104 protein-coding genes (2 of these 104 running past the window's edge) are annotated in these 115,343 nt (G+C 42.7%); 59 read left to right on the top strand and 45 right to left on the bottom strand.

Going from position 1 to position 115,343, the window contains the following annotated elements:
• The 4 genes from C8D97_RS18195 to C8D97_RS13515 form a co-directional block, all read left to right on the top strand.
• Nucleotides 1-198: part of a hypothetical protein coding region (locus C8D97_RS18195; RefSeq protein WP_170115255.1), annotated on the top strand (this coding region is incomplete at its 5' end). 434 nt of the annotated region lie to the left of the window's left edge; the window shows 198 of its 632 annotated nt.
• Between the two features lie 179 nt (nt 199-377).
• Nucleotides 378-656: a hypothetical protein gene (locus C8D97_RS13525; RefSeq protein ID WP_109764315.1), complete on the top strand. Its 279-nt coding sequence runs from the start codon at nt 378-380 to the stop codon at nt 654-656.
• A gap of 27 nt (nt 657-683) precedes the next feature.
• Nucleotides 684-1,382 (top strand): hypothetical protein, encoded by a 699-nt coding sequence (locus C8D97_RS13520; RefSeq protein ID WP_146196151.1) that lies wholly within the window; start codon nt 684-686, stop codon nt 1,380-1,382.
• Nucleotides 1,383-1,398: 16 nt separating this feature from the next.
• On the top strand, nt 1,399-2,043 hold the full coding sequence (locus C8D97_RS13515; RefSeq protein ID WP_146196150.1) for a hypothetical protein: 645 nt from the start codon (nt 1,399-1,401) through the stop codon (nt 2,041-2,043).
• Between the two features lie 266 nt (nt 2,044-2,309).
• On the opposite strand, the gene bluB is transcribed toward C8D97_RS13515, so the two are convergent.
• Together bluB and asnC are read right to left on the bottom strand one after the other, a co-directional pair.
• Nucleotides 2,310-2,960, bottom strand: a complete 651-nt coding sequence (gene bluB / locus C8D97_RS13510) for a 5,6-dimethylbenzimidazole synthase (RefSeq protein ID WP_109764312.1) — start codon at nt 2,958-2,960, stop codon at nt 2,310-2,312.
• Nucleotides 2,957-3,415, bottom strand: a complete 459-nt coding sequence (asnC, locus tag C8D97_RS13505; RefSeq protein WP_109764311.1) for a transcriptional regulator AsnC — start codon at nt 3,413-3,415, stop codon at nt 2,957-2,959. The genes bluB and asnC overlap by 4 nt, the downstream gene beginning before the upstream one ends.
• 162 nt (nt 3,416-3,577) lie before the next feature.
• Here asnC and asnB point away from each other — a divergent pair, with 162 nt between their 5' ends.
• Both asnB and C8D97_RS13495 read left to right on the top strand, forming a co-directional pair.
• Nucleotides 3,578-5,314 (top strand): asparagine synthase B, encoded by a 1,737-nt coding sequence (gene asnB / locus C8D97_RS13500; RefSeq protein ID WP_109764310.1) that lies wholly within the window; start codon nt 3,578-3,580, stop codon nt 5,312-5,314.
• A 26-nt stretch (nt 5,315-5,340) separates the two neighbouring features.
• Nucleotides 5,341-6,567, top strand: a complete 1,227-nt coding sequence (locus tag C8D97_RS13495) for a DUF3080 family protein (protein WP_146196149.1) — start codon at nt 5,341-5,343, stop codon at nt 6,565-6,567.
• Nucleotides 6,568-6,593: 26 nt separating this feature from the next.
• On the opposite strand, the gene C8D97_RS13490 is transcribed toward C8D97_RS13495, so the two are convergent.
• The 6 genes from C8D97_RS13490 to C8D97_RS13465 all read right to left on the bottom strand — a co-directional run bounded on the left by C8D97_RS13490 (nt 6,594) and on the right by C8D97_RS13465 (nt 16,996).
• A complete protein-coding gene (locus C8D97_RS13490) occupies nt 6,594-7,292 on the bottom strand; it encodes a 2OG-Fe(II) oxygenase family protein (RefSeq protein WP_109764308.1) in 699 nt (232 codons plus the stop codon).
• Nucleotides 7,293-7,607: 315 nt separating this feature from the next.
• A complete protein-coding gene (locus C8D97_RS13485) occupies nt 7,608-8,669 on the bottom strand; it encodes a hypothetical protein (protein WP_109764307.1) in 1,062 nt (353 codons plus the stop codon).
• A gap of 312 nt (nt 8,670-8,981) precedes the next feature.
• Nucleotides 8,982-10,283, bottom strand: coding sequence for an alpha/beta hydrolase (locus tag C8D97_RS13480; protein ID WP_170115254.1), 1,302 nt, complete (start codon nt 10,281-10,283; stop codon nt 8,982-8,984).
• A 222-nt stretch (nt 10,284-10,505) separates the two neighbouring features.
• Complete coding sequence (locus C8D97_RS13475; RefSeq protein WP_109764305.1) at nt 10,506-12,347, bottom strand: S8 family serine peptidase; 1,842 nt, start codon at nt 12,345-12,347, stop codon at nt 10,506-10,508.
• Nucleotides 12,348-12,578: 231 nt separating this feature from the next.
• The gene (locus C8D97_RS13470; RefSeq protein WP_170115253.1) at nt 12,579-15,596 is read right to left on the bottom strand and encodes a response regulator; all 3,018 of its coding nucleotides are present in this window, start codon (nt 15,594-15,596) and stop codon (nt 12,579-12,581) included.
• Nucleotides 15,597-15,811: 215 nt separating this feature from the next.
• Nucleotides 15,812-16,996 carry a S8 family serine peptidase gene (locus C8D97_RS13465; protein ID WP_109764303.1) on the bottom strand — a complete coding sequence of 395 codons (1,185 nt, stop codon included), beginning with the start codon at nt 16,994-16,996 and terminating at the stop codon, nt 15,812-15,814.
• A gap of 481 nt (nt 16,997-17,477) precedes the next feature.
• On the opposite strand from C8D97_RS13465, the gene C8D97_RS13460 reads away from it, so the two are divergent.
• Together C8D97_RS13460 and C8D97_RS13455 are read left to right on the top strand one after the other, a co-directional pair.
• On the top strand, nt 17,478-19,196 hold the full coding sequence (locus C8D97_RS13460; RefSeq protein WP_109764302.1) for a S8 family peptidase: 1,719 nt from the start codon (nt 17,478-17,480) through the stop codon (nt 19,194-19,196).
• Nucleotides 19,197-19,280: 84 nt separating this feature from the next.
• Nucleotides 19,281-22,517 carry a two-component regulator propeller domain-containing protein gene (locus C8D97_RS13455; protein ID WP_170115252.1) on the top strand — a complete coding sequence of 1,079 codons (3,237 nt, stop codon included), beginning with the start codon at nt 19,281-19,283 and terminating at the stop codon, nt 22,515-22,517.
• A gap of 35 nt (nt 22,518-22,552) precedes the next feature.
• Here the strand turns inward: C8D97_RS13455 and C8D97_RS13450 are convergent, their stop codons facing one another.
• The 6 genes from C8D97_RS13450 to C8D97_RS13425 form a co-directional block, all read right to left on the bottom strand.
• Nucleotides 22,553-23,983, bottom strand: a complete 1,431-nt coding sequence (locus C8D97_RS13450; RefSeq protein WP_109764300.1) for a sensor histidine kinase — start codon at nt 23,981-23,983, stop codon at nt 22,553-22,555.
• On the bottom strand, nt 23,984-25,453 hold the full coding sequence (locus C8D97_RS13445; protein ID WP_109764299.1) for a sigma-54-dependent transcriptional regulator: 1,470 nt from the start codon (nt 25,451-25,453) through the stop codon (nt 23,984-23,986).
• A gap of 98 nt (nt 25,454-25,551) precedes the next feature.
• Nucleotides 25,552-27,969, bottom strand: a complete 2,418-nt coding sequence (locus tag C8D97_RS13440; protein WP_109764298.1) for an ABC transporter permease — start codon at nt 27,967-27,969, stop codon at nt 25,552-25,554.
• A gap of 13 nt (nt 27,970-27,982) precedes the next feature.
• Entirely contained in the window at nt 27,983-28,702 is a 720-nt protein-coding gene (locus C8D97_RS13435; RefSeq protein WP_109764297.1) for an ABC transporter ATP-binding protein, read from the bottom strand.
• A 9-nt stretch (nt 28,703-28,711) separates the two neighbouring features.
• Nucleotides 28,712-29,968 (bottom strand): HlyD family secretion protein, encoded by a 1,257-nt coding sequence (locus tag C8D97_RS13430; RefSeq protein WP_109764296.1) that lies wholly within the window; start codon nt 29,966-29,968, stop codon nt 28,712-28,714.
• Nucleotides 29,969-30,343: 375 nt separating this feature from the next.
• Entirely contained in the window at nt 30,344-31,132 is a 789-nt protein-coding gene (locus C8D97_RS13425) for a S1/P1 nuclease (protein ID WP_210204947.1), read from the bottom strand.
• A gap of 254 nt (nt 31,133-31,386) precedes the next feature.
• On the opposite strand from C8D97_RS13425, the gene C8D97_RS13420 reads away from it, so the two are divergent.
• Nucleotides 31,387-31,608, top strand: a complete 222-nt coding sequence (locus tag C8D97_RS13420) for a hypothetical protein (RefSeq protein ID WP_109764295.1) — start codon at nt 31,387-31,389, stop codon at nt 31,606-31,608.
• Nucleotides 31,609-31,617: 9 nt separating this feature from the next.
• Here C8D97_RS13420 and rsuA read toward each other — a convergent pair whose 3' ends face one another.
• Nucleotides 31,618-32,343 (bottom strand): 16S rRNA pseudouridine(516) synthase RsuA, encoded by a 726-nt coding sequence (gene rsuA, locus C8D97_RS13415; RefSeq protein WP_245411452.1) that lies wholly within the window; start codon nt 32,341-32,343, stop codon nt 31,618-31,620.
• A 140-nt stretch (nt 32,344-32,483) separates the two neighbouring features.
• On the opposite strand from rsuA, the gene tcdA reads away from it, so the two are divergent.
• A complete protein-coding gene (gene tcdA, locus C8D97_RS13410; RefSeq protein ID WP_109764294.1) occupies nt 32,484-33,284 on the top strand; it encodes a tRNA cyclic N6-threonylcarbamoyladenosine(37) synthase TcdA in 801 nt (266 codons plus the stop codon).
• Nucleotides 33,285-33,355: 71 nt separating this feature from the next.
• Here the strand turns inward: tcdA and C8D97_RS13405 are convergent, their stop codons facing one another.
• Nucleotides 33,356-33,559: a DUF6316 family protein gene (locus C8D97_RS13405; protein ID WP_109764293.1), complete on the bottom strand. Its 204-nt coding sequence runs from the start codon at nt 33,557-33,559 to the stop codon at nt 33,356-33,358.
• Nucleotides 33,560-33,806: 247 nt separating this feature from the next.
• Here C8D97_RS13405 and recG point away from each other — a divergent pair, with 247 nt between their 5' ends.
• Complete coding sequence (gene recG / locus C8D97_RS13400; RefSeq protein ID WP_109764292.1) at nt 33,807-35,885, top strand: ATP-dependent DNA helicase RecG; 2,079 nt, start codon at nt 33,807-33,809, stop codon at nt 35,883-35,885.
• Nucleotides 35,886-35,975: 90 nt separating this feature from the next.
• Here recG and C8D97_RS13395 read toward each other — a convergent pair whose 3' ends face one another.
• Nucleotides 35,976-37,424 carry an Ig-like domain-containing domain gene (locus C8D97_RS13395; RefSeq protein ID WP_109764291.1) on the bottom strand — a complete coding sequence of 483 codons (1,449 nt, stop codon included), beginning with the start codon at nt 37,422-37,424 and terminating at the stop codon, nt 35,976-35,978.
• A 274-nt stretch (nt 37,425-37,698) separates the two neighbouring features.
• Here C8D97_RS13395 and C8D97_RS13390 point away from each other — a divergent pair, with 274 nt between their 5' ends.
• Nucleotides 37,699-38,679, top strand: a complete 981-nt coding sequence (locus tag C8D97_RS13390; RefSeq protein WP_109764290.1) for a malate dehydrogenase — start codon at nt 37,699-37,701, stop codon at nt 38,677-38,679.
• Nucleotides 38,680-39,020: 341 nt separating this feature from the next.
• Nucleotides 39,021-39,416, top strand: coding sequence for a YccF domain-containing protein (locus tag C8D97_RS13385; protein WP_109764289.1), 396 nt, complete (start codon nt 39,021-39,023; stop codon nt 39,414-39,416).
• Nucleotides 39,417-39,444: 28 nt separating this feature from the next.
• On the opposite strand, the gene C8D97_RS13380 is transcribed toward C8D97_RS13385, so the two are convergent.
• The 3 genes from C8D97_RS13380 to C8D97_RS13370 form a co-directional block, all read right to left on the bottom strand.
• Nucleotides 39,445-39,759: a type II toxin-antitoxin system RelE/ParE family toxin gene (locus C8D97_RS13380; protein ID WP_109764288.1), complete on the bottom strand. Its 315-nt coding sequence runs from the start codon at nt 39,757-39,759 to the stop codon at nt 39,445-39,447.
• Nucleotides 39,747-40,004 carry a type II toxin-antitoxin system Phd/YefM family antitoxin gene (locus tag C8D97_RS13375; protein ID WP_109764287.1) on the bottom strand — a complete coding sequence of 86 codons (258 nt, stop codon included), beginning with the start codon at nt 40,002-40,004 and terminating at the stop codon, nt 39,747-39,749. The genes C8D97_RS13380 and C8D97_RS13375 overlap by 13 nt, the downstream gene beginning before the upstream one ends.
• Nucleotides 40,005-40,273: 269 nt before the next feature.
• Nucleotides 40,274-41,644: a hypothetical protein gene (locus C8D97_RS13370; protein WP_109764286.1), complete on the bottom strand. Its 1,371-nt coding sequence runs from the start codon at nt 41,642-41,644 to the stop codon at nt 40,274-40,276.
• Nucleotides 41,645-41,848: 204 nt separating this feature from the next.
• Here C8D97_RS13370 and C8D97_RS13365 point away from each other — a divergent pair, with 204 nt between their 5' ends.
• From C8D97_RS13365 to glpE, 5 genes are all read left to right on the top strand, one after another.
• Nucleotides 41,849-43,042, top strand: a complete 1,194-nt coding sequence (locus C8D97_RS13365; RefSeq protein ID WP_109764329.1) for a glycine C-acetyltransferase — start codon at nt 41,849-41,851, stop codon at nt 43,040-43,042.
• 102 nt (nt 43,043-43,144) lie between these two features.
• On the top strand, nt 43,145-44,173 hold the full coding sequence (gene tdh, locus C8D97_RS13360) for an L-threonine 3-dehydrogenase (protein ID WP_109764328.1): 1,029 nt from the start codon (nt 43,145-43,147) through the stop codon (nt 44,171-44,173).
• A gap of 46 nt (nt 44,174-44,219) precedes the next feature.
• A complete protein-coding gene (locus C8D97_RS13355) occupies nt 44,220-44,714 on the top strand; it encodes a GNAT family N-acetyltransferase (protein ID WP_210204946.1) in 495 nt (164 codons plus the stop codon).
• Between the two features lie 4 nt (nt 44,715-44,718).
• On the top strand, nt 44,719-45,579 hold the full coding sequence (gene glpG / locus C8D97_RS13350; RefSeq protein ID WP_109764285.1) for a rhomboid family intramembrane serine protease GlpG: 861 nt from the start codon (nt 44,719-44,721) through the stop codon (nt 45,577-45,579).
• Nucleotides 45,580-45,682: 103 nt separating this feature from the next.
• Complete coding sequence (glpE, locus tag C8D97_RS13345) at nt 45,683-46,003, top strand: thiosulfate sulfurtransferase GlpE (RefSeq protein WP_109764284.1); 321 nt, start codon at nt 45,683-45,685, stop codon at nt 46,001-46,003.
• Between the two features lie 76 nt (nt 46,004-46,079).
• Here glpE and C8D97_RS13340 read toward each other — a convergent pair whose 3' ends face one another.
• Nucleotides 46,080-46,556 (bottom strand): flagellar basal body-associated FliL family protein, encoded by a 477-nt coding sequence (locus C8D97_RS13340; RefSeq protein WP_109764283.1) that lies wholly within the window; start codon nt 46,554-46,556, stop codon nt 46,080-46,082.
• 384 nt (nt 46,557-46,940) lie between these two features.
• Between C8D97_RS13340 and C8D97_RS13335 the strand changes: the two genes are divergently transcribed.
• The 9 genes from C8D97_RS13335 to C8D97_RS13295 all read left to right on the top strand — a co-directional run bounded on the left by C8D97_RS13335 (nt 46,941) and on the right by C8D97_RS13295 (nt 58,873).
• Entirely contained in the window at nt 46,941-47,432 is a 492-nt protein-coding gene (locus C8D97_RS13335; protein WP_109764282.1) for a chorismate--pyruvate lyase family protein, read from the top strand.
• Nucleotides 47,422-48,399: a 4-hydroxybenzoate octaprenyltransferase gene (gene ubiA, locus C8D97_RS13330; RefSeq protein WP_245411451.1), complete on the top strand. Its 978-nt coding sequence runs from the start codon at nt 47,422-47,424 to the stop codon at nt 48,397-48,399. Before C8D97_RS13335 ends, ubiA begins: the two co-directional genes overlap by 11 nt.
• Nucleotides 48,400-48,421: 22 nt before the next feature.
• On the top strand, nt 48,422-50,068 hold the full coding sequence (locus C8D97_RS13325) for a TonB family protein (protein ID WP_109764281.1): 1,647 nt from the start codon (nt 48,422-48,424) through the stop codon (nt 50,066-50,068).
• 482 nt (nt 50,069-50,550) lie between these two features.
• Nucleotides 50,551-51,369: a DUF6689 family protein gene (locus C8D97_RS13320; protein ID WP_109764280.1), complete on the top strand. Its 819-nt coding sequence runs from the start codon at nt 50,551-50,553 to the stop codon at nt 51,367-51,369.
• Nucleotides 51,370-51,482: 113 nt separating this feature from the next.
• A complete protein-coding gene (locus C8D97_RS13315) occupies nt 51,483-52,391 on the top strand; it encodes an FHA domain-containing protein (protein ID WP_109764279.1) in 909 nt (302 codons plus the stop codon).
• A 45-nt stretch (nt 52,392-52,436) separates the two neighbouring features.
• The gene (locus tag C8D97_RS13310; protein ID WP_146196148.1) at nt 52,437-55,787 is read left to right on the top strand and encodes a protein kinase domain-containing protein; all 3,351 of its coding nucleotides are present in this window, start codon (nt 52,437-52,439) and stop codon (nt 55,785-55,787) included.
• 4 nt (nt 55,788-55,791) lie between these two features.
• Nucleotides 55,792-56,577, top strand: a complete 786-nt coding sequence (locus tag C8D97_RS13305; RefSeq protein ID WP_109764277.1) for a sensor histidine kinase — start codon at nt 55,792-55,794, stop codon at nt 56,575-56,577.
• Entirely contained in the window at nt 56,570-57,205 is a 636-nt protein-coding gene (locus C8D97_RS13300) for a response regulator (RefSeq protein WP_109764276.1), read from the top strand. The genes C8D97_RS13305 and C8D97_RS13300 overlap by 8 nt, the downstream gene beginning before the upstream one ends.
• A gap of 189 nt (nt 57,206-57,394) precedes the next feature.
• Entirely contained in the window at nt 57,395-58,873 is a 1,479-nt protein-coding gene (locus C8D97_RS13295) for a S8 family serine peptidase (RefSeq protein ID WP_109764275.1), read from the top strand.
• Here C8D97_RS13295 and plsB read toward each other — a convergent pair.
• Genes plsB through C8D97_RS13280 form a run of 3 tightly spaced genes read right to left on the bottom strand, consistent with a single transcriptional unit; the run spans nt 58,870 to nt 64,243 of the window.
• Nucleotides 58,870-61,341, bottom strand: coding sequence for a glycerol-3-phosphate 1-O-acyltransferase PlsB (gene plsB, locus C8D97_RS13290; RefSeq protein ID WP_109764274.1), 2,472 nt, complete (start codon nt 61,339-61,341; stop codon nt 58,870-58,872). The genes C8D97_RS13295 and plsB overlap by 4 nt on opposite strands.
• An 18-nt stretch (nt 61,342-61,359) precedes the next feature.
• Nucleotides 61,360-62,592, bottom strand: coding sequence for a pyridoxal-dependent decarboxylase, exosortase A system-associated (locus C8D97_RS13285; RefSeq protein WP_210204945.1), 1,233 nt, complete (start codon nt 62,590-62,592; stop codon nt 61,360-61,362).
• A 31-nt stretch (nt 62,593-62,623) separates the two neighbouring features.
• Entirely contained in the window at nt 62,624-64,243 is a 1,620-nt protein-coding gene (locus tag C8D97_RS13280) for an acyl-CoA ligase (AMP-forming), exosortase A system-associated (RefSeq protein ID WP_109764273.1), read from the bottom strand.
• Nucleotides 64,244-64,481: 238 nt separating this feature from the next.
• On the opposite strand from C8D97_RS13280, the gene C8D97_RS13275 reads away from it, so the two are divergent.
• The 15 genes from C8D97_RS13275 to C8D97_RS13195 all read left to right on the top strand — a co-directional run bounded on the left by C8D97_RS13275 (nt 64,482) and on the right by C8D97_RS13195 (nt 77,765).
• On the top strand, nt 64,482-65,645 hold the full coding sequence (locus tag C8D97_RS13275) for a VanZ family protein (protein WP_109764272.1): 1,164 nt from the start codon (nt 64,482-64,484) through the stop codon (nt 65,643-65,645).
• 85 nt (nt 65,646-65,730) lie between these two features.
• Nucleotides 65,731-66,285: a hypothetical protein gene (locus tag C8D97_RS13270; protein WP_109764271.1), complete on the top strand. Its 555-nt coding sequence runs from the start codon at nt 65,731-65,733 to the stop codon at nt 66,283-66,285.
• Between the two features lie 182 nt (nt 66,286-66,467).
• Entirely contained in the window at nt 66,468-67,160 is a 693-nt protein-coding gene (gene nfi, locus C8D97_RS13265) for a deoxyribonuclease V (RefSeq protein WP_109764324.1), read from the top strand.
• A 152-nt stretch (nt 67,161-67,312) separates the two neighbouring features.
• Nucleotides 67,313-68,743: an alkaline phosphatase gene (locus tag C8D97_RS13260; RefSeq protein WP_109764270.1), complete on the top strand. Its 1,431-nt coding sequence runs from the start codon at nt 67,313-67,315 to the stop codon at nt 68,741-68,743.
• 18 nt (nt 68,744-68,761) lie between these two features.
• Entirely contained in the window at nt 68,762-69,166 is a 405-nt protein-coding gene (locus C8D97_RS13255; RefSeq protein WP_109764269.1) for a VOC family protein, read from the top strand.
• A gap of 167 nt (nt 69,167-69,333) precedes the next feature.
• Entirely contained in the window at nt 69,334-69,906 is a 573-nt protein-coding gene (locus C8D97_RS13250) for a YceI family protein (protein WP_210204944.1), read from the top strand.
• A 456-nt stretch (nt 69,907-70,362) separates the two neighbouring features.
• The gene (locus tag C8D97_RS13245; protein WP_109764267.1) at nt 70,363-70,827 is read left to right on the top strand and encodes an ankyrin repeat domain-containing protein; all 465 of its coding nucleotides are present in this window, start codon (nt 70,363-70,365) and stop codon (nt 70,825-70,827) included.
• A 106-nt stretch (nt 70,828-70,933) separates the two neighbouring features.
• Nucleotides 70,934-71,551: a LysE family translocator gene (locus C8D97_RS13240; protein WP_109764266.1), complete on the top strand. Its 618-nt coding sequence runs from the start codon at nt 70,934-70,936 to the stop codon at nt 71,549-71,551.
• Between the two features lie 158 nt (nt 71,552-71,709).
• On the top strand, nt 71,710-72,756 hold the full coding sequence (locus C8D97_RS13230) for an acyltransferase family protein (RefSeq protein WP_109764265.1): 1,047 nt from the start codon (nt 71,710-71,712) through the stop codon (nt 72,754-72,756).
• Nucleotides 72,757-72,805: 49 nt separating this feature from the next.
• A complete protein-coding gene (locus C8D97_RS13225) occupies nt 72,806-73,924 on the top strand; it encodes a serine hydrolase domain-containing protein (protein WP_109764264.1) in 1,119 nt (372 codons plus the stop codon).
• A 98-nt stretch (nt 73,925-74,022) separates the two neighbouring features.
• Nucleotides 74,023-74,472 (top strand): DUF4234 domain-containing protein, encoded by a 450-nt coding sequence (locus C8D97_RS13220; RefSeq protein WP_109764263.1) that lies wholly within the window; start codon nt 74,023-74,025, stop codon nt 74,470-74,472.
• A 705-nt stretch (nt 74,473-75,177) separates the two neighbouring features.
• Nucleotides 75,178-75,651 carry a hypothetical protein gene (locus tag C8D97_RS13210; RefSeq protein WP_109764261.1) on the top strand — a complete coding sequence of 158 codons (474 nt, stop codon included), beginning with the start codon at nt 75,178-75,180 and terminating at the stop codon, nt 75,649-75,651.
• A 169-nt stretch (nt 75,652-75,820) separates the two neighbouring features.
• Nucleotides 75,821-76,660, top strand: coding sequence for a hypothetical protein (locus C8D97_RS13205; RefSeq protein ID WP_146196147.1), 840 nt, complete (start codon nt 75,821-75,823; stop codon nt 76,658-76,660).
• Nucleotides 76,661-76,740: 80 nt separating this feature from the next.
• Nucleotides 76,741-77,325 (top strand): class I SAM-dependent DNA methyltransferase, encoded by a 585-nt coding sequence (locus C8D97_RS13200; protein WP_109764259.1) that lies wholly within the window; start codon nt 76,741-76,743, stop codon nt 77,323-77,325.
• A gap of 80 nt (nt 77,326-77,405) precedes the next feature.
• Nucleotides 77,406-77,765, top strand: coding sequence for a hypothetical protein (locus C8D97_RS13195; RefSeq protein WP_109764258.1), 360 nt, complete (start codon nt 77,406-77,408; stop codon nt 77,763-77,765).
• A gap of 197 nt (nt 77,766-77,962) precedes the next feature.
• Here the strand turns inward: C8D97_RS13195 and C8D97_RS13190 are convergent, their stop codons facing one another.
• From C8D97_RS13190 to hslV, 11 genes are all read right to left on the bottom strand, one after another.
• Nucleotides 77,963-78,430 carry a DUF4442 domain-containing protein gene (locus C8D97_RS13190; protein WP_109764257.1) on the bottom strand — a complete coding sequence of 156 codons (468 nt, stop codon included), beginning with the start codon at nt 78,428-78,430 and terminating at the stop codon, nt 77,963-77,965.
• Nucleotides 78,431-78,478: 48 nt separating this feature from the next.
• Nucleotides 78,479-79,237, bottom strand: a complete 759-nt coding sequence (gene tatC / locus C8D97_RS13185) for a twin-arginine translocase subunit TatC (protein WP_109764256.1) — start codon at nt 79,235-79,237, stop codon at nt 78,479-78,481.
• Complete coding sequence (gene tatB, locus C8D97_RS13180) at nt 79,234-79,905, bottom strand: Sec-independent protein translocase protein TatB (RefSeq protein ID WP_109764255.1); 672 nt, start codon at nt 79,903-79,905, stop codon at nt 79,234-79,236. The genes tatC and tatB overlap by 4 nt, the downstream gene beginning before the upstream one ends.
• Nucleotides 79,906-79,917: 12 nt before the next feature.
• Nucleotides 79,918-80,169, bottom strand: a complete 252-nt coding sequence (gene tatA, locus C8D97_RS13175) for a Sec-independent protein translocase subunit TatA (protein WP_109764254.1) — start codon at nt 80,167-80,169, stop codon at nt 79,918-79,920.
• A gap of 53 nt (nt 80,170-80,222) precedes the next feature.
• Nucleotides 80,223-80,558, bottom strand: a complete 336-nt coding sequence (locus C8D97_RS13170; protein ID WP_109764253.1) for a histidine triad nucleotide-binding protein — start codon at nt 80,556-80,558, stop codon at nt 80,223-80,225.
• Between the two features lie 128 nt (nt 80,559-80,686).
• Entirely contained in the window at nt 80,687-82,321 is a 1,635-nt protein-coding gene (gene ubiB / locus C8D97_RS13165; protein ID WP_245411450.1) for a ubiquinone biosynthesis regulatory protein kinase UbiB, read from the bottom strand.
• 12 nt (nt 82,322-82,333) lie between these two features.
• The gene (locus tag C8D97_RS13160) at nt 82,334-82,954 is read right to left on the bottom strand and encodes a ubiquinone biosynthesis accessory factor UbiJ (protein ID WP_109764252.1); all 621 of its coding nucleotides are present in this window, start codon (nt 82,952-82,954) and stop codon (nt 82,334-82,336) included.
• Nucleotides 82,955-82,957: 3 nt separating this feature from the next.
• Nucleotides 82,958-83,704: a bifunctional demethylmenaquinone methyltransferase/2-methoxy-6-polyprenyl-1,4-benzoquinol methylase UbiE gene (ubiE, locus tag C8D97_RS13155; protein WP_109764251.1), complete on the bottom strand. Its 747-nt coding sequence runs from the start codon at nt 83,702-83,704 to the stop codon at nt 82,958-82,960.
• Nucleotides 83,705-83,765: 61 nt separating this feature from the next.
• Nucleotides 83,766-84,146, bottom strand: a complete 381-nt coding sequence (locus tag C8D97_RS13150; protein ID WP_109764250.1) for a gamma-butyrobetaine hydroxylase family protein — start codon at nt 84,144-84,146, stop codon at nt 83,766-83,768.
• Nucleotides 84,147-84,489: 343 nt separating this feature from the next.
• A complete protein-coding gene (gene hslU / locus C8D97_RS13145) occupies nt 84,490-85,827 on the bottom strand; it encodes an ATP-dependent protease ATPase subunit HslU (RefSeq protein WP_109764249.1) in 1,338 nt (445 codons plus the stop codon).
• Between the two features lie 132 nt (nt 85,828-85,959).
• Nucleotides 85,960-86,502 (bottom strand): ATP-dependent protease subunit HslV, encoded by a 543-nt coding sequence (hslV, locus tag C8D97_RS13140; protein WP_109764248.1) that lies wholly within the window; start codon nt 86,500-86,502, stop codon nt 85,960-85,962.
• A 263-nt stretch (nt 86,503-86,765) separates the two neighbouring features.
• Between hslV and C8D97_RS13135 the strand changes: the two genes are divergently transcribed.
• The 6 genes from C8D97_RS13135 (at nt 86,766) to C8D97_RS13110 (ending at nt 92,147) form a co-directional block, all read left to right on the top strand.
• The gene (locus tag C8D97_RS13135; RefSeq protein WP_109764247.1) at nt 86,766-87,002 is read left to right on the top strand and encodes a TIGR02647 family protein; all 237 of its coding nucleotides are present in this window, start codon (nt 86,766-86,768) and stop codon (nt 87,000-87,002) included.
• Between the two features lie 86 nt (nt 87,003-87,088).
• A complete protein-coding gene (gene rapA / locus C8D97_RS13130) occupies nt 87,089-90,067 on the top strand; it encodes an RNA polymerase-associated protein RapA (protein WP_109764246.1) in 2,979 nt (992 codons plus the stop codon).
• 201 nt (nt 90,068-90,268) lie between these two features.
• Nucleotides 90,269-90,742, top strand: a complete 474-nt coding sequence (locus tag C8D97_RS13125; RefSeq protein ID WP_109764245.1) for a hypothetical protein — start codon at nt 90,269-90,271, stop codon at nt 90,740-90,742.
• The gene (locus C8D97_RS13120; RefSeq protein WP_170115251.1) at nt 90,696-91,223 is read left to right on the top strand and encodes a hypothetical protein; all 528 of its coding nucleotides are present in this window, start codon (nt 90,696-90,698) and stop codon (nt 91,221-91,223) included. Before C8D97_RS13125 ends, C8D97_RS13120 begins: the two co-directional genes overlap by 47 nt.
• A gap of 363 nt (nt 91,224-91,586) precedes the next feature.
• The gene (locus tag C8D97_RS13115) at nt 91,587-91,853 is read left to right on the top strand and encodes a type II toxin-antitoxin system Phd/YefM family antitoxin (RefSeq protein ID WP_109764243.1); all 267 of its coding nucleotides are present in this window, start codon (nt 91,587-91,589) and stop codon (nt 91,851-91,853) included.
• Between the two features lie 3 nt (nt 91,854-91,856).
• Nucleotides 91,857-92,147 (top strand): type II toxin-antitoxin system RelE/ParE family toxin, encoded by a 291-nt coding sequence (locus C8D97_RS13110; RefSeq protein ID WP_109764242.1) that lies wholly within the window; start codon nt 91,857-91,859, stop codon nt 92,145-92,147.
• Nucleotides 92,148-92,203: 56 nt separating this feature from the next.
• Here the strand turns inward: C8D97_RS13110 and C8D97_RS13105 are convergent, their stop codons facing one another.
• A complete protein-coding gene (locus C8D97_RS13105) occupies nt 92,204-92,506 on the bottom strand; it encodes a type II toxin-antitoxin system RelE/ParE family toxin (protein ID WP_109764241.1) in 303 nt (100 codons plus the stop codon).
• Nucleotides 92,503-92,745 (bottom strand): type II toxin-antitoxin system ParD family antitoxin, encoded by a 243-nt coding sequence (locus C8D97_RS13100; RefSeq protein ID WP_109764240.1) that lies wholly within the window; start codon nt 92,743-92,745, stop codon nt 92,503-92,505. The genes C8D97_RS13105 and C8D97_RS13100 overlap by 4 nt, the downstream gene beginning before the upstream one ends.
• Before the next feature lie 144 nt (nt 92,746-92,889).
• Between C8D97_RS13100 and C8D97_RS13095 the strand changes: the two genes are divergently transcribed.
• Both C8D97_RS13095 and C8D97_RS13090 read left to right on the top strand, forming a co-directional pair.
• Nucleotides 92,890-93,456, top strand: a complete 567-nt coding sequence (locus C8D97_RS13095; protein WP_109764239.1) for a flavodoxin family protein — start codon at nt 92,890-92,892, stop codon at nt 93,454-93,456.
• Nucleotides 93,457-93,528: 72 nt separating this feature from the next.
• Nucleotides 93,529-93,885, top strand: coding sequence for a VOC family protein (locus tag C8D97_RS13090; protein ID WP_109764238.1), 357 nt, complete (start codon nt 93,529-93,531; stop codon nt 93,883-93,885).
• A gap of 71 nt (nt 93,886-93,956) precedes the next feature.
• Here the strand turns inward: C8D97_RS13090 and C8D97_RS13085 are convergent, their stop codons facing one another.
• From C8D97_RS13085 to argS, 6 genes are all read right to left on the bottom strand, one after another.
• Nucleotides 93,957-94,361, bottom strand: a complete 405-nt coding sequence (locus tag C8D97_RS13085; RefSeq protein ID WP_109764237.1) for a hypothetical protein — start codon at nt 94,359-94,361, stop codon at nt 93,957-93,959.
• A gap of 19 nt (nt 94,362-94,380) precedes the next feature.
• Nucleotides 94,381-94,908 (bottom strand): RNA polymerase sigma factor, encoded by a 528-nt coding sequence (locus C8D97_RS13080; protein ID WP_170115250.1) that lies wholly within the window; start codon nt 94,906-94,908, stop codon nt 94,381-94,383.
• A 31-nt stretch (nt 94,909-94,939) separates the two neighbouring features.
• Nucleotides 94,940-95,950: a hypothetical protein gene (locus C8D97_RS13075; RefSeq protein ID WP_109764235.1), complete on the bottom strand. Its 1,011-nt coding sequence runs from the start codon at nt 95,948-95,950 to the stop codon at nt 94,940-94,942.
• Between the two features lie 244 nt (nt 95,951-96,194).
• Nucleotides 96,195-98,003: a serine/threonine-protein kinase gene (locus tag C8D97_RS13070; RefSeq protein ID WP_109764234.1), complete on the bottom strand. Its 1,809-nt coding sequence runs from the start codon at nt 98,001-98,003 to the stop codon at nt 96,195-96,197.
• 335 nt (nt 98,004-98,338) lie between these two features.
• The gene (locus C8D97_RS13065; protein WP_109764233.1) at nt 98,339-98,920 is read right to left on the bottom strand and encodes an SPOR domain-containing protein; all 582 of its coding nucleotides are present in this window, start codon (nt 98,918-98,920) and stop codon (nt 98,339-98,341) included.
• Nucleotides 98,921-99,024: 104 nt separating this feature from the next.
• Nucleotides 99,025-100,728 (bottom strand): arginine--tRNA ligase, encoded by a 1,704-nt coding sequence (gene argS / locus C8D97_RS13060; RefSeq protein ID WP_109764232.1) that lies wholly within the window; start codon nt 100,726-100,728, stop codon nt 99,025-99,027.
• A gap of 299 nt (nt 100,729-101,027) precedes the next feature.
• On the opposite strand from argS, the gene C8D97_RS13055 reads away from it, so the two are divergent.
• On the top strand, nt 101,028-103,478 hold the full coding sequence (locus C8D97_RS13055; protein ID WP_109764231.1) for a PQQ-dependent sugar dehydrogenase: 2,451 nt from the start codon (nt 101,028-101,030) through the stop codon (nt 103,476-103,478).
• A 46-nt stretch (nt 103,479-103,524) separates the two neighbouring features.
• Here the strand turns inward: C8D97_RS13055 and C8D97_RS13050 are convergent, their stop codons facing one another.
• Nucleotides 103,525-105,720 (bottom strand): primosomal protein N', encoded by a 2,196-nt coding sequence (locus tag C8D97_RS13050; protein ID WP_245411449.1) that lies wholly within the window; start codon nt 105,718-105,720, stop codon nt 103,525-103,527.
• A 293-nt stretch (nt 105,721-106,013) separates the two neighbouring features.
• Here C8D97_RS13050 and rpmE point away from each other — a divergent pair, with 293 nt between their 5' ends.
• Nucleotides 106,014-106,229: a 50S ribosomal protein L31 gene (gene rpmE, locus C8D97_RS13045; protein WP_109764229.1), complete on the top strand. Its 216-nt coding sequence runs from the start codon at nt 106,014-106,016 to the stop codon at nt 106,227-106,229.
• A gap of 116 nt (nt 106,230-106,345) precedes the next feature.
• Here the strand turns inward: rpmE and C8D97_RS13040 are convergent, their stop codons facing one another.
• Nucleotides 106,346-108,844 (bottom strand): penicillin-binding protein 1A, encoded by a 2,499-nt coding sequence (locus tag C8D97_RS13040; RefSeq protein ID WP_109764228.1) that lies wholly within the window; start codon nt 108,842-108,844, stop codon nt 106,346-106,348.
• Nucleotides 108,845-109,024: 180 nt separating this feature from the next.
• Here C8D97_RS13040 and C8D97_RS13035 point away from each other — a divergent pair, with 180 nt between their 5' ends.
• The 7 genes from C8D97_RS13035 to aroB form a co-directional block, all read left to right on the top strand.
• Entirely contained in the window at nt 109,025-110,092 is a 1,068-nt protein-coding gene (locus C8D97_RS13035) for a pilus assembly protein PilM (RefSeq protein ID WP_109764227.1), read from the top strand.
• Nucleotides 110,092-110,667: a PilN domain-containing protein gene (locus C8D97_RS13030; RefSeq protein ID WP_109764226.1), complete on the top strand. Its 576-nt coding sequence runs from the start codon at nt 110,092-110,094 to the stop codon at nt 110,665-110,667. Before C8D97_RS13035 ends, C8D97_RS13030 begins: the two co-directional genes overlap by 1 nt.
• 5 nt (nt 110,668-110,672) lie before the next feature.
• Nucleotides 110,673-111,281, top strand: a complete 609-nt coding sequence (locus C8D97_RS13025) for a type IV pilus inner membrane component PilO (protein ID WP_280951686.1) — start codon at nt 110,673-110,675, stop codon at nt 111,279-111,281.
• Nucleotides 111,282-111,283: 2 nt separating this feature from the next.
• Nucleotides 111,284-111,832 carry a pilus assembly protein PilP gene (locus C8D97_RS13020; protein ID WP_109764224.1) on the top strand — a complete coding sequence of 183 codons (549 nt, stop codon included), beginning with the start codon at nt 111,284-111,286 and terminating at the stop codon, nt 111,830-111,832.
• 21 nt (nt 111,833-111,853) lie between these two features.
• Nucleotides 111,854-113,962: a type IV pilus secretin PilQ gene (locus C8D97_RS13015; RefSeq protein ID WP_210204942.1), complete on the top strand. Its 2,109-nt coding sequence runs from the start codon at nt 111,854-111,856 to the stop codon at nt 113,960-113,962.
• 101 nt (nt 113,963-114,063) lie between these two features.
• Nucleotides 114,064-114,582 (top strand): shikimate kinase AroK, encoded by a 519-nt coding sequence (gene aroK, locus C8D97_RS13010; protein ID WP_109764223.1) that lies wholly within the window; start codon nt 114,064-114,066, stop codon nt 114,580-114,582.
• 46 nt (nt 114,583-114,628) lie between these two features.
• Nucleotides 114,629-115,343 carry the 5' portion of a 3-dehydroquinate synthase gene (gene aroB / locus C8D97_RS13005; RefSeq protein ID WP_109764222.1) on the top strand. 368 nt of this gene lie beyond the right edge of the window, so 715 of the gene's 1,083 nt are visible here — the first part of the coding sequence; its start codon is at nt 114,629-114,631; the stop codon falls past the right edge of the window.

Genomic DNA, 115,343 nt, shown 5'->3' with positions numbered 1-115,343 from the left:
ATGCACAATATGGTTTATATCAATAAATATATTTATGATTTTAAATCTAATTCTGTTATATCACAAGTATCATTGATTAATCATTCAAAAGGGCAAAATTTAATCAATATTTTGTATCCATACGAGTTCGGTCGGTGTTCGAAAAGTAAGAGCGAGTACAGTATTTTAGAAGAGCTTTTGAGTAATACATTTAAATAAAGGTTTTGGTATGAATATACAAAATAAATTTTCAAATCACTTAAGTGCAAAAAAGCGCAAAAATGGACAGTCATAACTGAGAGCTTCAGAAAACAGTGGGTTCAAAAGGAAGTGAAACGTTTCATGCGACTGTTCAATTCCAGAATAAAGATGTTGGATTCCTAAAGCCCTGATTACCAGTGGCGTTAAAAGTGTATGCGTTTCGGTTTACCAAATACGGCATAATTGACGGGGTTCTTGGGGAGGTAAAGCTGGAATTTAATGGTAATGATTCTCAACCTGCTTTTAAAGGTCAAGTAAATGCCCTGGAAAGCAATATTCGAGCAAATGATGAAGTAGTTAGATTGAAAAGTGGAATGACATTTTCTGTCGAAGTTAAAATGGGTGAAAGGCAAGTGATTGATTACTTGTTGCCTCCTTTAAAAAAGAAAGTGTTATCCAGTTTTAATGAGGTGTGAATTGGCAATAAGGTTAGATGGTTAAATATGATTGGTGTCATCGTAATATTCTTTTATTGTATTATTTTACTTTTTTCATGGGCAGTCGCTTACTTTGTTTTGTCCAGGAAAGATAAGTATTATGTTCTTAAAAGGAATAGCATTATTGTCCTCGTAGGCTTGTTTCCTTTGTATCTCTATATTCCAAAGGCAATTTATCATGAAATAAAATGTTCAGAGACATTTTATTTTATTCCAGTTGATAAAGTTGAAAAACCGAACGCTCTTTTTGTTAAAGGACTTCCTCCATTTAATAGAGAAGTAGAAGTAGGTTATTTGACTTATGAAGTATATGGAGAAGGGTTTGGGGTTGAATATTTAATAACCTCACCTGAGCGCGATATCGATATAAATAATTTGATGGTCAATGTTGATCATATTCGAATTAACGGAATCAACGACTTTAATGAAAATGGTATTAGACCCGATGAAGTTTTAAGTGATTTGCGATATGCCTTGTTAGCGTCGCAAGATGAATTTTTGGGCTTTGTTGATAATCAGGTTTATATCTATGATTTGGTGAATAAGAAAAATATATCGGGTTATTCATCAATATATTCAAAAAATGAAGGGCCAGACAGTATTGGTTCATTACTTTCATTTGGCTTTGAGGGTTGTAGTTCAATTCCGAATAACAGGAAAAAATATTATTACGACTTTGAAATATTTAAAGATACCTTTAATTAAGGGGTTTGGACAGAAAATGAAAATAGTTATAATTATTTTAAGTGTTTTAATATTATCCTCTTGTGACACGAGTGTAGAGTATACAGATAACATAAAGTTTACTGAAGCTCAGTTAAGACGAACAAACACATATGAACTGTCAGGTCGATTATTCGAAATAGAGAAGAGGTATTCGCCTGTAGTACCAACTCGAGATGGAGAGGCAGCATCAATAGGAATTAAAGTGAAGTATCCCTCATTTGAAGGTAAAACAGTTGAAAATCAAGACTTCTTCATAATTAAAGGGCGATATCCTGAAAAACTAATATGGATAGATTTATGGCAAGCATATGATGGTAACGAAATACTTGTTCATAATCGTATAGATAGTGCATTTAGGTATGATAGTAGGCTCAAATATAATGAAAGTATTAAACTCTGGACTGTTTCAGCAAGCAAGTATCAGGATGCCTTCTTTAAAAAAGACAAAAGTATATATCTTGAGTGCTCAAAACAAGATAAATATATAGCGCCATCATGCAAGGGTTATTTGGACTTGTATGATGACTCTATACTTCTTATTGTTATGTTTAAAAGAAAGTATTTGTCTGATTGGAATAATATTATGACTCGATCAAAAAAGCTTGTTGAAAAATTTAATGAAAATGCGAATAAAAAATGAATCTGTTGGTTTTATAAAGCACGATACGTATTAGAAAATGCTGTAATGTTTTAGTATATATTAATAAAGGAGTTTTAAATAAATGAGCATTAAAATTACAAATCAACAGTTAAACCAACTCAGGGAGTATCAGTCGACGGAAAATTTTTAAGATGCATGGGATATGCTTTATAGCCTAGGTGATAAATATGCTGGAAGTGCCTTTCAAATAATAGATGAGTTGAGTACCCTAATCCTAAAGGTTTTTCAATTAGACATGTCGCATCTTAGCTGCCATATTCTTCACTAAATACAAACTGTTCTTTTTGCTTTCTTTTCTCCCAGTTGAGTTTTTCCAGTTCAGGCTTATCGAGAAATTCAGACACATGACCTATGCAAAGATAGGCAATCAGTTTGTGATCGCTCGGTACTTTTAAGGTGGTTTTTACAAACTCCGGATCCAAAATACTGACCCAGCCAACCCCTATGTTCATACTGCGAGCCATTAACCAGATATTTTGTACCGCGCAAACCACACTGTATTCGCCCATTTCTGTCATTGAGGTTTGTCCGAGTACCGGTGTATTCGACGGTTTGTAAAAAACTGCAACATTAACTGGAGCTTCGGTGATCCCTTCCAGTTTTAACTGTTGATACTGTTTAAGTTTTTCATCGGAAAAGTGTTGAAACGCTTTTTCGTTTTCTTCAGCAAAGTTATTGGCGATGGCTTGTCGTGTATTGGAGTTTCGGATCACCACAAATTCCCAGGGCTGGGAAAAACCAACCGAAGGCGCCAGAGAGGCGCTGTAAAATAATTGATCCAGCGTGCTATCGTTAATCGGCTGACTGGTAAAGTAATTGCCGCGCACATCACGCCGTAAACGCATAATGTCTTCGAGACATTGCTGCTGAGTTTGATCAAACAATAAACGGGTCATAATTGAATACTTTTGTGAATAGGTGTTTGCAATGAAATCAGTGTTTCGGTGGCCTGTACTTTATCAATCGCCTGTATTTTGTCGATCAGCAGCCACTGTAAATCTTCAATGGAGTGCGTCATTATTTTGATCAGTACACTGTATTGACCGGTGGTGTAGTAGGCTTCTACCACTTCATTGATTTGTTCAAGCTCGGCAATAACTTCAGGATAGTCGCCAGCACTTTGCAAGTTAATACCAATAAAGCAGCAGACATCGTAACCGAGCTTTTTAGCGTCTACAGCCATATGGGTTCCGGTAATAATTCCGGCCGTTTTAAGTTTTTCTATTCGCACATGAATAGTGGCCGGGCTTACCTTAAATTGCTTGGCCAGCTCTGCGTAGGAAGTGCGCGCATCGGCAATTAGCGCATTAATGATGCGTTTATCCAGATTATCGATTGTTTGATTTTGCATGGAAAATACCACCCGATATTAACGGATCGCCATAAATGATAGGTTTAATTTAAATAATATATACCATAATTGCTTTTGTTGTTAGTTACTATTTAAATTAATGTTGATTTGATTAATTATTCATTACTAAATATGGTAAATCATTAATCAGGGCGTAGCATTATGTGTTCAATATTAGGGCTTCTATCCAGTGATAGCGACCGTACAACTCTTCCCAAACACCTGCGGGCGCAGGCCATTGAGCAATCAAAGCGACAACGTCATCGCGGGCCAGACTGGTCGGGCGTTTATCAAAGTGACTCGGCGATACTGGTGCACGAGCGACTTTCCATCGTAGATGTGACTAATGGAGCGCAGCCGCTTAAAACCACCGATGAGCAACAGATTTTGGCGGTTAATGGAGAAATTTATAACCATCAGACATTAAAGCAAAGTTTGAGTCAGCCGTTTCAGTTTCAAACCGAATCCGATTGCGAAGTGATTCTGGCTCTGTATCGAGAAAAAGGCGTGGCACTGCTCGATGCGTTAAACGGCATGTTTGCCTTTGTGCTCTATGACGAGGCAAAAGACGACTTTTTAATTGCCCGTGATCCCATCGGTATTATTCCCTTGTATATTGGCATCGATAGTAACGGTTTGCTGCAGGTTGCGTCTGAGATGAAAGCGATCAGTGATTATTGTGATGAGGTACAAATATTTCCACCGGGCCATTACCTGACTAAATCGGCGCTGAAAGATAGAAGCGTTAAACAGTCGTCATTACAAGAGATCATTCAGTTGATGACGCCTTATTACAAAAAGCCGTGGCAGAGTTATTCGTCGGTTGCTCAAAATACCGCGTCAGTGTCAGAAGTAAGAGAGTCACTCACTGAGGCAATCAAACGTCATTTGATGACGGATGTGCCATACGGCGTGCTGCTGTCCGGTGGGCTCGACTCGTCCATTGTGGCTGCTGTGACCAAACAGTTTGTCGATAAACGCATTGAAGATAACGGTCAGTCGAGTGCCTGGTGGCCAAGTTTGCATACTTTTGCGATTGGTCTGGAAGGATCGCCCGATCTTACCGCGGCCAGTAAAGTGGCGGAGCACATAGGCTCAATCCATCATAATTTTGTTTACACCATTGAACAGGGCATCGATGCATTAAGCGATGTGATTTATCATCTGGAAACCTACGACGTAACCACCATACGCGCATCCACCCCCATGTATTTAATGGCGCGTAAAATTCGTGCCATGGGCATTAAAATGGTGCTCAGTGGTGAAGGCAGCGATGAATTGTTTGGTGGTTACCTGTACTTCCATAAAGCGCCCAATGCCGAAGCGTTTCACGATGAAACAGTGCGCAAAGTTGATAAGTTACACTGGTTTGATTGCTTGCGAGCGAATAAGTCCATGGCCGCCTGGGGAGTTGAAGCTCGGGTTCCTTTTCTGGATCGGGAGTTTATTGAAACAGCCATGTCGATCAATCCGGAAGCTAAAATGATCCGTGGACAAAAAATTGAAAAGCAAATTTTGCGTGAGGCGTTTGCCGATTTATTACCTGATGAAGTGTGCTGGCGTCAAAAAGAACAGTTTTCCGACGGGGTAGGCTACGGCTGGATCGACAGTTTAAAGCAATTGGCTGAACTTAACGTTACCGATCTGCAAATGGAGCAGGCCGGGCAGCGCTTTCCCGTTAATCCGCCACACACCAAAGAAGGTTACTTTTATCGTCAGATGTTTGAAGCGCATTTTCCAACGGAGTCAGCGGCAAAAACAGTTCCCGGTGGCAAATCGGTGGCCTGTAGTACGCCGGATGCGTTGGCGTGGGATGCGCAGTTTCAGGCCATGGCCGACCCTTCAGGACGAGCAGTGGCTTCGGTGCATGAAGACGGCTATCAACCAGTAAGTTCTTAAAATGAAAAGTTAAGTTAGACAAAGCATTGGTTTTTTATAAACCGCCCATTAATATGGGCGGTATGTCTGCATTGATTAAATTACCTTTCATTATCGCTTTGCTTTCTCTGGTGTCCTGTCAATCCGAAGCACCAGAGTTAATTTCTCTTTTGGATTATCAAGCACGAATGAAACGGTTGCTTGAAGTCGATGATGATTTTAATAGCAGGACAAATATCAAAAAAGAGCAAGGCGAAGCTTTATTGATTGGTGTGGATTATCCAGAGCCGCGCCAACTAAAACGTCCGGTAAAAAATATAAGCATTGGCTGGCTTGATTTTTTTGCCAGCATCGACTGCCCCTCATTACAGGCATTAATTGGTCAGCGCAATACACCTGCCGGAAAACATCCGGATGATGCAACGGCCTTATTGTACGAACTTCAATTAAAACAGTTATGGCATCAATGCTCGATTAAAATGAATCAACTGCCTGATCAGTTAAGGTCGCCATTAGAAAATAAATTAAAACAGTTTGATCGTGAAGTGTGGAATCGAACCTGGGCTGGCTATTATTGGCAAAAATTATTTTCGAACAATCGAAACCGGCAAGCGTTTAATAAAACTTCGGTATCAAAGGTGGTTATGGCGATTCGACAGATACGGCAAGCAGTTCAAGCAAAACCTGAGCAGACAATCAATTACGCTAACATCTATTCGGCGTTTAAAATCATTGAAAAACATCAGGGCGCACTAGGACAGTTAATATTTTTATTGACAGAGCATCAACAGACAATGGAGCGAATAAACCATTGGCTTGAACAGAAAATGACATCCATTTGCCCACAAAATATCACAACCACCCAGGCCAAATATTTGGTCGGTGTGTTACAAAAGTTTTATTTTACCAGTGTACAGCGACAGCAGAGTGAATTAACTGAGTCTTTTCAGCAAGTAAAACAGGAGCTATTGCAATGGAGTATGTTTTTTCCTAAAAAGCCAACATCGAATAAAGCGAATTTTGAACAATGGCATCGCTGGCAACAATGGTCGCTTGGTGAAATAAATGTTAAAAAATTGGACTTTAAAAAAGCAGATATTCTAAAACCAGATACTCTAAAACTAGACCCTATAAAACTGGATCCCAAAAATACAATCCGAAACAACAATAAAGGATTAGCCAGTCGATTGGTGTCTACCGTTAAACAACACGTCACCATTTGGCAGACATTTGGTAAGCAATGTCAGTTAACCATTCGACCAATGAGCCGTTAAGTTGTATTGAACAATAATTAGGATTTTTAGCGGTAAAGATTCTTTGAACTTTTGTACATCACCCACGATGCCATCACGTATTTATCACTCGATTCAGGCACGGCTCCGCGGTGAGTATGGGTAAACCCGCAAGGGGCTAATACCAAACTGCCTTTTGATGCTTTTACTTTGGTTTGTTGAAAGAAAAATTCCGTTTCACCACCTTGCTCAACATCGTTTAAATAAATCAACCAGAGCAGAACCCGATGTAATGACTTTTGAGTTTTATCCGTGGGATGAGGAAAGTGCTCCGAGTGCCAGTGGTGGTAACCGCCTTTCGACTGGGTGTATTTTTGCAGGTTAATATCATCAAGCCGATAAATGGATTGTGTCAGTACGCCTAAATCTTGCTCCGGTAACTTGCCAATATCTTCATAGGTGATGGTTCTTATCTGTCCAGTTTGTGGATCTTTAATCGAGGGGGAAACCGCGCCCGTTAGTATAAATGGATAGGCTTTGGCGTATTGAACAAGTGCCTGATTGATAGTGTTGGAAATCTGATTGCAATCGTCTTTCCAGTCTTTCAGGTTAGAAATATAAAGATCCTGACTGTCTTTTTTGGTCTTATCGACACCGGCACCTGTTTTACCTTCGGTCTTATTGGGATCACGTTCAAATTTTGCGATCAACTGATCACAAAATTCATCCGACAGTGCATTTTTAAATTCAACGATAAAGTTTTGCATATACTTTATAAAACCTTCATTGTTTTTTAGAAGCTATCTCAAAAAATACTGCACTTGATGATACAGCATTAAATATCGAATAAAAATGCTCATTTACTGCGTGTAAACTTTTCTTTTTCATTTTTGTTCGATATTTTTTAGATGACTTCTAGTGATCGATTTAAAAGAATCTACGGCAACCAAAGTGTTGTTTAATAGAGGCCGTTAAATAAGCTTCAAGCATTGTATGAAATGCTTGAAGCTTATGTATTACAGTTGTAATAGATAAAAATATTTAAGATTTATTGATGATGGCTGATAACAATAACTCATCTATCAAAGTACATGGTCAGGATTTTTATTGCCATAATGCTTTGCAAATGCTTTTTTATAATCTGATACTAACTTCGTAATTTCGTCAACATATTGGTTGATTGAGCCTGGCAATGCGTTTCCGTAAATGTTATTTACTTCGCTGCTATTTTTATCAACACTTTTATCTTTAACTTTAATATATTGCTGACTTTTTGAGCTAAAGTTTTTTGATATGATTGCAGGGCTGCCATCTTTATCGACCAAAACCCAATGTATTTTAATTATGGGCTCTTCTTTTGTATTCATAAATCCGCTGGTCTTAATATTTGCAAATTGAATAAATACCGCCATAGAAGCATCAACATTAAGTTCGTTAGCAACTTCAGCCATATTTTCAAATGCAATGTCACGGTTATCTTTAAGGATGTCAGTTAGTGGTGTTTTTATTGGGTAGGACACAAACCCTTCGGATGAAATACCTCGGTTATGATCTTCAATTGCCTTTTTCGCGTCTTTAATTTTTTGTTGTTTAGTTCCCCACGATAAAGCAGAAGTCTTTGCATTGGTTAAATTATTTTCAAGCTCATTCTTTGTGCTTTTTGATAATGCTAGCCATTCCTTTATCTTACTTGAGTTAGCAATTTTTTTCTTAGAAGCAAACGTCCATCCTAATTCTTTTGTTAAGTCAGACGTTATGGTTTTGTATGTTGACTCTAGTATGCTCTTTAAATATTGATTATCAGAAGTACTTTTTTCTTTCGTTCCGTTAATGATTGATAATACTTTTCCCAAGGCAAAACCTTTTTTCGAAGTTTTATCAATAGTTTTAACTTCATCATCAATGAAAATATTTAAAAATGCAATTGAATCGATCTTTACTATATTACTGTTAGCCACTACTAAGCGGGCATTCTTGGAGCTAGGTTGAGCAATAGTTACTTTTTGGGTTTTACCATCTTGCTGTTTGAATTCTAGTGTTTTATTAGAAGAATTTCGCATAGCATCTCCGGCTTTTTCCCCGGTAACTACCTTGCAACCACTAATAGCGAGTAGGCTTACCAAGCCTAGCAATTTAAATTTCATAAAGAACCACCATATTTGTTTGATTAATATTTAGTCGAGTAACTATACGTTGTCATTATATGATTTTGACAGTAATGTTTGTATGTTTTTTGTAACTGATAAAGATATACAATATAATCACCGAGTGAATTAAAGTAATTAATTATCAATAAGTATGCAAATTTTTTATAAGTCTGGATTAATAGTCGGTATAGCTAGACGTCTTTCGACAGACGACTTAAGTCGCTTTGCTAAAGCTACTCCTATAGTAACGACTTAACGTCAAATGCTTTAATTCCAAGTAAACTTGCCATTTTGGCAACTTAAGATACCCTAGTGATCGCCGAGTAATGCTATCAATCCATCTGACAGAGTAAGACGCCAGTTCAGATGAGAGTGGCCACCCTTGTATTCTTTATACACAACGTCATAGCCCTTTAATATCAATATGTCTTTTAATTGTCGATTTGTTCCAACACGGGCCAGTCCAAGATCGTATAAACCAACGTCCAGATAAAAGCGTACCGGTTGTTTGGGTAGTTGTTTGATATCAGACAGCAGTTTGCCTTCATATTCCGGATAGATCGGCCAGTTCTTTTTGTCTTTTTGTGTGTAATAAAAGGAGCCAGACTGTGATAACACACCATTTATATGGTCGGGGTATTTTAAAGCTGATCTAATCGCAGCAAAGGCCGCACGACTGGGACCAGATATGATGGTTTTTCCAGTATTGTCAGAGTTGTTAAGGTTGTATTTATTGTTGATCCATGGGATCAACTCCTGCCCTATAAACTTAGTAAAACGCTCATTGAGCATATCTTGTGATCGACTGCCCTGATTGAATACAAAAATGGCAATGGTGGGCTTTATCTTTTTTGCCGCTATTAAGTTATCCAGAATGGTCGGCATAGGTGTCCATCCTCTCCAGGTTTGCGCATGATCGGCGTTACTTGAGTAATTTTCGCCATCCAGTTGAACAATAAGATTGTGAGCTATTGCAGGATCATAGTTGGCGGGTAAGTAAACAAGTAACTTGCGCTCTTGGTTTAAATACTTGCTCATGATGTTAAATGACTTTAGCTTACCATTTGAGATTGTTGCGTCGGATTCTGTGTAAGCTGTACGTTTTGCATGTGGACCAAACACTGACCCATCATAAACGTGCTTCATAGACGTTTTATAAAGTTCATGTTGGTCGTCAGTTGACGTTCCGCTAAAGGGCTTTCGTATAAATTCATTGATGCCATAATTGAAACGGGCATCAAGCGGAATGCTTTGCGTGCAAAAATAATAATGGCTGTTCGCTATTTGCTTGAATCTTAAACCATAAAAATCAGGTCCACCGGATTGCATAAAGTAATCGGTATCTTCGTTGCCTTTTACGAAATAAGTAACCATTGCTTTGCTGGGATCTTTCTTGCTTACTTCGACTATATGTTGTTCTGAAAGCGAGTCATAAAATTCACTGAGACTGGACTTGTCCTGATTATAGTCGAGCCATAACTGGTAAAGTGTATCGGTTGGGTATTCCTGGCGGGCTGCATTTTTTTGTTCGCTGGTTATTTGCTTTGCCTCTAAGCCATGTGACAGCCAAAACAAAAACAAAACAAGCAGTAGAAAAAAGTGTTTATTCATAAAAAGTCCATTTGAAATTGTAGAAGCGCAATCGAGGATCGCCATTAATTATTATTGAGCCTGTGTACTCTAAATTTTAATTGACGAAAACACAAAGGGTTTGGAGCAATTGCAAAAAAAAGGCGGGTCAAATGACCCGCTTAAGCGCTTGAGTATGGACTTATTATTGTTTTATATTTCTCGTTAAGAAATTCCTTTGCACTCGTTTAGAAAACGTCAGTTTTAGAAAACAACCGATACGTCTGCTGAACAAGTGGTGGTGCCTGCATCACAAACTTTGTAGATGTAGCTGCCACCGCCTTTAACATTTAAGTTGTCGGTGTAAGCACCATCGTTTGCTGTTGTCGCAATGATTGAACCATCACGAAACACATCAATGTTTGTTGCCGTTGTACCCGACCAGCTTAAGTCAACAACTTGAGCACCTTTGTTTTTGTAACCATTGGCGGACAATGAAATATCACCAGCAGGCGGTTCAGTTCCACCGTCACAGCTGTTTGCCGTCAAGTAATCGCTAGCAGCTTTCGCTTTAACGATACCGTAACCAAAGTACTCATCGTGACCGGCTGCACCTGCATCGAATGCGGTTGCTTTAAGAGCCGCACGTATATCACTACCGGAACACGTTGGGTGATTTGACCAAACCAGAGCAGCGACACCAGAAACACCAGGCGTTGCCATTGAAGTACCACTCATGTAGCCGTAGTCACTTGGCCCAATAGAGATAGAAGCGGTTGCTGCGGCCAATAAAGCGGAGCGATCTTCCTGAGCAGCGCCAACTGCTGGAATAGTGGTGCTGTTAGAGGTGCCCAGTGTGCCGTAAAGCATGCCTGGTTCGTTATTAATAATAACCGCACCAATACCGCCTGAGCTCTCGCAGTTAAGCACTTTGTCGTGGAATGAAATCACACCGCGGTCAATCATGCAGACCTTGCCGCTGGCGCCAGCGTCAGTGCTTTCTGCAGTACCCATAAAGTAAGTTGAACCACTGGCGCTGCCGTTGTTTTCCATCGCAGAAGAGGCAAAACCTACCGAGTCAGCAGTAAGCGTAGACATTGATGCGCCACCGGATGGGTAAGTGGAAAGTGTATCAACACCGCCAGCCGTTGCTTCAACGCAAATGGTTTCATCAAAAGTTGCTTTAGGTCCTTTGCCAGATGTACAGCTAGGGAACTGTGAGAAACTGGCGATGTTATTGTCACCGTCGTTAGCACCAATCATCATGACCGATGAGTAACCCGCAGGGTAAGAACGAGTGGTGTTTCCGTCATTACCGGCCGCTGCCAGTACCAGGCCACCGTTATTAGTGAAGGTATTGAACGCGTTTTCTTCAGTGCTGTTGGCACCGCCACCACCTAAGCTCATGCTGATAATATCGGCACCGCCTTCGGTACATTTTTGTGCGGCAAAGGCCAAATCGGAAGAATAACCCCAGCCTGCTTCATTGAATACTTTAATGATGTGCAGAGGATTGCCCGGAGCCATACCAATAACACCAAAGCCATTGTCAGCTGCTGCGATAGTTCCGGCTACGTGAGTACCGTGTGGGCCTCCGTCGCGGAACCAGTCACCGGTACCTGAATCACTGGTACCTGTAATTACTGTCCAATCGAAATCAGCATTGTAACCACCGGTTTCGCCTTGCTCGCGAGCGATACCTGAATCAATAACACAAACGGTTTTCGCGTTGGTCATTTGCAGCGCAACCTGGTTGGCTTCAGATTGATAAATGGCATAAGGCGTTAATTGCTGGGCTGTTGGATCGCCAGCGTCGTCGTTGTAAATTGCCATTGGGAATCGACGAGTGTCTGCTTCGATGAGTTTGATATGAGGGTTGTTCAGTAAACCTTTAACGTCGTTTAAGCTTTTGCCATCAAACGTCGCTGCGATAAATCCGTTGGCGTCAAGATTAAGCTCTCCGCCCATTTTTTTAGCCAGTGCTTTAACCACACCTTTTTTGTCATTATCGACCTGAATGATATACCGACTGTCGTCAGCCTGTAGGCTGCCTGCGGATAAGGTCAGCATAGTTGCTGCTGATATTGCTTTTAATTTAGAAACCATTAGGTTTTCTCCTGCTATGGGTAGCTCTGTCATTATTATGTATTTGCTGTCTATCCCTGGGCGCTGTGTGTTGTTTGCAGCGCAATGGTCCATAAGTGAATAGATTGTTTCTTAAATGAACACTTGTTATTCACCGGTGAATTCATCATTCACCAAAAACAGCATTTTGAGCTAGTTCAATAGCGACAGGATTTGCTACAACAGCGACAAAAGTCGCTGAAATCAGGGTTTTCAGGAGGTTTCTTGAATATCTTTTTGATATTGGCTGGGTGAGACACCAACGTATTCTTTAAAGCAACGACCAAAGTAAGACTGCGACGAAAAGCCACAAGCCTGTGCCGCTAATCCTACTTGTTCGTTGCTTTTAAGCAGCAATTTGGCCTTTTCCAGACGGAACTGTCTTAATGCCTCCAGCGGGCTTACGCCAAGTACTGCTTTCACTTTTCGTTGCAGTTGACGTTCACTCATGGCGAGTTCCGAGGCAATATAGCTCATGGGAATGTCGGCATTGGCGTAATGTTCGGCAAACAGTGCATTTAACTTTTGCACAAACTTGTCGGTTACTTGAGTTTTGTCGTTCTGTTCCGGATTATTCAGACTAAAGTGCCACTGGCGCGTTAGTTTTTGTTGCAGCTTAACGCGCGATTTTATTTGATTGGCGACTCTTAGCAGCAGTTCTCTGGCATCAAAGGGCTTGGTCAGGTAATCATCGGCTTCCGCCTGCAAGCCTTCAAGTTTGCTGTCCGGATCGCTCCTGGCGGTTAACATAATGACCGGAATATGCGCGGTTAATTCATTGCTTCGAATGGATTTCAGCGCGGTAAAGCCATCGATGCCCGGCATCATCACATCGGAAATGATGATGTCCGGAATATAATCCAGCGCCATTCGAATGCCTTCTTCGCCATTACTCGCCAGCAGACACTGATGATGTGGCGACAGTATCTGATTTAAATGCCCTTGCATATCGACATTGTCTTCAATAATTAGCACCAGATATTGAGATTTTACCGCCGACTGTAATTGATGCTCGGTTTGCGCATCGACCAGCTCCGCCTCCAGACTGTGACTGAATTTATCCCGGCTTAATCTATCACCGCACAATTCCGCCAGCTGTTCACTTTCTTCCGCTTGCGGCTCGGCGATTGGGGCGGTGATTTGAAATTCGGCGCCCTGATTAACCGCTGAATGAATGCCAACTTTCCAGCCCATGGCATCGCACAGCTCTTTGACCAGTGCCAGCCCAATGCCGACACCATGGATCGGTTGCCCATGAGTATTGTCTGCGCGATAAAATCGATGAAAAACTTTAATTTGTTCGTCGTCGCTTATGCCCGGTCCGGTATCGGTGACGGAAAACTGAATATGCGTGGTATGAGAGGCGATCTGTAAACTCACCTCACCGCCAGCGGGGGTGTATTTAAAAGCGTTCGATAACAGATTGAATACTATTTTTTCCAGTGCCTGATTATTGCCGGTGATCCAGAGTGGTTGTTGTTCCGGGAACTGAAACTGTATATTTTTTTCTTTCGCGACCGATAAAAACGATAAGCAGACGAACTGAATAATATGGGAAGCATTGATGGGCGATACGGTGATGGAGTCCTGTGAGGAACGTGACAGTTCCAGTAATTGTTCGACCATGCGAACCATACGCAGGCCATTAGTTTTTGCCGTACTAATTTGCTGTTTTTGTTGCGCAGTGGGTGAGGCATTGAGCAGGTTATCCAGTACACCGTTAATAATGGTCAGTGGCGTGCGGAACTCATGTGAAATATTGGCGGTAAACTGATCTTTAAGACGGTGGATGTCTTCTTCGGCCTGTTTTTGTTCTCGTATATCCGCCAAAGAAATAACCAGCGGCGCCTGATCGGCACTGTTTCCTTCTGATACGGTGGCATGAACCGTGAGGGTCTGACCGGACTGGCTTTTCATAACACTTTCAAGCTCAAGCCCGGCACTGTGGCGTTTTAATTTTTGTCGATAGCTTTGGTATTTAAATAACAGTGCCAACTCTTCACCCTCATCAATCAGTTGCTCAAACGACATTGTCAGAAAATCACGGTTGGAATAGCCGAGCATTTTTGTGGCTGCCGGATTTGCCGATAAAATATTACCTTGATTGTCCACCGTAAAAATGGCGTTACTGGTGGTTTCAAGAATCGACTTATAGGAGTCGCTTTGTTGTTGAAGATGTTGCGCCTGATGTTGCAACTGAGAGCGTAAGGAATCGATGGTGAACTGATTTTCTTTTAACTGAAACGTATAGCGCCCGGACTGATGAATAAGTGATATTAATTGCGTCGCGCCAAGAATAAAGCTGAGCACCAACCAGCCGTAAAAGACCGATTGCTGTGTCGTGTTTTGTAGCGACTCAAATAACGGATGATTTTGTACCAGTGTGTGCAATAACAATATAACGGCAATAAAAAATAACGGACTGTTAAACAGGTTCATTCGTGAATACTGGCGATTGATGGACGCACTCTCGGTACTGCTTAGAGGTTGCATAAGCCCGGCAATTAAGAATAGATAGGGTGTAAACCAGAGCCAGTCTATGACGCTGCCAAAGTTTAACGAAATCTGATTAGTGGAGTGCAGCAGTTCAAGCAAATCGGCGATTAACCAGTTCAACATGGCCAATCCCAGCAGGCCATATCCTTGCCAGTTGGCAAGTCGACTTTTATAAGCCAGATACCACCAGCGCACCATCAAGTAGGCGTCCATCAGCATATAAAACAAAAAATTACTCGGCCAATACTGTTGACCGGCGGACTGCAAGGACGATGGTGTTAACACCAGATAAATAAACACACCCAGAGTAAAAGACAGAGTGGATGTCCAGATAAGTAAACTGTTGTGCGATAAAAGCTGACCGGCGTGGCGATAACTTTTTATTTCTATGGCAGCAATCATTAAGGCGTAAAATAAAAAATAACAGACGCCATTGATCAAGCTTTTAACGGAAAAAGGCAGGCTGCTCCATGCAACATTGAACACCAGCGTGAGCAGTAACCAGGATAGTGTCGCAGCACCAATCAACAGCCAGAACAGCGACGCTATTTGCGTTTGCTCCTGCTGTAGACGATAGAGAACCGTGGCAAATACAAGACACAGGAAAATGCCATCACTTAAGTGGCTTGAAAAATAAAAGCGCTGATCAAGGGACAGTATGGGCGTTATGTACATCAATGCGATTGCCGTTACAACGAGTACAACAGCGCCAAGCAGCCAAGTTTTTTTTATCATCTCAGTCCGAACAGATTGCTGGAATTTCGCTTTATTGAGTAATGGCGAATCAATCATTGTTGTTTTCTGTTGCGGAAAAAACAAGTGCTAATCATAAATAATTCAAAACTCACAAGTGTTAATAGAGGATAAAAGTTGCTTTAGCGGTAAGTTTTATCGGGCAGGCATGAAAAAGCCGGATCATGGATCCGGCTTTATGATCAATATCAAACCTACTACATATGAATGATAGGATCCGGGTTGCCATCAGGATCGTTTCCGGCCGTGCCATCGCTCGATGGGTTGCCATTACGCATCATGATCACAGCACAAGCGGCTGGAGCTGCCATGGAAGTTCCAGACATGGTGGTTGTACCACCGCCTTTTCTCAGCGATAAGATACTGACGCCAGGTGCTGCGTAGTCAACTGGTGGATTACCGTAGTTCGACCAGCTAGGCATATTGTCGTTAGAGTCAGTCGCAGAAATGGTGTAAATGCGATTACCGTTGGCTCGTGCTGGCGAGTGATTGTTGGCGTGATCGCCATCGTTACCCGCTGCCAATACAAAGTAGGCGCCTGAGCTTTGCGCTGCTGCTTTTACGGCATCATCCAAAGTGGTGCTAACGCCACCGCCCAAACTCATATTGGCACAGTCACCAGACTGAGCGTTGGCGGCTACGTGATCAACACCGGCAATAACACCTGATGTGGTACCTGAGCCACGGCTGTCCAATACTTTAACCGGAACAACAGTAGCATTAGCTGCAACTCCTACCACATCGGCGCTGTTGTCGATGGCGGCAATAGTTCCGGCAACATGAGTTCCGTGACCTTGTCCGTCATCCATGCCAGCGTCTTTGCCTTTGGTGAAGGCCGAGAAACCGCGTGTGGCATCAACGTTTAAATCGCCATGATCCAGATCAATTCCGGTATCGATTACCCAGGCCGTATAACCTGTTGCATCGACTGGGCCGCCGACACGGGTAACACTCCAGGGCGTGGTCTGGCTGCCGCTGCCACCGTCATCACCGCCGCCACCAGGGCCTTTACCCGGAGGAGGTCCCGGATTCATGGTAACCACACTGTCTGGTGTCATTTTTGAAATATCCACATTGTCACCAAATGCGGCTTGTGCTTTGGCGCACGACATATTTACGGTGAATCCTTTGATGGAATGCTTGTAGGTGTATTTTACAGCCGCATTACTGTGGCCAACTGCCTGCGCGCGAGCCACCATGCCTCTTGCACGGCCGTCAACATCAAACTTTGAAAGGTTGCTGTCCAGCTGCACAATGCATCGATTATGAACATTCATGACGTCATTATTATTATCAAACGAAGGTTGATTACCTTGATTGGCGACGACCGCCCCGCTCAGTGCAACACTGATGGACGCTGCCAGAATAGATAGTTTTTGCATATTGTTACCCCTTATTATTTTTTGGGAGTGATCCTTTGTGCTTAAGTAGCACTATTATTGATAGCACCGGGCAGACAACTGAAATAGCTCGATTCCGACATATGTTGGTCGGATCCCGACAAGTTGCACCGAAAGGGGCGCATTGCCTATAAAAGTATGATAAATAAACAGTACAGTGACTTAACACAACACTATCAATAAAGTTGTGACATAAACGTTAAACATTATTGATAGTCGTTATATGAATCTTAATTTGAGATTTGTTGCGGTGTTGGGCTATTATCTAATCAACAGTTGGCAAATTAACAGTTGGCAATATCTAAAAAAGATAATCAATAAAGATTGAAGCTGACTGATAAATCAGAAATACGAGCAACATTACTTAACCTGTTGAATATTAAGAAGTATAACGATAGTAAGTAGAAATAATCGTCAATAATACAGCAGTCATTAGTAGTGTTAGCTAAACAAGGGGTATTTAATGAGTAATACGCAATTTCGAAGCGTTCTGGGTGGGTTACTGGCCGTCGGGCTTGCGATAACTGGCATTGCCACGTTATCAGAGACTTCTCCGGAACCAGCACCTGCGACGTCTGAAGCAACTAGCTTTCTGATCCAGGGTAATGATGCCGCACAGGCCATTGATGCCATGAAGATTGCAGCGACACACCAATTGCCCATTATTAATGCCGTGGCTGCAGAGCTTACCGAATCACAGGTAGCAACCCTTAAATCGCAGGGACTAACACTGACGCCTAATTACTCCGTTAAGGCCAGTGGCCTTGCCTGGGGTCAGCGAGTTGGTTATTCACTGGCATCCGCCACTCAAATGACCAACGCCGATAAATTACATGATCAATATATTTTTGGTGATGGTGTAACCATTGTGGTGATGGATACCGGTGTAAAAACCATGACCGGTATTCGCCACGATGCCTATGGCCGTCATCGCGTTTATGGCACCTATAACGCCATTCGAAATAAAACATCCATGACTGATGATGAAGAAAGTGGTCACGGTACACACGTCGCCAGTGTTGCTATTAATAGCGAATTTGACGCAAATGGACGTTATTACGGCATTGCGCCCGATGCCCGATTAATCAGTGTTAAAGCATTTGATGCCAATGGTGCCGGTTCTTACGCCGATGTGATCCGAGGTCTTCAGTGGTCGATTGCTTATAAAGACAGTTACAACATTCGGGTTTTAAACTTATCCTTCAGTGCTGATCCGCGATCTTATTATTGGGATGATCCATTGAATCAGGCTGTTATGAAAGCGTGGCAGGCTGGCATTGCCGTCGTTACTTCGGCTGGTAATCGTGGTGCTGGCGCATTTGGTGTTGGTGTTCCGGGTAATGTGCCCTATGTGATAACCGTTGGCGCAGTGACCGATAATTACACACCAAACGATTACACTGACGATCGGCTGGCAAGCTTTTCTTCAAGTGGCCCTACGGTTGAGCGCTTTGTGAAACCGGATGTGGTGGCTCCGGGCGGTCATCTTATGGGGTTAATGGAAGATAAAATGACCTTGGCTAAAAACCACCCGGAATTTCATGACGGTGGTAAGTACTTTATGATGTCGGGTACTTCGCAAGCGGCTGGTGTGGTAACCGGTGTTGTGGCATTAATGCTTGGGCAAAATCCTGAGTTAACGCCGGATGATGTGAAGTGTCGATTAATGGCGGCTGCAAAACCCGCACGAAAATCTGACGGTAGCTGGGCATACTCACCGTTCCAGCAAGGTGCCGGTCAAGTGGATGCCGAGGCAGCGCTTAAAAGTACCGCAACAGGTTGTGCAAATATTGGTTTGGATATTGAAAAAGATCTCAACGGTACCGAACATTACGCTGGGCCAACCATGATCAATGATGCGGGTGAGTTTTACTTAGTTGATTATGACAGTTTATTTTGGAATGGAACGAGCGAAGGCGATCTATCTGGTTACTCCTGGAGTGATGTGAGCCGTTGGGGTAGCTCTACTCCTTGGAATGATGCCAGTGCATGGGGCGATGCCAGTGCATGGGGCGATGCCAGTGCATGGGGCGATGCCAGTGCATGGGGTGATGCCAGTGCATGGGGTGATGCCAGTGCATGGGGCGATGCCAGTGCATGGGGCGATGCCAGTGCATGGGGTGATGCCAGTGCATGGGGTGATGTTAATATCGCGATAAATATTTGGGTTGACCAAGAATAGTTAAATATTTCTGATTTTGTTGGTACATTAAAAGCCGTGCATTGCCACGGCTTTTTTATTGAGAACGATTGAATGATTTGTATATTGCATAGAAGACTGCTTGTTTTAATAGCGACAATTTATAGTTGTTATGGATTAACCAATAACCTTGAGAATACAAGGTTTAGACATATTTCAACTCAACAGGGACTTTCACAAAAAACAGTTCAGTCTATTTATCAAGATTCCCATGGCTTTATGTGGTTAGGTACACAGGAAGGATTAAATCGATACGATGGACGCAATATTAAAGTGTATAGACATCTTCAAAAATCAGGTATTTCCCATGATGTAATACGTGCGATTCAAGAAGATAGTGATGGTAATTTATGGGTGGCAACTCGTGGAGGTTTAAATAGATACGATGCTAAACTGGATAGTTTTGTAAAAGTCAAAGTTTACGATGATGATAAAGAAGTTTTACAGTTTAATAGTTTGTATAAAGGTAAAGATGGAACTTTATGGATTGGTACCGACGGCCATGGACTTTACTCGATTGAAAGTAAAAGTGATGAAGTAAAAAAGTTTAAAGTTATTAAAAAATTAAATACAGCAGAAGTTAGAGTTGTATATGAAGATACTCGAGGAAGACTGTGGATTGGAACCAATAATCAAGGTGTTTTTCTATATGAGAATATTTTGAAAGCTCACTTTGTCAATAGCGATAAAAAAAGTAGTCTATCGCATAATTCCATTCGAAGTATTGCAGAGGATAGTAAAGGAAAAATTTGGATTGGAACAAGAGGGGGCGGTATTAACCGATATAATGAACTCACTCAGAATTTCAATATTGATCGACATAATCCCTCAAATCCAAATAGCTTGTCTCATGATCGTGTCTATAATATTTTGCCAGATAATAATAGAGTATGGGTTGCTACTGATGGTGGTATAAGTGTTTATAACCAAGAACAAGGACATTACACTCAAATTACTCAGAAGAGCTCTCAAACAACAGGACTTAATCATAACCGTGTCTTATCAGCGTTTAAAGATAAAGCGGGTTTAGTTTGGTTTGGAACCATGTCGGGTATAAATATATGGAATCCTGTAACGGCTGTCTTTAATTACTACCGACATATACCTGAAGATGAAAAAACATTAAAAAACAATACTGTTTATTCATTTGAACAGTTAAGTAACTCGAAAGTAGCAATTGGAACATTTGGAAGTGGAATTAATATACTAAACACAAAAACACAAGATATCTCAACTGTTCTAGAATTAAGTCGGGAAGATAATAGAGCAAAACGAATAATGTCACTATTTCTCGACAGATCTGGAGAACTATGGGCCGGTAGTATTTCAAGCGGTGTTGAAGTGTATTCGGAAGATTTATCTTTAATAGATAAATATGTTTATAAGGATCATGGGGAATCTAGTTTATCAGCTAATGGTGTGACGGATATCATACAGGATGCGGATGGCGAGATTTGGATCTCTACTTATCGATCTGGTCTAAATCGCCTCGATAAAAAAAACAATTCATTTAAAAAATATAATAAAAATAATAATACTAGTGGATTGGAAAGTGAAAATATATTTTCACTTCTTGAGGATGAAGAAGGCTTTATTTGGCTGGCAACTGATGGTGGAGGAATATCTAGGTTAGATAAAAGGAATGATGAAATTATTACAATAAAGAATCAAGAAGGGAATTTAGAATCTCTTTCTGGAAATATAGCGTCATCTATTTATGAAGATAGTAAAGGTATAATTTGGATAGGAACCTTTGGAAATGGTCTTAATCGCTGGTCGCCAGCGGATAGGCGGAATTTAAATAATAACTTTAAAAAGTATGATATTAGTAATGGATTGAATAGCAGTACTATTAATGGCGTTGTAGAAGATAGTAGTGGATTTATCTGGATAAGTACCGTGAAAGGCGTCAGTAAACTAAACCCTAATACAGATGAAATTGTAAATTATGATTTAGCTGATGAAATACATGACAATGAGTTGAATCAGGGCGCTATATTAAAGGATAGTGAAGGACGTTTATATTTTGGTGGTTTAAATGGCGTGATAGCTTTTAATCCAAATGAAGTCCAAAGAAATCAACATATACCTCCTGTTAAACTGACAAAGGTTACAATTGGAAATGTACTTCATCAACCAGAAGTTTCCATCTCTAACCTTGAGGATTTAGAATTGAGTCATAAGGATTACCTTGTAACTTTGGAGTTTTCAGCGCTTGATTATGCAAACCCATCAGATAATCAGTATAAGTATAAGCTCGAAGGGTTTGATGAAAGCTGGATAAATGCAAATAACTTAGGGCAGGCAACCTTCACCAACCTGCCATCAGGACAATATATTTTTAAAGTGAAGGGTAGTAATAATGATGGTGTCTGGAGTGATGAGTCCATTAATTTAAAAGTTACGGTACATCCTGCGCCCTGGTTCTCCTGGTGGGCATACAGTTTATACGCCACATTGTTTTGTATTATTTTGTTGATATTTATTCGTCATCAGGCAAAACGTTTTGCTAAGCATGATTTGTTTCAAAACCAGGTGAATGAAAAGGTTGATGAAAAAATTCAGCTGTATATGCAAAATAATGAGACGTTAACTAAAAAAGTTGAGAAGTTGGATGCCTTGTCATTAGTGGATCATGAAACACAGCTTTTAAGTCAATCGGCCTTTATCAGTCAAGTATCGACTGCACTTGATGTTCAAAATGCGTTAGTAACAGAAGATAATCGTAATGAATCTCGGCTCTTAATTGGTTTGCTGGATGTTGATATTGATGTTAAAGAGAATAACAACCCGGCACAATGCTTGATAAAAGTGGTGCAGCAGTTAAAACAAAACAGTAAAACGAATATGGTGGTTGCCCGTTGGGATACTCATCAGTTGGCGTTATTAATGCCACTAGGTCGTGAGCGACACTTGAATAATGACGAGTCGAATAGCTTTGTCAATAATCCTTCGGACTCAATGGCGTCTGTCATGAAATCCAACTTGGATAATTTAATTACGTGTTTAAGTCATTCAGAAAATCTAAAAAGCATGACATTGAATTTAGGAGTAACCTTGCCAAGATACGCGCTGGACAGTGAACATACGGATGCTGAATTACTGTTATTGCTTACCGAACACTTAATGTACTCTGCAAAACAATATTCGGAAAAACAGTTTTCAGAAAGTACCTACCTTGCTGTTTACGAAACACGGCAAAAACTGACAAGCAAACTGATTAAAACAGTGATATCCGAAAAGTCACCATTAAAGTTGACCGATAGCTTTCAATTTTTGAGTAATATCGATAATGAAATATAAATTATAGTTTTGTAATCATATAAAAGTTATTAAGGCTAATTTGACTGACTAACCGGAAAGTTAAGTAATGCAATCGCACCTTGTTTATCGGTTCTATTCATCAGTCGAATACTTCCTGAATGTGCCAGCATAATTTGACGACAGAGGGTTAATCCAATTCCGCTACCTGAAGGTTTTGTAGTGTAAAAAGGTACAAACAAATTATCAGGGTTTGTAAGGCCCATACCAGTGTCGTTAATTTTTAGTGTAAGACACTTCTCATCTAGTGAGGCATCTATTTCAATAGTCGGCTGTTTTTGATGAGCCATGGCTTCCTGGGCATTTTTAAACAGGTTGATAATCAATTGTTCAAACTGTTGTGGGTCAACGGGTATTGTCTGCTGTTCAATAGATTTATCGATATTAAACTGAAAACTGACTTCGGGAAACAATAGCGTCAGTTTATGCAAAAGCTTAAACCAATTCACATCAACAGGGTTTGCAGGTGGTAGATGCGCTAGCTGACTGTAGCTCGCAATAAATGCTCCCAATGATTCCGAACGTGATTTAATAACCGACAAGCCTTCAATAAATCGTTCTCTATTATTGACCGTTTGTTCTCGTTCTATTTTTCTTAGCATGGTACTGGCGTAACTGGTAATGGGAGTTAGTGAGCTGTTGAGTTCATGACTTAACACACGAATTAAATTTTGCCAGTCCTCACGTTCCTTTCGACGAAGCAGTTGTTCGGCTCGGGTTAATAAGAATAATGAGTGTGATTTTCCATCGCTAATAAACCGATCTCGATAAACAATATATTCGCCTTCATATTCCTTATGATTAATATAAATAATATCGTCATTGCTTTCTGTTAAAGCCGATAAAGAAAGATCTGTTAAAGAGAGATCTGATAAAAAGAAATCAGATGAAGACGTATTGGCTGCTGTGATATCCAAGTTAGATAAATCATGTGGATTTGGAATTAATTTTTTAGCAGCGTCATTTAAAATAACAATCTTTCCCTGTTCATCAGTGGCGATTACCAATGCATCCATCTGTTGGATAACCATGTTAAATAACTGCTGACTTTGTTCGGCTTTTAATTTGTGTTGCTGTAATTTATCGGCTAACTGATTGATCAGGGTTAGTAAATGTTGAAAAGCTGGATTGGACTGTTTTCGTCCACGTAATGAATAGTCGCCATCGATCATGGCTTCAATTAGATTGGAAAGGGTATGTATTTGATAATCGGCTTTTTGTCGGCCAGTAATGGCGGCAAAGCCAATAATTAGACCAAGTGTAATGCCAAAAAATGCAATCAGATAATAACTTGCGCCAGAGATAAAAAGTACAATAAGCGTGAGAAAAAAGCCGGGTAGGCCAGCCAGTAACACAAGTTTTGCCTGCTGGTTGGCGTAGTTGGAGCGGCGCTGTCTAGACGATTGCTGCTCTAAAGACTTTTGACTCGATGGATTTAGTTTGCTCAATTATTCAAGCTCATATTTATTAATTCGACGATAATAGCCACTGCGACTCAGTCCAAGTGAACGCGCCGTCTCTGTCACATTACCATGGTGAGCGTTCAGTCTGTCTTTCAAAACTTGCTGCTCAATTTGTTCCAGAGTCAGTTCTTCGGATGTTAAATGTTGATTATAACCATTGAATGAATTTGTCGGATTATTGGCTTCTTGATTATCAAGAGGCTCTTTATTGGTAAGAAGTTCTCTATTAGCTAAAGGCTTTCTATTACCAAAATTCTTCGCTGGCAGATGCAGCTGATCTGGCTCAATAATATCATGTCGTGATAAAAATAAAGCGCGCTCTAACAGATGGCTTAATTCACGAATATTGCCTGGCCAATGATAGTGTAATAGTTGAGCTTCAGCATCGGAGGAAAGTGCTGGCTTTGCACGGTGGTACTTTTTACTAAAACAGTCTAAAAAATAATCCGCCAGTGGCAAAATATCCGCTTGCCGTTCAACGAGAGATGGCACGCGAAGTTCAATGGTATTCAGTCGATAATAGAGATCCTGACGAAATAATTGCTGCTCTATTAATGAGTTGAGATCGGCATTTGTGGCCGATATTATTCGTACATCGCATTGCCGGGTTTTGCTGCTACCAACGGCTTCAAATTGATGTTCTTCAAGAACTCGTAATAACTTAGCCTGTTGACTTAAAGGTATGTTGGCTAACTCATCAAGAAATAACGTGCCTGACTCAGCCATTTCAAAGCGGCCAATCCTTGATTCTTTGGCATCAGTAAAAGCGCCCTTTACATGACCAAACATTTCACTTTCGAATAAATTTTCGCTAATGGCACCCATATTAACCGACACAAAAGGGGCATCATGACGTTGTGATAAATCATGAATATGTTGTGCCAGCATACTTTTACCAGTGCCATTGTCACCGGTGAGTAAGATATTCATATTGGATTTTGCCAGATCAGCCAGAGTGTTGAGTAACTGCTTCATGACTGGCGAGTGAGCAACAATTGACCCAGAGTTTACTGGGTGGTTTTCGCGCATCAGTAACCGATTTTGTTGTTGGTATTTGTTAGCGCGACGTTCAGCACTTGATCGATCCAGTTGTGTTTTAATGGATGTCAGTAGACGTTCGTCGCTCCATGGTTTTTGAATAAAATCGTTTGCACCAATTTTCAAACTGGCGACTGCTAAATCGATGGTTGCCCATCCTGTCATTACGATAATGGGTAATTGAGGTTCCTGTTGATGCAGATGCTCAACTAACTGAAGGCCTTCTGTACCCGAAGTGGTATCGAGCGTAAAGTTCATATCGGAAATAATGAGATCGACCGAATGACGAGCCTGTTCAATAGCTATTTGTTTTTGATTTTGGCACGGAATAACTTGATAGCCTTCTTCCTCAAGTAAAAACTGAAGGCTGGATAATACGTTTGCATCGTCATCGGCAATAAGAATGGTATTTTTCATTAACTCTTTTATGCTTGCGTTTGTTAATTTGCGTTAATGTGGCTCAATCCTTTATGAGCCACAGGGTTTAATAAACGTTTTACTTCATTGTTTATTCTTTATTCATACCTTAGTGCAGCGCTGGGTTCAAGTTTAACAGCTTTTCTGGTAGGCAGGTAAATGGCAAGCATAACTATCACCGAGAGTAGAGTGACCACCACAGTAATTAGGGCAACATAAAGCAGCGGCGGGATCATATTTTCTGTAAAGCTTTGAAAAGCAATGGCAATCACAGAAAACACCATCATCCCTGCACCCATGCCAATCATAAGTTGCTTGCTACCGTGCTTTAAAAATAACTGGATGATATTGCGATCGGTGGCCCCCACTGCTCGTCGTACCCCAATTTCATGAGTCCGTTGTACCACGGAGTTTGCTGTTAGACCGTATATTCCGGTCAATGCCAATAGTAAGGCAAAGCCTGCGGAACCAAAGGTAATCCAGGCAACAATCACCGCGATATTTTTCATCATATCACTACTATAGGATGCAGGCTCTAATCGATTAGGCTCCAGGTTGCGGTTGAACTTAAATAAAGATTGATAAAAATACTCTTCCGCTTCCTGTTCATTATCGTGATATTTATAAATAATACGTGGATAAGATGACGAAAATTGCAGGCCAGATAAATGCATTTCATCTTCCGAAATTTTATCACTATAGAATGAACTGCCATCGGCCAGGTTTGCAACGACGCCAACAATGGTGAATGTTTGTTCTTGCTGATTGAGCATAACGTCAATCGTTTTACCTAACACCATTTCATCGGGCCAGTAGCGCTCGACCATCGACTGACTAACGAGTACAACTCTCTGTGCGTTTTCATTATCACTTATGGATAAGTGTCGCCCTTGTAATAGTTCAGCTCTATAAAAGTCACCTTTACCAATTATTGAGAAGGTTTTGATCTTCTTGGGTAGGGTATTAATATCCTTTTCTGTTTGTATCTTTAATGTACTTTGGCCAATGAAGAAGTAGCTGAATGTATTTGTAATTTGAGGACTTTGCTCCAGTTCCGTGAGCAGTCCCTGAATAAAGTTACGTTGTTGCTGTTCGGTTGGGTATTCTTGTTTCTGTAGATTGAATGACGCTAGGTAGGTTCGGTCATAATTAACCCCAAAATCAACATTCAATAAAAAGTAAGCAATAAACGCAGAGACTGATCCCATCAATAACAGTGTGGATATTAAAAATATCTGAAAGGTCACTAACATTCGAGACAGTTTTCCAGCTTTTTTACTCTGTGCGCCTCGTGTGCCATCACGTAGTGTTGCATTGATATCCTGATTGGCTGAACGCCATGCGGGTATAAATGATGCGAGAAATATCGTTAACAATGTAAATACTATGGCCATTAACAGGGTGGGCGCATCCAGCTCCCAGTTCCACCAGAAAGGAATGTTATTGGGTAGAGCGGATTTAATAATGCTATCGGTGGTGGATAACAAAGCGCCGACTAATAACACGGATAACACACCGCCAAGCAGAGTTATGATTATGCCTTCCCACATAAGTTGCAGAGTTAACCGTTTTTGCGGTGCCCCCAGTGCGGCTCGAATGGCAATTTCTTTTTGTCGTTCAATGGCTCTGGCTAATAATAAGTTACCTACATTAATGCAGGCCAATATTAATATGGATAGAGCAATCAAATTAAAAAAGGTGAAGACAATACTGCCATCGCGATCGGTTTGTGCAATAGGAAAACTGGCCAGTTCAATGGAGAGTTCACCTTCTTCCTTATCGTACTGTTTATAGGTTAATTGATAGATTGAGTTAGCCGCGTCGGATAACTGTTGCTCGGCCTGTTTCAGTGAAATATTGTGGTTTAACCGGGCATAAATGGGATATTGCTGTTTCGATGATGGTTGAATATTTTGTAGCTGTTGCGGCAAAGGTAACCAGAGTTTGCTAACAATCGGAAAATTATAATTTTTCGGCATCACACCGATAACGGTAGTTACTGTTTCATTAATGCGTATGTTTTTTCCAACTATATTGGGATCCTGATTGAAATCGTTTTGCCAAACCGTGTGACTGAGTACAACCACTTTTTCAGCATCGGTACGAAGATCCTCCTGATTTATAGTGCGACCCATAATGGGTTCTGTACGAGAAAATGAAAACATATTGGGCTGAACAAAACTGGCGGGAATGGTTTTGCCAGCATCATTAATGCTCAGTCTTACCGACGTGTCTTGCCAGATTCCGTATTCAGAAAACACATCTTCTTGCTGCATCGCCTGCAATATTTCATAGGCAACATTAGCGTGTCGATGACCGTTATGATTGCCAAAAACCCGGTATACTGTATCGCCTTCTGGCAGAGGTAAGGGTTTATAGACAATCGCGTATAAAAATGAAAAAGTAAATAAACTGAGTGACAGCCCACCTATAAGAACCACTAACGTGAGTGCAGTAAATTTGGGTGCTTTAATCAGCAGTCGAAATGCGTATTTAATATCCAGTAACCAGCTCATGGTGCTTCCTTAACTATATAGCGGCACTGATGGGCGCTGCTGTTTGTGTTATCAGAGAGTCACGAATGATCTGTCCATCGAGCATTTCCACTTGCCTCGATGCGCATTCTGCTGAACGTGGGTCATGGGTGACCATCACGATAGTGCTGCCTTTTTGATGCAAACTATTAAGTAATTGCATAACCGCTTCAGCATTTTTTGAGTCCAGATTTCCGGTAGGTTCATCGGCCAGAATAAATGCAGGATCATTGACCAGTGCTCTTGCCACTGCAACACGTTGTTGTTGTCCTCCTGAAAGTTGTGAAGGAAAGTGGCGGGTACGATGAGACATTTCAACTTGCTGTAATACATCATTCACCTTGTCCATCATGGTTTGTTTTGACAGACCTTTTTGATAGGTTAAAGGCAGCATGACATTTTCAGCGACGGTTAAATCAGAAATCAGATTGAATGATTGAAAAACAAATCCCACTTTTTCATTTCTAATTTTGGCACGTTCATTTCGGTTTAATGAGGAAGCATCCAGCCCCGTTAAATGATAGGTGCCTTCGCTGGGTGAGTCGAGTAAACCCAGTAAAGACAACAGTGTGGATTTGCCACAACCGGAAGGACCACTGAGCGCTAAGTACTCGCCTTGTGTGATGGATAAATTAATTTGATTAACGGCATGAGTTTCCACTTCATCGGTGACAAAATGTTTGGAAATATTTTTAAGTTGTATTAATGCGGTCATAGTGTTCCCTTAATTAAGCATGATTCGTTTGTGTTTTTGCCATTTACTGCTGTCAGAAATAATGATGGTATCGCCGGGATTCAGACCTGATTTAATTTCAATCTGATTAACCGAGCTTAATCCTGTGTCTACCAATATTTGATCGGCAAACATTTGATTATCAGAAACGCGAAACAGTTTTATGGTTGAATTGGATGGCGCAAAAGTAGGCCGTTTTATATAGAGCGTGTCCGCAAGATCCTGAATAACTATTCGACCTTCAACGTTTAAATCCGGACGCGCTTCTGCTGGTAATTGTTGAGTCAAAGCAACATCAATGGTTACCAGACCGCTTTTAACCGCCGGATCAATGCGCGAGACTTTGCCTGAAATATTGCTGGATCGGGTATCTATAATAACCGCCTGTCCGAGTGAAATATCTTTTACCTGAAGTTCCTGAATCGATAACTCCGCGTATAAGTCCCGTTGATTGGCAATGGTTCCAACACTGGAGCCAATATTGGTTTGTTGCCCAAGTTCCAGTGAAAAACTTTGCACCACACCGTCTTGTGGTGCTTTCACCAGTAAATGATTCACCGACTGCTTTTTTTGTTGATAATCATTTTCTATCAATTCCAGTCTGGCATTTTGAGCGATCAGACTGGACTGCATATTGTCATGCATTTTAGACAGTCTGCGCTGTTGTCCTTTCCAGCGCTGGTATTGTTGATCCACAGCGAGTTTGGTTCGTTGGTATTCTATTTTGGAAATTGAACCACCGCCTTGGGAAATTAATTCTGTTTCAGCATCCAACTTAAGCTTTGTTGACTGGTATTGAAATTTTGCTTCTTCCACATTATTTTCCAGCTCCAGTAATTGCGACTCTAGCGCAACCTGCTTCGCCTGATTTTCAGCTTGCGTGGCTTTGAGTTCCCACTGTGCTTTCTCCAGCTCACGATTCAATTGTGGGTTGGCCAGTTGCAATAATGGATCTCCCTGTTTAACCACCGCACCAGGTTTAACAAACACCTGCTCTACCCGGCCGGCCACCTGTGTAGATACCCATCGCGTATCTTTGGGTTTGAGCACGCCGGTTCCGCGCACTTCAATGGTAAAGTTTCCACGTTCTGCTTGTGCCAGGCGCAATGATTTTTTATCGACAATGTAAGCCGTATCACCCAGAAAGTAGCGTGCCCAGACAGTGCCGGCTACCAGCAGAAAAATAGGCAGCAGATACCAATATTTGCGCCATAAAGGCGTGACTTTTATTTCCCGTTGAATATCCATTGTTAACCGTTATTTATCAGAGTTATCTAAAACAATTCAGGTTGTATGCCAATTAATAATGGATATTCTATCTTATTGATAAATATAGGAATTATGTTTTTTTTGTTGAATTGGTGATTCTACTCTGTCGCAGTTTCGAAACACATTAGCAAGATTGGTGTGTCATTTTTGAGACAGAGTGTAGAGTGATTGGCAGAGATGACGTTGAGGCTATTGGTTGATTTATTGGTTAACTCATTCGTTAATTATAAGAGTATCTGGTTCGCACGAAAGACGTGCAAACCCTACTGGAGAATGATTTTATTTGAGAGCGTTGGTTGAGTTATGAGATTAAACTGCGAGTAAAATTTGTTACAGCCAATAACTTGAAACTTGTTACTTATATATTTCATTAAAATAGAGTGCAATACGCACTCCGGCCTGTTGTAAGCGGCGTTTTAAAGTGGGTAAGTGTTTGTACTGATAGTCCCAACTTATTTTTTTCGATTCAGGATAAATGCTATCCCGAATGGCGACGCTTTCTGCAATCCAGTCAGTCGGGTTTGTGCTGGCCCAGTTACGAACATCTTGCGGAGTAATTTTTTTATTCAGCCATTCGGTCCATTCACTGTAGCTGAGTTGTTGCCGATCAATTAAGCCCGAATCCCAAACTCGATGCAAGTTGGAAGGCCGCCAGAAAAATTCCACTTTAACATTATTGCCGCCCCTGTCTGTACCGTTTCCGGCGTGCAGTGGTTGATGCAAATCCGCAATAATATGCAGACTAAATTTAAACGCTTTTTGTTTTTCTTTTAGGCTGGCTTTGGGATTGAGTAAAACCTGTTTAAACATGGCGAGTGCGGTTACTGCGTCACCCTGTTTTGGAGCACCAACCTGTTGGTAGGTTTTACCTTTAGGAACTGTTACATAATGATAGGCACCCGCTACTTCTTGCCAGAAGTAGTCCGGGTTGGAGCGCATTTGATCCGCATAAGTAGAGGCTTCGGCCAGGCTCTGATGGTTTAATATTTTGGCTATTTGTTTTTTTGCTTCATCGGATAAATGATGCTCGGCAATGGCGCCCGTTACGCGGTGACCGGTTTGACCAAAAGCAAAACTGTTAGCATGCCATAGGCATACAATCATTAAACCGATAGTCAGCGCTTTTAAGGGCATGGAAGTCATTTTATTCATTCTCTTTTATTATTTCTTTGCTAGTTATCAAAAGCATATTTATACATTGAACAACCTATTGGTCAACATAATGGACTGTCAACATCTCAAAGAACGAAAAATAAACACGCGCTAGTCTTCACTAAAAAGTAGACGTTGATTTACCCCAATATATAAAGTCGAGGTAATGGATGGACGAGGTCGGTTGTGGTATTTTTAAAGATTACAATTAATCATCTCAATCTGTATTGCAATAAGGACTTAAAATGGGTGCTGGCTTTTATATGATGATCGCCATGAGTATTATTATGTACCGTGTCGCCATGGCGGATAAAAAAACAGGCTGGATATGGAGCGGTATTTATCTTTGTGTTGCCATGTTACTGGGTAAGCTGTTTGGCTTAACCATAATGATGACGCTCTGGAGCTTTGCGCTCACGTTTTTAATAATGTTCGGTTTTAATTTGATGCAACCCAGTAAAAAGTAAACGCCTAAATCAGCCGTTTGTGATGGAGTCTACTTCAGTTTGAGTTAATGCCCGGTATTCTCCTGGCGCTAATGATTCATCCAGCAAAACACCGCCAACCCGTTCTCGATGTAACGACTCCACATGATTGTCAATTGCACCAAACATTCGTTTTACCTGATGGTAGCGACCTTCGGTGATGGTCAGGCGGTAATGATATTCGTCGATGACTTCAATTTTGGCCGGTTTTGTTCGTTTATTTTCACTGGTGAGCCAAACGCCTTTCTCAAGCTTTTTAATTTGTTTTTCATTAACCGGTGTTTTGGTTTCAACCAGATAAACTTTTTCGCAGTCGTGCTTTGGTGAAATCACCTGATGCAACCATTGACCGTCATCTGTCAGTAATACCAGGCCGGTGGTATCAATATCGAGTCGACCGGCGACACTCAAGTTTTCAATGCGGGGCTCTTCTATAAACTCTAATACCGTTAAATGTTCTTTGTCTTTGGTGGCGCAAACAAAACCAACTGGTTTATGCAGCATAAAGTAGCGATGATCCAGTTGCTCCATGGCTTCACCAGCCAGTGTGATTTTATCGTCACTGTTAATTTTACTGTCTGCGGTTTTAATCACTTCGCCATTTACCGTGACTTCGCCATCTCTCAATAGATATTTTACTTCTCTTCGCGAGTAATCGGTGGATTGGGCGATAAAGCGATCGAGCCGCATTGGAAATTTAAGTGGTTTATTTGACATAGTGAACTCATAAAGCCCGCAGCAACGCCTTGTGCCGGGGGAGCGTGGCTAATGCTGCGCTCAGGGTGTATTTCGGTTTGCCGGTCATTATATAATTGCTGCCCGATTTATCCTAGGTGTGATTTTAATGAGCAGTCTTAATGAACGATTTTGATTTTCGCTTTGGCGGAATACAGCGATTATATGGCCAGGCGGCAACACAGGGGTTTGCTCAAGCACACGTGTGTGTGGTGGGTATTGGCGGTGTTGGCAGCTGGGTGGCGGAATCTCTGGCGCGTTCTGCCATTGGCGAAATAACACTGATTGATCTCGATGATGTCTGTACTTCTAACATTAATCGTCAGATACATGCACTGGATACCACGGTCGGGCAAATGAAAGTGTCGGTGATGGCTGAGCGGATCCGGCAGATTAACCCTGAGTGTCAGGTTCATACCATAGAAGATTTTATTACGCCGGATAATCTGTCGCAATACATCGATGAACAGATGGATGTGGTGGTGGATGCGATCGACAGTGTGAAACCTAAAGCGGCGCTCATTGCCTATTGTAAGCGACAGAAGATTCCGGTGATCACCATTGGTGGTGCCGGTGGTCAAAAAGATCCCACGCAAATTAAAGTGGCGGATTTAAACCGCACAAAACAGGACCCTCTGGCGGCAAAAGTGCGCAGTGAACTTAAGCGGTTTTATCATTTTTCCCGCAATCCCAAGCGCCGTTACAGTGTTGAGTGTGTTTATTCGGAAGAGCAACTGGTTTATCCCAAACCCGACGGCAGTGTGTGTCAGTCGAAAAGCTTTGCTGACGGTTCAACCCGGCTCGATTGCGCAACCGGTTTTGGTGCCACCACCGTGGTCACGGCAACATTTGGCTTTGTCGCGACCTCCAGAGTGCTGGAAAAGCTGATGAAAATTCAGCAAAAAGCTAATCCAGAGGCCTAAAATCCCTCGGTCATTTTACGGTTTGCCGGTTGAGCAATTGTTACGGTTGAAGAGTTATCGCGGACAATTCCTTAACGTGAGCTTCCCTGTTGAGGATAAAGATCTTCATTTAAGTGCCGAATGTACAAGTTCAACTCATTTTCGGCTTCTTTGTGGCTGTTGAAAGGTCCTTCTTGGGTGTTTTCGCGAGTAATAAAAAACCAGCCATCGCCGGAATGAAAATAGCGCTCACTGCGAAACCATGTCTTTTTAAGTTCACCACTTCGTACGTTCATTGTTAATACCTCCTGTCAGCGCTCTGATTAATAGATCCAAGCCTGGAACCGTTGCACTGGCCCAAGCATCATCAGAGTGACTGTTCTTCTATTGTAATCAATTTATTCAGGGTTCCTTATGGTATTTTATTGTTAAACAAGGGTACTCTTAGACTTATCTGTTTTAGAAGATATTTAACACAAAGGTTTTTATTCACTGTATTTTTTAACACAAGGTTTATTTGAGATAGCTTCTAGTTGAACGCTGATGAATTTTAAAGATTACGACATTGGAGAATTAAAAGGCGTTGGTCCGGCAATGCGTGAAAAGCTGGCAAGGCTGGGCATCGAAAACTGGCAGGATGTTTTGTTTCACCTGCCACATCGTTACGAAGATCGCACCCAGTTACAGCGCATAGGCCAACTGGTACCGGGCGAAGCGGCTCAGGTATTGGTGACCGTCGAGCACAGTGAAATCAGTTTTCGTCGCAGGCGCTCTCTTATTTGTCGTGTCAGTGACGGCAGCGGTCTTATGGATTTACGCTTTTTTTATTTTTCTAAAGCGCAAAAAGATAAGTTGAGCCGGGGCCAAACGCTGCTGTGTTTTGGCGAAGTCAGCAGTGGCCGCGGTCATTACACCATGATTCACCCGGAAGTGAAGTATGTGTCAAACACCTCAAGGCCACCACTGGATGATCGCTTAACGCCGGTTTATCCGGTAACCGAAGGGCTTAAACAGCACACCATTCGTAAACTGACCGATCAAGTTTTATTAAAGTTAAAAGCGGGTCAGTTGCCAGAGTTATTACCCGAAAGCATTCGGCAACACTATCAACTGGGCGATCTGGCCGCTGCGTTAATGTTTGTTCATCGCCCGCCACCTGGGATAGATTTATCCCAGGTTATGTCAGGGGAGCATCCGGCAAAACAACGCTTGGCATTAGAAGAGTTGCTGGCGCATAACCTGAGTATGCTTAAACTGCGCAGTAAAATGGTGCGCGAACCGGCAACCCCAATTCCACCCAGCCAGTCGATGGTGAAAGCATTAACCGGGCAATTACCGTTTCAGTTAACCGCTGCCCAGCAACGGGTCATAAAAGAAATCGATAACGATCTGCAACAACCTCATCCAATGCTGCGTCTTGTGCAGGGTGATGTGGGCTCCGGTAAAACACTGGTGGCCGCCATGGCAGCGTTACAAGCCATCGAGCAAGGGCATCAGGTGGCGCTTATGGCGCCCACGGAAATTTTGGCCGAACAGCACTGGAATAATTTTTCTGGCTGGTTTGAATCGCTCGGTATAAGTTGCGGCTTTCTGGTCAGTAAATTAAAAGCTGCTGAACGCCGTCAATCACTTGAGCAAATTGAAAACGGCGATGCGCAAATGGTGATCGGTACTCACGCATTGTTTCAGGAAGGGGTTAATTTTAATTCGCTGGCACTGGCAATCATTGATGAGCAACATCGCTTTGGTGTGCACCAACGCATGGCGTTAAAAGACAAAGCGAAACACACGGGTTGTGTGCCGCATCAATTAATAATGACCGCCACACCTATTCCAAGAACGCTAGCCATGACCGCTTATGCGGATCTGGACACGTCCATTATTGATGAGTTACCACCGGGGCGAAAACCAGTCACCACGGTGGTTTTGCCCGATACGCGCCGTGAGCAGGTGGTACAGCGAGTGGCGGATGCCTGTCAAAATCAGAAAGTGCAGGCTTACTGGGTGTGTACATTAATTGAAGAATCAGAAGAATTACAATGTCAGGCTGCCGAAGAAACCGCCAGACAGTTGGCCGAAGGATTGCCACAACTTAATGTGGAAATGGTTCATGGCCGAATGAAGCCATTCGATAAACAGGCGGTGATGGAAGCATTTAAAGCCGGTGATATTGATTTACTGGTGGCGACAACAGTGATTGAAGTGGGTGTCGATGTGCCGAACGCCAGCTTAATGGTGATCGAAAATCCTGAACGATTGGGCTTGGCGCAGTTGCATCAGCTACGCGGTCGTGTGGGTCGTGGCAGTCTCGAGAGTCACTGTGTTTTGTTGTACCACGCGCCGCTATCAAACAATGGCAAAGCAAGGCTTGAAACCATGCGCGCCACTAATGATGGTTTCAAAATTGCTGAAAAAGATTTGGAGCTGCGCGGTCCGGGTGAAGTGCTGGGCACCCGCCAAACCGGTTTGGTGCAGTTTAAAATTGCCGATGTTATGCGTGATCGAATGTTGTTACCAAAAGTCACTCAGGTGGCAAAGCAATTGTTTCAGGAGCAACCGGAAGTCAGTGATGAGTTAATTAATCGTTGGCTTGGTCGACGAGAAGAGTTTGGTCAGGTGTGAGTCGTTAAAAACGTTAATCGATAAATTGTTATTTAGGAATTAAAAAAGGACAACCTGAGTTGTCCTTTTTTGTGCTTTCCTATTCTCTCACTATTGCGTAGTGTCGTAATCGGTTACCGAATAATAAGGCGGGTAGTTACCGCTGCTGTCATACGGGCGCTCATGAGTAAGCAAATCGCTAGTTATATTTCCCAATGCATCGAATTGAGAGTTAACTTTTAGAACTGTGTCGTCTTCGGTCTGAAATTGGCCGTCGCTACCAGAGCTCTCTCGTCGGTACAAAAGAAGTAATCTATTATCACTGAAATCGTAACTTTTAATTCCTGTAATTACATCATCACTGGTAAACCAGATGGCATCTGAACCGGCTGAGTCGTACCAATAACCCGCTGTAACAATGAAGTCTGTAATTTCTCTTGAGTTATAAAAAATGACAGTATCATCGGCGGTGTAGTATTCACCGTCGTTTCCGTTACCTGCTATATCAACAGTGTGTGTCAGTTGGAAGTTCTCATCATAAATATAATATGTACCATCTTCTAGACTATCATCGTTAGTATCCCAAACACCGTCGTCGCCGGGTGAATTAAAGGTGTAACTATGGGTATGATTGCCGAATTCGTCGTACTTTATGAATTTGATTGAGCCAATTTTGTCATCGCCCGACATCCAGACGCCATCATTACCCGAGGTGGTGTAATTGGTTTGCATGGTTTGTCGCCCATTTTCGTAGGAAAAGGTAGCGTAGTAGGCTGGGGTGTCATCTTCGGTACCAAAAATATTGTCGGCACCAGCTGCGTTATTGGACCATTGATCGTATGTGATCTGAACGCTTACCTGATTGTTTGCATTGTATTGAAATTCTTCGTACCTTTGTAAAGTAGGCGTGCTTGTACTGTCCCAACGATAACGCTTGCTGTATTGCTTTTGGTCGTTATTGTTTAACTCAATACGTGTTTCATAGCTAACAACATCGTCTGCTGTAAACCACTGACCATCGTTGCCTGAGTCAATATACACAAGTGAGCCGCCATCGACTAAATAGTCGGTGTAACCATCGATAATGGTTAAGTCAGCGTCTTTATACGCAGTGGCTCGGGTACGTCGGTTTTCATAGGTTGTAAATGTTGTGCTTTTTTCGGCTACGGTACCGCCGGTAGAATGCTTTAACCCTTCTTTGATGGTTAGTCGGTAGTCGTAATTCTTTAAGAGAGGGTTGTAAGGCGTTAAAGTAATTGTTTTCCCATCGTTACTTAAAACACGTTCAAAGGCGATTGCTGAAGCCCAACGTAATCGACTTTTATCAATTGCTAATGTCATTTCCGTTTCCGTAACTGAAGCTTCTGTAACCGGCTCAGACAAGGTTATCTCTATGTTGGTCAACACACTGACTGGACTGGCGCCATCAGCAGGTGTTATCGAAACAATTTCCGGGATCACGACGTCTATCGGATCCGGCTCTTGCACGGAACCGCCACCGCCACAGGCGATTAAAGTAGTCATTAACAAGCTAGCAAGTGTTGTTTTTCCATAAGTCATGGGGGGAATATCCTGTGAGATTAAAATGCGCAGGGAATATAAACCGCAATCCTTTGTCTATCAACCGCTAATTTGCGGGAATGTTGCTCAAAGAGCGGCATAAAAGCTCGGATAATTTCAGGCTTTTACAGCACACGGTGGCAGGGTGAAGATTACCCGCTACAATTATGCTAGAATCCGCGCCCGATAGAGGTTAAATTTCAATTCACGATCTGCGGGTTATCCCGCCGGGCGAGTGCCCGTACATCAAAGACAACTTTAAGAGGATATCAGGATGAAACAACCTGTTCGCGTTGCTGTGACTGGTGCCGCTGGTCAAATCGGTTATGCATTATTATTTCGCATCGCGTCTGGCGCCATGCTAGGCGACGATCAGCCCGTTATTTTGCAATTGTTGGATATCACGCCAGCAATGGATGCCTTACAAGGCGTTAAAATGGAGCTGGACGACTGTGCTTTCCCATTGCTGCAAGACGTTATTTGTACCGACGATCCTAATGTAGCCTTCAAAGATACCGATTACGCATTATTAGTTGGTGCTCGTCCTCGTGGCCCCGGCATGGAGCGTAAAGATCTGCTGGAAGCCAATGCTGCTATCTTCTCTGTTCAGGGCAAAGCGTTAAACGATAACGCCAGCAAAGACGTTAAAGTTCTGGTTGTTGGTAATCCTGCGAATACCAACTCGCTGATTGCTCAGCGCAACGCGCCTGACTTAAAACCACGTAACTTTACTGCGATGACACGACTGGATCATAATCGTGCCATGTCACAGGTGGCTCAAAAGCTGGATAAAGCCATCACCGAAGTGACTCACATGACAATTTGGGGCAATCACTCATCTACTCAATACCCTGATCTGTATAACGCAAAAGTATCGGGTGCTACAGCCATCGACAACGTTGAACAAGACTGGTTTGAAAATGACTTTATTCCGACCGTTCAGCAACGTGGCGCCGCCATTATAAAAGCACGTGGTGCTTCTTCTGCAGCGTCAGCGGCCAATGCCGCCATCGGTCACATGCGTGACTGGGCACTTGGCTCAAACGACAATGACTGGGTAAGCATGGCGGTTTATTCCGATGGTTCTTACGGTGTTGAGAAAGGATTGATCTTCTCTTTCCCTTGCGTGTGTAAAAATGGCGACTGGGAAATCGTACAAGGTCTGGAGCTGAATGACTTCAGTAAAGACAAGCTTAAAGCCACGGAAAAAGAACTGGCTGAAGAGCGTGATGCCGTGAGTCATTTATTGCCATAATCACCAGATGATTAATGGTTTATAAAGATTAATGGTTGATAAAAAAGGAGCGAAAGCTCCTTTTTTTATGTCTGCCGTTTTAGAAACCTGCTTTAAAAACCATATTAGAAAACACCGGCTCAATTCATTAACGTTTCGTCAAAATGACTAACCAGCGCTTTTTTAAATATACTAACTGATTGATATTATTCGAAATAATATGTTGGCCGCTTTTTTGCAAATGATTTTTTTAAAAGGTCTTTTTACAAAGCTCTTTCTATAAAGGTCATTTTAGCAAAGGTTTTTAGTAGTGAATTGAGTTGTAAGTAGATTGTTATAAAACAACAAAAGGGCAGGGTTTAATGAGTTTATTATTTAATGTGTTGTGGATTATTTTAGGCGGTTTTTTTGTTTGCCTAGGTTATATTGCCGGTGGCATTGCCCTGTGTTTGACTATAGTGGGGATTCCCTGGGGATTTCAGTGTTTTAAAATGGCGTTGTTTTCTTTGTTTCCGTTTGGCAGTGAAACACGGGCAAAACCTTATTACGATACTCACGAAACCTTAAACTTGCTGGCGAATATAATCTGGTTAATCTTTGGTGGCTTCTGGGTAGTGCTCTGTCATTTGGTTTGGGGAATTGCATTGTGCTTCACCATCATTGGCATACCTTTCGGATTGCAACACTTTAAAATGATGCGACTAGGTTTTACGCCATTTGGCCGAGAAATTTACGAGCCGCGTGCGATGCATGGTTAGAAGTTTTATTGATCGTTTGAGCAATTGACTATGAGTCATTTGCTCGATCTTCCAGAATAAAATTTCTTAACGCTCGTTCGCTACGCATAACATACAGAATAAATACTGTATTAGGCTCAACTCTATAAAACACTCGACAAGGACCAACAACAATTTCACGATATCGTGAATCACGTAAGTCGTCTGGGACTTTTCCTGATTTTGGAAAATCTTTTAAGCGCTTTACTGATTTAAATATCTTCTGGACAAGCTTTTTGGCTGCAACTGGTTTATCAAGTGCTATGTATTCTGCTATATCATTTAAATCTTCAAGTGCAGGTTCGGTCCATTTTATTTGAGCCATTTGCTCATTTTCTCTTCTGCTTCCGTTTCAGAATATACTCGTCCTTCAAAAATAGCTCTTTCACCGCGTGCAATGCCTTCTAAAATTCGCATTCTGTTTTGCATTAACTCATAGTCTTCTACATCAACAAGATACGCAGATGGTTGTCCGTGCTCTGTAATGAGGATCGGTTCTTTTGTCTCATGGAGATCCGCTAAAATTTTTGTAGCTTGTCTCTTGAGCGTGGTGACGAGTTCTGTTTTCATAAAGTGATACTATTCTATCACTTTCTTCGATGCAATGATTTTTTAGCCGGAGATTTCTTAGCCTAAAGCTAAGTTGCTGAATTTTGAGACTATTAAGTTTTTTCCAACGTGGAAGGCTTTGTTGAGTCCTTACAAAGCCTTGGTCAGATTGTGGCAGTATGCTTATTTGAGCTTGAGCTGGTATTGAACGCTGACTTTTCTGTCATTCAGAGTTTTTTGTTTAGGGGGTTGTGGCCTTAAGGGGCGGAGGCGAAGGAAGGCTGATTTAGCTACTCACCCACCAGCTCATTAATCTGTGACTCTATGGCAAGTCGCTGTTGAATCAGTTCGGTGCGTTTTTTCTTGGTGGCGCTGGTAGTATCGGCAGGATCCAGTGCTTTTATTTCATTTTCAATGCGATTGATTTCGTTGGCGTAGGTACAGATTTTTTCGACTTGCTCATCGTTCGACTCTTCAACAAACTTAGCGTGCAGTGCCTGTAGCTGACGATCCCGTGCTTTTAAATGTTCGATGGAATCTTGTTGCGCCTGTTTCATTTGTTTTAAGTCTGAGTTTAATTGTTTTTCGCGTGATTGCAGTATAACTATTCGAGTGGATTGATCCTGAAACTTGCGCGTCATGGCAAGGAAGTTACCGATAATGTCTTTGCCAGAGTCCAGTTCTTTTGATAGTAGAGAACATATTTTTTTAGCGTCGTCGAGCATACGCGTGTAGCGTTTGTTGTTAGTTAAAATAGCATCGCGATCAATGGTTTCGTTATCTTCGTAATTATTTCTATTGGTGGAGACCACTTCGGAATGTTCATCGACGGCGTCATCTATTTCGGATGTTTGTTTGATAGCATTTTCGAAATGTTCCATCAGGTTCATACCCATTTCATAGGCACGTCGAATTTCTTTCACTTCGTCTTCAAGTTGCTCGCCGCCAGCGGTGCTGGAAATACCGGACAGTTCACCAAAGGCGTCCATGCTGTTGTTGAGTTCTTCCAGCAGGCTGTTGAGCTGATCTTCATCCATCCCTTCATCAATAATGTCGGAAAGTCGCAACGCTAATGATTTAATGGTCTCTTTACTGCGTTGCAGTGTTACTAATAATTCATCGTACAGATTTTTATAATGATCACTCTCGCTGCCTTCGGATGAACCCTCCGTTGGTTCGTCTTCATTGGTTGGTTGTGTTGCAGTGCTAGGGCTTGATGACAGTTTTGCGATCACTTCTTTGGTGTTCTTTACAAACAGTGGTATTGAAAACTCTTTATCACCATCGGCGCGTAAATCACGCTCTTTGGAAAATATCAGATGGCGGATAGCCAGTGACAGTTGCTCCGATCCTACTTGTTCGTCGAGTTTATCGATGGGTTGTTCGGGAAACTCCTCTTCGTAGAAGGCTTTATTTTCATCAATTGATTGCTGTAGGAATTGCAGCGGCGGTATGGCTTTGCTGGGATCATCATTTTCATCGGCGGGCTTTGCGCTGGCCAGTTTGCGTTTTAATCGGGTGTGTTCTCGTCGCACCTTCATATTGTGTTTGCGAGCACGACGAAGCTCGCGGAAGGTAAACCATAAACCTCCGGCCAGTACCAGACATAGCAATATCGACAGTTCGAGTCCCAGCAGTAGCGGGAGGTTTTGTTCATCCATAGGCAGTCAAAAAATGTAATATTCTCAGTTAATTATAGCCAATAATTAGAATCCGCCAACGCTAGTTTGGCTAACTTTCTGATTTTTTTAAGATCTGAAGATATCACGGCCGGACATTCATGGTTAGGCGGTTGAATGATCGATGTCAAATCCGGCGCTTATGGTACAATCGCCCAAAATTCATTTCCTGATGGTAATTACAGCATGAAACAAGACTTTTTTAACCAATTGCAGCAACAAATAGAGCAGCTTCACAGTGATGGTCTGTACAAAGATGAGCGGGTGATTGATTCACAGCAGCAGGCTGATATCCATGTAACCAGCGGCGAAGACGTTATTAATTTTTGTGCAAATAACTATCTGGGACTGGCGAATCATCCGGAGTTATTGGAAGCAGGCAAACAAGCCATCGATAAATGGGGCTACGGTATGGCTTCGGTTCGCTTTATTTGTGGTACACAAGCGGTGCATAAAGAGCTGGAGCAGCGCATCAGTCAGTTTCTTGGTATGGAAGATACCATTTTGTATTCCTCCTGTTTTGATGCCAATGCGGGTCTGTTTGAAACCTTGTTAAGCGCCGAAGATGCCATTATTTCCGATGCACTGAATCACGCCTCAATTATTGATGGCGTACGCTTGTGTAAAGCAAAGCGTTATCGTTATAACAACAACGACATGACGGATCTGGAAGCCCAGTTAAAGCAGGCTGATGCCGATGGCGCACGCCATAAGTTAATCGCTACCGATGGCGTGTTTTCGATGGATGGCTATATAGCCAATTTAAAAGCTGTGTGCGATCTGGCGGACAAATACGGCGCCATGGTGATGGTGGATGACTCTCACGCGGTTGGCTTTATTGGCGATAAAGGACGCGGTACTCACGAGTATTGTGATGTGATGGATCGGGTCGACATTATTACCGGTACACTAGGTAAAGCACTGGGCGGTGCGTCGGGCGGTTACACGTCGGCGAAAAAAGAAATTGTTGAGTGGTTACGTCAACGCTCACGTCCTTACTTATTTTCTAACACATTGGCGCCGGTAATTGCTCAGGCGTCAATCAAAGTGCTCGATATGCTGGAAAGCGGCAATGATTTACGCGCCAAGTTGCGCAGCAATGCCGAATATTTCAGAGAAAAAATGACCGCGCTTGGTTTTGATTTATTGCCCGGTGAGCACCCGATTATTCCGGTAATGGTAGGGGATGCTTCTTTGGCGAAAACCTTTGCCGATAAAATGCTGCAGAAAGGCATTTATGTGGTAGGTTTTTCGTTTCCGGTGGTGCCCAAAGGCAAAGCACGTATCCGTACACAAATGTCAGCCGCGCATGACAAAAGTCATATCGACAAAGCCGTTGCGGCGTTTGAATCTGTCGGTAAAGAGCTCGGCATAATTTAAGAAAGATAACGTAATAAAGACTACTGATTAACTGATCATTCAACAAACACTGGCCATCCGGTAGCACCGGTTGGTCATTGGAGACTGAACACCATGGGTATGATGAAGACACTGACCAAAGCCAAATCAGAAGTGGGTATCTGGATGCAGCAGCAACCAAAACCCGAAGTTGGTCACAACGATGTGTTGATTAAAATCCGTAAAACAGCAATTTGTGGCACCGATATGCACATCTATAACTGGGATGACTGGTCACAGAAAACCATACCGGTACCCATGGTAGTCGGGCATGAGTTTATTGGTCAGGTAGAACAGGTTGGGCAGGAAGTTAAAGGCCTTAAAGTGGGCGACAGGGTGTCCGGCGAAGGGCATATTACCTGTGGACACTGCCGTAATTGTCGAGCCGGACGCCGTCATTTGTGCCGTAATACCTATGGCGTGGGCGTTAATCGCGCTGGTGCGTTTGCCGAGTATCTGGTGATCCCTGCGGATAACGCATTTAAGATCCCGGATGATATTAGCGATGATCTGGCGTCCATATTCGATCCTTTTGGTAATGCCGTGCATACCGCGTTGTCGTTTGATCTGGTGGGCGAAGATGTGCTGATAACCGGAGCAGGTCCCATTGGCATTATGGCAGCGGCGGTTTGTCGTCATGTGGGGGCACGTCATGTTGTGATTACCGATGTGAACCAGTATCGACTCGATTTAGCATTGAAAATGGGCGCTTCTAAAGCGGTCAATGTGGCCAACGAAAAACTCACCGGTGTTATGAAAGAGCTTGGTATGGAAGAAGGATTCGACGTTGGGCTGGAAATGTCCGGTGTTCCATCAGCGTTTCAACAAATGCTTGATACTATGAACCACGGTGGCAAAATTGCCATGCTGGGCATACCACCCGGTGAAATGGGCATCGACTGGAATCAGGTGATATTTAAAGGTCTGGTGATCAAAGGTATTTACGGTCGCGAAATGTACGAAACCTGGTACAAGATGGTCAGTATGTTGCAATCCGGGCTGGATATTTCACCAGTGATCACCCACCGTTATTCTGTTGATGATTTCCAGAAAGGCTTTGATGCCATGGGATCGGGTCAATCGGGCAAAGTGGTTCTGGACTGGGGCGAATAACTCCAGCAAAGCATGATTTCAAGTAACAGCGATTCAGGAAAAGTTTGTGACAGCCAAAAGTTTATCGATTAACTGGCAATGGTCGACGCTGGATGAATTAAGCGTTGCGGAAGCTGTTGCCATGCTCCAATTGCGTCAGGCGGTATTTATTGTCGAGCAGGACTGCCCGTTTCACGACATCGACGGTCTGGATGATCAAGCGATTCATTTATTGGGCTGGCAAAACAATACCCTGATTGCCACCTTAAGGCTGTTTCCCGAGTACGCCGATTATCAGAACCGTTGTTCCATTGGCCGTATTTGTACCCATGGCGAATATCGCCGTTTTGGTGCCGGTCGTGAACTGGTGCAGCAGGGTATCGATTATATCGAACAGCATTACCCCAAGCGGGAAATTCAAATTGGTGCACAGCTTTATTTAAAGCGATTTTATGAAGACTTCGGCTTTGTTCAAAGTTCCGATGTGTACGATGAAGACGGCATCGATCATATTCATATGATTCGACCAGCAGCTTCAACCCAGGCGCCTCAAAAGGCTTAGTGGTATGTTTCCGGTTGGACGGATTAATTCTTATCGCGCTGCGCAGGCATTCTGCGACTATCTTAATTCCAGAGGCATTACTGCACAGCTTGAGCAGCAAGATGAATTTGTCATTATTTATGTTCGGTCGGAGTCGCATCAAACGGTTGCGCAGCAAGAGTTGAACGAATTTTTGCGAAATCCAAATCATCCCAAGTATCAAGCCGCGTCATGGAATGCTGGCAGTACCAGCACTAACCATCAAACAGCACAATCATGGTCGGGCGGCGGAACAGCGATAAAAAGTTTTCTTGCTCGTACCGGCATTGCAACAAAAGTCATCGCACTGCTCGCGATAACGGTGACATTAGTAACTGGTTTTGGCACCAATTCACTGGTGTTCTGGTTTACCTTCCACAGTGAGGCGATTTTAAATGGTCAGTTGCATCGTTTGATCAGCCCTATTTTTTTACACTTTCCGGTGCTTGGCATTCCGTTTTTACATTTACTGTTTAATTTGATGTGGTTCTGGGATCTGGGTGGTCGGCTGGAAAAACGATTCAACGCATCATTACTGATTTACCACACGGTGGTGATCGGATTAATTTCGAATATTTCGCAGTATCTGGTTTCCAGCAGTAACAGCATATTTGGCGGCCTGTCAGGTGTTGTTTTTGGTTTACTTGGCTACTGCTGGTTGAGGGGCGAGATTGATCCTCGTCTTGGTTTTAAACTGAATAAAAATATCGTCATTTTTATGATGATATGGATGGCATTGGGATTTGTTGGTGCTTTGGGCTCGATAGCCAATGCTGCGCATCTGGTAGGTTTTTTGACGGGCCTGGCGCTGGCATGGCTTGATGTTAAAGTATTCAAGTTCCGTTAATGATTTATCACAGCGCTGCGACACATTTAAATTTTATATCGCACTCAGCGTAACAGGAATCAGTCAGGTGGCTCCATGCTGAGAAAAAAGAGAGTTCAAACTTATGAATCAGGCAACATCATTTAAACGCATTTCCATCACTGAAAGTAAGCAACTGCAAGATGATAGTAATGCGGTCATGGCGGATATTCGCGATCCACAATCCTATGAAAATGGACATATCCCTGACTCGGTTCATATTACCAATGATAATCTGGCCGAGTTTATTGCCAATGCCGACAAAGAACGGCCATTAGTGGTGGTGTGTTATCACGGAAATTCCAGCCAGCAAGCGGCGCAATTTTTTGCTGGCGAAGGTTTTAATGACGTCTACAGTATGGATGGCGGCTTTGAAGCCTGGAAATTGCAATACCCTGTGGCATAGATTCAAGTGGTTTGAATCAATGGGTTTTAATCTATGAGGTTCAATCTATAGTTACAAGCTGACTTAATCTGTCGGATTATTGGTAAATAAATTTGGTAAACCAGATTTCATCAACCAGTTCCTGACCGGTTTCTTCCTTTAACACACTCGCCAGTCGTGACTTGATCACCCCACGAATTTTATTCCGGTGTTCAATATTTTTGATGTCGTCTTCGGTTTGCGCGTTGATAACATCAATTAACGTATCTTCCACCAAAGGTTTGTGCCGCTCTAATAAATCGAGGCTGGATTCGGAAGATACCTGAATTTGAATATCCACCGTTACAAACCCTAAACGACGTGACGGCGGCTTTTGATAATTTGTGATGATATTGGGATCCAGATCATAATAAAGTACTTCAGGTTTTGGTGCATCAGGATCTTCGGCCGCCATAACCGGTACGGCACAAAATAACGCAATCATCAGTGCAGTAACCATGACCGTATGCAGGTTGGTTGTTTTATTAGCCGGGTTTCGCCATAAAGCGTTTCGATTGAGCAGGCCAGAGTTCATAGTATTTGTTCATCGTTGATAAGGTTAGTCTATTCATTCAGTATAGTCCGCTTCGAGTGATTCTCAATACTTGCTGTGTATGAAATTAAGCGATTGTCGGGCAGTAAACCGCAACCGGGCCAATTAAATGACAAGCCAGCCTTTGGCTTGGTGGGGTTTCGGGATACAATCCGTGACATTAAGTTGTGAATAGTATTCAGTCGCGCAGAGTATTCAACAAGAGAGTAATACTCAAAAGAAAGTAGTACTCCAAAGAAAACGTTATTCAATAGAAAGTACGACTCAATAAAAAGCGCTAACAGAAGATGACTCTAACAAGACAGTAAACCACAACAGAACATGATAAATAACAATAAAACACGCAACCGATGGGTTTGAGCAAACATGGAGCATATTAACTGGCTGAGCTTTACCGGTTCCCTAACCGAGAAGATGGAGCAACAAAGTGGCCACGCCATGACAGTAGAACTCTTGTCACAAGGCATGGCGCCAGTTTACAAGGAAGAAAGACAGTTATTAAAACTGCTGCCAAGAGAGTGGGCCTGGGTGCGCGCAGTAAAGCTTTACCTCGGTGGCGAGCCCTGGGTGGTCGCCCGAACTGTTGTGCCACCTTATTCTTTTCAGGGTGAAGTGAACCGGTTAAAACTGCTTAAAAATAAACCACTCGGACCGCTGTTGTTTCATCGTCTTAACGCCAAGCGTTGTGATATTGCATTTGAGCGGGTGCAACAGGCACATTGGTCCACAGGGCTACAGCAGCAACGCTTTTCTGATCCTCTCTGGTGTCGTCGTTCGCTATTTTATGTCAATCACCAACCCTTATTACTTAGGGAACTGTTTTTGCCCGAGCATCCTGTATATGACCATGAAAAATAAGCCAACCAATAAAGACTGGTTTTTAATAGTCGCACGGTTTATGCATCGTAAAATGCCCTGGCTGTTTATGCCGGTGACTAGCCTGTACCATCAATGGTTGCCCGATAAGGTAACGGTTAAGATTGGCTATTACTGGCAATTAATGCGGGCGGATCGACCTATCGGCACCTTTCTATTAATGTGGCCGACTTTATGGGCATTATGGTTGGCGAATAATGGTGCACCATCGTTATCACTTATCACTATTTTTCTTCTCGGTACTTTTTTAATGCGTTCGGCGGGATGTGTGATCAACGATTACGCGGATCGCAATATTGATGGCCATGTTTCGCGCACAAAGCAGCGCCCATTGGCGCAGAAGAAAGTATCCGAAAAAGAAGCATTATTATTATTTGCTTCGTTGGTGGTCATGGCTTTTTTTCTGGTGCTGTTACTGAACAGTTTTACCGTTATGTTATCGGTTGGCGCATTAGCCATTGCATCGGTTTATCCTTTTATGAAGCGTTACACTTACTTTCCTCAAGTGGTATTAGGCGCAGCGTTTGCCTGGTCGATCCCTATGGCGTATGCCGCCAGCAATAATTCAATACCCGCTGAAGCCTGGTTACTGTATGTATCCGTGTTAATGTGGGTTTTGGCTTACGATACTTTCTACGGTATGGTGGACAGAAAAGACGACATCAAACTTGGTGTTAAATCCACCGCCATTTTATTTGGCGAAGCGGATTTGGCCATTATTGCAGTGATCCAGTTTTTCTTTATGTTTGGACTGTTATTGTTAGGATTGCGATACGAACTTCACTGGCCTTATTATTTAGGCTGGTTTATCGCTGCAGGGTTGATGGGGTATCAATTCTGGATAACAAGAAAACGCAAACCAGAGCAATGCTTTAAAGCGTTTTTGAATAATAATTATGTTGGTATGGCAATATTTACCGGTATTGTTGGGAGTTTTTTAGTTAGGTAATACATTTAAAAAGGAGCTATATATGCAGAGAGTAATTCTAAGTTTGTTCATTTTTTCAGTGATGTCTGTTTTTGCCGATTTTCACAGTGCCCTTTCATTTTATGAAAAAGGCGATTATGAATCCGCTTATAACGAATTTTATGACATGGCCTCTATGGGAGAGCAACGTTCGCAATTCAATTTGGGTGTAATGTATTATCAGGGGCAGTACGTTAGTAAAGACATCAATAAAGCGTATGCTTGGATGAAGCTTGCAACCGATAGTGTTACGGCAAAAGAACACGAAAAGAAAATGTTTCAACTGGTTGCCAAGCAGGCAAGTACTAAAGAGGGTGATGCAATATATATTAAACTCAAGCAGCAGTTTGGTATGAATGCTTTAATGACTAAGTTGTATCCGGTCATACGCCCAAGTAAAAAGTCCAGTCAAGCAACTCCAATTTATATAAAAGAACCTAGATACCCTAAGCGAGCAGCAATGAAGGGGATTGAAGGTTTTACTCAGTTTAAATTTGATCTCGATGAAAGTGGTAAACCTAGGAATATTGTTTTGGTCGATTCTTTTCCGCCTGATACATTCGACCGCAACTCATTAATGGCGATTAAAAACTGGCGCTTTGAACCGGTAAAAAATGAAGTGGGTGAGCCGATTTATAGTAAAGATTTATCTTATACTTTAACCTTTCTGCTAAGTGGTGGTGAAGGTCAAAAAGAAGAAGTTGTTATCTCGCTTGATAACCCCTTGCTTTCGTTTAAGTCATTGGAATTGCCGGATTTCCCCGAGCGAATTAAGAATCAAGTTGCATCTACAAACTATCCTGTCGAAATAACTGTTAATTTCGATATTGACAGTTCCGGTAAACCGCTTAATGTTGTTATCGATGGTGATGAGCGACATGGTAAAGAAGTTATGGCTGTTATTGATGAATGGAGAGTATCAACTAACAAAGCACAATCTGATTTACGAGCTTCTGTTATCTTTGTGCAAGAAAGCAAGATTAGTTTAAAACCAAAAGCGTCGATTTTTAACAACATCAAGCAAGCTGCACTAAATGATGATCCCAATGCTCAATTAAAGTACGGGTTAATGCTTGAAAGATTTCCAATTCTTGAAGAGGCCGGACGTCAAAATGAATGGTATTTAAGATCGGCTATTAAAGGAAATAATGCAGCTCAATACCTTCTTGGTAAAAACTTGATCAAAGGGAAAGGATGTGTTGCGGATAAAGCAAAAGGAATTGAGTGGTTAACTCGTGCAGCTAGTAGTGGACAGGCAGAGGCCAGAGCAATACTCGGAGAGATGTTTATACAAAATAATGACTTAAAAAGTCATTTAAAAGCAAAGGAGTATTTGGAATACGCCGCAAATAATACCGATAAGCAACAGGTCAAACTGCAGCTGGCGAAACTGCTACTAACTTCTCCCTATAATGAAGTGCACAAACCAGAGGTTGCCCTTGAGCTTGTGGATTCTATCAATTGGGATCAAGTCGGTGACGATATCACTGAATATGAGCTTAAAGCGAAAGCTTATGCAGCAATTGGTGAATTCGAAGAAGCTGTTGAGTACCAAGAAGAAGCGCTCGAAGAAGCCGAAGACGGTGATTTTTATAGCGAAGGCATCCGGCAGCAGCTGTTGGCTTATCAGGCCAAGTTAAAGTCTCGTTAATAGTCCTCTAGTGCCTCTGTTATTCTAGGTGAAAACCCCTATACCCACTAGGGGTTGATCCTGATACTTTTTAAACGGGGGATCAGCGATGGTAATGCGCTGTAAATGATTGTCCATTTAATGTTCAGTAAGTGATTCAAACTCGCACCGATAACTGGTTTAAATGGCTGTCTATCCATTGTATCTCGCTCAAATTGCCGTTATAGGTCGTATTTACGACGGTTATGTTATAGCTTGAAGAGCTTACTGGGCATAAGATGGCACTGTTTAAATATTGCTCAAATGTCGGTAAATGAGATATTGTCGGTGGAAAAATAGCATTCATCTGGTTTAGTCTGGAGCCGCTCATGGATAAGCAGCGCACTTAAATAACACTTAAAGCGTTAAATTCCGTGGGCCATCGAGCGTTATCGACATTCGAGAGATAAGAATATAGCAAGTGTTAATCGATTGTTATCACTTGCGTAAAGGGGGTAATAATTATGATGTATCTAAAAGCTGTGTTGGTGGTCGCCAGTTTATTTTTTACGGCTGTTACTTACGCACAACCTATTGATTTAAAAATAAAAAAGAACAAGGTTATTGCAAAAATTGAGTTAGCCGGTGGTGTTGAAACGGACTTGGAGCTGAGTTTTGAAAACAGCCTGGGTCTGACAAAAGACAGCATAGGTATAACGGCAGAATTGGTGGATATTACCGATCCTGCGCTTCTAAGTCGCTTACCCAGTGCTCTGACCACTACACCAGCGGCTTTTCCCATGATGATTACCATCGAGCCACCCGCTTCGATGGGGTTAGGGTTTAATGGTGTGACGCATATTGATATCCATACCCATAATCTTGAGTACACGCCTAATACGCCCCTCCGGTTATACAAAGCGAGTCTGGGGCAAGATTTTCGTGATATTACGGTAACTACAGGTGCGGGTAGCTGGCGTGCAAGAGGCCATATGGGCGACTTCTCCCAGTTTATTGTGGTCACCGATTTGCGAACTTCTGGCACGGTAATCAATGCCAAGCTGAATCGTTTGCAAACATTACTGACCAGTTATTCCAATCAGATGGATACTGTTACTGCGACCAGTCTGTCAGATAAATACAATGAGTTGGCAAGCGCAGTTAGCCAACAAGACTACAGCCAGGCACTGGTACATGCGACCGAGTTTAATGACATAGTGTCGTCGAATCGGGGTGAGAATATTCCTGATGTATGGCGTTCCAGCCGTGATATTACCAACGTGGCAGGCGAGCTGATGGCACAGGTTGAAACATTAAGTTTTAGTTTACGACTGGCTCTGTAATTTAATTATTACGATAGATTTATTTATCGTTAAGAGTAGTTCGTGGTTAAACTTATTTATGGTTAAATTATGGTGTTATATTTGTTACTAACGTTGCGGAACACCATTTATTTATGAAAGCCCGCCTGACATTTTTATTAAAAGATCAGGCGGCTATTGATGTCGTTTTAGATTCTGATCATCGTTATACATTAGGTCGTGCTAATGATAACGATATTGTTATTACCGATCCCTCCATCTCCCAATACCACGCAGAACTGTATCAGGAAAATGACTTCTGGCTGCTGCAAGATTGCCAAAGTCAAAACGGACTCTGGGTTGATAATCAATCACTGGATTGCTGTGTATTAACCGATCAGTTGTCAGGGTTATTAGGTAATGTTCCCTTTATGGTTGAGCATTTGTCACAGCAACGTCTGGACGCAGAATTTGCTAATAATGACTGGCGTACGGCCCAATCGCAACGGATTATTTCGAACCTCGATCCTGAACAACAGGACAATATTTTTGCCGAGTACATTAGCGCTGTTGTACAACTGACCAATATGGAACGTGGGCTTTTATTATTAGGTGACAGCCTTGAAACAATGCGCATTCATGCCATCAGTGGTTTGGCGGCAAAAGAATTAAATCTGCAGGAATTTAGTGGCAGTGTTGGCGCCATCGAACAAGCATCAACGGATCGTGAAGCCTTGGTTGCAATGGATACCTCAAATCATCCCATGTTGTCTTCGAGGGATACGACAACACTTAAAAATATTGCGGCTCTGGCCTGCGTTCCTTTGCTTCAGGGCGAGCAACTTTTAGGTCTCATCTACACCGATAGTCAGACCGCTGGTAAGGTTTTACGACGTTTGGACTTTGATATTTTAATCAGTCTGGCGGATCAAATTGCAGCCAATATCTATTCTTTAAGTATTAATGATAACCTGATACGATTGATTGATAAGGTGCGAAACCTGCCGCACCAGACGCTCCTCGATATCCCGTTGGAGCGTATTCATCAATCGAAATTAGGTTAGTGCATTGACGAATAGCTGGTTTCAATTCAGTTGGGCGCTGTTTCCGTGATTCTATCGGCGGGAACGGTTCTTATCGGACGCTTTGAAATACTTGAGCCATTAGGTAAAGGGGCGCACGGACACGTCTATTCAGTGCTAGATAGGCAACTGGATTGTCAAATTGCTATAAAAGTTTTGTCCGATGAGTTAGTCCAGAACTCCCAGCAACTGTCTCGTTTTCGTGATGAAATCTTAATTTGTCGCAGAATATCCCACCCCAATATCATACGTGTTCATGAGTTTTATCACGACATTGATTGTGTGTTTTACACCATGGATCAGGTAGATGGAACAACCCTTTCCGAGTTCATTAAGAATAAGGTCTCTCTATCATTAGATGAACTTCATAATATTGCCATGCAGTTGTTTGCTGGTATCGAAGCGGCCCATAAAAAAGGGGTGATTCATTGCGATTTAAAGCCGGATAATATTTTAATTACGTCTGATCATCATGTGTACATTAATGATTTTGGTATCGCCAAACTTGAAGCCAGTGACAATTTAGAGTTTGCTACTCATGCCTATGCCTCGCCCAGTTTATTAAACAGTGGTGAGGTTAATGAGAAAATTGATTTTTATGCAATGGCTGTGACCTTATATGAACTAATGCATAAAAAACTCCCCTTTTCTGAACAACCCGCTAATCAGTTAACTGCTGAAAAAAATAAAGGCGCAAGTGCGGTAAAACTAAATCGAAAATTTAAAACATTTTCTGCATTTTTTGATCGATCTTTATCGGCGATGCCCCATCAGCAGCCAGAGACGATTGATGAAATGCGTGAACTTTGGCTTGTTGCATTTAATCAAACTCAATCAAGTATTGCATCATCCAGTCAAACTTTATGGTGGCGAATCGCAGGGGTTGTGATTATTTTCGGCTTTTTTGGATTCTTTTATTGGGGATTTAATTCTTCATCAGTCGATACTAACGCCCAGGATGGTTCCGGTAAGCCGCTGGCTGAAAAGTCGGCTAAAGCTGTGCAATCAGATAATAGTGTCGTTGATTCCATATTGATCTTACCTATGCAGACAACAGGAAGCTTGAGTGCATTAAATTACTCTTTGTCGGATGCAAGTCTAGCCGTACTTTATAATCGACTGTCTCAGTTCCGTTTAAGAATAATTGATGAAGCCAGAATGAGGCAAACGCTGGACTATCTGGGTTATCAGATACCTCTTACAAATCATCAGAAAAAACAACTTGCTGAATTACTGGGCGCAGATTACTTGCTCACCGGAACACTTACCAAGCTTGGCGATCAGGTGGATATGTCTCTGCAATTACTGGACAGTCGAACCAAACAATTAACTGAAACATGGCAGCAGCAAAAAAATTATTCGGAAAATAAAATACTCGATGAGTTATCGAACAGTGCCAGTAACATTGCTGAACATTTAAATTCGACAGAGCACACACAAGTGGATGCAATAGTCAGCGGTCGGGCCAACTGGTTGATTCGACAAACAGAAGACTTTATAAGTCAAAATAGGTTGGAACAGGCAGAGCAAACGCTGACTAACCTGAAAAAAGAGTTCCCTGAACTAAAACAGGCAAGCTTTCTTGAAGCAACCATTGCTCTATGGCGGGGTGAGCTGATAAAAGCCGAAAGCTTGTTAGAGCAACTGATTAAAAATACCCGTCACGATAGTATTTTGCATCTGAAAGCACAGGCAAGGTATTCAGAATTAAAATCTGATAATAAAAAAGTTGAACATTTTTACCAAAAGCTGATAGATATTTTGCCCTATGACTTAAGCATTAACTTTGATTTTATCTCTTTCTTAAACTCACAAGGCCAGGTTGAGCAAGCCAAAAAGCAATTAATGGCTTTATCAAAGCAAGACACTCAGTCACCAAAAATCTGGTTTGAATTGTCGAAAGCCGCTATTCGAACCGGTGACATTCAGCGAGCACTGGATGAATATTTGATGAAAGCGCTGGTAATCTATAAGCGAACCAAAGATCGATTTGGTGAAGCCAATGTATTGAATGCTTTTGGTGTGGCGCTTCAGCGGCAGGGGCGTTTTCAGCAAGCGGAAGATTATTACCAGCAGGCATTAAACATTCGTGAAGAACTCGATGTGCCTCAGGCCATAGCAACTTCGCTTGGTAATTTAGCAACCATGCAATCGATTAAGGGGGATTTTTCTGCAGCCAAACAATCACTGCAAAAAGCTTTGGCAATTAGAACGGAAATTAATGATTCAGTTGGTGTCGCATCAATAAATGATAAATTGGGATTACTGGAAGAGGAGCAGGGCGATTATAAAACAGCGCTTAAGTATTATCGCGATGCATTATCCATTCGTATGACACTCGACGATAACTGGCTGAAAGCTGAAAGTATGAATAATATTGGTTATATCTACTTTTTACTTTCACAATTTGATGAAGCATTGGTCTATCTAAGACAGTCGGAACAAAATTATCTGTCGGTCAATGAGCCTATGGGAATCATTAAAGTACGACAAAGTCTTGCTCAAATTAATATGCAGCAAGGTAACTGGCAGTCGGCTTATCAGGTTTTCTCGACTACCACAGAAGATGCAAAAGCATTAGGTTTAAAAGAAGAAGCATTAGTTGCGGAAGGTTTTTTAGCGAGATTATCATTCTTTCAGGGAAACTTTAAGGTCAGTGAAAATATCTGGCAGTCTATAAAAGATCAGGTGATCGCTGCTAAAGACAGTCGTGGAGAAACCGAAATTAATTTATGGCTGACTGAAATGTACATCAACACTGGCCAGCTGAATAAAGCTCGTAGAGTTATCGAAAATATTAAACAAAATCTTTCCGATGAGGAGAAGTCCGGTGAACAATATCAGTGGTATAAACTACTGGAAGTAGAGTTATTGGCAAGCAGAGGAGAATATCTGCCCGCAGTTAGATTGTTAAATGACTTTAGAGCCAGAATGAATGATAAGACATCTCCCCTGATTCAGTTTCGAACGTTGATTTTAAACAATTGGATTGCGATAAAGTCTGAAGATTATTCCGGTAACTTTATAGAAACACTGGAATCATCATTAAGTCCGGTAGCAAGTGCTCATATTGTGGACTGGTTTAAGTGGCAAGAAATACAGGCTATACACGCACTCAATCATTCGAACTGGAATAAACTGGAAAATATATTAAACAATGTGCTTCCCGATTTACGGCGGCTAGATAATTATTGGCGACAATTTCAGTTTGAAGCCTTGTTGTATGAATTAAAAAACAATAAGCAGGTACCGGCCAGTCAGTCTATTTATAAAAATTCATTGCAAAGAATATTGTTGCAAATACCAGAAAATAATCATGAAACATTTTTGCAGTTAAATAATTTTCCTGCGCTTACGGTCAGTGAGAAAAAGGAGTAGCAGGATGGCGGATTCTCGGCTGGTGGATCAAATATCCTCTCTATTACAACAACAAAAAGTGCTCAATTTACAGCTGCAAAAAAATAATCAGCAAATGCAGTTATTGGCTCAACGAATCTGGGATTTCAAAGAGCAGGAGCAAAAGCAATTAGCAAAAGAGTTGCACGATGGCGTTGGCCAAATATTGACCGCGCTGATTAACCGTTTGAACAGTGATACAGCAAAAAGTGAAGCGCCAACAGAAGAACTCGAACTTGCAAGACAAGCACTGCAAGACATTAGAGATTTATCCCGATTAATGCGCCCACCTATTTTAGATGATCTGGGGCTTGAAGCGGCAATCAAGTGGTTAGCGCGACAAATGAGCGGCGTTAATGACATAAAAATAACCGTTGTGGTAGGTGAATATCATAAAATGCCTGAATCTATTCAGACCACTTTTTATCGCATTTGTCAGGAAGCACTAACCAATACGATTAAACATGCAGCTGCTAGTCATGTTTTTATAAAACTTGACTCAAAAGACGATGGTTGGCATTTATTGGTTTCTGATAATGGCTGTGGTTTTGAGTTGGCCGATGATTCTCAGAAAGGCGTTGGTTTATCCTCAATAAAAGATCGCGTTTCTGCCTATTCAGGACGGGCAATCATTGAAACAACACCGGATGAAGGCTGTTCCATTAAAGCCTATATTCCAATGGCAAGTGCCGAGTCAACAATTACATCGGGTACAAAAATAACATCGGATAATATAGAGCTTAATAATAAAAAGGCTAAAACGAATGATTAGAGTGGTGTTGGCAGACGATCACGACATAGTAAGAGAAGGAATGATCAGCTTACTGAAAAATAGTGATGAATGTTTGGTTGTTGCGCAGGCTTCAGATGGCGCTGAAGCACTGGAGAAAGCGTTAGAGCATAAGCCTGATGTTCTTGTTGTTGATATCAGTATGCCTAAAATGAATGGACTTGAAGTAGTCAGGCGGGTTAATCAGCAGCTGCCTGATTGCCGAATTTTAGTTCTCACAATGCACGAAGAAAAAGAATATGTGATCCATATGGTGAAGTCGGGGGCTGCGGGATATCTGGTAAAAGACAGTGCCAGTAAAGAGCTGCTTGAAGCCGTTAAGCGGCTGGCGACCGGTAAGTCGTATTTCGGACAATACGCCACGGAAATATTAGCGGAGCAATACCGTAATCCAGATGATTCATTTGATGATCCCTACCAAAATCTAACCGATAGAGAGCGAGAAGTTTTTCATCTGGTGGTTCAAGGCGCAACAACCAAAGATATTGCCCGTTGTTTGGGGATCAGTGCAAAAACCGCAGAGAACCATCGTGGAAAAGTAATTGAAAAACTCGACGTGAAAAATACCGTTGAACTGGTTCGGTACGCCGCCAAAAAAGGGCTTTTGTAGTTAACGTCTCTATGGAACTGGTTTTGTTGTAATGGCAGTAAATTTTTTGTAATGGAGTCGCTTCAGCTTCTTTGTTAAAAGAAATATTAAGGGAAAAAGCATTTGTCTACTAGGGGTATGCCCTTATCCCATTCTTCTATTAATCGTGTCAGTCTGATGATTACTATTCTTTTAAGCACAAGAGTGTGAATGATTAAGCTGTTATGCCGTTACGGGCTATTATTAGGGTGTTTTGTTTATTCTCTCGCGATCCGGTCGGCGGTGATTGACCCCGCACTTAATTCATTTTTAAAGCAGTCACAGGATCATACATTGCAAGAGGTTCTGGTGACATTTGATCAGACTTATCCTGTGACCAATAATCAATTGCGTTATTTATCTGACGAAGGTATGACTGGTAGTCGCTTAAATGACTTGCCAATGGTGTTGGTAAAAGCCACGGCAACACAAATTAAAACGTTGGTAATGCGAGAAGATGTCGTTTCCATCTGGTGTAATGAGCTGCTTGAATATGAATCCATTCAGCACTACGAATCATCTAGCAGCTCGATAAAAGAATTAACGTTATTACAGCGATTAAAAGTCAGTTTGATTGATAATCAGGAACAATTAAACGCTCATCATCGAACATCTTCAGTTAGTACGAATAAAGTATCTGTATTATTAAATGATTCTGGCATCGATATTACGCATCAGGATTTAAGTTTTCCGGATGTTGTCAGGCAAAATCTGACCATTCAGCCAGAACTAAGCAGTTATTCGAATATTGCACCGCTGCGTATGCAATCTTCTTTAAAAAATACCGACATAGGTGCCGGACACGGTACCTTGGTTGCTGGTGCAATCAGTGGCAGTGGTGCACTATCCGCTGGCAAATATATGGGGGTTGCTCCTGAAACACCCATAATAAGTATTGGTTCAGGAAACAAAAAGACATTGTTTGATGCACTGGCAGGTATGGATTATGCGTTACAGCAACGGCAGCGATTAAACATTCGAGTGGTGCTGAATGCATTTGGCAGTCGTCATGACATGGGAACACCATTGAATATTTCTCACCCCATGACCATTGCCACCAAGCGTTTGAGTGACCGGGGAATTATTACTGTATTTTCTGCCGGCAATGAGGGGAATAAACCAGGATCGCTTACTGGGAGTTATAAAAAAGCGCCATGGGTCATTACTGTTGCTGCCGCGAGTCGCGATAAAAATATTGCGGAGTTTAGTTCCTTTGGAGCGCCAGTCAAAGCACAGGAAATCATCATGGATGACCGGCGATATTTTTGGCAGGATCAACCGACCATCACTGCACCGGGGCAAAATCAAATATCACTTAGAGCGTCATTATCGAGTCTAAGTGCGTTATCGCTTCGTGGAGACAGTCAGCAATTATCAGCCAGGCTTCTTGCTTATTATACCCAGGCAAGTGGAACATCTTTATCGGCGGCATATGTTTCTGGTGTTATTGCAGCTATGCTTGAAAAAAATCCTGAACTCAGTTGCCAGCAAATAAAAATAATTTTGCAGCGTACTGCTGAACCCATAGAGCAGGCTGAACCTTGGCAAGCAGGCGCAGGAGTTATCAATAAAAAAGCCGCTATTGAAGCGGCTTCAAAAAATGTTTCAGTAAACACTGGCAAGGTTAGTTCTGAATTTTCATCACTTTAGTCTTGCCGCCACTTAACCATTGCCCAGCGCGCTGTTTTTAGCAACCCTTCGCGAGTGGACTGACCGAGCATGGACATCACCAGATGTTGAATATCAGGAACACTGCCACTGATAATTAAATCGCCGCCTTCACCGTTGGCAATTAATCCGTTGCGTCGTAGCGTGCCGACGATTTGCTGAAACAAACTTTTATCAAAGGATTCCGGTGCGTAAATATTGTAAAGCGCTGAAATACGTTGTGCCAGCTTTTGGCTTTGTGTTTCCAGTTGTCCACGGCTGATGGCTTTTTGTCCTGCGTGAGTCGCTAATAATGTCAGGGTGATGCCGTATCGCTCGAGTGTTTCTTTTAAGGTATCGGCAAGTAAAATTAACTGAGAAAACTCATCGCTATTGATATCGGGTCGGAAAATTTCATCTCCGGATTTGTTTAAAATATTTTTATTGCAAAACTCTTCGACGTATTGATCGATAACTTCGGAAAGTTGATCGTCAGAGTATTGTAAAAACAACTCTCGTTTAAGCAGTGGGTAAAGGGCTTTGCACTTTGCTACCAGCTCTACAGACTTCAGGCTGCTGGAGTGTCGAAAGCAACTGGCGATTAAAGCGGGTAATGCAAATAAATGGATAATATTGTTGCGATAATAAGTGAACAGGACAGCGGAGCGTTCGGGGATCTGACATAAGTTACCCATCGGATTTTCAAACTCGTTGATGGCTCCCAGTAGCTTGGCTTCTTCTATTAAATTTGCAACATTATCATCCGACAGTTGCATATCATCACTGTAGCTGACGGATTTTAGTAGTGATAAATACAGCGCCAGCTGATTTTCAAGTTCCTGTTTTCCCAAGGTATGACGAGGGGTTGAAAGTAAAATTAAACTTACCAGATTGACGCAGTTAACCACCACACTCTGGTTAATTCGGGTCATATTTTCTTCGCCCAGTTTCAGCGCTACGTCCGATAGCCAGCTTGGCCGTTCACTGCTGTCGTGGTTATGAGTCGTTTTTTGAGGGCAATGCTCGGTCAGCCAGGACTCAAGATCGATAGGTTCGGCAAAATTCACATAAACTTTTCCGTATCGCTGTTTAAGCTGATTGCGAACTTTTAAAAGTTGCCCCATGGATTCTTTTTTCTTTTTTGCGCCCTGCATTTCGCTGATGTAGCTTTTGCCTTCCATCATGCGTTCGTAGCCCACATAAACCGGAACAATCATAATGGGTTTTCGGCAACCCTTAAGGTAATTCTGGATCATCATGCCCATCATGCCTGTTTTCGGTTGTAGCAGTCGGCCGGTTCGGCTGCGGCCACCTTCGGGGAAAAACTCCACCGGTACACCTTTATCCAATAGGGCATGAAAGTAGGCATTAAAAACCGCTGTGTAGAGTTTATTGCCACTAAAACTTCGACGGATAAAAAAGGCACCGCCACGTCTTAGCACACCGCCAATTGGCCAGAAGTTCAGATTAATGCCAGCAGCAATATGTGGTGGCACCAGTCCTTCATAATAAAGCACATAGGATAACAGCAGGTAATCTATGTGGCTTCTGTGACACGGCAAATAAACAATTTCATGGTCGCTGGCTAAATTTCTGACCCGTTCAGCGTTGTAAACTTGCAGGCCACCGTACATTTTATTCCATAACCAGGACAATAAACGGCTGACCACACGTATGGTTTTGTAAGAGTAGCTAGAGGCAATTTCATTGGCGTATTTTTGTGCTTGCTTACGGGCTTTATTAGCGGTTATTTTTTTCTTTTTCTGTTCACGCTTTATTGCTTCAATAACACCATCGTTGGCCAGTAAACTGGTTAACATTTGTTTTCGGTTGGCCACTAATGGCCCCATGGCAGCGGTCCATTGTCGGTGGAAATAAACCCGTAACGTACGAATGATTTTAAGTGCTTTGGATTCTGCACTTGAAGCGGTACTTAGCAAACTGAGTTTTACGGGCTGACCAAAATGCATAAAACTGTTTCGACCCTGAAATAATAAAATTAATAGCTTTCGGATCGGCGTCGCACTTTCGGTATCGGTAAATAAAACACGTAACAAAGATTTTTCTTTACCAGGATTTCGCCCCCAGTAAATAGAAACCGGGATTAATTGCGGTGCATCCATATTGTCGTCATGCTGCTGCAATAAGTTTTGTAATTGTCGGTTGTACTTTTTTATGGTGGAGGGGCGGCGGCCAAAAATTTGTTTGTGTTGAATAAAGAACACGCCACCGTTGGGTATTGTCTGATCCGACTTGCTGATGTACCTGGGCTCTGGCAGGCCAAGGTTTTTACATTGCTGCTGCAACATAAGAAAACTGCTGGTGGCCCGGGTGCGTAAAACATAATATACCGGTTGGTCGGTGTTGATATCGAGTGTTGTTACCGGTTGTTCGGGCAGTGTTTTAATACGCACTAACCATTTTAATGGTTGCTTGACCAAACTAAAGTAGATACTTCTTAATCCCATCATCGTATTAATCTTATTCTGTTAGACCAGCAGTTCAACTGGTGGATTATGACTTAAAAAATCTCTAGGGCTGGCGGTAAAACCATAAGCGCCGGATTGGTAGATCACAACAAGATCATCAATTTCTATTGTCGGTAACGGCATATTTTTCGCCAGTAAATCGAGCGGCGTACACAGCGGCCCGACAATGGATACCGAATGATCCTTGGGCTTATCCATTTTATTGCCAATCGCAACCGGATAATTTTTTCGTATCACCTGGCCAAAATTACCGGATGCTGCAAGGTGATGATGCAGACCACCATCAATAATGGCAAAGGTTTGTTCGCGCGATTGTTTAATGTCGGTGACTTTTGAGACGAAAATGCCAGCCTCACCGACTAAATAGCGGCCGAGTTCAAGAATAATTTCGGTTTGTTTAAACTGGGCACTGTATTGTTGATTCAATCGTTTAATATTTTCGGCAACCGGTTGCAAATTTAAGTGCGACTCTCCGGGAAAATAGGGTATGCCAAAGCCACCACCAATATTTAACGTGGGCAGTGGCATTTTAGCGGAGGCGCTTATTGATTCGGCCAGGGCATAAATATTGTTGTGCGCTTCACAAATCGCGGTCGGGTTTAAGTTTTGTGAGCCTGTGAAAATATGTAAGCCGCGAAAGTTTAATGATGCGGCTTTTATTCTTTCTAAAATTAATGGTGCCTGTTCGGCATCAATACCAAACTGTTGCGCGCCACCGGCCATTCGCATACCAGATGTTTTAAGCTCAAAATCTGGGTTTATTCTAACGGCAATATTGGCGATTAAATTGTGCTGCTCCGACAGTTGAATAATGCGCTCAAGTTCGGTGTTCGATTCAATGTTGATGGTTATGCCTGCGGCGAGCGCCATCAGCAATTCTTTTTCGTTTTTACCTGGGCCTGCAAAGCTGATGCAAGCAGGGGACTTTCCACTGTTCAGTGCGGTTGTTAATTCTTTACCGGAAGCCACATCGAGCCCATCAACTTTATCGGCGATAAAATCAACCAGAGCAGGCATCGGATTGGCTTTTATGGCGTAATGAATGCTCGCCTCGTTTTCAAATGTTTGGCGTAATTCATCGATTTTTTGCTGAATAACACTGCGATCATAGGCGTAAAAAGGCGTTTGACCGGCGCGTTGAGCTAACCGCGTCAAAGGGATGTTATTTACCAGCAATTGGTTATTGTGGGATTTAAATTGACTCATTTCACAGTGAGTCAGTGGGCTTGCCATAGTGTTTGTTCCGTTTGTCGTTGCTGCTACGTTAGCGACTGAACAATTGATCCTGTTGTTGGGTTAATTTAACCCGATCAATTTTACCATTTGGGTTTTTCGGGAGTTCATCATATTGTTCGATATGATGAGGGTGCATATAATTCGGCAGCTGCTGTTTGCAAAGCTTTAAAATCTCCGCGCTTGTCGTATCGCTATTATTGTTCAGTTTGACGGCGAGCACAATGGCCTGACCAAGCTGCTCATGGGGCACACCAAAGGCGGCGACCTCGGCTACCTGTGGCATATCAATCACCAAGGCTTCCAGTTCGGCTGGACTGATGCGGTAACCGGAACTTTTGATCATGTCATCCTGACGGCCAACAAAATAAAGAAAGCCCTGTTCGTCACGCGTTACGGTATCACCAGACCAGACGACAATTTCCTCATGCCTGCCGCCTGAAGTTTTTGGCAGAGGGCGAAATCGCTGCGCGGTTTTATCTGGTGCATTCCAGTAACCCTGTGCCACGTGAACTCCACGGTGCACCAGCTCGCCGGGTTCATTGGCCTGACATTGCTCACCCTGTTCATTCAGCACCAGTATTTCGGCATCCGGTATGGCTTTGCCCATTGATGTGGGGCGGCTATCAAGATGCCTGGGATCAAGATAAGTGCTCCGAAATGCCTCTGTCAGGCCATACATAAGATACGGCGATGTCTGAGGCAGCTTTTCCCTAAGGGCTGCCAGAGTTGGCTGGGGCATAACGCCACCACTGTTGGTGATGTATCGTAATGAATCGGTTTCACCCCAGTCCAGTTGCGCCAACTGGATCCACAAAGGAGGCACCGCAGCCAGTCCGGTGATGCGGTATTTTTCAACTGCGCGAATGACATCCCGCGGCATCAGGTATTCAAGCAGCACAACACTGGCTCCGGTTAAAAAAGCCGTTGTCAGCTGGCTGAAGCCGTAGTCAAAGCTAAAGGGCAAAACCGCCAGCAGTCGATCATCCTTGTGATTGTGCAAATAGCCAGCAACGCTTTTGGCGCCAGCCACCATATTCAGGTGCGATAAAATAACGCCCTTTGGCAGGCCTGTACTGCCAGAAGTATAAAGCAGCGCTGCAATATCATGGCTGATGCGGCGATGCGGTTGAAAGCGGCTCTCTGCATTGTCATCAACAGAAGACTTATTGTCGAAAGCCCAGTAAATGCAACTATGACTAATATAATCATGACTGGCTTGCGGATCTTGCTCGGTGGTCAGGCTATTGTCCGGGTCATCGATTAAGATAACCGCCCGCAATGCCGGGCACTGGTTTAACAGGTTTTTGCATTGGTTGTATCGATGCTTTGTGGTGACCAGAAATTCCGCACCACTGTCACTGACAATGTGACTGACCTGAGGTGCTTTTAACTGAGGGTTCACGGGCACCATGACACCGCCTGCGTAACAGCTGCCAAATAACGCGGCAAGGGTTTCAATTTGTTTCGGCAGGTAAACGGCCACTCGACCGTTGGCGGATAGCTGGTGTTGCAAAAGCAGTTGAGCAAAATTAGCGATTAATTCAGCCAATTCCTGATAGCGCCATTGCTGCTCTTTGTGAATAACGGCGACGCGACCGGGGAACTGCCTGGCAGTATTCAGGATCAGCTCATGCAATAATTCACTCATTGAAACTCGCTTTATGGTTCATTGTGGGGCTGAGGTATGGCATACATGGGTGATGATAAATTATGCTAACTCATTGAAAAAAGTTGTTAAATTGCTGCAGGCAAGGCATAGTTTAGCATGGGATAAGAGCTTCGTCAGCCAGTGAATCTTAGTCATAGGCAGCCTTTAAACTTAAGCCGTAGAAGGCTTCTGAAGCTTGTGCGTTGTTGTTTAATTCAAAAGGAATCAAGTCACCTTTATGTCTGGTTTGCGTCAAATATTTTTCATTGTCACTCTCCTGATCATCTATGGTTCTCTGTTTCCTTTTTCTTTTGAAGCGAAAAATTTATCCGCCATAAATTGGTGGGACTGGCTGTTTTCTTTTGAGTCTCGAACTACCCGGGGGGATATTCTGGGCAACATTTTGTTGTTTATACCCTTTGGCTTTTTTGGGGCTCTGGGTTTTTCGCACACGGATCCGGCCATTAACCGGCGTTATAATTTTATTTTGATTTTAGGCGGCTTTGCGTTTGCGGTGTTACTGCAAGGCTTGCAACTTTTTTTACCCAGTCGAGTATCAACCGCCGGTGATGCCTGGGCAAATGCTACCGGTTTGCTGGTGGGCATTATCTTAATGCGAATACTGGCCAGCAGTCGTGTAGCGCGCTGGTTTGACAGTGATGAGCCAACGCAAACATTAACCGTTCCTGTTATTTTGGTGGCCTGCTGGCTCGGTTATCACTGGTTTCCATTCATCCCCTCGTTTGACTGGCTACAAATTAAATTCAGTTTTAAACCCTTAAGTCACTGGCATTTGATTACACCGTTTCAATTAGTTGATCAGTTTCTTGCCTGGTTAATGTTCTGGTATTTTCTGGATAAAATAGTGCCACGCCAATTAAGTTATTATCATCGGCTGGCGATCATCTTTGTGATTATGATTGTACAGATCTTACTGGTTAGAAACTTAATGTCGCTAAACTCGTTAATCGCGTCTGTTTTTGCGGTAGCTGTTTTTCAATTCGCGGGTTCTAAAATTAAATCACATTGGGCAGCCTTGTTGTTGCTCTGGTTGTTGATAAGAAGCTGGTATCCTTTTAGTTTAAATGAAACCGATACCATTCACTGGATACCCTTTGCCAGCTATTTAAGTGGTTCGCTCTGGATCAATAGCTATCAGGTTTTTGAAAACTTATTTTTTTATGGCGCCAGTTTTTATTTATTAAATCGATGGTTACACAACTGGAAGTGGGCTTGTGGTCTTTTAACCGGTTGGCTATTGATAATTGAATTTGGTCAAATCTGGATTGGCACCCGCAATGCCGAGTTTACCGATCCATTAATCGCGTTTTTCTTATCGCTTGGCTTTGCGCGCTTACAAACCTTACCGGTTAAGCAAATATCGACTTCTCCCGTCGATTAAAAATACAACAATTGTCATACCCCTGTCATAAGGTTTCGATAACCTTACATTAAGTTCAATCGATGTTAGATGTTGGGAGTCGATTATGACAACTGTTGGTGCTATTTCTCCTTACCTGAAGGTTAAGCCTTTACTGCAAGATTTGTCAGCTAATAAAACTGGTTTGCAGCAGCCGAGTCATCACTTTCTGGCCTATAAAGCGCTCTGGCAGTCATTGAGCCGGCGAATCGATCTGTACCGTCGACAGCAACTGGACAGCTGGTTAAAGCAGCATCAATACTCGATGTCGGAGGGGGAGCAATGGGAATTGCAAATACTTCAGCAGAGCAATCAAACCAGCCAGACATTTATCGACTGGTCTGCCGAATATTTTGAGGTTGTGATCGCTGCATTACAAAGTGGATTGTTTTATTCTGATGCGTTTCAAAAACAGTTGTTCCATAGCTATATTGAAACAGGACGAATAACACTGGCACAACAGAATAAAATCCATCAACAAGCCATTGTTAATGGGAGTCAGGAGTCCATAGCATCCTATAGCTCACAGGCTAATTCGCAAGATAAAAACCGCTATGACAATATCTTGGGTATTTTATCAATGGCTACCATAACCTTGCTTTCCATCAGTTTTATTATTTAAGCCGTAATTTTTGTGGATCTCGTCAACCGCGTTATCTTCTAGAAACTCGAAACTCGAAACTCGAAACTCGAAACTCGAAACTCGAAACTCGAAACTCGAAACTCGAAACTCGAAACTCGAAACTCGAAACTCGAAACTCGCCCATCATTGCCAATTCCTGCGATGCCGTTACAATGGCTTTAATGAAACAATCTCGTTTATTTAATCCTGATGCAATTCAGTCGATCCTTGACGACTGGCCTGAAACTTTTGCTGAGGCAAAAGTGATCCAACAACGGTTGTGTGAAAAAATTTTACTGCAAGATCAATTGAGTTCCGTCAACTATATTGCTGGAGTCGATGCCGGTGTGTTGAATAAAGGACGGCAAATTCGCGCCTCGGTGGTTATTTTAAATGCCACTGATGCCACTGTGGTGGAGCAAAAAAGCGCGGTGGTGGATAATGTATTTCCTTATGTTCCCGGTTATCTGTCGTTTCGTGAACTTCCGGCGGTGTTATCAGCATTTTTACAAATAGAACAGTTACCACAATTGATCATGTGTGATGGTCAAGGGATCGCCCATCCTCGAAGGTTTGGCATTGCTTGTCATCTTGGTTTAATAACGGGCATACCCAGTTTTGGCGTCGCAAAATCTAAGCTGGTGGGCGACTATGAATCACCCAGCCTAACGCGTGGCAGTCACAAGCCTCTGTATTATCAACAGCAAAAAATTGGTGCCGTGTTATGCACCCGTGATAATGTTAAACCTGTTTTTGTGTCGCCCGGACATTTAATCAATATTGACTCCGCTGTCCATTGGACATTAACAATGGGGCGTGGATTTAAGCTACCAGAGCCTACACGGGTGGCGGATAAATTAGCATCAAGAAGATAAACAAGATAAACAAGATAAGTCAGATAAACCAATGGTTAATTGGAATTATATTTTTACAAATTATTGTAAAGACTTTTTCACAAAACTATTTTTACGAATGTATTGATAATAATATATCGTTAATAGTGTATTGTTAATAAACAAGGAGCCTTATGTTTCATCGGTTAAGCGTTAAAAAGCCATCGGAATTTAATTTTAAAATGATGGCCGCGTTAGTCTCATTATTATTTATAGCTGCTGGTTGCAGTCACATTAAAACGAGCAACCAATCGCCTAAAAATGTCATTCTATTAATTGCTGATGGCATGGGGCCTGCGCATATAAAAGCCTACCGGATATTTAATGATGATCCCTCTACTCCTGGCGTTGATCCTATGCTGTTTGATCCGCTACTGGTTGGCACCCTTAGTACCGATAATCATATTGGTCATTCGATGGCAGTGAATAATTCCGGATCGCAAAATTTAAATAACTCGAGCGATACTCACTACCAGGTTACCGATTCAGCGGCATCGGCCACCGCCTACAGCGCCGGTATTAAATCCTACAATGGCGCGATTGCTGTTGATAATAATAAAGCGCCTGTACCAACGGTGCTTGAGGTGGCAAAACAAAAAGGTTTAAACACAGGCTTGGTGGCTACCTCACAAATTGTACACGCGACGCCCGCAGCTTTTATTGCCCACGAGCCCAGTCGTCGCAATTACAATAATATTGCCGATCAGTTTTTGGATAATACTTATAACAATCAACCCATGGTAGATGTGTTTTTAGGTGGCGGTTGGCAATATTTTAAACGGGATGATCGTGACTTAACCCTAGAGCTTGAACAACAGGGTTTTGATGTGATCACGCAATCCAGCGAGCTTAAGACAGCCGGTGACAAGGTGGCCGGTTTATTTGCGGACATTGGTTTGCCAAGAGTGTTGCAACGTACCGAAAAACACCCCTCGCTTGCAGAAATGACAAACGCTGCGATAAATCGTTTGGAACAAGGTAATGACGATAAAGGATTCTTTTTGATGGTAGAAGGCAGCCAAATTGATTGGGCCAGTCACGATAATAATGTAGCCGGCATGATGCATGAAATGGATGACTTTGCCAGCGCGATAAAAGCGGCGGTGTCCTACGCAGAAAAAGATGGCGACACATTGGTTTTAGTGACCGCCGATCACGAAACGGGCGGGCTTTCTGTTGGTGCCCGAGTGGAAGATAGAGATTATTATCAATTTAATGTTCATCCGATTAAGCGCATGAAGCAAAGTTTGCCCGATTATGCTGAGCAAGTGATGCAGGAAAATTCCATCGAAATATTTTTATCGGATCTTGGAATAACGTTAACGGAGTTAGAATCAAAGCAATGGGCACAATTGCAGGGCCGTGATGACAAGCGACAGATTTATGGTTTTTTGAAGAATACGGTAAACCGAGCAAGTTTTGCTGGCTGGACAACTCATGGTCATACTGGTGTTGATGTTAACCTTTACGCATACGGTGTCGGTGCCGAGCAATTTTATGGTCACCATGACAATACCTTTATTGGTCAGAAGCTACTAAACTGGCTAAACAACCTGAGTGAATAATTAAAGGCGGAGAGTCCCATGTCAGATAAATCAGAGTCAGAAAAATCAGCATCAGAAAAATCAAAACCAGGAAAAATATTGTGGACCGATTTAACCGTTGAAGATGCCGAGTCGGTTAAACAGTTTTATAAAAAAGTGATTGGTTGGACTTCAAGCCCTGTCAGCATGGGCGATTACAACGATTATAATATGACTGTTGAAGGTGAAGCAGAACCCACCGCAGGCATATGTCACGCAAAAGGCGGTAACGCCAATATTCCACCGGTTTGGATGGTCTACATATCAGTGGATAATTTATCGGAATCCCTAAGCCAGTGTGAGTCGATGGGCGGCAAAGTATTAAAGCGTCCCGAAGGCGAAGGTAAATACGCCATTATTGAAGATCCGGCTGGAGCGGTGTGTACGTTGTATCAAGATAATTAGCGAACAGGATTATTCAATATCATAATGAATGTATCTAAAGCCATTAAACTTGGTTTCGGATGATAAGTGCAATTTAAACGATGACATGAATTATAATATTAAGTATGGAGTCTCAGGTGTTTATATGCATTAAACCATGCTTTTACTTAGCAGTAACGGTGACTCTTGTGTCTTGCAGCTACCTGTTAACACCTTCTGTTGAACCGCAAATCACCCAGTTGGAAAAAGGCCAGTATCAACTTGATCCTGAGCACACAACGGTATTGTTTAAAGTTCAGCACTTGGGGTTATCAATGTATGTGGGGCGATTTAATGATATGTCGGCCTCGTTAAATTTTGAGCCCAATAAAATGGCACAAAGTTCACTGCAAGCAAAAGTGCAAACCAACAGTGTAGACGTTAACAATAAATCCCTAGAAGACACATTACGCGGAGACGGTTGGTTTCATACCGAACAATTTCCTGAAGCGGTTTTAAAAACGTTATCCGTTACGCCAACGGAGGTAGAAAACCAGTTTCAATTTAATGCCGAGTTAACCCTGCTGGGAGTAACAAAGCCGGTCACACTTAACGCGACTTTTCATGGTGGCGCAAATAATATGCTAACAGGATTTTATACCTTAGGCTTTTCGGCAACGGGTTCTATCAAACGTTCAGACTTTGGTATGGATCAATACATACCCATGGTGGGTGATCGTGTGGATATTGAAATTTATGCCGAGTTTCAGAAAGTCGATTAAATAAATAAGCAGACTCTAATCGTATCGAAACTTAATTAACGTATATCTTATCGGTCGTATAGGTCAAATTCTCTGGTTCAAATAAACATTCCTAGTTGAATAGGAATACGGCCTGAATCCAACTTAACCGATACCGAGGCGTCTTTTATTCACTTAACCATCCACGATATTTATTTGAAAACAGCGGCAGCTTGCCTTAATTATTCTTTTATTTTGATCTAATTACTTGAATTTATTGGTAATTAAAACGAAGAAAAAATAAAACAAACGCAAATATTGTTTTGGTAACATACGCAGGCTGCCTGTTTTGCCGAAATAGAGTTAAAGGTACTTTTCGGTAAATTATTGAATATAAACAATATTTGGAATACTCTTTGCTAAATCGAGACAAAAAACAGACGCGCTGGTATTTAATGCTGGCTGCGTAAGAATCAACTGTTAAGCCTACAGGCATCTATGGACTACGAAGAATTTTTTAAGTTTATAATCGAAGGCAATATCAAGGCAGTAAAAATTGCGATTGATGGTGGCTACGATATAAACGAGCCTGACAAGTACGGATTTGTTCCCTTGCACCGAGCATGTGCGAATAATCAGCCAGAAATAGTAAGCCTGTTACTCCAAAGCGGATCGAAGTTGGGCTGCAGAGGCACTGACGATTGGACAGCTTTGCACCTCACTGCCGTAAGTGGAGCATTGGATTGTATTGAACCTTTGGCAGCAGCGGGTATTGAACTAGACGCTAAAGACAAGAACGGTTGTACCGCATTACATCTATCTGTGACTAGCCGTAATCCTAATTTAGCCAAAAAGTTAATTGAGGTTGGCTGTAACAAATGTCTTTTAAACAAAGCAGATAACACTCCCTTGCAACATGCCAAAGTACAAGGGCGTACCGAGTTTTATGATGTACTTAACTAACAAAAGACTTAACAAGCGGCAGCACCCTCGGTCTTCGGCCTGGACCTCCTTACGTTGCGCTCCAGTCGGCCGGTGTGCCGGACGTTAGTTTTATGGAGGAAATATTGTGGAAATCTGGAAGTTATTGTTCTTTATACCTGCGTGTTTTGCGCTCAATATGACTCCAGGTCCAAACAACTTATTGTCTATGAACAATGCTCGTTGTTACGGTTTTAAGTCCGCTTTCATTGCTGGTCTTGGTCGAATTGCTGCATTTGCTGTAATGATTGCTTTGGCTGCTTCAGGTTTAGCTGTTATTCTCTATGCATCTGAGACTCTGTTTCTAACCATTAAAGTTTTGGGCGCAGCTTACTTGTTGTGGATTGCCTTTAATCTTTGGCGTTCGGAAGCAAGTCCTGTCTCTGAACTAGAAAATACTCGCAACCGACTGGGTTTAGCTAAACAAGAATTTTTGTTAGCCGCTGGTAATCCAAAGGCGATCTTAATCTTTACTGCCTTTCTACCACAGTTCGTCGATGTTTCGGCGAGTGTAAATGAACAGTTCTTCGTATTAGGGGCTACGTTCCTAATTTTAGAAATGGGTGCAATATCGATTTATGCCATATTTGGAATGTACTTAAGGCAGTGGTTTACGAAGCCGAAAATGGCAAAGCGCTTCAATAGAGGTTGTGCAACCTTTTTAGCTATGTCTGGAGCAAGCTTGTTACTAAGTCGCCAGCAATAAAATTAATAAACTGTTCAAGAGTGATTCGCAACGCGTGGCATTTTCACTATGCGTTGATTTTAGTGATTAAGGTGGTGTGCGGAGGCTTTTGTATTGTGTTGCTCACACCTTAACAGGGCGTTAGATGCGCCGGAACTCTCGGAGTTAAGAGATCATCGTTGGAAATCAGAAAACTAAATACTTTACGTGGATTGGCTGCGCTTATCGTTTTTATCACTCACTTCAGTGATATTACTAACTGGCTTGATGGTGTTCTGGGTGGTGGCTCTGGGGCATACGGCGTTATGCTTTTTTTCATGTTGAGTGGCTTTTTAATGTCTTATCTCTATCTAGATAAGGATTTTAATCAGGGCAATATGATTCGATATTTCCTTGCTAGGGTCGGCAGAGTATTGCCTTTGTATTTAGCTGTTGTTTTTGGCTCGTACGTTTTAGCCTTAATTGGGAATGACAGTCTATATAATATTCCAGACTTCAATGCTCTGCTGGGACACTTGCTATTCCTATATGGTGATAGTGTCCTTTGGACTATCCCGGCTGAGATACACTTCTATTTAATTTTCATTGTCTTTTGGACTCTTGCGAAGAACAGAATGGGGTACATTTATCTATCCATTGTCGCATTGATGATCTTACTGTTTCTGACAAACTTTCCAAAATTTTATGGCGATATAAATGGTGTGCCATACAATATTTTTAGTGTATTAAGAACTCTTCCTTTCTTTTTTGTTGGTGTTGTGCTTGGGATGCAATACCGTTCTCTTGCGGTACCCGAGTACCTGAAAAAGCATTGGTTTATACTAGCCCTTTGCTTAATTCCATTAATGTACCCAGCGTTTTCCCCTCTGACCACTCCGGATAAAACAAGAATGTGGTTAAGCTACGAAGTATTGCTTGTGATGAGTACCGTTTTCTTTTGTATCGTCTTCTTGGTTCCCAATAACAACGTATTTTTAGCTAACAAGCTTGGTGATTTTATTGGAAAAATATCGTATTCCTTGTATTTACTACACATGCCAATCATTATTAAAGTCAATCAACTTACGTTATCTGTTGAAATAAAACTCTTGCTATCCTTCGTTCTAAGCGTGTTGGTAGCTTATATTTCCTACCGGTGTTTCGAAAAACCTGTTGGAAAGGTAATACGAAACTTGGCATCTAACAAATCAAGGCAGCAGGACGCGCTTACGCGCGCCTCTGCTTGAGGCGTTATCTATCAGGCATGGTCGGAGTCCTTAAGGAGGAATTGATTTAATGAATATAATTCGTAGATTTGTTTCAGCCGTATTTTGTACGGCTGTACTAGTTTTATTCGGTGGATGCGCCACCTCATCTAAACCGGACGAATATCACGTTGAAGCTAAACAGTTGGTCGAGTCCTTTGCTCGTGAAAGCAATAGCCCTGGCTTAGCTGTGTCAGTTGGATGCAAGGGCAGATTGCTTTGGTCACACGGGAGCGGTTTCGCAGATCTCGAGCAACGAGTGCCAGTCGATCCTGCATCGACGAAGTTTCGGGTTGGCAGTGTTGCAAAGCCGTTTACTGCATTTGCGTTAGCGAAACTGGTCGAAAACAATCTCATCGATCTTGATGCTCCTGTTCGTGACTACGTCCCGAGTTTTCCGAAGAAGCAGCATCAGATTTCGGTAAGACAACTTGCAGGCCATTTAGGAGGAATTCGCCATTACAAGGGAAATGAAGCGTATTTACGCACGTGGTACTCCGATGTCGTTTCTGGACTTGAAATATTTGAAAACGATCCGTTGGTCATGGTGCCGGGCGAACGCTGGTCGTACACTTCGTATGGCTATAATTTGCTGAGTGCCGCAATGGAAGCGGCTGCAAATCGGCCATTCCTAAGACTCATGGATGAAACGGTGTTCGGTCCTATAGGGATGAAGGACACGGTTGCTGATGATCTTGAGAAGATCATTGCTAATCGAGGGCGGTATTATCGATCCAATGGGGATGGTTATACTAACGAGCCAGAAGTCGACAACAGCTACAAATGGGCGAGCGGGGGTTTTTTGTCTACAACCGATGACATGGTGCGTTTTGGCTTGGCGCATCTCAATAACGAGCACCTCAAACCAGAAACGATCAAAAGCTTGTGGACGACAATGCAAACGAATGATGGTCAACCCACCGGTTACGGGCTTGGATGGCGAATTGTTAGGGATGAGAATGAAATAGTTTGGTACGGCCATGGTGGCGGGTCGATCGGTGGCACAACTCAGTTTTGGCTGTTTCCGGAGGATGGTTTAGTGCTGGCAGCAGTGGCTAACCTCACCGAATTTAACTATGAACTCTTCATGGTAGAGTTGCGGGATCATTTCTTGGATGTGGAAGCGTGTAAAAGAGCAGATAATAATTAGCTTAAGTACGCTCCGTGAGGAATAAGTGATGGCTGTCCTGATTTGACCACGCACCTGTTCGCGACGTTAATTGAAAAACTAGCTTTGAGCTTTATCGAATGAAATATAGGTTTAGGAAAGAGTCAACATTACAAGTATTGGTGCTTTGTGTAATTACTATCGGTGGTTACCTTATGTACAAGCTTTATCAGCTATCTAAAGAAATCAATAAGAATAGCAACGAAATTTCAAAGCGATTTATGTTGCTTACCATTTTATTTTTTATCTTGTCTACAATTTCACTATTATGGGGTGTAGCCAACTTGCCAGATACTCAACTTCTTAAAGCTCATTTGCCGATACATATTTTTTCGTCGGTACTCGATGTTGTTTGGATTGTGAAAGTGAGAAATCAACTGAATAGTTTATCTGGCGCGAAAAAAGGCCAAAAAGAATGGTTGAATGCGTATCTTACATCAATATTTCATGTTATTTACTTTCAACATATGATCAACAACAATTATGAAGCGACAATTAACAAATCATTGCAGCAGATTTCTGCTGAATGAGGCGTTACGTGTCACCGAGTATGCAATGTATGCCTAAATATAAAACTGCACTTTTCTTAACAGTAACATTTTTATTTATGTTCGGTTGCAGAGAGCGAAGCGCTGAACTCAAGGATATTAACAGGTATATGAAAAGCGGAGTTTCGTTCGACTATCCAGGGAATTGGAAAGTCACGGAAGATGTTGAAGATGAGGACTACAGGTATATTTTTGTAGAGTCGCCTGGTGATGCAATATCAAAGATAGAGATATATCCTAAAGGTGCCAGCTTTTCTTTATTAGAGTTCGTTAAATTGGATATAGAAAACCTCAAATCAAATATGCCGAAGTTTTTTAATCTGAATGATAAAGGTGGAATTTCTGAGATTACGCGGTCTGTTGAAGGTGAAATATTCACCGGGTATAAATATAAGTATAACTTCTCTGTATTAGGGGTTGACGTTCCCATATCTCTGAATTCTATATGTTTGAATCTGACACAGAAAGTGCTTATATTACTAATCAAGTGGCCGTCGAGGATTTAGATAAAGTTAAAGGCGGGTTCATACAAGTTATTCGAAATTTTGAAGTAAAAGATGCCCTAACAAAGCTATAAATTGATGGCTTTTCGATCGCTTGTTTTGTGGTTTAACGCTATGCTACCACAAAAAACAACTTCAAAGCCGCAATTTATGGGGCGTTATGCATCCAAATGATGCCTAGATTATGAATTTAACTAACAAACTAAAGTTAATTAGTCAGAGCAAAGGCAAAGAGTTTTTGGTGAAACGCTACTTGCTTGACTGTTGTGAAAAATTAATACGATTTCGGTCAGGCGAGTGCTTGCCCAAAAACTTGAAAGTCGCTAGAAACTTTCTTCGTGGAGTCGCTACTAAAAAGCAAATTCACCAAAGTGTATGGGAAATTGAAGGCAATGCGTTTGGAACAGAGTATTATTCTGAACTAGGTATTCGTGTTTATTTCAGAGTCAATAAAGATGTTAAGGCTGACCTAATTCAAGTGAGGATCTCAAAAGGATTAAATCATAATGATTCTAAAAAATACCTTATAGAGATGGCTTATTTTATTGATTATGTGTTTTGCCATATTCAATTTTCCTCAAATTGGTTGTTTGAAGAAAGTTGTGAGCAATTTATGTGTCCACGTTTGTTTAAGCGTTACTTTGGGAATGATGCATAACAATCGCATCAGAATGGACATCTAACAGTTGGCTTACGCTCATTCTTCGCTGATTTTAGCCAACTATTTTCCGCAATTTATGTGAAGATATCTTGTAGCCAAATATCCATAACTGAAAAGAAAATTACTCTTAGCTTAACGCCCGCCAGCATAATTAGATCAATTACTATTGAATATTATGGGTTGTAAGCCTAACAATTACATCAAGCTTGCCGCTTTGCGACTTGATCTTGCACTGCATTGTTTAATTTGTTGTTTTACGCTAGGCTACAATAAATTAAACAACTACATTACGGCCCCTTATGTGGAGCGTTATAGCGGGGAAGTTGAGTGTATGGAAACAAGTAAATTCTTTCTTTTTATAAATAGGTTAAATTCAATACTATTTTTATTGGCTCTCTTGCTAGTGACAGGTTCCATTTTGTTCTTAATAAATGAAACACAAAATCGACCCCATAAGTCACTGGAAATAGAAGCTCCTGCTGGTGATGAAATTGCTAAAGAAAAATTAAAGCTATCAAATGTACACTACGTAAGTGGACATGAGATACAATATTTATTCGCGAGAAGTACTAAGTATGGAAGGCTAGCTTCCGGTGGATATTCATATACAGACAGAAACGTTCTATTTTTGGATCGGAAAGGGGATAAACCTGTTTGGTTGTTTGAGTCAAATGACAATGTCATAATTTCAATGCGTCAACTATCCGTAGCCATTGATGAAAAAGAACGTAAAGCAAAGTACATTTACTATGTTGTGGCGTCTAGCGATACCAATAACGATGGATCTATATCTGATGACGATAACGTGAGTATTTCGATTAGCCAACCTGATGGCTCAGCCTTTAATAAGCTAGTGGATAATGTTAGTAGAGTCATAAGTTACGATTATCTTAGTACGGGTAACGTCCTAGCACTTTTAATTCAGGTTGATCGGCAAGTTCTATATCGTGAATACGAATTAGAAAGTGGCGTTAAAAAAGTAGAAAAAGTGGTGATAAAGCTATAATAAAAGGACAACTTGACGCCTAGCAGCGCAAGTTACCCAAGTGTTAGGAAGAAATTAGATAAACGAAGGAACCTTATAGAATGAGTGGAAGTTGGGATGAATACGCAACTGGGTGGGATAGCAATGAAGCCGTCATTGCTTATGCCGATAACGCCTACCATGCCTTGAAAAATATTGTGGAGCTAGAGGGGCGTCGCATTTTTGATTTTGGTTGCGGTACAGGCTTGCTTACCGAAAGGTTGGCGAACAGAGCAAGCTCTGTGGTGGGTCTCGACCCTTCGCAAAAGATGATTTCAGTACTCGAAAATAAGTGCCTGAAAAATGTTGCAACAATCGCATCAGAGCTAAACCAAGATCTGATCAACGATAATAGTCTCTTGTCACCAAAGTTTGATCTTGTCGTGGCTTCCTCAGCACTGGCCTTTGTACCCGATTACGTAAAAGCGCTCATGCTTTTGAAACAACTACTTAACAAAGGTGGTTGCTTGGTACAGTGGGATTGGCTCAAAGATGAGGGCGATGAAGGGTATGGATTTACAGAGCAACAGATTAAATCGGCACTGACGGAAGCTGGGTTTGCTGAGTGTTCTACATCGGTTCCCTTTTCTCTGCAAAGTGACGGTAGTGCTTTGAATGTACTCATGGGTGTCGCCAGAAATGTCTAATAAATGCAGGTACGGCGACGCCCTTTACATTTCGCCTTTGGCTCCATTCCAAGGGCGAGCATGCTGCCAGCGTTAAAATTATGAAATTATTCCTAAACGCTATTTTTATCCTTGCTATTTTGGGTTGCGGTACTGTTAAGAATAAGCAGCAAGAACTTCCTGAATTATCTAGAGAAAAAATTCAGCTAAGTTTTAGCGAAAACTCTCATTTAGTGTTTTCAATTTACAAGGAAGCCCTGACGCAATATCCGGATTTGGCAGGTAAAATCACTCTTAGAGTAAGAGCCGTTTATAACGAACCCAATTCATGCGATATCGAAAGTGTAAGTGAGGGCTTAGAGGCTATAGCATCACAAATATGTAAGAATGTCGAAAGGTTGGATTTTGGCCGTGGAAAAACGAAGGAATTCTCATATCCAATTGTTCTTTCACCAAATTAATTTTAACAAACCAAGGTTACGTGACATCCAACCGCTCATTTTAATCGCGTTTGACTGTCACAGATTGAAGCGTTAGAAATATCAAAAAAGGAAGTCTCGTGAGTAAGTATTTACCTGTCAGGTTTCTTTTCTATATTCGGAGTATTGTTTTATATCGCTTGTACAGCCTTAGTTTCTAGACTGCTAGTGAAAGAAAGTTAATCTGCTTTTTTAGCTTTACGCTTTATATGCAACTTCTTAAATACTTTTGCTACCAGCTCGCCAGACTCGTCAATAATATCCACTTCAAACTCTGGTTCGTATTTTTCATTGATGTCAGCATGACGACGAATTTCATCCACTTGTTGTTTTGTGAGGCGAAACTCGCAATACACATGACTGCGCCCTGGGCTGATGTATTTGATTGAAGCGCCTTTGTCCCAGACGATGTAGTTGCGGCCTAATTGATTGGTCAGCATAAGCACGTAAAATGGATCCGTCATGGAAAACAACGAACCACCGTAAGCGGTGCCAAAATAATTGGTGTTTAGCAGTCCTTTTTTTAACCGAACTTTGGCGTAGTCCCAGTTTTCACTGATCGTTAAAACTTTAATGCCCGCGCCTAAAAATGGCGGCCATACATTTAATATTCGTTTAAGCCAGTTTGGACTGAGTTTCCGGCGCATTGTTTTCCTTATGAAACAGTTTGTAAAAAGAATTGATGTGAGTTTATTTTACTCAGAAGAAGCGCCCGGCCTTTTTTCCGGTTTTAGCCAGAGGGCAAATATAATTCCCAGTTCAAACAGCAACCACATGGGTATCGCTAACAAGGTTTGAGAAATAACATCCGGCGGTGTTAGCAGCATACCAACAACAAATGCTCCTACCACCAAGTAAGGGCGTTTCTCGCGTAAACTTTCGACGGTGGTTGCGCCGGTCCATATTAACAGCATGGTGGCAATGGGCACTTCAAACGCAATACCAAAAGCAAAAAACAGTTTTAACATGATGTCGAGGCTGTCGGTCATATCGGGTATGTAGCGAATGCCTTCTGGAATAACCGATGGGAAAAATTCAAACATCAGTGGAAACACCACCAGATAACAAAACACCATACCGGTATAAAACAGGATAATGCTGCTGATTAATAAAGGGATCGCCAGGCGTTTTTCATTTTGATAAAGCGCCGGGGCAATAAACGCCCACAGCTGATGCAGAATAACCGGCATGGATAAGAAAAACGACATCACCATGGTTAATTTAAACGGCGTGAAAAAAGGCGCGATGACACTGGTAGAAACCATTTCGCTGCCTTCGGGCAGGTGAGCGATTAAGGGTTTGGATACCAGCAGGTAAAGATCGTTAGCAAAATAAATCAGTCCGGCAAAAATCAGCAGCATTGCCAGTACCGATTTTAATAATCGGCCACGGAGTTCAACCAGATGGGCCAGTAGTGGCATTTCTTTATCAGTGGATTGGTTAGGCTGACTCATTTTTTTGCGGCGTCTGTTTCGGGACTATTGGAATTAAAGGTATCGGAATTAAGGTTATCGGATTGATCGGTATCCGATGTTTGCGATTGGTTGTTAGTCTTATTCGATTCGCGAGCATCCGACTCAGGTGGATGAATGGTTGGTGCTTGCGAATTATGGTGTACGTTCGACTCTTTATTCGGTAAGGGTTCAAATTCGACCGGATTGTCGCAGCCCGACATTTCATTTTCGTCATCAATATTCTCATCAATAACGTCATCAACATCGGACGATTGCGTTTGCCCGGACGGATTCGATTGTTCAGTTGGTTCCGAAATTTTATTGTCAGGGTCGCTTGTGTCTGAACTGCCGTTTTGTTGCGCCATTTCTCGTTCAAAGGCGGCGCGTGTATCGTTAATTTTTTGCTGGGTTTCGCTCAGGGTTTCCTGCATGGTCTGGTTGTTAACCAACTGCTCCATTTTTTCTTGCTGTTGCTTTATTTGCTGCTTTAATTCATCCAGCTGCAATTCACGATCAATTTCACTCTTAACCGAGGTAAAAGCTCGCCTTGCTTTGCTGACCCAGCGGCCGATGGTTCGAGCTGCCGTTGGCAGTCGCTCTGGCCCAAGCACCAGCAAAGCTATAATGGCAATAAAACACAGCTCAAAGAAACCAATATCAAAAGGCATGAATTTGTCTGCTTATTTCGTTTTTTCTTTTTCGTGCTCGGCTTCACCTTCGATGGTTTCGCCTTTTTGCTCATCCTGAGTAAGCTTTTGATCCGCCTGTTTCTCTTTTTCATTCTCTTTCTGTTTGTCGTCGTCATCCATGCCTTTTTTAAAGCCTTTAATCGCAGCGCCTAAATCACCACCCATGTTGCGCAGCTTTTTGGTGCCAAACAATAAAATAACGATCACTAAAATAATCAGAATTTGCCAAATACTAAAACCCATAACCTGTTCCTCTATGTTACCCGTCGGTATAAAAATCTATTATCAATTCTTGATCAGGCAAACGGCATGGAGCCGCCACCTAATATGTGGAAGTGGATATGAAATACTTCCTGCCCACCGCCTTTTTCTGTGTTTAATATGGTTCGATAACCCTCATCCAGCCCCAACTGCTTTGCAACTTTCGGAATCGTCAACAGGGCGTGCGCCATTAAATCTTTATCGTCTTCCTGAGCCTGATTCAAACTGTCTATGTGCTTCTTTGGGATCAGAAGAACATGAGTTGGCGCTTTTGGAGATATATCGTGAAACGCAAACAGCAGATCATCTTCGTACACTTTTTTTGAAGGAATATCACCGTCAATAATTTTGCAGAATAAACAATCGTTCATGGTGCTCTCCAATTCTGTGTTAAATCATTGGTTTGTGGGCTTTATCAGTTAATGGTAACTCAGTGGTTTAATGATACCAAGTTTGCTGCCCGTTGACGTTAAAAACTGTGTTAGCCACTGCAGATCCCTTAACTGTTTTTCACCGCTAATATAAAGGCCAGTGCAGCCCCAAGCAACGATGAGGCCGCTTCCTGTGGCATATGGGCCAGAAATAATAAGCCAGAAAACAATGTGATGCTGACGCCCAGCGAAGCATAAACCGTCATTTTTCGGCGCTTTTTCTGTTGCTCATTAAACCGCGTTAATTGCGTGACTAACTCGGTCAGTTGTTGCGGCGGCTGATTGGCGTTATCGAGAAAAGTTGCCAGTTTTTCTGGCATCTCGGGTAGTTGCTCTATCCACATTGGCCATTTATGGGTGATTTTTTTCCAGATTGCCTGTGGCCCATAATGTTGTTTGACCCATTCCCGCAAATAAGGTTGCGCGGTTTCCCATAAGTCGAGCTGCGGATACAGCTGCCGGCCAAGACCTTCAACGTACAATAAGGTTTTTTGCAGCAACACCAGTTGCGGTTGTACTTCCATCTGGAAGCGTCTGGCCACTTGAAACAGTTGAATTAAAAAGTGACCAAAGGATATTTCCGACAGTGGCTTTCCAAATATGGGTTCGCAAGCGGTTCGGATGGCCGACTCAAACGCTTCCACCGGTGTGTTTTCCGGGATCCAGCCTGACTCAATATGCAACTCGGCAATTCGGCGATAATCCCGATCAAAGAATGCCAGAAAGTTTTCGGCCAGATAACGTTTGTCCTGTTCGCCCAGTGTGCCCATGATGCCGCAATCGATGCCAATGTATTTGGGATTTTGTGGATCGCTGGCATCAACAAAAATATTGCCGGGGTGCATATCGGCATGAAAAAAACTGTCGCGAAAAACCTGAGTGAAAAAGATTTCCACACCACGGTGCGCCAGCACTTTCATATTGGTGTTCACCCGATTAAGTTCGGCAATGTTGGCGATGGGAATACCGCTAATTTTTTCCTGCACCATGACTTTTTCGCGAGTGAAATCCCAATAGACTTTGGGGACATACAACAGAGTACTGTCTGCAAAGTTGCGGCGCAATTGCATGGTGTTGGCGGCTTCGGCGCGTAAATCGAGTTCATTATAAATGGTGAACTCATAATCGGCGATAACCTGACGGGGTTTAAAGCGTTTGCCATCGGCGGCGTGATCTTCAAACCAGCCGGCGAGTAATTTAAGCAGCGACAGATCCCGTTGGATCTGTTTGCGAATGCCGGGGCGAATCACTTTGACCACCACTTGCTCGCCATTTAATAATTCGGCGGAGTGAACCTGTGCAATGGACGCCGAGGCCAAAGGCGTGGCCTGAAAATCATTAAATACACTGTCGGTGGACTGACCCAGTTGATCTTCAATGCGCGCTTTGGCGGTGTTTTCATCGAAAGGATCCACTCGATCCTGAAGGCGCATTAACTGTTCGGCCAAATCATCGGAAATCAAATCTCGGCGGGTTGATAACATTTGGCCAAACTTGATGAAAATGGGCCCCAGCTCAATTAACGCTTCACGTAATCGTTCGCCCCGCGGCTTTTGTTTTTCTTTACGGGAGGTGAGCGCAAACAGTTTTAAAAGAGGTGCGTAGCGACCCAAAGGCGTGACCTGTAAAAACTCATCGAGGCCGTGTTTGATTAACACACGATTGATGGCGAATATTCGGTGAAAGTTTTTAATGATCATCATAAATGGGTCGGCTTAATTTTGTGTCATTATTTTTTGCAATCGTTGTAACCGCGCTGAAAAGCGATTGACGTCACTTTTGAGATCATCAAGTTGTTCGTAAAAGTGTTCTACCTCGACAACAGAAGGGGTCATTAACGCTTCTTCTCTTAAGTACTCGGTGGTATTTAGTTTTGCGGTTTGCAGAATATGCTTAGCCTGTTGCTGAGCTTTTTTAAACAGATGACCTGCCTGATGAGCAATGATATCGCCGGTATAGCTTGAAAGGTGTTCTTCCCAGTCGATGGACAGACTTGACCAGAAAGTTTGAAACGATTGTGCAGTACTGATTTCGCCTTCAAAATGCACTTCGCCTTTAAACAACGCATCGCCGCCGTTTTCCTGACTGGCCATATTAAAGAAAGCAAAGCTGCTGCCCTTAAGTGTGACCTGGCAGTCTTGCTGTTTGGTTGACTCGACGATTATTTTTTCATCGGTAAAATAAAACACGTAGGTTAATGACCAGTTGGTCAATTCTATGGCGACGCGTTTTTGATCCAGCTTTTGCCGTTTACTGGAAACATCGGGATCCAGTGCAATCACACGGTTAATGATTTTTTCCAGCGCGGAAGCCGATAAAATATTAAAGGTCAGCATGGATCAGAATTTAAATCCGCGATGTAACGCGACAATGCCGCCGGTCATATTATGGTATTCCACTTCATCGAAACCAGCTTGCAACATCATTTGTTTTAAGCTGTCCTGATCCGGGTGCATGCGAATCGATTCTGCCAGATACTTATAGCTGTCCGAATCATTTACCAGCAGTTTGCCCATAGCCGGAAGCAAACTAAAGGAATAGGTGTCGTAGACTTTACTCAACCAGGGTTGTTCGGGTTTGGAAAACTCCAGTACCAACAATCGACCACCGGGTTTTAAAATACGCAGCATGCTGCTGAGCGCTTTTTCTTTATGGGTGACATTACGTAACCCAAAGGCAATGGTAATGATATCAAAGCTGTTGTCTTCAAAAGGCAGCGCTTCAGCGTTGACCTGAGCAAACTGAACCTTATTGCCGTAACCGTTATCGATCAGTTTATCGCGACCCACATTAAGCATCGACTGGTTGATATCGGCAAGAATTACCTGGCCGGAATCGCCCACTTTGTCGGCAAATTTTGCCGCCAAATCGCCGGTGCCACCGGCAAGGTCCAGCACTTTATGACCGGGCCTGACGCCACTCATTTCGATGGTAAAACGTTTCCACAGGCGATGAATGCCCATCGACATTACATCGTTCATTAAATCGTATTTGGCCGCTACGGAATGAAATACATCGGCCACTTTTTTCTGTTTGTCTTCGACATCAACGGTTTGGTAGCCGAAGTGGGTGGTTTTATCGCTCATAAAGGATCCGTAAACTGTTTAAACTCTGTGTTAATCGGCCGCAAAATAAAGCCTACCGGTTTTACTCAACTTTTTTGTATAACGCTTTGACGTCTCGTGAGCCGCCTTCTTTTGCCAGCCGTGCTTCGTACTCGGCCCAATTGCTTTCAAAGTTATCGCCTAATTCCCGAAAGGTTTGCCAAGTATACAATCCGGAATCATGACCGTCATCAAAGGTAATCTGGATCGCATAGTGGCCAACCGGTGTCAGATTTACAATTTTCACCTGCTTTTTTTCGGTGACCAACTTTAACGGACCGCCGCCGTGACCGCGCACTTCGGCTGATGGTGAAAATACACGAAGGTATTCGGCGGATAATTGATAACTGATGTCGTCGAACACCACTTCCAGCTTCTGGCTTTTCTGATGAAACTTGATGTCCGTTGGGGCTTTATCGCTCATTAAAGCAAAACCTTGTTAATTGCGTGGCTATTTGAGTGGTAACGGCTGCTTCGCCGTTAATCGTGTGCTGATTATAGCTCAGGCAGCAGGCTGAACCCAGTAAAGAAGTGGCCGAAAAACCGGATAAACCGCTCAGTAATGGGATCCCGTGACCTGTATTGGCTGCCAGTCCTGTGAGGCGATTTAATTAAGGCAGGTATATTAAACAATATTTGTTTAATAAAATTATCAACGATCGGTTGAAGGAAAAAAGTTATGACGTTTAACAACCACTGCTCACAGCAGGGATCTGTGAGCAGTGGTTTATTGGCGAGTAATCGTTTAACCGTTAACCGTAAGCGGCTTATAAAATAAATCGGCTCAGATCTTCGTCTTCAACCAGATCCGACAACTGCTGATTCACATAGTCGGCATCAATGGTGACGGCATCGGTCTGCTCTGAAGCCGTAAAGCTGATGTCTTCCAGCAGTTTTTCCATCACCGTTTGCAAGCGTCTTGCGCCGATATTTTCGGTACGCTCATTCACCTGCCAGGCAATTTCGGCTATGCGCTGAATACCGCTTTCATCAAATTCAATTGAGCGATTTTCCGTTGCCATCAGAGCAATGTACTGGCGGGTTAGTGCTGCATCGGGTTCGGTCAGTATGCGCACAAAGTCATCCACCGTCAGGGCTTTCAGCTCAACACGGGTGGGCAGTCGGCCTTGCAGTTCTGGAATGAGATCCGAAGGTTTTGACAGATGAAACGCGCCCGAAGCTATAAACAGAATGTGATCGGTTTTGATCATGCCGTATTTGGTGGACACGGTGCAGCCTTCAACCAGCGGCAACAGATCCCGCTGCACGCCTTCCCGTGATACATCTCCACCGGAGGCTTCCTGACGTTTGGCCACCTTGTCGATTTCATCAAGGAACACAATACCGTTTTGTTCCACCGCTTCAACCGCATGGTTTTTTAAATCATCCAGGTTGATAAGGCGTTCGGCTTCTTCTTCTCGCACCAGTTTAAAGGCATCTTTTACCTTCATTTTTCGGCGTTGGGTTTTGCCCGGAGACATGTTCTGAAACATGTTCTGCAATTGGCTGGTCATTTCTTCCATGCCCGGAGGCGCCATAATTTCTACACCCACCTGCTGGGCGGCGATCTCTATTTCGATGTCTTTGTCGTCGAGCTCGCCTTCACGCAGTTTTTTGCGGAATAGCTGTCGGGTTGCACTGGGCGCTTCATTCTCTTTGTCATCTTGTTCAAAATCGTTGCTGCGACGTGCCGGAGGCAATAGAGCATCGAGAATGCGTTCTTCGGCGGCATCTTCGGCACGGGGTTTAACCCGCTCAACTTCTTGCTCGCGCAGCATTTTAAAGGCTGAGTCCACCAGATCACGGATGATCGAATCAACATCGCGACCCACATAGCCCACTTCGGTGAACTTGGTGGCTTCAATTTTGATAAAAGGTGCGTTGGCCAGTTTTGCCAGACGTCGGGCAATTTCGGTTTTACCGACCCCGGTGGGGCCAATCATCAGAATGTTTTTCGGCGTAATTTCATTACGCAACTTGTCATCTACTTGCATACGTCGCCAGCGGTTACGCAATGCAATGGCCACCGCTTTTTTCGCAGAGTTCTGGCCGATAATATGGTTGTCCAGCTCGTGGACGATTTCTCTTGGTGTCATCTGAGGCATACAGTCGCTCTCTTAATCGATAAATCAATAGTCTTTTAAATCAAAATACTCATGTAGACGTTCATCGTTAAAATGGTGCTGTTATGGCTTTTTTCTGGAAAGCCAACGACAAGTCCGTCTTATTCAAATGGGTTATTCGAGTACTTCAATTCTTAAATTGTTGTTGGTGTAAACGCAGATATCGGCAGCGATGCCAAGTCCTGCTTCCACAATTTCTTTGGCGGATAATTCGGTATTTTGCAGCAGGGCTTTGGCGGCAGCCTGGGCAAACGGGCCGCCAGAACCAATCGATAGCAGGCCGCCATCTTCTTCGGGTTCTATCACGTCGCCATTACCGGAAATAATAAAGGAATGTTCTTTATCGGCGACAATCAGCATCGCTTCCAGACGACGCAACATACGGTCGGTTCGCCAGTCTTTTGCCAGCTCCACCGCGGCTCTGAGTAATTTGCCCTGATGCATCTCAAGTTTTGCTTCAAAGCGTTCAAAAAGGGTAAAGGCATCGGCGGTTCCACCGGCAAAACCGGCCAGCACTTTATTGTGATACAGTCGGCGTACTTTACGCGCGTTGCCTTTCATCACCGTATTACCGAGCGATACCTGGCCATCACCACCAATAACCACCTGGCCATTGCGGCGAACCGATAATATTGTGGTTCCTCGAAATTGTTCCAAATTCGACTCCTAAAATACTGTTTGGACACTGCAGATGGGCTATTAGTGGGGGTCAATGGCCTAAATTCAAGGTAAAAACTGGTGGAGAAAGGTATTTTTGGCACCTGCGGTAGAAAAGTCTTATAGTTAACCTCTGAGGGAGCTAAAAAGGATGTGGTTAAAGCCTCGGATAAATAATAACTTAAAGCGACAATAACAATAATTTAACTCAATAATTGATAATCATATTGGTTAAAAAAGATAGCTAAAAACCGGGAGCAATCATGCCATTTAATCAAACATTGGTGGACGAACTTAATTTAATGGTTCGTTTTAATCTTAATACGGCGCAAGAAGGCATTAAAGTTCATTCGTCGGCCGATCCCAGAGTGATTGACGCAGCGATTCGGTTGTATCAGAAAAAGCTGATCACACAAAATGATGGCGGCTATTTGACCGATTTAGGACGGGAAGCCGCTGAACACGCGGATGCACTGTTGAGTATACTTTGCGCCAACTGACGCCGAAACGCTGAATTGGCTTTAATTTATTGCCTGCGATGTTAGAATGCGCGCCCAATTTTCTACATCGGTAACAAAAGCCACATATGAACTCTGTTGTTGTTGGTCAGCGCTGGATCAGTCATAACGAAGCGCACCTGGGTCTTGGCATGGTACAGTCGGTCGAAGGGCGTCGCATGGAAATATATTTTCCGGCGGTTAACGAGTCCCGTCATTACGCCATCGAAAATGCCCCCGTCAGCCGAATAGCCTATCAGGCAGGCGATCATATTACCGACATGGACGATGTGGCGTATCAGGTTGTTGAAGTAAATGAGCAACAGGGATTGTTAATTTATCAATGTGAAGACGTTGACGGCAATCCTCACACCCTGGCCGAATTACACCTTAACTGTTTTGTTCAATTTAACGCCCCCGACAAACGATTACTCAATGGTCAACTGGATAAAGAAGACAGTTACCAGCTGCGTTACGATACGTTTTTACAGCTCGACCGTTTAAGCCGTAGCCCTGTTAGTGGCTTACTTGGCTCACGAGTCGAACTGTTACCGCACCAGCTTTATATCGCCCACGAAGTGGCAAAACGACAGGCTCCCCGTGTATTACTTGCTGATGAAGTTGGTTTGGGTAAAACCATTGAAGCCGGCATGATTTTGCATCAGCAGTTGCACACCGGGCAGGCGTCTCGGGTGCTGATTCTGGTGCCCGACTCATTGGTGCATCAATGGCTGGTTGAAATGTTGCGTCGATTTAATCTGCACTTTGCGCTGTTTGATCAGTCCCGATTTGAAACCCTGTCGCAAGAGCCGGATATTGATCTGGATACCGGCAAACAGGTGAATCCGTTTGAAATGGAACAGCTGATCATTTGCAGTTTCGATGGCCTGATGCGTCATCCGGAAATGCAAAGCAAATTAAAACAGACTCAATGGGATTTGCTGGTGGTGGACGAAGCGCATCATCTGCACTGGAATCCTGATGACCAGAGCGAGAGCAGTGATAAAGAGCCCGATCCTAAAGAGATTGATCATAAGGAGAATGATCATAAGGAGAGCGATCATAATGAGAGCCTGGATATAACCTCAGTGTCGAGTCTGCCAACAGGCGACGATTACAAGCTGGTGGAGTCGCTGGGTCAACAGGCGGCAGGTTTGTTATTGCTGACGGCAACGCCTGAACAGGCCGGTATTGAAAGTCACTTTGCCCGTTTGCGTCTGCTCGATCCTGATCGTTTCCACGATCTACAGGCGTTTAAAAACGAAGCGTCTCTGTACACCGAACATCAGTCATTAATTACTTTGTTAACCAGCGATGATGATGTGGCCGTGGCGGACATTAAACCTTTATTGGCGGAACTGCCGCAGCTGCTATCCGAAATACATTCCGAACAGCAGCTGACCGCGGAAGAAAAACAGACCATTCTGGATCGATTGATCGACCAACATGGCACCGGACGTGTGCTGTTTCGAAACACCCGATCGGCGATGGATAATTTTCCTGAGCGTCAGTTACACGCCTACCCAATGCCTTGCCCGGAAATTTACACGCCCGATGACGATGAGCCTATGAATATTGGGTTTGCCGGATTAACCCCCGAAGTTGAGCTGGTTCCGGATGTATGGCTGCCTCGCGATCCGCGTGTTGAATGGCTGGAGCAAAAACTGTCGGAATTAAAATCGGAAAAGTTATTGGTTATCGCACATCACGCGTCAACGGCATTGGCGTTACAGCAATATTTTCAGAAAAAGCACGCTTTACGCTGCACCAGTTTTCATGAAGGGTTATCGCTGTTTGAGCGTGACAGGGCTGCGGCTTATTTTGCCGATCGTGAAGACGGTGCACAGGTGTTGTTCTGTTCCGAAATTGGCAGCGAAGGGCGTAACTTTCAATTCGCTCACCATATGATCTTTTTCGATTTGCCGAATAATCCGGATCTGGTGGAGCAGCGTATTGGTCGGCTGGATCGCATTGGTCAAACGCAAACCATAAATATTCATGTGCCTTATTTAACCGGCTCGTCACAGGAAGTGTTGTTCCGTTTCTATAACGATGGATTAAACTTATTTGAAAAAAGTTTCAGTGCCGGTTACTCGGTGTTTGAACACTATCAATCACAGTTACAGCTGTGCATGACTGAGTTGACCGATTTACCGGATGAACTGATTGCCGCTACCCAGCAAACCGTTGCCGACATAAAGAAGCAAATGGAACAGGGACGGGATCGATTACTGGAATTAAATTCCTGCCGTCAACCTCAAGCCGATCATCTGGTTGAGCAAGTGGAAAAAGAAGAGCAGGCGAACCGTTTGGCCAGTTACTTTGAACGCTTACTCGAAGAATTTGGCGTTGAGCAAGAAGATCACTCAAGCCTTAGCTGGGTGATCCGCCCAAGTGATCAAATGAAACACGCTTACTTTCCGGGGCTAAAAGAAGACGGCAATACGGTAACACTGGATCGATTAAAAGCTCTGTCACGTGACGATATTGAATTTTTAACCTGGGAACACCCCATGGTGGTTGAATCCATGGATATGATGGTGAAAGGGGATGCCGGTAACGCCGCCATGACCACCATTTCTGTTAAAGGATTAAAGCCCGGAACCTTGTTGTTAGAAAGCTATTACACACTGGAAACCATCGCACCAAAACATTTGCAGTTACAACGATATCTATCACTGAAACCGCTGCGGTTACTGATTGATGTTAACGGCAAAGATTTGTCTGCCGTGGTTAGCCACGATGCGTTAAACGGTTTAAGCCAACCGTTAAAACGAAAAGTTGGCCGACAAGTGATCGCACAAATGAAATCGCAGGTGCAACACGTCATCGATAAAAGTGAAAAACACGCCGCCAAGCACATTGATGATTTAAAACTATCCGCCAAAAGTAAAATGAAAGCCGATCTGCAAGCGGAGCTGGTGCGGTTAAAAGAATTACAAAAGACCAACCCAAGCATTCGTGAAGATGAAATTACCGCTATGGAACAGCGTATTAAACATTGTGATTACTACATCGATAAAGCATCACTGCAAATGCAAGGATTAAAGTTGGTGGTGGCGAGTTAAGCGTTACTTATTTTGAGAATGTTGTTGATTTAATTATTTTTATGCTTTTATAACCATTACTAATGCCAGTGCGCATAATTAAAAAATAGCGTTTTACTAAAAATAAACTAACCCATTGATTTACTGCATAAGTTAAGGCTCAATGCATTTTTGACTGGTGTTTATTAATGCCAATGTAAAAATAATTAATAGTTATTATCTATGAATATATTTCTAAAACTTTTATTATCCGTAACAAGTGTTCTAATTGTACTTTTTGTTGCACATTGGCTATTTTTCTTTCCGACAGAATTGAAAGTAAAGTGGACATACTCAAAACATTCTGAGGTACTCAAGCAGCTTGCGGGGGAGTTAAGCAGGATGGATTTGGACAAGGAGTTTGTAATAACCGAATTAACTATTTCTAATAGCAGCTCAAAAAGAGAGCAGAAGGTATGGGAGCTTGTAAAAAAAGCTGGACTTCCCAACTTCGTGAACGACAATAAGGGTCCTCGTTTATTTATGGGTATCTTGGAGTCAGAAGGCCGTAAATTTGGAGCTTGGCTAATTTATGGCTCTCTCGAAACTCGACCAGTTTGTGAGCGAGCTATGCTTAACGACAGCGTTGGTCAGTGCGCGATAGATTTAAGTGGGCCATGGTATTATTCTGTGGACTGGCACGAAAATAACAAGTAAAGGTTGCGGATTTACAACTGCAACTTTGAGCGTTAAAAATAAAATAGATTACAAAGTTATAAAATCAATTGTTGTTGCCGTAGTGATGTACTTGGCATTCTTTTTTTCTTGGAACATGATTGTCGAGCATGCTCTTTCTGTAGACAACAAAGTGCCTCCTATTTGGTATCAACTCACAGATGGAATCGTAAGGTCTATTTTAATATTAGGTCCGCCATTCATGGCTGCAGCACTGAATAGAGGTGCTGGACTTGTTATCGGTATTGTTACAGGCGCAGCCTGCTATTTATTTAGTGTGATTATTTTAAATCCAACATTTACTAACGCTCTGTTAAGTTTTAACGGGCTACTTTTTACTACTTTTAGTTTAATTAGTAACGCTATTTATTCAGCAGTAGCGGGGCTTGCAGGAGAGTACTGCTCCTGTCATATTTTTAACAATCAAAGCAAGAAGGATGCGCTATCGCGCACCTCTTTTTAGCGCGTTAGTCATATGGAAGTAACTCTGAGAATCCCACAGAGAACCGATTATGAGGCTATTGCTTCCTGGATAGTCGATGAAAAGGATTGTGTTCGCTGGGCTGGACCCTTGGTGCCGTTTCCGTTTGTGTCGGAAAAATTACCTGAACTACTCGAGATGGATGGATGCTCTAGCTACTGCTTGTCTGATAGCAACAACGAGTGTATTGGTTTCGGCCAGTTTTGGGTGGCGGAGCAAGGAGAAAAAAGACATGGCTGTCCCAGTGTTTCGAGTGTTTCGACCTGTCCCAGTGTTTCGACCTTACACTCTTTGACAAGGTCTCTAAACAGGTGCTATAAGTAGGTCTCTAAAGGAGGTAAGTCCATGCAAACAAAATTCTCTGAAGATATTGTTCCACTCTCTGATTTAAAAATAAATCCAGGTAAGGTAGTTAACCATGCCAAAGAAACTCATCGACCTATTTTATTAACAAGTAGAGGTAGAGGTGTTGCGGTAGTTCAAGGCCTCGATGACTACGAAAGTATCAATGAAGAATTAGCTTTCGTTAAGGCAATAACGCAAGGCTTAATGGAAATCAAAGAAGGCGATACTATTGATATAAGTGATGTAAAGAAAAGGCTAGGTATTTAATAAGTGAATATTTCCTTTTCTAAATCTGCCATCAAAGATTTAGAGCAGATCAAAGAGTATTATCTAGAGCAAGGTGCTCCTCATATAGGTATCGATTTTGTTACTGCTATAGTTGAACACGTTGAAACTCTTGCAAAGCATCCTGATATTGGTCGTATGGTTCCAGAGTTTAACGATGAATTAATCCGTGAACTCATACATGTGCCATTTCGCGTAGTATATTTACGAGAGAGTAAATCAATAAAAGTAATAAGAGTTTGGCGCAGTGAAAGAATACTTCATTTACCCAAATAAAAGCATAACGAAGCGTTCAAATGGATTCAGTAATATTGTCACCAGTTAGCTCGGCGTTATGAGTCACCAAGTTTCGAAGTTACGTCCATATTTTTATGGAGTATTCGTATTATTTCGAGGGATTTATTCGGCACTACTTTGTAGAAAATGATGTGGCTTCCTTGAGGAGATTTATGATATCCAGCCTTAATAAAGTCACAGTTTTTTCCCATAAAAGGGGCGTCGGCCAGCATATGAAAGGCTTCATCAAATTGCCTGATGTAAATATTCCGTTGTGTTCGCCCCCAGCGAGCTTCTGTAAATTTAGCGATAGACTTCAAATCGTTTTTGGCTCGCTGGGTTAGAGTAAATGAAGTCACTGGCCGGTTTCATCATCAAGCTCTGCTATAAAGCTATCGTAACTATATTCCGCTGTCCCACTTTCTTCGCCGTCGGCGAGCATTTGACGCAGCGCGGAAAGCTTACTCTCGCTATCTTCAAGTACTCTCAATCCAGCACGGATAACTTCGCTTGCAGAGCTATAGCGACCACTTTCTATCTGGTGGGCGATGAAGCCATCAAAGTGTTCACCAAGGGTTATGCTTGTGTTTTTTGCCATATCTTAGCTTCCGAATACCTATTTATACCTAATTTTGGTATAAAGCTCATGGCAAGTCAATCAGCTACGCGCCTTCAGCGCCGGACGCAGCATAGCTGCAATGGTTATTGAAGCGTTATAGTTAAAAGTTCACGTGGAATAATCATGCATAAGATTTCAATCGTTTATTTTAGTAATACCGGTGTTACAAAGGCTTTAGTTAAAGCTGCGTCTGCGGAATTTAACTCGCAAGGTTTAGAGGTCTTCGAATATCAAATTAAAGGCTCATCAATTGTGGATGGGCGTTTCGTTGAATCGGATGTTTTTACACAGTTACATGAGTCTCAGGCTATTCTGTTTGCATCACCAACGTATATGGGCGGTGTGGCGGCTCAATTTAAAGCGTTTGCTGATGCCACCAGCGACTTTTGGTGTGACCAATTATGGGCCGGTAAATTAGCCGCTGGAATCACTTGTGGCAGCGCGCCTAATGGTGATCAAACCGTTAGTTTGCAATATTTATCCACATTATCGAGTCAGCACGGCATGCTTTGGGTAGGATTAGATGTTGCGCATAAAAGCAGTGAAAGCATGATTAACCCATTAGGCACTCAAATGGGTGTAGTAGCACATTCTGTTAATGCTGAAGTGAGAGAATCTGATATTGGTACTGCCAAGTATCTAGCGAACCGTATTTCAAAACTACTCAATGATAAAAGTAATAGTTTCTAAGCTCTCAATGAGTTTCATCTATAAATTATCTAACAAGAACTTACTCAATAAAAAAGTCTTTAAGGATTATAAATGAACGGACCAGCGAAATATGGCGCTCTAATTTATTCTAATGATATAAATGCGCTCGCTCAGTTTTACGTTGAGCTATTTTCTATGCAAGTAACAAGAGAAACGGAAAGTTTGATCAGCTTGGTGATAGATGACTTTAATATTATTATTCATACTCCACCATCGGTTATGCCTGAAACAGAGTTTAACTCAGTAAAACTATTCTTAACGGTCGATAATCTGGAAAACACAAAGGCAAAGGCTATCAAGTTTGGTGGTCAGGCATTTGACGGTGTTTGGTCTAATCCCTTATTTTCTGTTTGCAATATTGCCGATACGGACGGAAACCACATTCAGATTAGAGAGTTTAATCAATAGTAAACTTATGGGTGCTGGCTGTACTTAGAATGGTACTAATTAAAGCCTTAAAAGATACCTGTTAAAAATAACTAAAGCTTCATTAATTTTGACTTAAGCTTTTCAACATCTGAAACAATGGCATTATATTCATTGTTAAGTTGTTGACTGATTTGAATGGGTTGAGGTTCACTCTTATTAATATTTGGTACTTGTGTGGTCGATGATTGGGTGATGCCATTGTTAGTATAATCGCCTTCTGGTGATTGCCATTGCGTTAAAAGCACAACAAGGGTTACAACCAGGCTGGCGGCAACGGCAAAAGGCAAAGCTCTTTTTATTTGAACTATGGGATTGGAAGCCATTTCTGGATTTTGTTGAATAGTCTGCATGATGTTCTTTCGCAACTGAGGCGTAACGGTGCCATCTATGGCATTGGCATCATGCTTAAGTTTGGCTTCTAGTGTTGCATCATCGAATTGGGATTGGTTTGACATAGTAAGTTCCTGTAATCGTTTACGACACCCAGTCGGAAAGAGAGGTTTGCTCTTTCTGTAACAATGCTTTAAGCGATTGTTTGGCGCGTACCAGATTGATTTTTACCCAGGGCAAACTTTTATTGAGAATAACAGAGACCTCTTTGCCCGTATAGCCTTCTGCATAGGTTAACCAGAGTAAATGAAATTGAGCGTCCGTTAATTCGTTTTTCGCCGCCTTCCAAATATTTAAATCCGAAGTGGAATCTATTTGAGGCGTTATTTCTTCTTTGTGAGATATTGTTATGGGTGTATCTCGATAAAATCGGTTAATCGCATTAATGGCGATGTGAAATAACCAGGTGCTGAATGCGTATTTAGAATCGTAACTTGCTAAGTAGCGATGTGCGTTAATAAACGTTTCCTGAAAAATATCGTCGGCATCGGATTGGCAATGGCAACGAATACGAAGAAAGCGCATCAAAGCTTGTTCATAAGTAACCACCAGTCGCTCAAAAGACTGGTGGTCGCCATTGATACTGCGCTGAATTAAAAAGCGTTCGTTCATTATCGTTAAACGTTGATTTTTTTGAACAAAATTAAGGTTTCTTATCGACAGAGTGTTTTCTGTCATCTTTCAGTCGCTTAAAGGCCTCGACGCTACCCGAAACAGTCATTAGTAATTCGCCACCGCTTTGTTCAAAACGGATGTTGTTTAACAAATGATTTACGGCAGGATCGGTATTGCTGAATCGTTTTAGTGCAATAATTCCTTTGGCAATGGCTTTTATATTATTGGCAACCTCCTGAGTGTCGGCACTTAATCCTAATTGCAGAGTTGAGTAGTCGCCTTGTTCGGAATATGACACGGAAGCCTGTGACAGTTGCTTTGCAGAAATCGATTCAAATTGAAAGTTACTCTGCTCGAGGCCATCAATATTAACACCGCCGTGCAGTAATGCTTTTTTGACATCAACGATCACTTCAAACATGCTGTCGGGGTTTTGCTTCGGCAGTGCGGTTGTTTGTGTCAGTTGATGCTTCAACTCTCCAAGATGATCACTCACCAATACATGTTGCGACGAGGCGATTGCCGTGTAAAGCACCGTTGGTGTTTTTGACTGCTTATCCTGTTCAGATACTTCAAACTCATCCTCAGGATCAATTAATCCTTTGGCTTTTGCCAGAGCGTGAAAGCGTTTGAGAATGTCGTTGGCAGTGTTCTGGTAAATTTCAACCTTGTTATGAGACTCATTGGAAGTCAGTCCCAGTACTTGCCATTGATTGACTATATTATTTTTGTGGCTCTCGAAGTTGCCTTTTAACAGAACAATTTTTCGTTCTTCACCAAAACCAAATGCAGTAACATCATTCAATTGCTCGATAGCGTCTTTACCGAGTAATAAATTAATGAACTGTTTTGCTTGCTGATGATCGGAGGGCTGATGTTGAACCAGTGCGCTCTGTTGCATACCTTTGACATTAAGGTGTAAATACCAGTCTGGCACTTTACTATCATTCGACCAGACATTGGATGACAGAGTAACGGTGATCGCAAAAAGACTGGTTAATAAGCCGGATAAACGCTTTCCTTTAACGGGTGACTTCATGGAATATTCTCCTGATTTTTTAATATTCATCAACTTATAGTCGCCGAATGCCCAAAAGGATACATTAGATTTATTATTAAGGCTTTTAACTGTTTTGAATGTCGGCTTACTAGTATTGGTTGTGCGACAGATGTTTCAAGTTGTGTTGACTTGTTCTATATATAAAAACTCATGAGTATTGCCCATGTGATAATAAAATGAACTTGAAGACGATGATCCACGGATAAAGTCTGGTAATAACGGTTTACTGGCTTCGTGCTTTCAGTAGTAGTGAGCGAGCCGCCGATTCTGAATAGTCTTTGTTTAAAAGGCGTTTGCTGTGTTCAAGGTGCTGTTTGGTAGCCCGTAGATTTCGTTTGTTGGCGGCTCTTTGTGCAAGTTGCCAATGTTTATTACCAAGCTCTACAAGCTTTTTTTTAGCCTTCTGTTGTTCAGGATCGGCTTTTAAAATAGCGAGATAGGCTTCTTCTGCATTATTTCCTGTCGGTGAGCTTAATTGGTTTAATTTAATTAGAGATTCGGCATTACTGTATAGCTGCTTTATTGAGATCCAGTTATTTGGATAAAAAGCCATTAATCCGGGTTTTAAAGTTATGTTAATCGGACGTTCTTTGCCATGATACACATCGATAGTTAACTCTGCGGCTAAATGATTTTTACTCAGAAAAAGTTGATGCGAGCCAGACATTAACTCTTTAACTATATAAGGAGTTTTTTGCTTAATCTTTTTGCCATTTACTTCGATTGTGGCGCCAGAGGGTTGGCTATTGATATTTAAATTGCCGATGCCTTTAATTAACTCATACTGTTGACTGGAAACTTGATTGCTATTTATTTCGACATCAACATTATAGTCAGCAAATAGCGGGTGTACTAACCTTAGTTTATGAACACCAGTGGGAACTGACTGACCAAAGTAAGGCGTTTCGCCCATCATCTTTCCATTTAAATAAACTAATGCGCCGGATGGTTTTGTTTCAATCTGCAATACTCCGCTAGGGCTATTGGTGTCAGCCGTATTGGATGTAAAAAAAGTCGTAATATAAGTGTAACTGTTGGACACTGTGTCAGTAACGGTTTCTTTTTGCCAAAAACCGATGCCTGATACACTGATGAGTAATAAAATGATGAGCCATTTCGTTCTTGATGTTGAAGAGTTGTCAAAAGATTCCGAGATGCTTTCAAAATTTAATACATCGGGCTGATTTTTTACACGAGCCTGGTAAAACTCATCCAAGATAAATTCGCGGCCCTGTTCCAGCTGTTCGATTGCATCGAGTAATTGCTCTGCCGATGAAAATCTATCTTCTTTAGATTTTGCCAGCATAGCGTAAATAAAGTCTTGATATTGACCAAGCATTGTTGGTAATTCGGGAATGGATTGATTTATGTGGCAAAGTGCAATGGTCAAGGCGTCATCGTCATCATAGGGTACGCTACCGGTTAGCATTTCATAAAACACAATACCCAGGCTGTATATATCACTTCGTTCATCCACTGCGCCCCCTTGTGCCTGTTCGGGGCTTATATAACGCGGTGAGCCTATGCTTTGTCGAGAGTTTGTTATGATTTGACTGTCTTTAATGGCTTTAGCAATGCCTAAGTCAGTAAGCTTTGCATGACCATCTTCATCGAATAATATATTTTCGGGTTTTATGTCACGATGTATAAACCCTTTTTTATGAGCGTATCTAAGTGCTTCTGCAATTTGTTTTAAATATTGCAGTGATAAATGAATCGATAAGCCCTGTTCAATTCGTTGCTTCAGATCGCCATTTGGTAAGTATTCCATCACATAAAAGTGAATGTCTTTTTCCTGTCCGACATCGTAGACGGTTACAATATTGGGATGAAATAAATTAGCGGTGGCTAGCACCTCCTGGTTAAACCGAGCGATCCAGTCCTGATTTTGCGCCATTTCTGGTGGTAAAACTTTGATGGCAACTTCTCGACCAAGCAAAGTATCTTCAGCAAGGTAAATATCGGCCATGCCACCTTTACCTATCAAGTGCTTAACTTTAAATTTACCAAGCTGTGTGTCGGTTTTAATCATGGTTACTCATTGAATGCATCACCAAAAATATCAATATTGTATTTTTAGATTATCGGTAGCCTATAATTCGGTCAACCTGTTTATGAGGCTAATCTTTAAATTAAGACTATTGGGTACTGAGATTGACGATTGATTTAAAACAGAGTTATCAAGTTTTTATTAAAGCTACTCTGGCATTTATAAGTTTGCTTTAACAGTCATTATGAAGAAGATAATGAGGTCTATTTGAATAACGAAGAGAGATTCTGCTTAAGTTTTGTGGCTACAGTGTCATAGGACATGCAATATTAAAAAGCATGTCAATTAATGTTACTTGAGTGAATGCTGATCCCAAACTATAACTTTTTACCCCAAATCTTACAGTCATTAACATCGTTTTCTTGCAGTCGGTGGCGAATCGATTCTGCTTGCCGCTTGCTGGCATAAGGGCCAAGTTGTACGCGATACCAACGACCAGAATTAGCATCGACGGGATGTATTTTGCTTTCAAAGCCCAAAAAGGCAATTTTGGCTTTCAGTGCATCGGCGTGTTCATTATTTCGAAATGATCCGCAGGGCATTATGTATTGCATGGATATTTTTTTATCGGAACGTTTCAGTTCATCTTCCGGAATGATTACTTCTTTATCTTCCAGAAGATCATGGAAAGTATACTTGGGTACTTCCGGCTGTTTGGGCTGCACCTGCTCGGTTTGTTTTGCCGTATTTTTTTCTTTTACGGTATTGTCTTTATTGACAGTTTGAGCTGTGGGTTGTGAGGGCAGCCATTTTAAATAAACCAGAAAACCAACAAAGCCGCCCACTAGAATACCCACAATCAAAACAGCAATGGTTGGAAAGCCTTGCTTTTTACGTCGAGAGGCATTGCGCTTACGTGCAGGTTTTTGATTGGATTTTTTTGCGTAATCTCTGGCCATATTAATCTAATTATTGCTCTTGATTTTTTATCGAGGCCGCAACAAGTAAACTGGTTGCGGCAAAATATTTTTAATGAGAGTTTCTATCTTGGTAATGACTGACGTTACATTTTTTCCGGTGCACTCACACCTAACAGATTTAAGCCATTTACAATGACTTGCTTAACTGCACTGATAAGGGTCAGTCGAGCATTACACATATTTTTGTCGTCAACAATCCAGCGATTTTGCTCATCGTCGGAACCGATTTGATAGTAACCGTGCAGATCCGCGGCCAACTCTCTAAGGTAATGGGCAATTACATGAGGCTCGCAGTTATCGGCGGCCGATTTAACCAGTTCAGGGAACTGACTCATTTTATCCATTAAGTCGGTTTCCTGAGCCAGCGTAAGCAGGTGCAGTTGATTCAGACCACTGTCCAAATCAAAAGTGCCACCAAGTTCCTTATGTTTTTTAAGTGCCGAGCAAACCCGCGCATGAGCGTATTGGATGTAAAACACCGGATTGTCGTTGGTTTGGGATTTTGCCAGTTCAATATCAAACGTCAATTGTGATTCGGCGCGTCGTGCCGCCAGGAAAAAACGTGTGGCGTCGCGGCCAACTTCGTCAATCAAATCGCGCAGAGTCACGTAGTTGCCTGCTCGTTTTCCTAGTTTCACTTCTTTCCCGCCGCGCATCACCGTCACCATTTGATGCAGAACATAATCTGGGTAGCCTTGAGGAATGTTTTTGTTTAAAGCTTGCAGTCCGGCGCGTACCCGGGTGATGGTTGAGTGATGATCGGCGCCTTGTTCATTGATCACCCGTTTAAATCCACGTTGGTATTTATCAAGGTGGTAGGCAACGTCTGGTACAAAGTATGTGTATCCGCCATCTTTTTTGCGCATAACACGATCTTTATCGTCACCAAACTCGGTGGTTTTTAACCATAATGCGCCGCCATCTTCGTAGGTGTATCCATTATCAATTAATGTTGCAACCGTCTGTTCCACTTTATCGGATTCGTACAGCGACGATTCGAGAAAGTAATTATCAAAATTAACCGCAAAGGCTTTTAAGTCGAGATCCTGCTCGCGTCGTAAGTAGGCCACGGCAAATTCACGGATGGCATCCATATCATCAATATCGCCACTGCCAGTGACGTGTTTGTCTTCGGCATCAATGGTGGCTTTTGCCATAAAATCTTTTGCAACATCATTAATGTATTCGCCTCGGTAGCCATCGTCTGGCCAGGAAGGATCGTCCGGTGTTAAACCTTTGCATCGCGCTTGGACCGATAACGCCAGGTTATTAATTTGCTGGCCAGCGTCGTTGTAATAAAACTCAGCGGTAACTTCCCAGCCATTGGCCGATAACAATCGACAAAGACAATCGCCAACCGCTGCGCCGCGACCATGTCCCACATGCAATGGCCCGGTTGGGTTGGCTGATACAAATTCAACTTGAACCTTTTCACCATTTCCCGACTGGTTATGACCAAATCGCTCAGACTGCTGAATGATTTGTTTGATCACTTCACTCTGGGCGTCTTGCGCCATAAAGAAATTAATAAAACCGGGCCCCGCTATATCGACCTTTTCAATACTGGTAGCATCGGGTAAGGCATCGATGATGAGCTGGGCGACGTCTCTGGGTGGCTTGCCCATAGGTTTTGCCAGCATCATGGCCAGATTAGTGGCCAAATCGCCATGGGATTTGTCTTTGGTGTGAGTCACCTGCAATCGCGGTGAAATATCTTCCGGTAACTGACCGTTCGATTTCAATGTTGCGATGGCTTGCTCAAGCAGTTTTATCAGAGTGTCTTTCATTATTAATCTGGACTTAGCCTAAAGGGTGGAACCGATAGCGGCTATTATCCTTGAAACGATGGGTTTTTTCGATAGAGAAAAGAGGTGAATATGCGCAATTCGGTTATAAATACAGGGCGTTTAAAGAATAAATGACCATTATCCCGTTATTTTATCTTTGCCGAGCCATATAAGACTCACTGGTGAATTGCTAGTTAGTCGTTAAGTGGTTGTTAGATAGTTGTTTGATGGTCGTTAGATAGTGCCAGAAGAATGAATTACACTCATTAGACCGCGATGGCAAATTAAGGAGCCTACAGATGATGTCGAATAGGATGTGGAATCGAGTTGAATTAAAAGTATTTGTGTTCCCGATAATCTTGTTGCTCGTTGCCTGTGGGGGGGCTTCCAGCTCTGAGTCAGAGCAAGATACTACGCCCGATGCCTTTGCTTTTGCTCCGGTTGAGACAGCGGCATTATCTTCTTTAATTGAGTCGGAAGCGATCGTGGTTAGCGGGATTACAGCGGCTACCAATATCAGTATTGAAAATGGTGAGTATCAGGTGGGATCGGCTGCGTATACTGCCACTAGTGGGCAGGTGACTAATGGTCAATTGGTTCGAGTTCGGGTGACAGCCGCCGACAATGTTGGAGAAACGGTTACTGCGCGTTTGACTATTGGTGGTGTTGGAGCCGATTTTTCAGTAACAACTGTTGAAAGTAGCGCTATTTTAGAGCGTGTGGCCAATGCCAGCTGCCTGGCACCGGAACAAGTATTTTCGGGCGATCCCGAGTTGCGTCTGAAGGCGGTTTTTAACAATTTGCCTGCGCTGAGTCGGCTGGTTGGTTTGTATCAGGCTCCGGGGGGATCCGGGCGATGGTATGCCATGCAACAAAGCGGAGAAATTTACTGGTTCAACAATGATGCCTCGGCCAGTCAACTGAATGAGTTTATTGATTTAAACAGCCTGGTGCGTCATGACGGCGAACGAGGGTTACTCGGGCTTGCTTTTCATCCTGACTTTGAAGCGAATGGGCAGTTTTTCGTTTCTTACACGGATAATTCTGGCGACTCGGTGGTTTCGCGGTTTATCAGTGATGGTAACTTACCGCTGGATCTTTCTTCCGAATCCGTTGTTTTGACTTTGTCCCAGCCAGCGGGTAATCACAACGGTGGGCATATTGCTTTTGGGCCAGATGGTTATTTGTACATAGGGTTTGGTGATGGTGGTGGCGCAAATGACCAGTACGGAAACGGTCAAAATACCAATAGCCTGCACGGTACTCTATTAAGGATTGATATTAATCAGGACACCGGTTACAGCATCCCTCAAGATAATCCATTTATTGAAAACACAAATGTAAGGGATGAAATATACGCCTATGGATTAAGAAACCCGTGGCGATTTAGTTTTGACACGCAAACCGGTGAGCTATGGCTGGGGGATGTTGGTCAAAATCAGTATGAAGAAATTAATATTGTTTCTGCAGGGGATAATCTTGGCTGGCCAATTATGGAGGGGAACCATTGTTTCCAGAGTCAAACATGCGATCAGTCCGGTCTTACGTTGCCGAAAATTGAGTACAACCACAGTGATGGCGACTGTTCTGTCACCGGAGGTTATGTTTATCGGGGGCAGCAAACGGAAGCCCTTTTTGGTGATTATCTGTTTGGTGATTTTTGCACCGGACGTCTTTGGCATAGCCGCTTACAATCTGATGATTCCTACAGTTTGGAACAAATTGCATTAACCGGTATGAGCATTTCAAGTTTTGCCCAGGCGCAAAACGGTGAAGTGTATCTACTGAATTATTTCGGCGATGCCGGAGAAGCCGTCTATCGAGTGGTTGATGATGGAGCTTCTGGCTCTGAAATTCCTGCCCAGTTATCGCAGGTCGGCTGTTTTGACTCTACCAGTGAAAAAACGATGCGCTCTGGTGTGGTGCCTTATCAGGTTCAGAGTCAGTTATGGTCGGATGGTGCCGATAAAACCCGCTTTTTTGCTATCCCGGATGGCGAGTTAATTGATGTAGTGGAGGATGGTGACTTCGAGTTTCCGGTGGGAACCATTATGATCAAAAACTTTGTTTATCAGAATCAATATCTGGAAACCCGTTTATTTATGCGTCATGCATCGGGTTGGGGCGGTTACAGTTATAAATGGCGGGACGATCAAACCGATGCCGATTTACTTGAAAGTGGTGACACAGTTGTCGTCGGCGGTCATCAACACATTATTCCATCACGTGGCCAATGTTTTGAGTGTCATACCAGTGCAACGGCAATTACATTAGGCCCAGAAGCCAGTCAGCTGAATAACGAGCAAAACTATGGCGGCGGGATCGGTAATCAATTAACAACGTTGTTTGAGGCCGGTTATTTGTCGGCTCAACCTGCGGCCGAACAAATTCATCCCATGGCGGAAATCAGTGATGATACGGCTTCACTGGCCGTTCGTGCCAGAAGTTATTTGCATGCCAATTGCAGCGGCTGTCATCGTCCGGGCAGTACCGCACCGCAAATTGATTTTCGGATTAGCTCGTCATTGGCAGATTTAAACGCTTGCGATGTCGAACCTGCTAATGGCGACTTAGGAATAACCGATGCGCGAATTATTGCCCCAGGCGATGCTAACCGGTCGGTTTTGTTGGCCAGAATGTCTGTGACGGATGATAACCGGATGCCACCGCTTGCCACTCAACAGGTTGATCAAACGGCGGTGAATGTTCTTCAGCAATGGATTAACCAGCTGACAGGGTGTAATGAGTGAGAAGGTTTTAGTAAAAAGGTTGAGTGAAAAAGTTTTGCCGAAACGGTTAGAGAAGATCTTGTGGGTCAATATCCAGTGACCATCTTACCTTTTGTGCCAGAGGCAAAGATTCGATGTTGGGCATTTTTTCAGATATAGCGTTATGCAAGGTTGAGCGTTGCGAAGCGTTTATCAGTAACTGAAATCGATATCGGCCGGATTTTCGACTCATGGTAGAAGCAACTGGCCCCATCAGTTGAAGATGCTGATCAAACATTGAGAACTGTTGCGCGGTGGCGGTTAAAAAATCCAGCGCGAGTTGTTTTTGGTGGGATTCGGAGCGAAATATGGCCATATAACTGGTCGGCGGAAGATCGGTTTCCGTACGGTCGTGCAATAAATCTTTTGCCAGTTGCTGAAAACTTTTTTGCGTTAATGCCTGTAACAACGAGTGTTCCGGATGATGGGTTTGAACCAGTACTTCGCCAGTTACTTCGGCCCGGCCAGCGCGCCCGGCCACTTGAGTGATTAATTGTGCGGCGCGCTCCGGTGCTCTGAAATCGCTACTGAACAGCGCGCCATCAATATCCAGTACCGCCACCAAAGACACTTTTGGAAAGTGATGGCCTTTGGCCAGCATTTGCGTGCCTACTAATAGTCGGGTTTCACCACTTTTTGCGGCATCGATATAGGATTGCATGGCGTCTTTGCGCCGGGTGGTATCGCGATCGATTCTTTGTATCGGGTAGTCGGGAAACTTCGCCGCTAAAAATTGTTCGATGCGTTCGGTTCCCTGGCCAACGGCAAACAAGTCCACCGACTGGCATTTGGGGCATTGCTTGCAGTCTTGTTGATAGCCACCGCAATGATGACATTGTAAATACCGGGATGCTTTGCCCTGATGTAAAGTCATATAACTGTCGCAGCGCTTGCAGTCGGCGATCCAGCCGCATTTATGACACAGTAACACTGGCGCAAATCCACGACGGTTAATAAACACCAGCACCTGATTGCCCTGTTTTAAATGGTGAGCGATTGCTTTTAGCAGTGGCGCGCTGAAGCCGTCTGTCATTGGCTGATTTTTACAGTCGATTAATTTTACTTGCGGCAGCTTCTGCCCGGTTGCCCGCTTGCTAAGTGTTAGATGTTGGTATTTACCGGTGAGGGCATTGTTCAATGATTCCAGCGATGGGGTCGCGCTGCCCAGTATGATCGGGATCGATTCCATTTGTGCCCGTAATATGGCCAGATCACGGGATGAGTAGCGTAAGCCTTCCTGTTGTTTGAAGGACAGGTCATGCTCTTCATCAATAATAATCAGCCCCAGATTGGTCATTGGGGTAAAAATAGCCGAGCGTGTGCCAATGATTACTCTTAAAATTCCGGCGCGTGCTTTAAGCCAGGTGTTGAGTCTTTGTCGATCGGTCAGGCCAGAGTGCAGAACACCAATCTGATTAGGAAAGCGTTGTTCAAACCGCGCCAGCGTTTGAGGGGTCAGGCCAATCTCGGGAATTAACACCAACACTTGTTGCTGGTTATCAAGCCGTTCGGCGATGGCCTGCAGATACACTTCGGTTTTTCCACTGCCGGTAATGCCATCAAGCAGAAAAGGGGAGAACTGATCCGCGCCTTTTGAGATTAACTGATGGGCTGTTTGCTGCTCATCATTCAATGTTTTGGTGCTGCCTTTGACAAATGAAGTGGCGCTTTGCCCGGCCTCAAAAGACTCAATCCAACCCTTGCTGTGTAGTGATCGGAGAGTCGAGGGCGTGATGTCCTGATGTTTTAGCTGTTCTTCCTGTACTGGTGCTTCTGCTTGTAGCAGTTGATTCATTGCAAAACGTAATCGAACCGCACGCTTGCTGAGTGTGTCAAACTCGGCTTTGCCCTGAGGAGTAATTTGCCAGTGTACTTCCGGTGTCAACTGACAAGGTTCACCTTTTAACAGTGCATTGGGCAGTGCCGTGGCGACAGTATCGCCCAATGGATGATGGTAATATTGAGACGCCTTGAGCAGTAACTGCCATACGTTTTGGGGTAAAACTGGCCGTTGATCCAGTATCTCAATGACCGCTTTCAGGTTTTTGACGGCGGGATCCGCTTGTTGCGGCTGCTCCACAACAAGACCAATCAGTGTTTGCTTGCCAAAAGGCACCTTGACCCGGCAGCCCATTAAAGATGAACCGCACTCAACAACAGAGTAGGTGAACAGTTTTCTCAAGGGTACCGGTAAAGCGACGGCTACCAGGCTCGTATCGGGCAAAGCAATGATCTTTTTATGCGATGGGTTTGTCGCTAATGGTATGCGTTCGTTTTCATAAGTAAAGTAAATATATGATTTTATACTGGAGCAGGTTAAATTTGGCTGCTTAGATGCAGCGTAGTCGTCACAGGCTTATCACTTCAAATCGCCCTACAGGTGGTTGAATTATGATCATGGTAAGAGTATGATCCGCGTCCCCCTAACTGGGTGGATGGTGTTTCTGGACTAAGAGCACAAATAATGGTAATGGCTCCCCGAGAAATAGCGATCCACGTGAAAAGAGAGATACAACAATGAAACAAGGTATTCATCCTAAATATGAAACCATCACTGCAAATTGCAGCTGTGGTAACAAGATTGAAGTTGGTTCGACACTTTGCAAAGACATCTCTTTAGATGTTTGTTCTGCATGTCACCCATTCTTCACTGGTAAGCAGAAAATTGTTGATACCGGTGGTCGAGTGGATCGATTCCGTAAGCGTTTCGGTGCTCGAAGCAGCAAGAAATAATGCATTAACTGATCGGTTAATGACAAAAAAGGCGCTCATTGGAGCGCCTTTTTTTTTGCTTGCTAACTTCGATACGTCATTATTGTGGTTAGCAAACTTTTAAGGTTTCATCAGAATTAAAAAATATCTTCTATCTCTTCATCCGGCGAATTGGTTAAGGTATTTTCCGGCTCTTTTTCAGGCACATATTCAGTGCGGAATATTTCAAAGATAGCTTTTTCAGTACTGCTATTGGCCAGCTTTCCTGTTACCGGGTTAATACGTGCGGTCACTATACCGTCAGGTTGGGGCATACTGTTTTCTGGTTTACCCGCAAGAGCCACTTCCATAAATTTTTGCCAAACAGGAAGCGCTGCACGTCCACCCCATTCGCCATTACCAAGTGCTAAAGAGTAGTCGGCAAAACCAACCCAGGCCGACGCTGCAATATCGCCATTAAACCCAGAAAACCAGGCGTCTTTTGCATCATTGGTGGTTCCCGTCTTTCCGCCTATGTCGTTACGTCTTAGCAAAGGGCTACCACTGTTGTTCAAAGTGCGCCATGCGGTACCGCGATGAATAACGTCTTTCATCATGGTATTCATAATATAGGCGTTGCGTTCATCAATGACTCGCGGGGCTATTTTATCTTCATCAATGGGTAATCTGGGTAAGGCCATCAGTTCATCAGTATCTAGGTTGTCTGTTGGCGTATCAGTGAGTTCATCAATTACTTGTTCGGATGATTCGACTTCAGCCCGTTGCTCCAGCTGTTCTTCGCATGACTTGCATACCTGAACGGGTTCTGCGGCAAATAAAACATCTTCATTCGGTGTTTCTATTTTTTCAATAAAATAGGGCAACACTTTATAGCCGCCATTGGCGAAGATAGCGTAGCCTGTTGCCACTTCGAGCGGGGTAAAACTTGCGCTGCCTAATGCTAACGAGGTGTAGGGCTCCATGTATTCATCTGGAAAGCCAAGTTTGATCAGGTAATCTTCTGCAAAACTTGGGTTAATGGCGTTCATCAGTCGGACGGAAATGGAGTTGTTTGAAAAACGAAGCGCATCACGTAGGCGCGTGGGTCCTTTATAGCGGCCACTGTCATTTTTCGGTCGCCAGAAATCTTCAGCGGTTATGTCTTCTTTTACGAAGGGGGCATCGTTTAATACACTGGCTGCGGTGTAGCCTTTTTCCAATGCTGCCGAGTAAATGAATGGCTTAATGTTAGAGCCCGGCTGCCGGCGAGCCTGAGTCACCATATTAAATTGATTCAGATTAAAATCGTAACCGCCAACCAACGCACGAATTGCTCCATTTGATGGATTAACGGCAACAAAACCACCACTGACATCAGGGACCTGGCTAAGCGAATAGGTTTTATCCTCATTGGCTTTTACCCGGATAATATCGCCTGGCGATAAAATGTCTTCGGCAAGCTTTGGCTTTTTACCCTTAGCACTGCTGCTAATAAAGGGTGCTGCCCAACTCATGGACTCCCAGTCAAGCGTATGTTGGCTACCATCGGCGAGTAACACAACGGCGCGTTGTTCAGCGGTTTCGGTGACTAACGCGGGTTGCAATTCGGTAATCACTGGTAAACTTTTTAAAATATCGACTTTTTGTTCAAGCGATTTTTCAGAAAAGTTTTCAATGACCTGCTCAGGACCTCGATATCCGTGCCGTTTGTCGTACTCTTGCAGGCTTTTTCTCAGTGCACTTTGTGCCGCTTTTTGCAGTCGGTTATCGATGGTTGTATAAATACGATAGCCATTGTTATAAGCGTCTTCGCGGCCAAAGCGGTCGATCATTTCGCGGCGAACCATCTCGGCAACGTAAGGGGCCGATACCGATAAGTCGGTTCCGTGTTTACTGGAATGGATTGGTTGTGCAGTTGCTTCATCAAAGCTGGCTTGATCAATGTAGCCTTCTGCTAACATTCTACCTAACACATGGTTTCGTCGAGCTAATGCATTTGATGGGTTGGAAATGGGGTTATAAATAGATTCACCCTTGGGGATACCGGCAAGTACCGCTACTTCATTCAGCGCAAGATCCTGAATGTCCTTACCATAATAAACTTGTGCCGCAGCGCCAAGACCATATGCGCGATGACTAAAGTGGGCTTTATTTATGAACAGCTCCAAAATCTGATGTTTACTGATTTCGGATTCTATCTTCCAGGCCAGAAACATCTCGCGGAATTTTCGGGTAAAGGTTTTTTTGCGATTTAAATAAACGTTACGGGCAACCAGTTGTGTAATGGTACTTGCACCCTGGCTGCGGGTTCCTGTTGTGATATTGTTCACAAATGCACGCATTACACCCCAAAAATCCACTCCTGAGTGCTCGTAAAATCGTTTATCTTCTGTTGCAATAAGCGCATCAATGAAAGTTTGCGGAACTTCGTCCAGCGTAACTGGAATTCGGCGCTTATCGCCAAATTCGGCTATTAGCTCGCCGTCGTTACTATAAACGGTCATGGGGGTTTGTAATCTTATCTCGCGAATTGAATCCACGTTTGGCAAGTTGGGGCCAAGGTACAGGTAAAGACCTGCAAACCCCATAAATCCTGCGATTGCGATAAGTATCACAAAATATCCGCTTTTAATTGATGCTTTCAGTAGATATTTCATAGGGCAGAAACTATATATTTAGTGGTTAATTGATAATTTTGACACAGTATATCGTTTAATAGTTGCTTCTGAATATTTTTTTTGAAAAATAGGTGAAATATCTGGTAGTTAGCGCTATTATTTAATGTGAATACACATGTAAATGGTGTAAATATATAAAGTTATAGGAATTTTACGCTTATGCTGGCTCAGCTATTTGGGACAAAAAAGCCTTCCGTGGTTGGGTTGGATATCAGTTCAACCTCTGTGAAGCTATTAGAATTGGGGCGTGTGGGCTCTCGTTATCGAGTAGAAGCTTATGCGGTAGAACCATTACCACAAGATGCCGTTTCCGAACGTGAAATTCGCGAGCCGGAAGCCGTGGGAGAAGCGATCAAACGTGTTTTGAGTCGTTCGAAGTCCAGTATTAAGAATGCCGCAGTAGCGGTTGCTGGGTCGGCGGTTATCACCAAAGTTATTCAAATGGATAAGAATTATTCTGAAGACGATATGGAAAGCCAGATTCAGGTGGAAGCGGATCAGTACATTCCTTACCCCCTTGAAGAGGTTGCCCTTGATTTTGAAGTTATTGGCGAGTCTGAAAAAGCACCTGATAAAGTTGATGTCCTGTTAGCAGCCTCTCGTTCAGAGAATGTCTACAGTCGAGTAGACGCCGTCGAGCTTGGCGGACTTGAGACAAAAGTGGTTGATGTTGAAGCTTATGCCATGGAGCGAGCTTTCGGTTTACTGGAGAATCAACTGCCGGATCAGGGAGAAGGCAAGATAGTCGCTATCGTCGATGTTGGCGCAACTATGACTAGCCTAAGTGTTCTTGAAGACTTTAAAACAATTTATACCCGCGAACAGGTGTTTGGCGGCGCGCAACTGACAGAAGAAATTCAACGTCGTTATGGCTTGTCTTATGAAGAGTCAGGCATGGCGAAAAAGCAGGGCGGCCTACCGGATGATTATGAGCCTGAAGTATTGGAACCTTTTAAAGAAGCGGTGATTCAGCAAGTGAGCCGGTCATTGCAGTTTTTCTATTCGTCGAGTCAATACAGTGAAGTGGATCATATCGTTTTAGCCGGTGGTTGCGCCGTAATAGATGGGCTGGAAGATATGCTGGAAGAACGACTGGGTGTTTCCGCCTCAATCGCTAATCCTTTTGCGGATATGTCCATCGCCAATCGAGTAAATGCGCAGGCGCTCAGTGTTGATGCACCTTCACTGATGATTAGCTGCGGATTAGCTTTAAGGAGTTTTGACTAATGGCACGTATTAATTTACTTCCTTGGCGCGAAGAACTCCGAAAAGAAAAGCAAAGGCAGTTTCTCAGTATTTTAGGATTGGTCTTTGTGCTTGGTGTAGTCGTTGTGATGTCTTATAAATACACCGTTGGTATGCAGATAGAAGCTCAGGTTCAACGGAATAATTTCCTCAAAGCAGAAATTAAAAGCTTGGAAAGCCAAATTAAAGAGATTGAAAAGCTTGAAGCGGAACGGCAACAACTGATTGATCGCATGGAAATGATCACCAGTTTACAGCAAAGTCGACCTAAAATTGTTCATATATTTGATGAGCTGGTTAAAGCCATTCCTGAAGGATTAAACCTCAAGTCGATTGAGCGGAAAGGAAATCAGTTGATCATAGAAGGCTCTGCTGAGTCTGCGCAGCGAGTGACTTCGTTTATGAGAAAAATTGATAATTCTGAATGGTTTAAAAATGGTAATTTAAAAGATATTGATTCTGATAAGGACTATGGTGCTGGACGCAAAGCCTTCTCACTAACCGTCGACGAAAAGTCTTTAAAAAGTGACAAAGATGAACAGGGGGCTGGGTCATGAGTAGCTTGCAGGACTTTAATGTCAATGACTTAGATTTTAATAATATGGGGGTTTGGCCGGCTCCTGTGAAAGCTATTGCAGGTGCGATTGTTTTTGTGCTGGTTTTAATTCTTGGTTATCAATTGTTTATCAGTGATGATGAAGCGCAATTGGAGCGAGAGAAAACTGCAGAGAAACAGTTAAAGCAGTCATTTGAGACTAAACAGCGAAAAGCTGTTCATTTAGAAGCTTATAAAAATCAAATGAAAATGATTCAAAGTTCATTTGAAGCATTGTTAAAGCAGCTTCCTCAAGGCAGTGAGGTTGCAGGTCTGGTTGATGAAATATCTTACGCCATTACTGGAGCTGGTCTAGAACTTGAAAACATTTCTTTAAAAGGCGAAGTGAGTCGGGAAATTTATTTTGAGGAGCCTCTGGAAATTATCGTGTCAGGAAGTTACCACCAGATAGCCGATTTTGTCAGTCGTGTTTCAAATATGCCTCGAATCGTCACGCTCCATGATTTCAGTATAAAACTGACTGATCGGGATGTTTTTGGCTCCGAAGGTGAAAAAATGTTGGTGATGACTGTGACTGCCAAAACTTATCGCTATGATGAAACAGGTGAGGAGTAGTTATGAGTTTAAGCAAACCAAAAATTCTAGCCTTGTCTGTTTTTAGTTTTATTTTAGTAGGCTGTGAGTCAAATACTGAAGATTTAAGGGATTGGGTTAAACAAGTTAAAGCAAAACCTGCAGGTCCAATTGAACCTATGCCGGAAGTTAAGCAAACCCCTTCTTTTGAGTATTCTGCTTCGGATTACCGTAGCCCATTTGCTGAGCTTGAGCCAGAAGTTGAAAGTGAGCTTCAGGTGATAGCGGAGGGATGTGACGCTGCAGTGCAACCGGACCCGAATCGTCGACGTGAAGATTTGGAACGCTACTCCGTTGACTCCATGGAAATGGTTGGTGCCATGTCGAAAGATAATATTAACTGGGGATTGTTAAAAATGACTTCAGGTCCTTCGAGCGGCAAAGTTTTTAAAGTGTCTAGTGGTAACTATATTGGTGTTAACCATGGAAAAATTGTTGATATCAATGCATTTAGAATTGTTGTGGAAACGCTGGTTCCTGATGGGCAAGGTTGCTGGGAAAAGCGTGTGGTTAATTTGGCATTAAATGAATAACGATACATCAGGAGAATAAACATGTTGTTTCTTAAGTCTGGGAAACTGGCGATGAACCAAGCAGTCAATAAGATGATCCTGTTGGTCGTTATGTCAATGGCGTCGCTAGTAATTCACGCGAATGAGTTAAACTCGGTTGATTTTAATGTGTTACCGGGAGATAGAGTTGAACTAAGATTTTCAATGACAGAAACCCCTTCAACACCGAAGGAGTTTTCAACCGTTAATCCGGCACGAATTGCATTGGATTTTACTAACACCAGTGTCGCACTTGCGAATAAATCATTGCCTGTTTCTGTTGGAGCTACTCGTAGTGTTACGGCAGTTGAAGCGCAAGGGCGTACTCGAGTAGTTATCAACCTGGTTGAAAGTGTCCCTTATGATACCCGTATAGATGGAAACGATTTTGTGGTGACCATAGGTGCGTACAAATCAGCAGCAAGTGATGCACAAAGTGGTGGTAGTACGTCCAGCGATAACATGTCACAGCAAACAGCAGTTTCTCAGAGCTCTAAAAAAGAAATCACCGGGATTGATTTTCGTCGAGGAGAGCAGGGCGAAGGTCGTGTGGTAATTGATCTTAGTAATCCGAACATTGGAATCGATCTTCGTCAGGAAGGTCGCGATGTTGTTGCAGACTTTGTTGGCACTGATATTCCTCAGAGTTTGATTCGCAAATTGGATGTGGTTGATTTTGCAACGCCAGCGCAAATTGTTGAGACCAAGCAAGTTGGTGGTAATGTCCGGCTGACCATTAAAACCTCAAACGAATTTGAGTTTTTAGCTTATCAGGCCGATGATATTTACACTATTGAACTTAAGCCTCTTACGCCTGAAGAAGTTGAACGTCGCCGTTTACAAGAACCACAGTACACGGGCGAACGCATGTCGCTAACATTTCAGGACATCACTATTCGAGCGGTCTTACAGTTAATTGCAGACATCGCTAATGTCAATATGGTCACCAGCGATACCGTCTCTGGCTCTATTACTTTGCAATTGCAAAATGTTCCTTGGGATCAGGCATTGGATATCATTCTTAAAACCAAAGGCCTAGATAAACGTAAAAACGGTAATGTTTTACTGATTGCGCCTGCAGATGAAATTGCAGCGCGTGAAGCTTTGGAATTGCAGTCTGAGCAGCAAATTGAACAGTTAGCACCATTACGAGGTGAGTTTGTTCAAGTGAATTATGCCAAAGCCGCAACACTTGCTGAAATTATACAGGGAGACAAAACCTCATTCTTGTCTACCCGAGGTAGCGTTATGGTGGATGAACGTACCAATACCCTAATGGTTCGCGATACTGCTAAAAAGCTCGATGAAGTTCGGCAACTTGTTCGTACTCTGGATATACCTGTTCGCCAGGTTATGATTGAGTCTCGTATAGTTGTCGCCGATGACGGTGTTGGTCAGGATATAGGGGTTCGATTTGGTGTAAGTGGAATTGCGAATAGCGGCGAGATTGGTTATTCGGGCACTAATGATGGCGCCGTAGACTTTCGAAATAGTATATTTGATGCAGATCCCCTTTTTGGTGGGGGTAGAACGCTTAATGTAGGGCTTCCTGTCTCTTCACCAGCAGGCCAAATAGGTATGACATTTGCCCGATTAAGTGATGGCATCATTCTGGATGCTGAGCTATCTGCATTAGAAAGTGAAAACAAAAGTGAAGTTATCGCATCTCCCAAAGTAGTTACTGCCAATCAAAAAGAAGCTTATATAGAAGCGGGTGAAGAGATTCCTTACCTAGAATCATCATCAGCAGGCGCTACAAAAATCAGCTTCAAGAAAGCGGTGCTTTCTCTAAAAGTTACCCCTCAGATTACACCGGATGATCGTATTATTCTGGACTTGCAAGTCAATCAAGACACTCGTGGTGAAGATACGCCTTCGGGGCCAGCCATCAATACTCGTGAAGTCGGTACACAAGTACTGGTTGAAAATGGTGAGACCGTAGTGTTAGGTGGTATTTATCAGCAGCGAAAAAATAAAGATGTGGTTAAAGTGCCACTGCTCGGTGATATTCCTGGTTTAGGCGTTTTATTCCGAAATACCTCAGAATCCGAAGCTAAGTCTGAATTATTGATATTTGTTACTCCAAAAATCATCAAAGAAGGGGTAAGATAGAGCCTCTATATCGGTGCAAGAGCCCGCTTTCGCGGGTTCTTGTTGTTTTAAGAGGTGAAAAATCTTATATATCAATAAGATAGGATAGTTAATTTTAAACAATGAAGAACAAACGAAACGTTTTCTTAGTCGGTCCCATGGGGGCTGGAAAAACTACTATTGGTAAACAGCTTGCTGATATCCTTAAATTAGAATTCATTGACTCCGATCAAGAGCTTGAACGTCGCACTGGCGCGCCAATTGATTGGATTTTTGATCTTGAAGGCGAAGAGGGCTTTCGCGAACGAGAGCAAAAAATTATTGAAGAACTCACCTCGGAACAAGGTATTATCTTGGCAACCGGCGGTGGCGCGGTTATTCGCAGTGAGAACCGACTGCATTTAGCGGGTCGTGGTGTAGTAATATATCTGGAAGCGTCAATCAATCAGCAGGTTGAAAGAACTCGTCGTGATAAACGTCGTCCGTTACTACAAAATGATGACCCTGAATCAACCTTGGTTGGTTTGATGGATGAGCGGGATCCGCTTTATCGCGAAATTGCTGATTATGTTGTGGCAACTAATGATAACACCGTAAAAGCTGTGGCGAATCAAATCGCTGAGCTGGTACAGCAAAATTAGTACGAATTGGATTATCTAGAAAATAGTAAAAATGGATTAGCTGAACATGAATCAAGTAACTGTTGATGTTGGTTGTCATCGCTACCCCATCCATATTGACAGTGGCCTGATTGCTGGCAAAAATTACTACTCACCCTTTATTCATTCCAGTCAGGTATTAGTGGTAACCAATGAGACGGTCAAACCACTGTATCTGCCAAAGCTATTATCCGCGCTCAATGATTATCAGGTAGATGTATTTACGATGCCTGATGGCGAAGCGTTCAAATCATTCGAGACATTTCAGTCAATCATCGAATTATTAATTGATAACCAGTTCAGACGAAACGCAACCATAATTGCCCTTGGCGGCGGTGTCGTGGGTGATATTTCAGGATTTGCAGCAGCTTGCTATCAACGAGGCATTCCATTTATACAGGTACCAACAACATTACTTGCAATGGTGGATTCATCCGTTGGTGGTAAAACGGCGATTAATCACCCTCGTGCGAAAAATATGATTGGTGCTTTTTATCAGCCAGAAGCGGTTATTGCAGACTTAGACTGTTTAAAAACATTGCCTGCAAGAGAGTTTGCTGCTGGCATGGCGGAAGTGATTAAGTACGGTTTAATTTATGACTTTGCCTTATTTCAATATTTAGAAGCGAATATTGACTCCATTAAGTCTAAGCAGTCTGAGCACTTACAAACGATTATTGCTCAATGTTGTTCAATTAAAGCTGAAGTAGTTCAGCAAGATGAAAAAGAAAAAGGTATTCGAG

The organism is Pleionea mediterranea (assembly GCF_003148745.1).
GTDB classification, from domain to species: domain Bacteria; phylum Pseudomonadota; class Gammaproteobacteria; order Enterobacterales; family Kangiellaceae; genus Pleionea; species Pleionea mediterranea.
The sequence above is the reverse complement of the archived record's forward strand: the minus strand, read 5'-3'. Positions and strand labels throughout refer to the sequence as shown.

Bases quoted from the DNA above. Each gene is read 5' to 3' on its own strand.
- rsuA (WP_245411452.1), bottom strand. From the start codon at position 32,343: ATGTCAAATAAACCACTTAAATTTCCAATGCGGCTCGATCGCTTTATC.
- C8D97_RS13170 (WP_109764253.1), bottom strand. From the start codon at position 80,558: ATGAACGATTGTTTATTCTGCAAAATTATTGACGGTGATATTCCTTCA.
- tdh (WP_109764328.1), top strand. From the start codon at position 43,145: ATGAAGACACTGACCAAAGCCAAATCAGAAGTGGGTATCTGGATGCAG.
- C8D97_RS13035 (WP_109764227.1), top strand. From the start codon at position 109,025: ATGCTGGCTCAGCTATTTGGGACAAAAAAGCCTTCCGTGGTTGGGTTG.
- tatC (WP_109764256.1), bottom strand. From the start codon at position 79,237: ATGAGTCAGCCTAACCAATCCACTGATAAAGAAATGCCACTACTGGCC.
- C8D97_RS13020 (WP_109764224.1), top strand. From the start codon at position 111,284: ATGAGTTTAAGCAAACCAAAAATTCTAGCCTTGTCTGTTTTTAGTTTT.
- C8D97_RS13090 (WP_109764238.1), top strand. From the start codon at position 93,529: ATGAACGGACCAGCGAAATATGGCGCTCTAATTTATTCTAATGATATA.
- C8D97_RS13465 (WP_109764303.1), bottom strand. From the start codon at position 16,996: ATGCAAAAACTATCTATTCTGGCAGCGTCCATCAGTGTTGCACTGAGC.
- C8D97_RS13490 (WP_109764308.1), bottom strand. From the start codon at position 7,292: ATGCAAAACTTTATCGTTGAATTTAAAAATGCACTGTCGGATGAATTT.
- C8D97_RS13220 (WP_109764263.1), top strand. From the start codon at position 74,023: ATGAAATATAGGTTTAGGAAAGAGTCAACATTACAAGTATTGGTGCTT.
- C8D97_RS13315 (WP_109764279.1), top strand. From the start codon at position 51,483: ATGAAAGCCCGCCTGACATTTTTATTAAAAGATCAGGCGGCTATTGAT.
- C8D97_RS13260 (WP_109764270.1), top strand. From the start codon at position 67,313: ATGTTTCATCGGTTAAGCGTTAAAAAGCCATCGGAATTTAATTTTAAA.
- C8D97_RS13320 (WP_109764280.1), top strand. From the start codon at position 50,551: ATGATGTATCTAAAAGCTGTGTTGGTGGTCGCCAGTTTATTTTTTACG.
- tatA (WP_109764254.1), bottom strand. From the start codon at position 80,169: ATGGGTTTTAGTATTTGGCAAATTCTGATTATTTTAGTGATCGTTATT.
- nfi (WP_109764324.1), top strand. From the start codon at position 66,468: ATGAAACAATCTCGTTTATTTAATCCTGATGCAATTCAGTCGATCCTT.
- C8D97_RS13210 (WP_109764261.1), top strand. From the start codon at position 75,178: ATGAATTTAACTAACAAACTAAAGTTAATTAGTCAGAGCAAAGGCAAA.
- C8D97_RS13515 (WP_146196150.1), top strand. From the start codon at position 1,399: ATGAAAATAGTTATAATTATTTTAAGTGTTTTAATATTATCCTCTTGT.
- C8D97_RS13135 (WP_109764247.1), top strand. From the start codon at position 86,766: ATGCCATTTAATCAAACATTGGTGGACGAACTTAATTTAATGGTTCGT.
- C8D97_RS13295 (WP_109764275.1), top strand. From the start codon at position 57,395: ATGATTAAGCTGTTATGCCGTTACGGGCTATTATTAGGGTGTTTTGTT.
- C8D97_RS13425 (WP_210204947.1), bottom strand. From the start codon at position 31,132: ATGACTTCCATGCCCTTAAAAGCGCTGACTATCGGTTTAATGATTGTA.
- C8D97_RS13325 (WP_109764281.1), top strand. From the start codon at position 48,422: ATGCAGAGAGTAATTCTAAGTTTGTTCATTTTTTCAGTGATGTCTGTT.
- asnB (WP_109764310.1), top strand. From the start codon at position 3,578: ATGTGTTCAATATTAGGGCTTCTATCCAGTGATAGCGACCGTACAACT.
- ubiA (WP_245411451.1), top strand. From the start codon at position 47,422: ATGAAAAATAAGCCAACCAATAAAGACTGGTTTTTAATAGTCGCACGG.
- C8D97_RS13080 (WP_170115250.1), bottom strand. From the start codon at position 94,908: ATGAACGAACGCTTTTTAATTCAGCGCAGTATCAATGGCGACCACCAG.
- C8D97_RS13430 (WP_109764296.1), bottom strand. From the start codon at position 29,968: ATGGATATTCAACGGGAAATAAAAGTCACGCCTTTATGGCGCAAATAT.
- C8D97_RS13480 (WP_170115254.1), bottom strand. From the start codon at position 10,283: ATGAATAAACACTTTTTTCTACTGCTTGTTTTGTTTTTGTTTTGGCTG.
- C8D97_RS13040 (WP_109764228.1), bottom strand. From the start codon at position 108,844: ATGAAATATCTACTGAAAGCATCAATTAAAAGCGGATATTTTGTGATA.
- C8D97_RS13375 (WP_109764287.1), bottom strand. From the start codon at position 40,004: ATGAAAACAGAACTCGTCACCACGCTCAAGAGACAAGCTACAAAAATT.
- glpG (WP_109764285.1), top strand. From the start codon at position 44,719: ATGTTTCCGGTTGGACGGATTAATTCTTATCGCGCTGCGCAGGCATTC.
- C8D97_RS13200 (WP_109764259.1), top strand. From the start codon at position 76,741: ATGAGTGGAAGTTGGGATGAATACGCAACTGGGTGGGATAGCAATGAA.
- recG (WP_109764292.1), top strand. From the start codon at position 33,807: ATGAATTTTAAAGATTACGACATTGGAGAATTAAAAGGCGTTGGTCCG.
- C8D97_RS13380 (WP_109764288.1), bottom strand. From the start codon at position 39,759: ATGGCTCAAATAAAATGGACCGAACCTGCACTTGAAGATTTAAATGAT.
- ubiE (WP_109764251.1), bottom strand. From the start codon at position 83,704: ATGAGCGATAAAACCACCCACTTCGGCTACCAAACCGTTGATGTCGAA.
- C8D97_RS13370 (WP_109764286.1), bottom strand. From the start codon at position 41,644: ATGGATGAACAAAACCTCCCGCTACTGCTGGGACTCGAACTGTCGATA.
- C8D97_RS13095 (WP_109764239.1), top strand. From the start codon at position 92,890: ATGCATAAGATTTCAATCGTTTATTTTAGTAATACCGGTGTTACAAAG.
- C8D97_RS13285 (WP_210204945.1), bottom strand. From the start codon at position 62,592: ATGGCAAGCCCACTGACTCACTGTGAAATGAGTCAATTTAAATCCCAC.
- C8D97_RS13435 (WP_109764297.1), bottom strand. From the start codon at position 28,702: ATGACCGCATTAATACAACTTAAAAATATTTCCAAACATTTTGTCACC.
- C8D97_RS13100 (WP_109764240.1), bottom strand. From the start codon at position 92,745: ATGGCAAAAAACACAAGCATAACCCTTGGTGAACACTTTGATGGCTTC.
- C8D97_RS13015 (WP_210204942.1), top strand. From the start codon at position 111,854: ATGTTGTTTCTTAAGTCTGGGAAACTGGCGATGAACCAAGCAGTCAAT.
- C8D97_RS13085 (WP_109764237.1), bottom strand. From the start codon at position 94,361: ATGTCAAACCAATCCCAATTCGATGATGCAACACTAGAAGCCAAACTT.
- C8D97_RS13475 (WP_109764305.1), bottom strand. From the start codon at position 12,347: ATGGTTTCTAAATTAAAAGCAATATCAGCAGCAACTATGCTGACCTTA.
- C8D97_RS13520 (WP_146196151.1), top strand. From the start codon at position 684: ATGATTGGTGTCATCGTAATATTCTTTTATTGTATTATTTTACTTTTT.
- C8D97_RS13190 (WP_109764257.1), bottom strand. From the start codon at position 78,430: ATGCGCCGGAAACTCAGTCCAAACTGGCTTAAACGAATATTAAATGTA.
- C8D97_RS13115 (WP_109764243.1), top strand. From the start codon at position 91,587: ATGCAAACAAAATTCTCTGAAGATATTGTTCCACTCTCTGATTTAAAA.
- C8D97_RS13485 (WP_109764307.1), bottom strand. From the start codon at position 8,669: ATGAAATTTAAATTGCTAGGCTTGGTAAGCCTACTCGCTATTAGTGGT.
- C8D97_RS13365 (WP_109764329.1), top strand. From the start codon at position 41,849: ATGAAACAAGACTTTTTTAACCAATTGCAGCAACAAATAGAGCAGCTT.
- C8D97_RS13385 (WP_109764289.1), top strand. From the start codon at position 39,021: ATGAGTTTATTATTTAATGTGTTGTGGATTATTTTAGGCGGTTTTTTT.
- C8D97_RS13030 (WP_109764226.1), top strand. From the start codon at position 110,092: ATGGCACGTATTAATTTACTTCCTTGGCGCGAAGAACTCCGAAAAGAA.
- ubiB (WP_245411450.1), bottom strand. From the start codon at position 82,321: ATGATGATCATTAAAAACTTTCACCGAATATTCGCCATCAATCGTGTG.
- C8D97_RS13065 (WP_109764233.1), bottom strand. From the start codon at position 98,920: ATGGCCAGAGATTACGCAAAAAAATCCAATCAAAAACCTGCACGTAAG.
- bluB (WP_109764312.1), bottom strand. From the start codon at position 2,960: ATGACCCGTTTATTGTTTGATCAAACTCAGCAGCAATGTCTCGAAGAC.
- C8D97_RS13270 (WP_109764271.1), top strand. From the start codon at position 65,731: ATGACAACTGTTGGTGCTATTTCTCCTTACCTGAAGGTTAAGCCTTTA.
- C8D97_RS13405 (WP_109764293.1), bottom strand. From the start codon at position 33,559: ATGAACGTACGAAGTGGTGAACTTAAAAAGACATGGTTTCGCAGTGAG.
- C8D97_RS13160 (WP_109764252.1), bottom strand. From the start codon at position 82,954: ATGCTGACCTTTAATATTTTATCGGCTTCCGCGCTGGAAAAAATCATT.
- C8D97_RS13460 (WP_109764302.1), top strand. From the start codon at position 17,478: ATGAGTAATACGCAATTTCGAAGCGTTCTGGGTGGGTTACTGGCCGTC.
- glpE (WP_109764284.1), top strand. From the start codon at position 45,683: ATGAATCAGGCAACATCATTTAAACGCATTTCCATCACTGAAAGTAAG.
- C8D97_RS13395 (WP_109764291.1), bottom strand. From the start codon at position 37,424: ATGACTTATGGAAAAACAACACTTGCTAGCTTGTTAATGACTACTTTA.
- tcdA (WP_109764294.1), top strand. From the start codon at position 32,484: ATGAACGATTTTGATTTTCGCTTTGGCGGAATACAGCGATTATATGGC.
- C8D97_RS13420 (WP_109764295.1), top strand. From the start codon at position 31,387: ATGGGTGCTGGCTTTTATATGATGATCGCCATGAGTATTATTATGTAC.
- rapA (WP_109764246.1), top strand. From the start codon at position 87,089: ATGAACTCTGTTGTTGTTGGTCAGCGCTGGATCAGTCATAACGAAGCG.
- C8D97_RS13390 (WP_109764290.1), top strand. From the start codon at position 37,699: ATGAAACAACCTGTTCGCGTTGCTGTGACTGGTGCCGCTGGTCAAATC.
- C8D97_RS13055 (WP_109764231.1), top strand. From the start codon at position 101,028: ATGATGTCGAATAGGATGTGGAATCGAGTTGAATTAAAAGTATTTGTG.
- C8D97_RS13470 (WP_170115253.1), bottom strand. From the start codon at position 15,596: ATGATAAAAAAAACTTGGCTGCTTGGCGCTGTTGTACTCGTTGTAACG.
- C8D97_RS13305 (WP_109764277.1), top strand. From the start codon at position 55,792: ATGGCGGATTCTCGGCTGGTGGATCAAATATCCTCTCTATTACAACAA.
- C8D97_RS13150 (WP_109764250.1), bottom strand. From the start codon at position 84,146: ATGAGCGATAAAGCCCCAACGGACATCAAGTTTCATCAGAAAAGCCAG.
- C8D97_RS13125 (WP_109764245.1), top strand. From the start codon at position 90,269: ATGAATATATTTCTAAAACTTTTATTATCCGTAACAAGTGTTCTAATT.
- asnC (WP_109764311.1), bottom strand. From the start codon at position 3,415: ATGCAAAATCAAACAATCGATAATCTGGATAAACGCATCATTAATGCG.
- C8D97_RS13275 (WP_109764272.1), top strand. From the start codon at position 64,482: ATGTCTGGTTTGCGTCAAATATTTTTCATTGTCACTCTCCTGATCATC.
- C8D97_RS13440 (WP_109764298.1), bottom strand. From the start codon at position 27,969: ATGAGCTGGTTACTGGATATTAAATACGCATTTCGACTGCTGATTAAA.
- C8D97_RS13070 (WP_109764234.1), bottom strand. From the start codon at position 98,003: ATGATTAAAACCGACACACAGCTTGGTAAATTTAAAGTTAAGCACTTG.
- C8D97_RS13255 (WP_109764269.1), top strand. From the start codon at position 68,762: ATGTCAGATAAATCAGAGTCAGAAAAATCAGCATCAGAAAAATCAAAA.
- hslU (WP_109764249.1), bottom strand. From the start codon at position 85,827: ATGCCTCAGATGACACCAAGAGAAATCGTCCACGAGCTGGACAACCAT.
- rpmE (WP_109764229.1), top strand. From the start codon at position 106,014: ATGAAACAAGGTATTCATCCTAAATATGAAACCATCACTGCAAATTGC.
- C8D97_RS13225 (WP_109764264.1), top strand. From the start codon at position 72,806: ATGAATATAATTCGTAGATTTGTTTCAGCCGTATTTTGTACGGCTGTA.
- C8D97_RS13075 (WP_109764235.1), bottom strand. From the start codon at position 95,950: ATGAAGTCACCCGTTAAAGGAAAGCGTTTATCCGGCTTATTAACCAGT.
- C8D97_RS13245 (WP_109764267.1), top strand. From the start codon at position 70,363: ATGGACTACGAAGAATTTTTTAAGTTTATAATCGAAGGCAATATCAAG.
- tatB (WP_109764255.1), bottom strand. From the start codon at position 79,905: ATGCCTTTTGATATTGGTTTCTTTGAGCTGTGTTTTATTGCCATTATA.
- plsB (WP_109764274.1), bottom strand. From the start codon at position 61,341: ATGATGGGATTAAGAAGTATCTACTTTAGTTTGGTCAAGCAACCATTA.
- C8D97_RS13445 (WP_109764299.1), bottom strand. From the start codon at position 25,453: ATGAAAAATACCATTCTTATTGCCGATGACGATGCAAACGTATTATCC.
- aroK (WP_109764223.1), top strand. From the start codon at position 114,064: ATGAAGAACAAACGAAACGTTTTCTTAGTCGGTCCCATGGGGGCTGGA.
- C8D97_RS13340 (WP_109764283.1), bottom strand. From the start codon at position 46,556: ATGAACTCTGGCCTGCTCAATCGAAACGCTTTATGGCGAAACCCGGCT.
- C8D97_RS13300 (WP_109764276.1), top strand. From the start codon at position 56,570: ATGATTAGAGTGGTGTTGGCAGACGATCACGACATAGTAAGAGAAGGA.
- C8D97_RS13335 (WP_109764282.1), top strand. From the start codon at position 46,941: ATGGAGCATATTAACTGGCTGAGCTTTACCGGTTCCCTAACCGAGAAG.
- C8D97_RS13280 (WP_109764273.1), bottom strand. From the start codon at position 64,243: ATGAGTGAATTATTGCATGAGCTGATCCTGAATACTGCCAGGCAGTTC.
- argS (WP_109764232.1), bottom strand. From the start codon at position 100,728: ATGAAAGACACTCTGATAAAACTGCTTGAGCAAGCCATCGCAACATTG.
- C8D97_RS13195 (WP_109764258.1), top strand. From the start codon at position 77,406: ATGAAATTATTCCTAAACGCTATTTTTATCCTTGCTATTTTGGGTTGC.